The organism is Jidongwangia harbinensis, assembly GCF_020216025.1.
Lineage (GTDB): Bacteria > Actinomycetota > Actinomycetes > Mycobacteriales > Micromonosporaceae > Actinoplanes > Actinoplanes harbinensis.
In genome coordinates this window covers 1-88,572 of sequence record NZ_JAIWNC010000045.1, presented here as the reverse complement: position 1 = coordinate 88,572, position 88,572 = coordinate 1, and the positions used below count along the sequence as shown (strand labels likewise).

The window sequence follows — 88,572 nt, the reverse complement described above, 5'->3', positions numbered from 1 at the left end:
ACCCAACCACCCAAACACCAACACACCGCCGACGAGGAACTCGCCCTACAACACTGACCACCCAACGACACGAACAACATCCGGGACGGGCCCCACGCCCGTCCCGGACCTCTTCATACCCCCCACCACTCCGCGGCGGCCGGCCGGGGCATCCCGTTCAACACGTGGCGTACTGGCATCGAGCCGCGGACTCTGACGAGACGAGCAAGGCGGGACAAGTCAGCCGCGCACGGACCTTGGATCGGGCATTCGCAAGATGGTTTGACCCACGCGCGGGCGTCGACTGCACCGATGGTTAGAGGCGCTAGACCTGACGCGCAACGATGTTCGCGACCAAGAATCCACCGAAGCCGATCCCATATCCGAGAGCAATTCCAAACGCTCGACGTCCAGGTCGCAACGACAACGAGCAGATGGATATCGCCGAGCCGACTGCAACTGCCAGCAACGGACCGACGGCGACTACCTGCTGGCCGGCGGCCGAGCAGATCAGTTGGCTGTCTGAGTCACCGCAGTTGCCGCTTGAGTACGGGAGAACGAATAGGCTGTACAGCGCGGCGGCGCCGCCCAAGACGATGAGGAGCACAACCGCAGCGACCGCCCCACCGTGACCGCCGGTTTGTCTGTCGCGCGGATTTCCGGCCGCGAAGAGACGTGGCTTTGGCTCGTACATCACAGCGACGTTACCGCTCAAAAGGTGCATCAGGGCGGCCTTCAGCAGGACTGGCACCCTTGCCCTGATCTGCCGCGATTGGCTCAACCCTGGCTGATGCCCCGGGAAGTTCTGCTGGCATGGAGGTGAATGCCTCAGCCGGGCGGCAGGTGGGGCGAAACAACTCTCACACGGCGCCGGTATCCGCGTTGTCGGCCGCTGGTGGTGCGGTAACGGCTGGTACGCCGCCAACGGCGGACACGGCAGCGCGCATCCGCTGCTGGGTGTCGAGCATCCAGGACAGGACCTCTGGCCACCGCTCTCGTTCGGCGATTTTCGGTCCGATAGGCGGACCTCGATGCGACAACTCTTGTTGTTGGGTAGGTCATCGAAGACAAGCTCGTCGCCGAACTCCTTCTCGAGCTCGGCGCGGCGTTGCCTGAGCACCTGCCATCGTGCGGAGTTGACATTTGGATCGGGGTGGCCGAAGTTCAACTGGGAACGGCAGCCGGCCATCGCGTAGGAAACCTCCCATGTTGTGCCGGTGACGCCGGTCGGCATGCTCCACCAGTTCGTCGCTGGTGCGGATGCGTTGGTCCGCCCGCGGGCTTTAGCTTGGGCCTCGAACTCGGACCAGAATTGCCGGTACAGATCCTGGGTCGGCCACACCGCCGTCACGGCGACGGGCTCGAGGCTGGTCAATCTGACCAACGGCGATCGCGCATCCAATGGCCCGACGGCGGGAGGATCCCCGTCGAAGTCTTCCGCTTCGGACACGGGAGGATTTGAGGTCGGCAAGCCTCGTACCGCGTCCTGCATACGGGCAAGGCTACCGAGAGCCCTGCGGTTGACGGCTTCAATTCGAGGGCAACGGTGCATCGAGAGCCTGCCCGCTGAAATCTCATAGCCGGGCGTGTCGAGCCGATGAGGAGTCCTGTGCCGCTGACGCGCAAAGCCGTCGCACTCTGGGCCGCGCGCGGTGCTGTGTCACTTGCCGTCGTCACGGCCGTGGTCCTGGCCGCTCGCCGCAAGCGAGTTGAGGCTTCGCTGGTTGGTTCACCAGAGGTCGTCCGTGAACCCGCGGACGAACCCGTGCCCGCCAGGCTCGGCGTTCACCTATCGCGGCGATGGGTGGCGGCGTCCGTCGTGGTGATCCTGGTTGCCGTGTGCGGCGTTACCGCGTTCCTCTCAACCAGACCCGATGGCTCTGCGTGCATGTCGAGCCCGACGGTGTATCCAGACTCCGCGAACGTTTACGTAGACGGGACGCCGCGCGAGATCCTGGTCGAGGATTTACCCCCGTCCGGGAGATTGCTGACGTTAGGGAATCTGCTGGAACTGGGGCATGCCGCTGAGAGTCGGCACGACGTCTCGGTGCTCGGCGTGGACGATGTCGAGCCGACGGCCAACCTGCGGCCGGCGGATGGCAGGCGGCTCGTGTCGGTGTCGTTGCAGGAACGCAATATGGGGCAGCGGACCATCATTGCGCAGGTGGGTAACTACACCTGGCTGTGCGACGCGGAGGGCACCTGGTATCAGCATGATCTCGCGATGACGCGGATGCTCGCAGGCGACGATCGACTCGAACATCGGGAGAAGGTCGTTCAAAGAGTGGTGTTCCAGATCCGCGCCGACGCCCGACCGGCTCGAGTCCGTACCGCCGCCACCGGGGAGCAGTCGGCCACGAGCGCCGATTGGGAGCTTGATTGAGCGCATACCTAGGGTCTGGTGGCTGCGCTGCTCGTGGCGGGTGCGGCGGAGCAGGTCTAGGTGTGTCGCATCCTGACCGGCGCCGCCGATTGTGAGGCCTTCGGTGGGGTGGCGGGAGATCCCGGGTGCGAACGGTTCTCGGGTCGTAGTGCTACTCGCGGGATCGGATGGCCTGGGACACGTTGCCCTCCTTGACCACGACGCCTCCACTTTGCGGTGTGGTTTTCTGGAATCTACGGTGAGACGGGGCACGAATGTCGTCCGCTGCACGAGGGAGTGCCATGTGCGGAATCGTCGGTTGGGCGGACTTCGACCGGAGTCTTGCCGCGGAGCACGCGACCATTCGCGCGATGACCGCCACGATGGCGCTGCGCGGACCCGATGACGAGGGCGTCTGGCTCGATGAGCGGATCGCGCTCGGGCACCGGCGGCTGGCCGTCATCGACATCCGCGGCGGCGTCCAGCCGATGTCCGTGCAGCGCGACGGCACCGTGGCCGCCGTGCTCACCTACAGCGGTGAGATCTACAACTTCCGTGAGCTGCGCACCGAGCTGCGCGGGTACGGCCAGACGTTCCGCACCGACAGCGACACCGAGGTGGTCCTGCGCGCCTATCTGCAGTGGGGCGACTCGTTCGTCGAGCGGCTACGCGGCATCTTCGCCTTCGGTCTGTGGGACTGCGCGCGTGAGCGGCTGGTCCTGGGCCGCGACCGGATCGGCGTCAAGCCGCTGTACTACCGACGGACCGCGCACGGGGTGCTGTTCGCCTCCGAGCCGAAGGGGATTCTGGCCCATCCCGGCGTGACCACCGAGGTCGACGCGGACGGGCTGCGTGAGTTGCTCACCCACTTCAAGTCGCCCGGCCGGACCCTCTACCGCGGCGTGTCCGACGTACGGCCGGGGCACCTGGTGATCGTGGACCGGGCCGGAGTGCGGAAGCACCGGTATTGGTCGCTGCGCACCCAGGAGCACGCCGACGACCTGGACACCACCGTAAGCACCGTACGGAATCTGCTTGAGGACGCGGTCGTCGAGCAGTTGGTGGCCGACGTACCGCTGTGCACGCTGCTCTCCGGCGGTCTGGACTCCTCGGCGATCACCGCCATCGCCGCCGGCTCGGGAGTGGCCGGGCCGGGAGTGCGGACCTATGCCATCGACTTCGTCGGGCAGACCGAAAACTTCCGGCCCGATGCCGTGCGGGATCAGCCGGACACGCCGTTCGTGCACGACGTGGTGGCGCATGTCGGGAGTCACGGCATCGACCACCGGGACATCATGCTGGACACCGCCATGATGATGGATCCGCTACACCGCACCTCGGTACTGCTCGCCAATGACCTGCCCACGCCGATGGGTGACATGTACCAGTCGTTGTACCTGCTATTCCGGGCGGTACGCGAGCACTCCACGGTGGCCCTGTCCGGAGAGGTCGCCGACGAGGTGTTCGGCGGCTACTGGTGGTTCCACGACCAGGAGGCGGTAGCGGCCGACACGTTCCCGTGGCTTTTTCCCCGCCATCCCGCGGCCGGCGGAGGGAACCCGATCGTCGAGCTGCTCGACCCCGACCTGGCCGCGCTGCTGGACTTGCCCGGTTACCAAACCCACCGTTACCGCGACGCGTTGGCAGAGGTCGAATACCTGCCCGGCGAGGACCCGCCGGAGCGGCGGATGCGCGAGCTGAGCTATCTCGCGCAGACCTGGTGGGTTCCGTTCCTGCTGGACCGCAAGGACCGGATGAGCATGGCGCACGGCCTGGAGGTCAGGGTGCCGTTCGCCGACCACCGGCTCCTGGAGTACGTCTACAACGTACCCTGGTCGATGAAGTCCTTCGATGGCCGGGAGAAGAGCCTGCTTCGCGCGGCCGTCGCGGACCTGCTGCCGGATTCGGTGCTCCAGCGCCGGAAGAGCCCCTATCCATCCACTCAGGACACCCGGTATGAGCAGATGTTGCGCGCCCGGGCGGTCGGGATCCTCACCGATCCGGCGGCGCCCAGCGCCGGGCTGCTCAACGCGAAGCCGCTGCTGGAGCTGTTCGAATCTCCGCTGGAGAGCAGCGGTTTCGGCCCACGGCGGCGGTCGGCCGAACTGGTGGTCGGCCTGGATGACTGGCTGCGTCGCTATCCGGTGCAGTTACGACTGGCCTGAACGCGGCCGCAGATTCCCGAATCGAACACCCAGGGCCGTCACTGGGCCGAAGGCGGCGACTCACGCTTGCTGGGCGGAGATCGCCCGCGCCCAGGGCAGCATCCACCGCTCCAGGCCAACGATCAAGTAGAACAGGCCGGAGCTCCACAGGCCGAGCAGCACCAGGCAGAGAAAAGCGAGTGGAGTCTCGAACTGCGCGGATGCCTTGACGATGGCGCTGCCGAGACCGGAGTTCGGGTTGTTGGTTTCGGCCACGACAGCGCCGATGACCGCGAGCGGCACGGAAAGCTTGAGCCCCACAAAGATCTGCGGCAGGGCCCACGGCACCCGCACCTTGAGGTACGTCTGCCAACGCGAGGCGGCCAACGACGCGGCGAGTTCCCCCAACTCGGCCGGCGTCGAGGCGAGGCCGGACATGGTCGCCACCACCATCGGGAAGAAGCAGATCAGGATGACCAGTACGACCTTCGGCTCGATCTCGAACCCAAGCCAGACGACCAGCAGTGGGGCGAGCCCGACCTTGGGCACGGCGTTGAGTGCCACGAGCACCGGCATGGCCGCCCGTTCGACGCTGCGAAACGTGGCCAGGAGAACGGCGATGACGAACCCGCCGGACATCGCGATACTGAAGCCGATCAGCGTGACCTGAGCGGTCTCCAGCGAGCGGTCCAGTAGGTACTGCCCGCGTCCCGGCTGGCGCAGCGAATCGATAACGTCTAGTGGACTGGGCAGGAAGAGCGGGCTGATCTCGAAGATGGCGGTGACCAGCCACCACAGGCCGAGGTTCACCGTGATCCCGATCAGCGGCAGCGGGACCGCCCACGAGCGCCAGCGCGGGGGACTGCCGGTGCGATCACCCGGGCGGACTGCCGACTTGAAGATCACGTATCGCTCTTGGGGAGGAACCTGGCGTCGGCGATGTCCGCAGGGGCAAGGCCGGGCGGAACGAGGCCGAGTTCGTGCAGCAGGTTGATGCTCTTTGCCATCCGGGCCTCGTCGAAGGTGCCCACCGGAGTGCCGCTGGCAGGCAGGGTGTTCGGCTTGAGGATCGCCAGTTCCTGTGCCGCCTGGTTGGCATCCACCGTGTTGTCGGTCTCCCGCAGGACCTTTCCGATCTCCTCCGGGTTGTTGACCGCGTACTTGACCCCGCGCATGATCGCCTGATTGAAGCGCCGGACCAGATCCGGGTTCTTTTCGATGACGTTCTTGTGGGTCATGATCGTGATGCCGTAAAGGTCGGAGAGGAATTCGCTGTACGGGAACATGAGCACCTTGCGACCGCCGGCCAGCTTCTCCAGGCCGGGCTTGGTAGGCACCTGGGTGACTAGGCCGTCCACCTCATTGGTCGCCAACAGGCTCCCGCTGTTCTGGGTGGTGGCATCGATCCACTTGATCGTCTTCTCGTCGATGCCGGCGAACCTGGCGTACGCCGGGAACAATGCCCGCGGCGCGGCGCCGACGACCGCGCCCAATGTCTTGCCCTGCAGGTCCCGGGGCGAGGTGAAGCCCTTGTCCTCGAAGGTGGCCAACGAGTTGAGGGTGAGCTGGTGCACCACACCGACGATCCGCAGGTCTCGGTCCTGCGGCTTCGCGGCCTTGCCGGCCCGGATGATCGCGCCGGAGGCGTCGATCGAGGCGAACTGGGCTCGTCCGGCCAGCAACTGGCTGTGGTTGTAGTCGCCGGCCTGGCCGTACTGGACGTTGACCTCGATCCCGGCCTCTTCGAAGTAGTTCTTGTGCACCGCGGCGTGGATGTACGCGTCCCGGCCCAGGTTGCCGAACGAAGTGAGGTAGGTGACTTTGTCCACGTTGCCGTTGGACGAGCCGCTCGCGTTCTCCTGGTCGCCCGAACACGCCGCGAGCGTCCCGCCCACGGCGCTGAGACTCATTGCAGCCAAGAAGGTCCGGCGTGAGGTCATCGTCATTGCACCTTCCTTCGCTGCGGGGTGCGTTTCTCGGATCCGAACGACTGCCGGCGTGGGGTACGCGCCACTCTGCGAGTCTTCTCAGCCGACCGGCCGCCATCTGCCGCCGTCGTCCGTCGCGGTGTTTCCAACATCGACTCTTCCCGTGAGTTCGGCGTCCCAGAGTCGCCACATGCATGCCTCAGTAAACCTGGACAGTCGTGTGCAACGTCTACATTGGATGACCCTCCGCGCTCGGGTCAAGACCAGTGCATCGGCTGTCGTTGATCAGTCAGGTCGCCTCGGACATGGACAACAACGTGCGCTGGCCGCGCTCGTGGGTCACCCGGCGTGATGGTGGGCGGGGACGCATAGTGCGCGCCCGTACCGACGAGCGGGTATTGGATCATGCCGGGATCGGTGAGCTGTGCCGGCCGACGCGACCCTGGCAGGATCTCGCCATGGCCACCTACGACGTTGCGTTGGTGCTTCTCGTCGACTCCTCGGGCGCGGTACTCCTGCAGCATCGCGATGATCGGACCTCGGTCTCTCCGAACCAGTGGAGCCTGCCCGGCGGCCATGTCGAGCCAGGCGAGACACCCGAACAAGCAGCGCATCGGGAATTGCTCGAGGAGACGGGCCTGACGGTGGGCGAGCTGCGTCCGCTATGGAGCGGCCCTCGTCCGTACGAGGCGGGCTTCCCACACACGGTGATCGTCCACGTGTTCCGTGGCGCGACCGACGCTTCACCGCAGGACGTGGTGGTCGGCGAAGGGCGCGCGATGGTGTTTGTCCCGCGGGAGAAGCTTCTTGACCTAAACCTGGCCGTGACGACCGCAGCGGTCCTGCCGCTCCATTTCGGGAGCGCTGGAGACGTGCGCTGATCCGCCGCCGACAAGGCGTGGGAGCGGCCACGTCGAGGATGTTGTCAGTCGGCGAGTGCCGCGCGGATGGCGGCACCGAGCGTGGCGACGTCGTCGGGGGTCTGTGCGATGACGCCGTTCTCCGACCTGAGTGCGTGGTATTGCTGCTGACCGTAGGGGGTGCCGGGGGGTAGCGGCGCGACGTGCCGGTGGATGTGCGAGTTGCCCTGCATGCTGCCCAGCGACAGGATGTATGTCCGTTCGGTCGGGACCACGTGGTTGATTGCTACCGCGACGGTGTGCACGACTGCTTGGAGTGCGAGGTACTGCGCCGAGGTAGGGCCGCGGACGACGTCGGCGACGTGCCGGCGAGGTGCGACGAGAGCGTAGCCGCGCGGGGTGGGGTAGCGATTCAGGAAAGCCACGTTTACGCCGTCGTCGTAGAACAGCTCGTGCTCGGCTCCTGGGTCGCCACGCAGCATTGCGCAGATGAAGCAGCCGCCGCAGCGGACTCGCTCGCGTCGTCTGCCGGCACGCCGATCCGCGGGCCCCGCGCGCCGCCCGGTGAGCCGGGTCCATCGGCCGTCGGCACGCCGGCCGGGAGCCGCACCGGCCCGGTGGCGATCAGGCGGCGCAGCGCCGGGCCGAGCGGGCGTTCGACCAGGCGGTGGACCAGCCACGCGACGACCAGCAGCACCAGGATGGCGCCGGCGACGAGCAGCAGCACCGGGAGACCGGTGCGGTCGTAGGCGTACCGGATCATCGTGAAGCCGATGCGCGGATGCAGGAGATAGAGCGGGTACGACACGGCCCCGGCCACGGCCAGCCAGCGCCAGTTCCAGCGGTCGGTGTGCCCGAGCGCGATCGTCAGCAGCACCGCGAACCCGAGCGTGATGATCAGCAGCCCCGGCCCGACCGGCACCGGGAACCCGGGGTTCGCGAACAGCACGCGCTCCCGCACGCGGACCAGGCTGAGCACCCACGACGCGGCGAGCAGCAACCCCAGCGGCAGGGTCATCCCGTGCCGGCGGATCAGGTAGAACGTCATGCCGGCCACGAAGTACGGCGCGAACTGCGGCATGACCAGCTCCGCGAGCGGCACCCCGGCCGGTACGACGACGGAGGCGGCCAGCCAGCCGACGCCCAGCGCGAGCACCCGGCCACGGGTGAGGCCCAGCGCGATCACGACCGTGAACAGCAGGTAGAAACGTAATTCGTACCAGAGCGTCCAGTAGACGGTGTCGACGTAGGGCACGTTCAGCGGTGCGGCGAGCATGGTGAGGTTGACGGCCACGTCACCGCCGGTCAGGCCGTGCGGGAGCGGGACGCCCTCGGTGAGCGGGAACCAGGTCATCACGGCCGTGGTGATCAGCACGCACGCCCAGAACGCCGGGTAGAGCCGGCCGGCCCGGGAGGCGACGAAGGCGCGCGGGCTCCGGTCCCAGCCGCTCATGCAGATGACGAAGCCGCTGATCATGAAGAACACCTCCACGCCGAGGAAGCCGTAGATCAGCACCGAGTTCATTGCCTGCGGCAGATGCGTGCTGGTCGGCCGTACGCCGTCCAGCGACCAGGCCATGCCGAGATGATGGGCGGCCACCACGAGCGCGCACAGCAGCCGCAGCCCGTCCAGGGCCAGCAGGCGGTCCTTCGTCGCAGCCATGAGCGGCCGCCTCCTGTCGGTTCTGCGCAGGGGTCCATCGCCGTGGGTGGCGGAGCCACCGACGGTGCGGAAGGGGGAAACGGTGGGTCAGGCCCGGGCGGGCAGGCGGATGGTGAAGGTGCTGCCGTGGCCGGTGCGGCTGGTCGCGGTGACGGTGCCGCCGTGCGCGTCGGCGAGGTCGCGGACGATGGCCAGGCCGAGGCCGCTGCCGCCGGTGTGCCGGCTGCGGGACCGGTCCGCGCGCCAGAAGCGGGTGAACACGTGCGGCAGGTCGTCCTCGCTGATCCCGTCGCCGGCGTCGACGACCTCGATCACCAGATCGTCGCCGTCGAGGCGCGAGCGGACGGTCACGGTGGCGCCCGGCGGGGAGTGCCGGATCGCGTTGGAGAGCAGGTTGCCGACGGCCTGGCGCATCCGGAGCGGGTCCAGAATCACCTCGGGGTCGCCGACCGGTTCGGTCACGATCGTGACGTCGCCGGAGCGGCTGCGGTGCGCGGCGGCGACCTGGTCGAGCAGCTCGTTGACGTACACCAGCTCCGGGTGCAGGCGCAGCCGCCCGGCGTCGGCCGCGGCGAGGTCGCGCAGGTCGTCGATGATGTGCTGGAGCACGTCGGCCTCATCGGCGAGTAGATCCAGCAGCTCGGGGTCGGGGTCCGCCACACCGTCCCGGGCGGCCTGCAGCCAGGCACGGATGTTGGTCAGCGGCGTGCCGAGCTCGTGCGCGATGTCGTTGACCATCGCCTGCCGCTGCCGTTCCCCGGCCTCCCGGCGCTCGGTCAGGTCGTTGAACGCGGTGGTGAGCCGGCCGATCTCGTCCCGGCCCCGGATCGGCAGGCGGGCCACGCCCTGCTCCGCGGCGCGGGTGAGCGCACGCAGCGGCCGGGACATCCGCACGCCGACCACCAGCGTGATCGCGACGGCGACCGCCAGCACCAGCGCCGAGACGCCGGCGATCCGCATCGTGCTGGCCCGGGAGAGGTCGAAGACCGGACCGGTCACCGATGCCGTGTCGTGGATGTAGAGGATCGCGCGCGGGGCCACGTACGGCCGGAGCTGCATCCGGAGGGCGTCATCGATGCAGGTCCGCGGGTTCGACCCGGCGGGAGCCCGTCCGGTCCAGGTGAAGCCGAGCCGCACGGTGACCGTGCCGCCTCTCAGGCAGGCGTAGGTGAGGGCGGTTAGCTCGTCCAGCGCCCGCCGCTCGGTGGCGGTGGGCACGTCGGCGCCGGACTCGCGCGCGCAGGCGGCCCGCTGAGCGTCCGATGCGTTCTCCGAGTTCAGCGTCGGCCGGCCGCCGTTCTCAGCGGAGAGCCATGCGTCGAGGTCCTTGTCGCGCAGGCACGACTCTGCCGCCTGCATGCGCTCGTAGACGGTCTCCAATTCGGCCTGGGTGAGCCGGTACGGACCGACCGCGCGCCAGTCGATACCGCGCACGGCCGGTTCGGGGGAGAGGTAGCCCTCGAGGTAGAGCGGGTCGACCAGCGCCGACCGCCGGGCCGGCCGGGCCGTCGACGTCTCCGAGCCGGCCAGGTACTCGCCCTCCGGATCGGACAGCGAGATCGGCCGGCTGGTCCGCGTGGCGAGTTCGACGAGCAGCGGCCGCACCTCGGACCAGTCGGTGTGCGTCGCGGCGTAGGCGACCAGCTCGTCGTAGATCATCCGCTCGTCCGCGGAGGGCCACTGGTCCTGCGCCTGCACGATCGCGCGCGTGGTGCTCTGCGCCGCGAGCCACGCGGTGGCCGTCACGGCGCACAGCATGACCACCAGCGAGAGGGCCAGCAGCCGCGCGACCAGGCTGCGGTGCAGCGGGACGCGCTTCACCGCGACCCGTCCGTGAGCTTGTAGCCGACGCCGTAGACGGTCAGCAGGTAGGCCGGGCGGCGCGGATTCGGCTCGATCTTGCGGCGCAGCCTCACGACGTGCATGTCGACGGTACGGTCGGTGGCCGCGGCCTCGAAGCCACGGGTCCGCTCCAGCAGCTGCGCGCGGGTGAACACCCGGTCCGGCGCGGCGGCCATCGCGGCCAGGATCTCGAACTCACCGGGCGTACAGTCCACGCGGCGCCCGCCGCTGGTCACGTGCCGGTCCCGGATGTCGACCACGATCTCGCCGACGCTCAGCGCGGCATCCGGCTCGGCCGGCGCCCACTGGTTGCGGCGCAGCATCGTGCGGACCCGCGCCATCAACTCCCGCGGGTTGTAGGGCTTGATCAGGTAGTCGTCCGCACCCACGTCCAGTCCGCGCAGCAGGTCGTCCTCGTCGCGCCGGGCGGTCAGCATCAGCACCGGCACGTTGCTCTCCCGGCGCAGCACCCGGCAGACCTCGACGCCGTTCAGCTGCGGCATCATCACGTCCAGAATGACAAGGTCTGGCGGGGTCAGCCGAACCTGCTCGATCGCATCCCGGCCGCCGTGCACGACCGAGGCGCGATACCCGCTCGCCTCCAGGTACCGCCGGACCACCTCGGCCTGCCGGGCGTCATCCTCAGCGACCAGTACATGAGCACGCACAGCAGCGACTATAGGGAGCCGGGACCCGCCAGCAGCCGATCATGACAATGCCGATACAACCGGCCTGCGCCCAGGTGAGGAAGAATCAGGTCACGCAGTCAGTGCCGAGGCGGAGACCGGGCCGAGCCGCTCCCGTCACCTCCTCCGGACATGCCGTCGCCATGGAACGGATCTTCGCCGGTGCCATGGACGCTCGAACCGTTCGCCGCTGAGGCGGGCGATGTCGGTCCTGCCTTGTTTCGGCGTCGGTGACCGAATCGGCAGCAGCCCGCACCTACCTCAGACGCTGGTGCACAGCCGCCAATAGCAGCCCTATGGGTGGCATGCCGCCCTCCCGGAACGAGAGCAGAGCGATCAAGCGGTGCGCGCCGGCGTGGTGATCGGTCCAGAAGCCGTGCACGGTGACGCCGAACGTGGGCAGGCACATGGTCGGCTTCCGCTACGCCCCGGTGGCGGCTGTCCTGGCGGACTCGATCGCCGACGTGAAATCGGGGTTGACCCCGATCTGGGCGAGCATCACGATCGTCCCGTTGTAGCAGTTGAACCTCTCGACTTTTCCGTCACGGAGATACCAGAAATCCGCCGCCGGCATGTCGATGCGGTTTCCGGTCGGCGGGATCACGCCGACCGGGGTCGGGAATCCGCCGAGATGTGTGCCCTGAATTCGCAGCTCGACGGCAACAACATCACCGAAGGTATGCACGGCGAGCAACTCCCGGTGAATGTCGGGAAAGATGCTGGTGAAGTCCGTCAGCGCCTGGGGAATCTGGTCTCCGCGGAAGGTTTGCCTATTCGGTACGTCGTTGAACGTCCCGTCTTCGGTAAACAGGGCGCGGAAACCAGCTCCGTCGAGGACGGGCCCCTCTGCCAGCCGGTATGCCGCACGAACAACTTCCTCGTTGCTTCTCACAGCCGCTCTCCTTGATGCCTGGTGTCGCTCCGGAAAATAGGTTGCTGTCGCCCAGCGAGGATCAGGTGACGACGCCCGACGTGGTCTCACCGATGCGCGCTTCAACGAAGCTAACAGGTTTTTGACCATATGGTCAATAACGTAAGCTTGCTCACATGCCTCGTCCCCGCAAGTTCCGCGAGAGTGATGTCGTCAGCAGCGCCAGTGAGGTGTTCGCCGTGCACGGCCTTGCCGCGGCGACACTGGACGATCTGGTGCGGGCGACCGGGCTGGGGAAACAGAGCTTGTACAACGCGTTCGGCGGGAAGCGGGAATTGTTTCTACGGGCGCTCTCCGAGGACCGGGAGGAGGCGACGCGCGCCGTATCGGAAGCGCTCGGACACGACGACGCTTCGCCGCTGGAGCGGATCCGGGGTCACCTGCTCCGGATGGCGATCGAGTTCAGCAGCGGTGACCGGCGGGTCTCGCTCACCACGCGTGCTCTGGTCGAATCGACCGGTGCGGAGGACCCGCTTTCCACGGCCACGAAGGCCGGCATCGAACAGCTCGCCGGGGTCTACGCTCAGTGCCTGGAACACGCGCGGGAGAACGGGGATCTGCCCGCGGACGCGAGCGTGCAATCGCTGGCGGTCTACTTCGTCGCCGTCACCCGGGGGATGGAGTTGCTCGGCCGCGCCGGTGTCGGTCGCGGCGTTCTCACCGCGGTCGCGCTCGACGCGCTTCGCGTGCTCCACGGTCAGCGGATGGAAGCGGCGAACGGCAACCATGTGCCGACCGAATCCGCCGGACCGGACTCCTAGCGGACTCGACCGGACACCGTGCCCGGGATGGCGGACCCGCCGCCGAGGACGCGCTGGAGACCGACGACGGACAGGCAATCACCGAATGCTCAACTCGTCGAGATCGACGGAAACGTGGTCGGTGAGCAGCGTGCGGTATGCGCCGACCACGTCATCGAGAAGCTTGCGGTGCTGGAGATCCATGATCGCGTTGACGGTGCGGATCTCGGCGGCCACGACTCCGTCGGATGCGCGGGTCAGTGTCTGCAGCACGTTCACGGTTCTCGGTTCTGGATAAAGGAACCGGGTCAGGACGTCGACGTCGTCACCGATCACCAGTTCCTTCCGGTAGCGCACCGTGGTCTCGAGGTCGACCGGTCCCAGCCGGCGCGCGGCGAGCGCTCTGGGGTCGAGGCCGCTGTGCAGGAGCGTCAGCCACCGCGCGTGGACGCCGTAGTCCAGGTACCTCGAGTTGCGCACATGGCCGTTGGTGTCGGTGTCGTCGGTCCGGACGTTGATGCGGACGGTGTGGGCCATGAGCTTGGCATTCCTTCAGGTGGACGGGCGATACGCCAACGATGATCCGGGCGGACCGGCGTCACCGCACAGCGCGGCGGCCTTTGGTGCACCGAGGACGGCGCGATCAACCCGGCGGAGTCCGCAAGCGGCTCATCGCCGATCACCTCGCCGGCTTGCCGCCGACCCGCTCCGGCAAGAACGGGTGCAGCCAGGACTGCCCGCTCGGGTGGCGTCGACGGAGCTGTTGATACCCGCTGAGTTCCGGATCGTGTTGCGAGGTGGCGCGAGATCACCGCGCCTCCTCGACGAAAGGAGCTGTCCGGATGGGTTCAGGAAAGCGGCGCCTGCTCGGTTTGACGACGGTTGGTGTGGCGCTTGCGTCGGTCGCCGTGGTCGCGGTGGCGGACGCGGGAACGTCTGCCCGGTCCGACCGCACCAGCCGGGTGGAGAGCGCCCGGGTCGATTCGGTGCCCACGCCGGTGTTGCGGTGGCAGCCCTGCAACGAGTCCGCGGAGTGTGCGACCGTGGCGCTGCCGGTGGACTACGACCAGCCGCGCGGTTCGACCGTCGACGTGGCGGTCCTGCGAGTCAAGGCCAAGGATCAGGAACGTCGGATCGGCAGTCTCTTCGTCAATCCCGGCGGTCCTAGTCTGCCCGCCAGGGATTTCGCGCTGGAGATGGCAGAGTCGCTCGGTGCTGAGGTGCTGAACCGCTTCGACATCGTCGGGTTCGACCCGCGCGGTGTCGGCGCGAGCAGGTGTTGCGGCGCGCGGTCGGCGACGCGAAGCTGAACTATCTGGGCCGTAGTTACGGCAGCGTGCTGGGACAGTTCTACGCCAACATGTTCCCGGACCGGTTCCGGGTCGTGGCCGTCGAGGGCGTTCTCGATCCGCAGGCCTGGGTGGGCGGTAACACCAGGCAAAGCCTGCGGGAGCGGCTGCGCTCGGGTGAGGCCAGCCATCGCTCGCTGACCGAACTGCTCAAGCGCTGCGACACAGCCGGCGAGACGCGCTGTGTGCTGGCGGCCGGGCACCCGGCGCAGAGGTTCGACGCGACCGCGAAACGGCTGCGGGCCACGCCGTTGGAACTCGCCGGCGACGGTGGCAGGCGGACGTTCACGTACGCGGATTTCGTCAACATGGTCATCGACGCGCTGCTCGCCGAGGACGTCGCCGACACCGCCCGCTTCATCGCCGAGGTCGAGACGGCGGTCACCGGCGGTTCGGCGGAGGCGCTCGTCCGGCGGCTGGAGGACGCCGAGGCTGCCGCCGGCGAGGAGGGCGGGGAAGCCGAGTACGACCACGGGTTCGACGCTTTCAGTTCGGTACTGTGCACCGACGGACTCCACCTGGACGACGTCGCCGCCTACGCCGCCTCGGCCACGCGCGCCGAGCGGACGGCACCGCACTTCGGGCGGCTCTGGGCGTGGAACGAGCCGCAGTGTGGTCGCAGCACCTGGACCGTTCGTGACGAGGACGCCTACACCGGGCCGTTCAACCGCAGGACCGCCGCCGGGGTCCTGATGGTGGGCTCGTTGCGGGATCCGCTGACGAACTTCGACGGGGTCGTGGCGGCGAACCGGCGGCTGCCGAACTCCGCTCTGCTCTCCAGCGACCAGTGGAGTCATGTCGCCTACGGCACCGGGCCGTGCGTGACCACGGCGGTCGACAGGTACCTGCTGACCGGCAGGCTGCCGGCCGACGGCAGGGTCTGCACCGACGTGCCGCCGCCCTTCACCGAACCGCTGGACGCCGCGGACACGTCCGCCGGAACGGCCGCCACGAACGATCCCGCAGGGCCGGACCCGCGGCGCGCGTCGACCCTTTCGCGCGTGCCGCGAACCGGCTGACACCGGCGGTGCGGGCGCTCGGTCCCACCGCCCGCACCGCCCCGCGGGCCATTGCGTAAGGCCGTCCCCGAGGCGGGGTTGGTAGCCTCGCCGCTGTGGTTCAGAACAGCGTGCCGGAGGGAGCATTCGAGTACGGCATTCTCGGCCCGCTCGAGGTTCGCTTCGCCGGCGCGCCGGCCGCGGTCGGCGGGCCCCGGCATCGTGCGCTGCTGGCGGCGTTGCTGATCCAGCCGAACGTGGTCGTGTCGCTCGGCCAATTGGTCGAGACGCTCTGGGAGGACCCGCCGGCCGGTGCCACGGAGCTGCTGTACGGCCGGATCGCCGAGGTGCGCCGGGCGATGCGGGCGGCCGCCGGCCGGCGAGTGCCGGATCTGGAGACGCACACCGGTGGCTATCTGCTGCGGGTGACGGACGGTGCGCTGGATGCACAGCGTTTCGAGCGGCTGGTCGAGGCCGGGCTTGAAGCGGCCGGGACCGGCGAGCACCGCCGGGCGGGCGAGCTTCAGCGCGCAGCTCTGACGCTGTGGCGCGGACCGGCCCTGGCCGACGTGGCCGACCAGCCCGCTGCCGAGGCCGCGATCGCCCGGCTGGAGGAGCTGCGGATGCGCGCGGTGGAGGCGCGCATCGACGCCGACCTGGCCGACGGCCGGCACCACGAGCTGATCGCGGAGTTGGCCGCGCTGGTCGCCGACCATCCGCTCAACGAACGGTTGTGGGGCCAGCTGATGCTCGCGCGCCACCGATCCGGTCGGCTCGGCGAGGCCCTCGCCACCTTCGACGCCGCGCGTCGCGAACTGGTGGAACGGCTCGGCACCGAACCCGGGCCGCACCTGCGACGGCTGCACCAGCAGTTGCTGCGGCCGGACCTGGAGCTGACTCCCGATGCCGCGGTGCCGGTCGCGGTCCTGCCCCGCCCGCTGACCACCTTCATCGGCCGCGCCAGCGAAGTCGCGATGGTCCGGCGCCTGCTCACGACGCAGCGGTTGGTCACCGTGACGGGCGTGGGCGGGGCCGGCAAGAGCCGGCTCGCCCTGGAAGCCGGCGCCGGCCGCGCCGCATGGCTTGTCGAACTCGCCGCGCTGAGCCAGCCGGACCTGCTGCCCGACGTCGTAGGTGACGCACTGGGCGTACCTCCGCACGGCACCCGCCCGCGGCTGGACGCCATCGTGGCGCACCTTCGCGACGTGGACGGCCTGCTGATCCTGGACAACTGCGAGCACCTGCTCGACGCCGCCGCCGGGCTGGCCGAGCGGATCCTGGCGGCGTGCCCCGGACTGCGCATCCTGGCCACCAGCCGGGAACGGCTCGGGGTCACCGGCGAGGCACTGCTGCCGCTGCCCGGCCTCGCCGTGCCCGATGCCGGTGCCGCCACTGCCGCGCTGGCCGGCCGGTCGCCCGCGGTGCGGCTGTTCGTGGAGCGGGCGACCGCCACCGACCCCGGCTTCGCACTGACCGACCGGACCGCCACCGCGGTGGTCACCATCTGCCGGGAACTCGACGGGCTGCCCCTGGCGATCGAGTTGGCCGCCGCTCGCGCCAACGCCTTCACCGTCGACGAACTCGCGGCCCGGCTCGGCGGCCGCTTCGATCTGCTCACCCGGGGCAGCCGGACGGCCGAGCCCCGGCACCGCACGCTGCACGCCGTCGTGGACTGGAGTTATCAGCTCCTGAACGACGACGAACGCCGCCTGTTCGCCTGGTTGAGCGTCTTCGCCGGCCGATTCGAGCTGGCCTGGGCCGAGGCACTCGCCGCCGACCTCCACCCACCGGCCACGACCGCGAGCATCGTCGCCGCATTGGTCGACAAGTCGCTGCTGAGCCAGGAATCCGGCCGGTACCGGATGTTGGAGACGCTGCGGGCCTACGGGATCGAACGTCTGGACGAGCAGCACGAGCTGCAACGCGTCCGCGATCGGCACGCCGTGCTGGTGGTGGCGATCGCCGACGATCCGCATTACCAGTTCGGGGGCGACAGCACGGCGGCGCAGCTGGTCGGCGCCACGATCGAGCAGTTCCGCACGGTGATGGAATGGTCCGTCGACCGGGGTGACGCGGAGGCCGCGCTGCGGGCTGCCGCGGCCCTCACCCTGCACCGGCAAAAGCCCGAGCAGCACCTGGCGGGCCGCCCCGGGTTGCAACTGCCGAGGAACGGCGGTGCGGACGTGTGGCCCGCCGTACGCGCCCGGGCGCTGAGCGGGTTGACCCTGCTGGCAGCGCATCAGGGCGATCTCGACGCGGCCACGGCAGCGGGCGAGGAGGCCGCCGCGCTGTTCCGGGAAGCGGGCGACATGGAGCGCTACGGGATCGTGTTGCGCCGGCTGGCCTTCGCGGAGATCTTCTGCGGCAGCCTGAAGCGAGGCGACGCCCTGCTGATCCGCGCCGATCAGGCCGCCACGAGCCCCAAGCCGGGGGTACGGGCAGCGATGCTCGCCGAACGTGCGCTGATGGCTCTCCTCCGCGCCGACTGGGAGCAAGCCGCCCGGCTGAGCGACGCGGTACACGAGATCCTGCGGGACGCCGGGGACGCCGACCTGCTCACGTACACGACGCTGATCCGGGCCGAGGCGGCACGCAACCTCTCCGGTCTCGCCGAGGGCGCGGAATGGCTGCGTGCCGCGCTGCGCCGTATCGACGGGGCGGGATGGCTGTGGAACACCGCCCTGGCGCTGCAGGTGGCGTCGCGGTTCTTCGACGAACTCGGCCTGGCGCCGCAGGAGGTGGTCGTGCTGTCCGCCGTCGACGAACTACTGCAGCGGCCCGGTGGCGCGTTGCTCCGCTGGGCCGAACGGCACAACCGGAAACGGCTCGCATGGCTGCGCGGGTCCATCGGCCCCGAGCGGTTCGACGCGCTCTGGCAGGAAGGACGAACCCGCTCGGCCACGGACCTGGTCGACGAGGTTCACCGGGTGCTGTCGCCGCCGGACCTGCAGACGACCTACAGGCGCGTACAGCCCATCTGAGGGTCGCCGCCGGAAGCTGTCTCTCCCCTCATCCGACGGAGGCAGCACGTGAGACAGGTCCGCGTCGCCCTGCACACACCGGACTCGTTCATCCGCGCCGGACTGACCCGCTTTCTCCAGCCCCAGCCTCGGGTGGAGCTGGTGCCGGATGCGGCCGCCGCGGACGTCCTCACCGTCGCGGTCCACCGGCTGACCGTGGCAGGCATAGCCGACCTGCGAGCGTGGATCCAGGAATCGCGTACACCGGTCGTCCTGGTGATCGGGGAGATGCCCGAGAAGGACCTGAGGATCGCGCTCCAGTTCAAGGTCGCGTCGATTCTCCCGCTGTCCGCGGTCACCGCCAAGAACCTCATGCAGGCCATCGACGTCGCCGTGGCGGGTGGCGCGATGATGCCACCGGACGTGATCGGAATGGTGCTCAGGCAACTGACGGACTTGCAGAACGACGTGCTCAATCGTTACGGGCTGACCCCGAGCCGGCTGACCACGCGCGAGATAGACGTGCTGCGACTGGTCGCGGACGGAATGGATACCGAGGACATCGCGGCCACGCTGAACCTCTCGCCCCGTACGGTGAAGAACTTGATCGCGACCGCCCGGGATCGGTTAAACCTGCGCACCCGCACACAGGCCGTCGCCTACGCCGTCCGCACCGGCGTGATCTGAGCGCCCGGCCGACGATGCCACGACGGTCGGACTACGTGCACGTCAGGTCCGTGGCGGGGAGTTCGCCCGCCGTGAGGTAGGACTCCAGGGCACCGATCGCGCAGGCGCTCGGCCTCGGGTGGATCAGCACGCCGTGGCCGCCCGCGTCGACCGTGATCAGCGCGGCGTCGGAGCCCATGGCCCGCTTCATGCCCTTGGCGGCGCGCAGCGGCGTGGACGGGTCGCGCTCGTTCTGCAGGATCAGCACGTTGCGCTTGCCGATCGGCCGCACCGCGGGCTCGGGGGCGGGGTGCCGCACGGCCCAGGCCGCACAGGGTGAGATGTTGGCGGGGGCGCCGGCCGGTCGGTGGCGGTGGCACGCCCCGCGGCGGTGTTGCCGGCGGCCCGCCACAGTTGCGCCATCGGCGGCACCGGTGCTTCCCTCGTGACGGTCCGGCTGGCGGGTGGTGTGGTGCGACGTTCGCGGTGGTCAGGTGCGGGAGCAGGTCACCGGAGTCGGCGGCACACTGCCGGGCCACCCGCTTGGCGAACGAGACGTTGCGACCGATCGCGCCGGTGCCGGCCGGGAAGGGCAGAATCGTCAGTTCCAGGTCACGGGTCAGCTCGCCGGCGCCGCGGCCGCAGCTCATCGGTGTGCTGTAGCCGATACCGCGCGGGTCGAAGGCCATCAGGTCGTAGCTGTCACGTACCGACTTGGGCAGCAGGCCGCCGAAAGCGGTCGGAACGTCGAGGCTCGCGCTGGGGCCACCGCCGTTGGTCAGCAGTACGCCCTTGCGCTTCCCCGGATCGGCAGCCGGAATAACTCGGAAGAGGACTGGTGCGCGGCGTCAGCCCAAGGCGAAACCGTGGTAATCGTTCGCGGCCACCTCGTCGCACGTCTTGCGGTACAGCCCGACCCCGCCCGCGTAAGGCAGGAACACACGTGGCTTGCCGGGCACATTGGCGCCCAGGTAGTAGGAGTCGGCGGTGGGGTAGAGCGTCATCCGGCTGACCTCGTCGACGTGCTGCGTCCAGGCGTCCTCGGCCTCGACCGTGGCCTCGATGGTCGACGCGCCGCGCTCGCGCAGCGCCACCAGAGCGTCGGCGACCCACTCCACATGTTGTTCGATCGAAACAGCCATGTTGGACAGCACGGACGGGCTGCCCGGGCCGGTGATCGTGAACAGGTTCGGGAAGCCTGCGACGGCGATACCGAGGTACGTCCGGGGGCCGTCGGCCCACTTCTCGCCCAATGCCATGCCACCCCGGCCGCGGATGTCGATGCGGGACAGCGCACCGGTCATCGCATCGAAGCCGGTGGCGAACACGATCGTGTCGAGCGCGTACTCCTGCTCCGATGTACGAATCCCGGACGGCGTGATCTCGGCGATCGGCGTCGTACGCACGTCGACGAGACTGACGTGCGGCAGGTTGTAGGTCTCGTAGTAGTCGGTGCCCACGCACGGACGCTTGGTGCCGAACGGGTGATCGACGGGCTGGAGCGCCGCGGCCACCGCCGGGTCGTCGACGATGTCGGCGATCCGGTCCCGCACGTATTGGGCCACCGTGTCGTTGGCTTCCTTATTCGTGATCATGTCGGTGTAGCCGACGAGCAGACCGGCCGGGTGGTTGTCGGGGCTGTGCCAGTTCCGAGCGAAGTATGCGGTCCGTTCTTCGTCGCTGACGTCCAGTGCCGACCTCGTCGCCGGCGGAAACGCGGTTCCGAAGGCGGACTCGCGGTTGGCTTGGCGGAACCTCACGTAGTCAGCCTTCACCGACCGCTGGTGTTCCGGGTCGATCGGGTGGTTGTTGGCCGGGACGACGAAGTTCGGGGTGCGCTGGAAAACGGTCAGCGCGGCGGCCTGCTGCGCGATCAGCGGTATCACGTGCACCCCGGACGACCCGGTGCCGACCACGCCGACGCGCTTTCCGGCGAAGTCCACGGGCTCCTCGGGCCAGTGCCCCGTGTGGTACCAGCGGCCGGTATAGCTTTCCAGGCCGGGCACCTCGGGAAGCTTCGCCGCCGACAGGCAGCCGGTGGCCATGATGACGTACTGCGCGGTCACCTCATCGCCACGGTTGGTGCGTACCAGCCAGCGTTGCGCGGGTTCGGCGTAGACAGCCTCGGTCACCCGCGTCGTCAACCGAATGTCGCGGCGCAGGTCGAGGCGGTCGGCGACATGGTCGAGGTACCGCCGCAGCTCTTCCTGCGGCGGATACTTCTCGGTCCACTCCCAGTCCTGATCCAGGTCCGGGTCGAACGGAAGGTTGTACTCCATGCTCTTCACGTCGACCCTGGCACCGGGGTAGCGGTTCCAGTACCACGTGCCGCCGACGCCGTCGCCGGTCTCGAACACCTGGACGGTCAGGCCCATGCCGCGCAGCTTGTGCAAGGCATACATGCCGGACATCCCAGCGCCAACGACAACGACGTCAACTGTCCTTTTCATCTTTCGCGCATCTTCCGGGGCTGTTAGCGGATCGTCTTCACGGGTTGCCTCCGTGGTGGGGAGGACAGCGTCCAGCGGTGACCCTCACACGGGCTGTATGCGCGTGTAGGTGGTGTGCAGGTCCGGCGGCGAGCACCGGACGCGAGCCGATCAGGCGCGGGAGGCGAGGAGGTGCTCCGCGGACCTGACGAAGTCCGCGACGAGGATGCTGGTGTCCGCGGCGCGGGTGACGACGACGACCCGGCACGGCTCGGCCTCGGCGATGGGTACGGCGACCAGTTCGGGGCGCAGGGTGAAACGCCGGTCGCCGGCCGGGACGACCGCGACGGCGTTGCCCTCGGCGATGGCTTCGAGTTTGTCCCCGTACCTGTCGGCGATGGCCGTGCCCACCGGGGCGGGTCTGCTGCCGGGGCGGGGTTCGAGCCGCCAGAAGCCGGTCCACGAGGCGCCCATGCCGGTGCAGCCGACCAGCGGTTCCGCCCACACGTCGGCCACGGTGACGGACTCCACGCCGGCGAAACGGTGGGCCGCGTTCACCAGCAGGACCCGGGGCTCGGCGTACAGCATCGTCAGCTTCAGGCCATCGGCCGGGATCGGCAGCGGCGTGCGGGTCACCAGCGCGTCGACCTGCCGGTCGAGCAGGGCACCGGCGTCCTGGAAGTCGAGATGACGGGTACGGATGTGCGCGTCGGGATGGCGGTGGCGCAGGTCGCGGACGGCGGGGGTGACGACCAGATCCTCGGCGTACCCGATCGTGATCGTGCGGGCCGGCGCCGCGGCGCGGGCGGCGAGGACCGTCTGCCGGGCGCCGTGCAGCAGTTGCTGCGCATGGGGGAGGAAGGCGGCGCCGGCGGCGGTGAGCCGGCTGCCCTGGGTGGTGCGTTCCAGCAGGCGTGTCCCGAGGGTGTTCTCCAGCCGCTGGATCTGGCGGCTCAACGAGGGCTGAGCCACCCGCAGTTCGTCGGCGGCGCGGGCGAAGTTCAGGTGTTCGGCGACGACCGTGAAGTACCGGACCAGCCGCAGATCGAGATCGGGAACCACGTTCGAAGCCTACGCGTCATGCACGCACGGCATGACGACCTGCAGAACGGGTCTTGGACGGCCGCCCAGGGCCGCTGCTGTGATTCCGCCATGACCATTGTTTTCGTCAACGGGGTCCCGGTGACCTCGGCCGTGTGGACGCCTCTGATCAACGAGCTGTCCCGGACCCAGACGCAGGATCTGGTCCGGCTGTCGCCGCCGGGCTTCGGCTCGCCGTTGGGCCCGAGGTTCGGGGCTACGTTCGCGGACTATTGCGACTGGCTGATCGCAGAGCTGTCACGATTCGAGACGCCCGTGCACCTTGTCGGCCACAGCCTGGCCGGAGGATACGTGCTCGAGGTCGCGATGACCCGCCCCGACCTGCTGCGCAGCTGGGTCAGCGAGACCGTTGCCGGGTACGAGCCCGACTACACCTGGCACGACGTGGCGAAGCTCTGGCAGACGCCGGGTACGGGCGAGCGTCATGTCGAGGAACTCTTCTCCGGCGACGTCGCGCAGCGGGCGGCACGCATGGTCGACTGGGGCATCCCCGAGCCGACTGCCGGCGAGGTGGCACTGGGCCAGGGTCCGGACATGGGCCGGGCCATCCTGGCGCTGTATCGATCACTGTCCCAGACGGTGCTGGCCGAGCGCGGCCGCGATCTGCCGAAAGCCGCGGCCCGACCGGGCCTGGTCCCGGTCGCCACCGAGGATCTGACCGTCGGCAGCGTCGCCACGCGCCACCGCGCCGCCCGGCGCGCCGGTGCGCGCGCCGTCGATCTCGACGGGATCGGCCACTGGTGGATGCTGCAGGACCCGGCACGGGCGGCGCGGATGCTGTCGGACTTCTGGCGCAGCGTGTAGAGCGAGCCAGGACGGTGTCACGCGGTCGACCAGAGTTCGGTCAGCAGGCGTTGACCGCCCCAGGTTGCTCGCGCTGCGGCTCGTGGGCGGCGCCGGGTATGCGTACGAGCCGAGCGTCGATGCGATCGGCAACTGTTGCGCAGATGGTCTGCATCAGGGTTGCCATGCCGGGCAGGTAGCCGGGCGGAACGGTTTCCCAACCGCCGACGATCACCAGCTTCGGGAAGCGCGCGGTGCGCAGTGGCTCGGTCGCCAGCTCGGCAAGCCAACACGGCCGCTCGTGCAGCGCCGTGTGGGCGGCGCGTCGCAGTCACCCGGCCGGCTCGGGGTGCGGCCGGTCGCCGAAGGCCAGGTCGACGTACTCCTCCGGGGTGCCCCGTCGGGCCCCGGCCATGAACCGGCGGCCGTCGTCGATGGCCCGGGCGACGCCGGGATCGGCGGCGGCCACGGTGTGTGCGCACGGCTCGATGAGCGCCAGGGAGCGGACCAGATCGGGGTGAGCGGCGGCGGCGAGCATGGCCACGGTGCCGCCGTAGGAGTGGCCCACCAGGTGAGCCCCGCCGGCGAGGAGGTCACCGATGTCCTCGGCGTCGATCGCGTAGTCACTGGTCACGTCGCGTTGATGCGTGGCCGCATCTGCGGACCCTATCGGACGCCGGCCACCCCGGTGTCCCTGCCCGTACGCCCGTTCAGCGATGCGGGGACTCGACCAGCGACACGTCCTGGATCTGCAGGCGGAAGTCCTGGTCGTGTCCACCGACCTGGAACGTGAGCTCCGAGTGGGCGCTGCTCTTCCGGGCCACGAACTGGTAGAGGTGCAGGCAACCATGCTGGGTGACGGGCACCTCCTGGTCGTGGGACCACTCGTACAGCGGTGGCTGATTGTCCTGCACACGCACCCGTACCGTGGTGGGGTGGTCGGCGGAGGCGCTGAACGCGAGGGCGTAGGTCGAGCCCTGCACCAGCGCGACGTCGCTCTTGACGATGATCACGTCGCCCGGACGGGACTTGCCCGCGACGACGTCGGCGCGGAAGCGGCGGCCGTCGGTGTGCAGTGTGGCGAAATCGGGATCGTTGACCCACCACGAGCCGGTCTGTTGCCCCTCGGGAGGGAGCCGAAGGACGTCCTGGCCGGTGGGAAGTGTTGTTCCCTGGGCCAGGCAGACGTCCGGTGCCTCGGTGCTGGGCTCGGCGGGCGCCGTCACACTGGCAGCCGCCGACCGGTCGGCCGGCCAGCTCCGGCTGACCCCGATGCCGACGCCGAGACCGGCCAGGAAGGCGACGACCACGAGCAGCCGGGTCAGTGGACGGCGCGGTCGCGGCGCGTCCACGGGCGCGGGCTCCTCCTGCTGTTCGCGGGTAGCGAGTGAGTGCCATCGTTCGCGCCATCGTTCGACCTCGGCGGTGGTGGCCGGACCGTCCACACCGTGGAAGCTCAGGCACGCCGTCACGTACGACTCGACGAACTCCAGGCGGGGCAGTCGGGGCAACCGTTTCCCGCCGAGGATCTCGGAGGTGGTGCTCGGCGAGAGCGGGTCCATCCGGTGGCCGTTCGGCGCGTCCGCGATCCGTTCCCCGGCGATGCGGTGGAGGTTCCGGAACGACGGATCACCGACCTGCGCGCGCAGCCTGCGGAGCTCGGCGACGAAGTCTTCGGGGGTCCGGAGTGGCGAGTGGACGGTGAAGTCGAACCTCAGCTTTCGGATCACGGCTTGCACGGTAATCGATGCCGCCATGCCACCTCGGTGTTCGGAACCGTTCCGAACAGTACGGACATGATCCGGACGGTAGCCGGACGGCGGCCGACTTGGTCAACTCCCCACATCAGGAGTGCACGACCGAACTGAACGGGGTGCCATGTCCGCCAGATCCACGATGCGCAGGCGAGCCCTGGGTCTGCTCGCCACGATGTCGTTGACCGTCAGCGGTGCCGTACCGCTGGAACTGGCCGATGAGCTGGAGCCGGGACCGTCCCTCGGCGCGGCGCTGGCCTCGGTGCGGGCGTACCTGGACCCGCCACGGCCGGCGGTGGACAACAGCCTGCGGGGCCTGCCGCAGCAGCGTGACGGCGGGTCGCCGGGTACCGGACCGGCACCGGCAGACGCGACCCGGGCGAAGGGTGGCGCGGGCCGGGCCCCGGGCAAGGGCATCGGGGCGCTGCCACCGGACGTACCGGAGAAGCGCACCGTCAAGAAGTCGAGGACGCCGCGCGCCGTGGACGCGAGCACCTTCGCCGCGAACGTCCCGCCGCAGATCGACGCCCAAGCTCCGGCGAGCGGCGCCAGCGTGCCGACCCTGACGCCGGAATTGCTGGCCGCCGCCACCGATCCGGATGGTGGCCCGTCGGCTGTTCGCTACTCGTTCACCGTGTACGACGCCGCATCGACGGTCGTCGCCCAGTCCGGGTCGATCGCCGCGCGAAGCTGGACCGTGCCGGCCGGTGTGCTGCGCTGGGGCAAGACCTACGTCTGGACGGTGTCCGCCAGTGACGGCTCGGCCACCAGCACCTCCCAGGAGCTCAACAGCCTGGTACCGCGCTTCCCGCAGCCGCTGATCACCACGGGCCTCTCACAGAATGGCGGGCGCGGCTTCGACCCCAACACCCGCAACTTCACCACCACGGTCACCGACCGCACCGTGCCGACGGTCGGTCCCTCGCTCGCGCTGGAGCGTTTCTACAACACCCTGGACGTACGGCGGGACACCGCGTTCGGCGCCGGGTGGTCGAGCATCCTGGACGCGAAGGCCACCGAGTCCCGCGACCGGGCGGGTTCGGTGCAGGGCGTCGTGGTGACGTACCCGAACGGGCAGGAGGTGGGCTTCGGCCGCAACCCGGACGGACGCTTCGTGCCGCCGACCGGGCGGTTCGCCACGTTCACCGCGATCAGCGGCGGCTACCGGCTGGTCGACAAGGACGGCACCGCGTACGCTTTCACCCAGGCAGCCGGCGCCGGGCAGTACCGGGTCACCGCCATCACCGACGCGCAGAACCGGGCGCTGACCTTCCAGTACACCGCAGGCCGCGCCGAGTCGGTGACCGCCGCGTCCGGCCGCCGGCTGTGGATCGACTGGGCGCAGACCGGCTCCGGCCGCTGGCACGTGCTGTACGTCAGCACCGAGCGGCTGGACCCGGACGACCCGGAGTCCAGCTTCACCCACGAGTACCACTACGGCCCGGACGACGAGCTGAGCCGGGTCTGCCCGCCGGGCAACGACGGCAGGTGCACGGTCTACCAGCACACCTCAGCCTCGCAGTATCCGTCCATCGTGGCCAACGCGGGCCCGCAGTCGTACTGGCGGTTGACCGAGTCCGCGGGCGTCACGGCGGCCAGCGCGGTCCCGACGAATCAGGGCGTCGACAACGCGGGGTACACCGACGTCGCGCTCGGCCAGCCGGGCCCGCTGGTCGGCGCGACGGCCACCGCGGCCGGCTTCAACGGCACCTCCTCGCGCGTCGAGCTGCCGGCGAAACTCGACGCCGCCACGGGTGTGCAGTCGGTCGCCCTGTGGTTCAAGGCGGAGCCGGGCGATCGCGGGGTCCTGTTCGGCTATTCCGCCGACCCGATCACCAACGCCACCACCGGCAAGCACTTCACTCCGGCGCTCTACATCGGCGGCAGCGGCCGGCTGCACGGCGGCCTCTGGACCGGCACCACCACCACGATGGCCACCGCCGGCGCCGTCAACGACGGCAAGTGGCACCACGTCGCGCTGGTCGCCGGCGGCGGGAAGCAGTGGCTCTACCTCGACGGCGCCGAGGTGGGCACCAAGACCGCGGCGGTGAGCATCGCCGGGCTGACCGGCAGCAGCCGGCGCTACCTCGGTGCCGGCTTCAACGGCGCCGGCTGGCCGGACCAGCCGTCGGCGACCGCCGCACCGAGCTTCTTCAAGGGACGGATCGCCGAGGCCGCCCGGTTCGACCGGCCGCTGACCGCCGACGAGATCGCCACCATGCACCGGGCGGGCACCACGGACTCGCACCCGGTGATCACCATCCTGCGCCCGTCCGGCAACGCCACCACGCGGATCAGCTACGACCGGGTCGACGGCACGGTGGACCGGATGACCGACACCGACGGCGGCGTGTGGCAGCTGGGCAAGCCCACCGTCTCGGGCTCCAGCAAGATGTACCAGGCCAGCGTGCTCGATGCCCGGCCGGCCGACTACTGGCGGTTCGCCGAGTCGGGCACCTGGCGGCCGGTCAACCAGGTGATCGGCGACGACGCCTGGTACAGCGACGTCGGCCTGGGCAACAGCGGCGGGCCGTTCGACGACAAGGTCGCCCACTTCGACGGCGAGGCCTCGTACGTCGGACTCGGTGACGGCAACGTGCCGCAGTCCGGACCGGTCTCGGTCAGCCTCTGGTTCAAGATGGACGCCGGTACGAACACCGGCGGGGTGCTCTACTCGTTCCAGTCGCACGAGATCTGGAACGACCCGGACGAGGACACCGACAACTGGGTGCCCGCCCTCTACGTCGGGCGCGACGGCAAGCTGCGCGGCCAGTTCTGCTACTGCGGCGGCGCCACCCCGGTCACCACCGGCGGCACGGTCAACGACGGCCAGTGGCACCACGTCGCGCTCGCCGCGGGCACCGGCAGCACCACGCTCTACCTCGACGGCGAACCGTCCGGCACGGTGCACCGGACCGTCGAGCAGAGCGAGGCCGGAAACGCGTACGTCGGTGCCGGCACCACGCTGGGCTGGCCCTCGGCGGCCACGGACAGCAGCAACGGCTTCTTCCCGGGCCATCTCGCCGAATTCGCCTACTACCGCTCGGAGCTGTCCGCGGACCAGGCCGCCGGACAGTTCGCCGCCCGCGGCAGGTCCACCGGACCACCGGTCAAAACGGTGATCACCACCGACCCCAACGGCAAGTGGCTCACCGACACCTACGAGCTGCCGGAGGACCGCCGGATCTCCACCACCGACGCGCTCGGCAGGACCACGAGGTACGGGTACGACACCGGCGGCTTCCTGCGCACCGTCACCGACCCCAACGGCCACGTGACCACCGAGGAACACGACGTCCGGGGCAACGTCGTCTCCACCAGTTCCTGCCAGAACCGGGCCGCCAACCGGTGCTCCACCGTCTACTACACGTACTACCCGGACTCCACGTCGACGGTGCTCACCCCGGACCCCCGCAACGACGTCATGCTGACCCTGCGCGACGGACGGTCCTCGTCGGCCACCGACAACCGGTACCTGACCACGATGACGTACGACGCGAAGGGCAACCAGACGTCGGTCACCGACCCGCTCGGCCGGGTCACCCGCACCACGTACTCCGACGGCACCGGCGCGGCCGTCGGCGGCGGCCTGGTGCCGGCCGGCCTGCCCACCGCGGTCACCACCCCGGGCGGCGCCCGCCGCGGCGTGGCCTACTACCGCACCGGTGACGTGGCCTCCGTCACCGAACCCACCGGCAAGGTGACGTCCTACGTCTACGACCTGGCCGGACGGGTGACCGACCAGACCGAGACCACCTCGAGCTTTCCGGACGGGCTTTCCACCCACTACGGCTACGACGCGCTGAGCCGGATGGTGTGGAAGGTCGAGCCACCGGTCACCAACAAGGTCACCGGCGTGGTGCACACCGCGTCCACCGCGATGGACTACGACGCCGACGGGTTCCTGATCGAGCAGACCGCGATCGACAAGACCGGCGGCGACGCGTCCCGCACGGTCCTCTACACCTACAACGAACACGGCCAGCCGTCGACCGTGACCGACACCTCCGGCAACGAGACCCACTACACGTACGACGTCCGCGGCAACGTCCGCACCGAGACCGCACCGGACGGCGGGGTGACCCGCAGCGGCTACGACCTCAACGGGCACCTGACCAGCACCACCGAGGTCGGCTGGACCGGCGACCCGAACAAGCCGTCCCCGGCGCGGGACCTGGTGCTCGAAACCAGAACGTACGACCCGGCGGGACGGCTGGCCTCCGAGATCGACGCGATGAACTGGGTGACGTCGTACACGTACACCGACAACGGGCTGACGGCCACGGTCACCCGGCGCGATCCGGCCACCGGCGCGTCGTTCGTCGCGGAGGACAACGCGTACGACGCCGCCGGCAACCTGGTCTCGCAGAAGACCAACAACGGCGTCACGCTCACCACCTACACTCTCGACGCCGCCGGGCGCACCACCGCGTCGGCCCTGGACCCGTCCGGCGTCAACCGGATCACCCAGTACGACTACAGCGACGACGACGCGCTGCTGGCCACCAACCGGCGGGTCGGCACGGGCGCGGTCGAGGAGCGGCTGACGTACGCCTACGACGCCGCCGGCAACCAGATCTCCGAGGCGCTGTGGCTTTCCGGCGCCGATCGCGCCGCCCGCTGGCGGCTCGACGGGCTGACCGACGGCCGGGCCGCCGACGATGTGGGCAACGGTGCGCTGACCCCGGCCCCCGGCGTCACCTTCTCCACCGAGCGCGACGGCGCCGCCATCCTCAACGGCACCGACGGACGGCTCACCAGCGCGGCCACCCCGGTCGACAGCAGCCGCAGCTTCACCGTCGCGGCCTGGGTGAAACTGGGCGCCACCGGCCGGACCGGCCAGGCGGTCAGCGCCGACGGAAACAAGCAGAGCCCGTTCCAGCTGCGCTACGACACCACCGTCAACCGGTGGCAGTTCATCACCAGTCAATCCGACAGCGCCACGCCCGGCGCCATCGCCTCCACCTCCACCTCCACGCCGTCCACCGGCACCTGGACCCACCTTGCCGGCGTCTACGACGCGGGCACGCAGACGATGCGGCTCTACGTCAACGGCACCCTGGAGGACACCGACACCGGCGCCCGCCCGTTCGTCTCCTCCGGCGGCACGACGGTGGGAGCCGGCCGGTGGAACGGCACCGTCACCGACTTCTGGCAGGGTCAGGTCGACGACGTCCAGCTCTACCAGAAGGCGCTGACCGGCAACGAGGTCGGCGCCGTACGCAACGGCGGCGGCCCCGGTGGTGACGCCCGGGTCGTGCGCACCTCCTACCGGGTCGACGAGGGCGGCTTCGTCCGCGCCGCCACCAGACCCAACGGCGACACCACCGACTACACGTACGACCAGGGAGACCGCCTCGCCGTGGTGGCCGAGCCGCCCGCCGCGAGCGAGACCGGTGGCGGCACGCCGGTCCGCAGCCGGGCCACCAGTACCACCGGATACAACACCTTCGGCAACGCCGTCGACGAACGCGACGCGGCCGGGCGCCGGACGACGCACACCTACGATGCCGCCGACCGGCCGACCGAGACCCGGTGGGAGAGCTACCTGGCGCCGGGCGTCAGCACCCCGGTCGTCCCCCGACTGACCCGCACCTACGACAAACTGGGCCAGTTGCTCAGCCTCACCGACGGACTGCAGCGGACCAGCAGCTTCGCCTACGACCAGCTCGGCCGGCTGGTCAAGCAGACCGAACCGGGCGGCGCGGTCACCCGGCACACGTACGATCTGATCGGCGATCGGCTCTCCACCACCGCGCCGAGCGGCGCGGTCAGCACCGCCACCTACGACTACCTGGGCCGCACGGTCACCAGCACCGACGTGGTCCGGCAGGACAACACCAACTACACCACCAGTTACGGGTACGCCCCGGGCGGCTGGCGCGGCTCGGTACGCTCCCCGGCCGGGGTGACCGAATCGGTGACCTACAACGCGGTCGGGCAGGTGGTGTCCGGCACCGACGGCGCGAACAGCGTGACCCGGCTCTACTACGACGCGCTGGGCCGCCAGGACGTCACGATCCTGCCCAACGGCACCGAGCTGGGCACGGCCTTCGACAAGGCGAGCCGACCGGTCGAGACCTGGGAACTCGCGCCCGGCGGCGACTTCCTGGCCGGCACGTTCGCCGAGTACGACCTGGCCGGCAACACCACCGCGACCGTCGACGAGCGGGGCACCCGCACGACGTACGCCTACGACGCGGCCGGGCAGCTCACCTCCCAGCGCCGGCCGGTGTCGGCGAGCCAGGCGATCCAGACCAGTTTCGGGTACGACGCGGTCGGCAACACCACCCGGTTCACCAACGGGCGCGGCAACTCGTTCGTCACCACGTACAACAGCATGAACCTGCCGGAGTCGCTGATCGAACCGGCGACCACCCGGTACCCCGGCGCCGCCGACCGCACCTTCACGCGCGTCTACGACGCCGCCGGCCGGGTCGTCGCCGACCGCTCGCCGGGCAACGTCAACACCGCCTACGAGTACGACGCCGCCGGCAACCTCACCCGCCACAGTGGCACCGGCGCGGAGGCCGCCACCACCGACCGGGTCTTCGACTACGACGCCGACGGCCGGCTGACGTCCGCCTCCGCCCCCGGCGGCACCAACACGTTCGGGTACGACGACCGCGACCTGCTCCGCACCACCGCCGGACCGTCCGGTGCCGCCACCCTCACCTACAACCCGGACGGCAGACCGGCATCGCGCACCGATGCGGCCGGCGCCACCTCCTACACCTACGACTCCGCGGGCCGGCTCGGCACGCTGGCGAGCACCGGTGCGGGACTGTCCGCGTCGTTCGGCTACAACGCGCTGTCACAGCCCACCGCCATCCGCTACGCCGGCGGCAACACCCGCACCTTCGAGTACGACGCATTCCGCCGCCTGTCCCGCGACCAACTGCACACCCCCGCGGGTGCCGAGGTCGCCGCCATCGACTATCAGTACGACGTCGCCGGGAACCTCACCGACAAGACGACCACCGGTTTCGGCGGCACGACCGAGAACAGCTACACCTACGACCTCGCCGGCCAGCTCACCTCCTGGGACAACGGCGTCAGCAAGGTGGCGTACGAGTACGACGCCGCCGGCAACCGCACCAGGATCGGCAACCGCACCCTCACCTACGACGCCCGCAACCAGCTCATGTCGTCCAGCGACGGCACCCAGTACGCCTACACCGCCCGGGGCACCCTGGCCGAGACCGGCAAGACCGGGACCACCACGCTCACCCGCGCCGACGCGTTCGGCCAGATCATCAGCCAACAGGCGCCCAACGGCCAGACCCAGACGTACGCCTACGACGCGCTCGGCCGGGTCATGCGCACCGGTTTCGCCTACTCCGGGCTCGGCAACACCCTCGCCTCCGACGGCGCCTCCAGCTACGTCCGGGACCCGTTCGACGACCTGTTCGGCACGGTCACCGGTGGGACCGCGCGTTACTCCTGGACCGACCGGCACACCGACCAGGTCGGCCAGTTCACCGCCACCGGCGCCACCCTGACCGGTGCCACGACGTACGACCCCCTCGGCAAGGTCCTGGCGAGCAACGGCATGAGCGGCTCGTTGGGCTACCAGCAGGAATGGACGGACACCAGCACCGGCCGGGTCAACATGCTGGCCCGCTGGTACAACCCGGACACCGGCCAGTTCGACAGCCGCGACTCGGTCACGACCAGTCCGACACCCGACCCCGTCTCGGCGAACCGATTCGCCTACGCGAACAACTCGCCTCTGCTCTCCATCGACCCCACCGGCCACGACGCCGACGAACCGGACCGGCTCATCACCGTCAACCCCGGTGGGGTCACCCGGCAGGCGGTCCGCCCCGGGAAGGTCGGCGGCGGCATCCAGGGGGCGGCCGGCAAGCAGACCGGCGGCCCGAAGAAGCTCACTCCGCCCAAGAAGGTCACTCCGCCCAAGAAGGTGGCTCCCGCCAAGAAGGCGACCGCCAAGAAGCCCGCCGCCACCGGCAAGAAGTCCGAGGGGAAAGCGGCCGCGGAGACCAAGGCCACCCAGAAGAAGGTGGTCGAGAAGGCCAAGCAGGACGGCAGCATGTCGTTCCTCGACAGGGCACGCCAGTTGGTCACCGACCCGGCCTCGTCGATCCGCGACGCCGCAAAATGGATCGAGGACAACTCCGATCTGATCCTCGAGGTGGCCGCGGTAGCCGCGATGATCACCGCCGGTGTCGCCTGTGCCGTCATCACCGCGGGAACCGCCGCCGCGCTGTGCGTGGTCGGCACGGCGGCGCTCATCAACCTCACCAAGGACGCCCTTCAGGGCGACATCAAGAACAACGGCGACATCTTCCAGTCCCTGGGCGAAGGCGCGGTCACCGGCCTGATGGACAGATTCGGCGGCCGGTTCATCGGCCGGTTCGCCGGGCCGCTGGTATCCCGAGTCAGCTCCACGACGGTCGGCCGGGTCGTGACGAGCCGCGGCGGTGAGGCGTTCACCTCGAGCCTGGTAGACGTCACCTCCCAGCTCGTCACCACCGGCAAGGTCGACCTGAGCGACGTGGCGGTCGCCGCGCTGACCGACGCCGTCCTGCCCGGCTCGCGGGGCAGGCGCGCCATCCCGTCCAGGCGCGGCGCGACCCCGACGACGACCTCGGGCGGCCCGAGCGACCCCGGCGGCGCCCTGCCCGCCGGCCAGGACCTGTCACCGGGGACGGGCCCGCTCAGCCGCAGTTCATCACCGCTGACCGCACGGGACACCACGAGCCCCAGCGTCTCCTGCCGAACCGGCAACAGCTTCGCCCCCGGCACGCCGGTCCTGATGGCCGACGGCTCCACCAAACCGATCAGGGACGTCAAGGTCGGCGACCGGGTCCGCAGCACCGACCCGGCGAGCGGGCTGACCGGTTCCCGCGAGGTCACCGCCGTGCACGTCAACCACGATCGAAAGCTGACCGACCTCACCGTACGCACCAGGGACGGCGGGAAGGCCGTCGTCCACACCACCCGGCACCACGAGATCTGGAACTCCACGACCGCGACGTGGGACGGCGCCGGCGAGCTCCGGGCCGACACCGAGCTGCACGCCCTCGACGGCCGCACGACGGTGCTGGCGAAGCGCAACTTCAACGGCGCACGCGACATGCACGACCTCACGGTCGAGCAGATCCACACGTACTATGTGCTCGCCGGCGAAACGCCGGTACTCGTACATAACTGTGGGCTGGATAATGCGGGTGCTGATGATCTCTACAAGCTCGCGACTAACGGCGGTTCGCCGAGCAGGTTGTCCCCCGCTGGACGCGGTATCCAGAAGCATTCCGCTCCGAATCGACCCCAGGCGCAACGAGACAAGTACGACTATGGCGCGAATAACAACAGTGACCGTAACGAAGTCGGTGACACTTTGATCCAAGAAATCTTGACCGACCCGAATGCTTCCCGGACCGTCAATCACGGGGCTCCGGCACACTATGGCGGATCCCAGCTTGACATCAGAATGGGTAATGGTATCGGGGCGAGATGGAGCATGCGTGGCGGTGGAATGACTTTCGAAGGGTTCCTGTGATGGGTTCAATCGAAGTCAGCGGTGGTTACCGCGAGGAGGACTTTCAAGCCGACGGTTCCCTCCGTGATGTGTGCGTGCTCGGAGTCGATCTGCCTGCGTGGGAGCGTTTGGTTCGGGTTGTCACGAGCGCGCCTTGGGATCGTCAATTCGACGTGAATGGAGAACCGTACCGCCTAGAGGACTTCTCGGTGCGCGGCTTCTTCGCCGCGAAGGAGGAGGGGGTGGATGTTTCGGCTCGGCTCGGTATCCGCGTAGGGGAACTATGGTTTGACTGCTTCTTCTTCGACATACGGGAGATCGAATTTAGCTTTGATCCATCCGAACTCGCTAATGGTCAACACTTTGGATCGCTTGAGCAATTCCTGATTTGGCTTGACGAGACTTGTGATCGGCGGGTCGTGGTGACCATGGAAACCACCCACCACAATGACATTCCGCCATTGCTCGAAACGGTTAAGAAGGGTATTTGATACCGCCAGTTGCCGTCACGGAGGGAGCGTCATCGATAGATCTCGATGTTCCGTGCTGGGTGGTGGGGTCTGTTCGGTGGCGTGCCGCGTAGCGGTGCGGCGTCGATCGCCGGAAGCGCGTCGAACACTGCGCAACTCAGCGATCGTCACGGCCCGGCTCGGTAGATCGCCTGCTTCTGATCTGCGCTCCGGACTGCTGGGCGTGCGCGCGGGGCATCGACTGAGGTGAGGGTGAGGGACACCCAGCCAACCATGCAGCCGGATCGTCTCGGCGCTTTTAGACGTTACGGGCACGCTGTGCTGAAGATGGGCGTCTGCGGCTGCTGGCGTCTGTTGACGTTGCCGTCAGCCGGGCCACGGGTCGGATAGATTCGTCTCGCTCACGCTCGATCGGACCATCGGGGGCGGTGAGTAGATGGCGCGGCGTTGGTGGGGGTGCGCGTACGCGGCCCGGCTTCGGCCGGGCCGTTCTGATCAAGTGAGGCAGTTTGGACCAGACCTACGTCGCAAGTCACCTTCCATAGGCTGTTCTGGGCCTACGGTCGTCTCGGCTGGTCCGGGTGGCGCGGTGGCGGGTGGGGCGCCGTCAGAGGTGCCGATCCTGTGGTGTCGGCGTCTGCGGGGCCGTGGTGGTCTCCGAATCACGGGCCGCCCGTAGGGCGGTCGCAGGGCGATGCGTAGCGCCCTCGAGGCCGGAGGGTCGGCCTGTCGTCGCTCGCGGCCTTGGCCGGTCATATGTCGAGGGCGCGATCGAATCTCCGAGATTGTTCCGGTGAACTCCGAGGGCTACGCGGCGGCCCGCTCCCAGCTGGACACCGGCTGAGCTTCCCCCTGATCGAGCAACCCGGCGCCGCTGTGCGTAGCGGCGCCGGTGATGGGGGCAATGGAGGCAATCTGTCCGCTCACGCGAACGCGTGGTGATGGGCGTCGACCCAGTCGTCTCCGCTCGCGCGGCTCACACCAGCAGCGCCGGTGAGGAAGGCGTGCGCGCACCCGTCCGCCGGCCGTGCGACGATGCCGTGCCCTGCCGGCGGTGGACGTCGCCGGGTCAGTACACGTCCGCCTGGAACGTCTGGTGATGGTCAGGGCAGATGAACAGTCGCAGTTCGCCGAACCGTCCCACATTCGTGCCCACCCGGTCGTCGCTGGCGACGGTGAAGACCAGCGGCATCGCGGTGCCGCAGACGGTACAGGGCACGAGGTAGCTGTGCGGGTAGGTCGCCTGCCAGGTAGGCCAGCCGCCGACCTTCCAGCCGGCGAGGCAGGTGATGACATCGCCGCCGGGGTGGATCTGCTTGGACGCTTCCGCCAGCCGCGGCTGCAACTCCTTGGGCAGTTCGTCGAAGAACGGAAAGTCCACGAGCGGTTCGGCGGTGATCGTGCACGGGGTGAGCGTGTAGCAGTCGTCGCTGTCGTACCGGTCCGGCTGGGGCGGGGTGGTCAGCACGTCGCGGACGTCCGCCGCGCGGCGCCAGCGGAGCTCGATGACCGGGCTGCCGCCGGCCTGCCCCCGGGGTGGATCCCAATGGTTGGTCGGACACCAGAGGATCTGCAGGAGGTCGAAGCCGGCCGGCCACCAGGGACCGGGCACGTCCCGGGCGAAGATCTGCGCGACCGGCACCATCGCGTTCGGCGGGAACCCGGACTCGTCCTCCTCGTCCGGCACGAGGCAGGTCGGCCACGTATCCTCGATCGGCCACAGCAGCGGGCCGCCGATGGAACTGTCCTGAACTCCCGGCGCGCCCGGCACCGGGTACAGCATGGCCGCCTGCTTGCCGTACGGGGCGAGTTCCGGCATGACGTTGAGAATCTCGCTGACCGGAGGACGATTCTCGGATGACACGGAGGGCTCCTCGGACGATGACATGATCGCCAGACCCTACGCGACCTGCCACATCGGACGCGGCCCGGCGCGGACGGGTCACGTCCGCCGATGCGGGTCCGGGCTCCGGCCGACCGGCTCGCGTGCTGCTCGGAGTCACGACGTGTCGGTTCGGTCCCCGATCCAGGCCGCTTCGAGGATCGCGGTCAGGCTGGCGGTGTCGGTCGAGCCGGGATGGTTCTGAATCAGGCGGGTGACGCCACCGGCCATCTCCGCGAAGCGGGGGAGGTCGGCGCGTGACACGCCGATGTCCGCCAAGGTGCGAGGGATGCCGATGTCGGCGAGGAGCCCGTCGAGCCAGATGAGGAACGCATCTGCCGCCTCGGCATCCGAGGCGCCGGTCACGTCGAGCCCGCACACCCGGGCGAGGACGGCCAACCGGTCGCCGACGGCATTCCTGGCCGCGTGCAGAGCGTAGGGCAGCAGCAGCCCGACGCCCAGGCCGTGCGGCGTGTGGGTGGCGGCGCCGATGGGGTATTGGAGGGCGTGCGGGGCCGCGGTGCCGGCGTGGGCGAACGCGAGCCCGGCCAGCATGGACCCATAGGACATGTCCGCGCGCGCGTCCGTGTCGCCTCCGTCCCGGACGGCGCGGCGCAAGCTGCGAGCGATGCGCTCCGCGGCCAGGAGCGCGTAGTGGTCGGTGATCGGGTTGCGGCCGAGAAAAACCTGTTCCACCGGATCGCGCGGTCCGTGGGTCCGGGCCCGTGCGGTGTAGCTCTCCACCGCGTGGCAGAACGCGTCGATGCCGGAGTGGGCGGTGACGGTCGCCGGGCAGGTGTAGGTGAGTTCGGGATCGACGATGGCGAAGTCGGGTACGAGGTGGACGCTGGAAACCCCGACCTTCAGCTCACGTTCCGGGTCGGTCAGAACGGAGACGGGTGTGAGCTCGGAACCGGTGCCTGACGTCGTCGGGACCGCGACGAGCGGAAACGTCGGGCCGGGCACCTTCGACTCGCCGTAGAAATCGCGCGGCGTCCCGCCATGGCGCCGGATCACGCCGACGATTTTGGCCAGGTCGATCACCGTGCCGCCACCGATGGCCAGGATCACGTCGGCGTCCACCTCGGCGGCGACCGAGACGGCCGAAGCGACATCGGCGAGGGGTACGTCCGGACTCGCGTCGGCGAACACCTCGACGAGCTCGACCTTCTTGCGTACGGCGGCCACGATCTCGGTTACGCCCGGCTGCGCCAGAAGAACCTGGTCGGTCACGATGAGGACCCGTGAGCCACTCTCGGCCACCACTCGTGGAATGTTCTGCGCGACTCCTTCGCCCACGATCAGTTGGCGTGGTCCGCGGACAGTCTCAAGCATGTCGGTGCCCTTCTGGCGCCCGGAGCGGCCGGCCGGTCACGGTAGGTCGATCGCCGCGTACGTGAGATCGAGGTACTCGAGGATGCCCTCGTGCGATCCCTCCTTGCCGATCCCGGACTGCTTCACGCCTCCGAACGGAGCTGACGGGTCCGATATCAGGCCACGGTTGATGCCGACCATCCCGGTATCCAGCCCCTCGGCGAATCGGAGCGCCCGCCGAAGGTCCCGGGTGAACACGTATCCGACCAGGCCGTGCTCGGTGTCGTTGGCCCTCCTCAGAACGTCGTCGTCGGACGTGAACGAGATGATCGGCGCCACCGGGCCGAAGATCTCCGCCCCCAGCATCAGCGCCCCGTCCGGCACGTCGACGAGGACCGTAGGCGGGTAAAAGTGGCCCGGCCCGGCCGGACGTTCACCGCCCACCACGACCCGGGCGCCGCGATCGACCGCGTCGGCCACGAGCTCGGCGATCCTGCTGACCGCGTTCTCGTCGATCAACGCGCCGACGTCCACGCCGTCGTCGAGACCGTGGCCCACCGAGAGCGCGGCCATCCGCTCGGCGAAGCGCGCCGTGAACTCCTCCCGCACCGGCTCCTCGACGTAGATCCGGTTGGCCGCGACGCAGGACTCCCCGATGTTGCGCATCTTGGCCACCATGGCGCCGTCGACCGCGACGTCCAGGTCGGCGTCGGCACACACGATCAGGGCCGCGTTGCCGCCCAGCTCCATGGAGGTGCGCAGCACGTTGTCCGCAGCCTGCCGTAGCAGCACACGCCCGACTTCGGTCGACCCGGTGAACGAGAGCTTGCGGGTACGGTTGTCGGCCAGCAGTGCCGAGACCACCGCGCCGGCGCGCGTGGTGGGCACCACGTTGACGACGCCCGGGGGAACGCCGACCTCCTCCATGATGCGGGCCAGGAACAGCATCGTGAGGGGCGTCTGGGAGGCCGGCTTGGTGATCGTCGTGCAACCTGCCGCGAGCGCAGGAGCGATCTTGCGGGCGCCCATGGCCAACGGAAAGTTCCAGGGCGTCACGAAGACACACGGTCCGACCGGCTTCGGCACGGTGAGAATGCGATATCCACCCGCGGGAGCGGTGCTGTAGCGCCCTTCGACGCGCACCGCCTCCTCGGCGAACCAGCGGAAGAACTCGGCGCCGTACGCCACCTCCGCCCGGGCCTCGGCGAGCGGCTTGCCCATCTCGAGCGTGATCAGCCGGGCGACGTCCTCGGACCGCTCGGTCAGTGCCCGGTACGTGGCGGTCAACATCTCCGACCGTTTCCGCGGCGGGGTGGCCGCCCACCGGGGCATCGCCTCGCTCGCCGCAGCCAGAGCGGCGAGCCCGTCGGCGACCCCGGCGTCCGCCACCTCGGCGATGGTCTTGCCGGTCGCCGGATCCTCGACGGTGAAGGTGGCGCCGCCAGTCGCGTCGCGCCACGTGTCGCCGATCCGGAGCCGTCGGTGTTCGGGAGCCGGAACGTTCACGCGATCACCGCCCGGCCCCGGACAGCGACAGCCCGGTGCCCGCATCGAACAGGTGCGCACGGTCCAGGTCGACCGTGACCCGCAGCCGTTCGCCCGGCGTACCGGTGACGGTGGGTCGTGCCTTGACCTTGAGGATCGTGGTGCCCACCCGAACGTCGACCACCGTCCGGTCGCCGAGCGGCTCGAGCCCGTAGAGCTCACCCGGCAACGACGCCTCCCCGCGCGTCTCGACGGACAGGTCCTCCGCGCGCAGGCCCAACAGCAACGTCCGACCGTCCTCGGCCGTGGTCCCGCGGGGCCGCGGCAGCGTCCAGCCTTCCGCACCGACCAGGCGGTCTCCCTCGGCGTGGCACGCGAGCAGGCTGATCGGGGGGCTTCCGACGAACTGTGCGACCCACTGGCTGACCGGACGCTCGTACACCTCGGCCGGCGTGCCGACCTGGTGCACCTTCCCCTCCTTGAGGACCGCGACCCGGTCGGCCATGGACAGGGCTTCGACCTGGTCGTTGGTCACGTAGACGAAGGTTGCGCCGAGGCCGCGGTGGATGCGGGTCAGCTCGGTACGCATCTCGACACGTAGCTTGAGGTCGAGGTTCGTCAGCGGCTCGTCCATGAGGAACGCGCGCGGGCTGCGGACCAGTGCCCGGGCCAGGGCGACCCGCTGCATCTCACCGCCCGACAACTGCGCGGGCCGACGCTGCAACAGGCGGTCGATGTGCAGCAGGTTCGAAACCCGCTCCACGGCAGTGGCGATCTCGCTCGCCGAGCAGCGGCGTGCCCGCAGCGGTGAGGCGATGTTCTCGTACGCGGTGAGTCGCGGGTAGAGGGCGTAGTTCTGGAAGACCATCGCCAGGTCGCGCGCGGCCGGGGCGTCACCGGTCGCGTCCCTTCCGTCGAGGTGCACCGACCCGGCGTCGAGCTTCTCGAGGCCGGCGATCGCCCGCAACGTCGTCGTCTTGCCGGCTCCGGAAGGCCCCAGGATGACGAAGAACGAGCCGTCCGGCACGTCCAGCGTCACCCCGTCCAGGGCCTGGACCCGGCCGAAGGACTTGCACAGCCCGTGCGCTGCGACGGTTCCCATCAGGCCACCAACTCTTCCGTGCGTACGTCGTAGACCGCCGGGGCTCCGCCGGTGTGCCGCAGCCCGACCTTCGCGTCGGCGGCGAAACGGACGGTCGACGGCATCCGCACCCGGACGTCCCGCTGACCGCCGTGGTCGACCACATAGATGACCTCGTCGCCGAGCCACTCCGCCGAGACCACCCGGGCCGGGACGGACCGTTCCGCCCCTGGTTCGGCGACTTCCAGCGCCTCCGGCCGGACGCCGGCGACCAGGCGGCGGTCGCGCGGCAGGCCCGGCGGTGGCGCGAGGGCCAGGCCGCCCTGACCGCAGAGCTTCCCGTCGGCCACCTCCACCTCGATCAGGTTCATCGGCGGGGAGCCGACGAACGCGGCGCAGAAGAGACTCGCCGGACGGTCGTAGACCTCCAGCGGCGTACCGATCTGCTCGACGCGGCCCCTGTTGAGGATGGCGATGCGGTGACCGAGCGACATCGCCTCGACCTGGTCGTGGGTGACGTAGACCATCGTCGTCCCCAGCTCTCCCTGCAGGTGCTTGATTTCCGTACGCATGTCCGCCCGCAGTTCCGCGTCCAGATTGGTGAGGGGCTCGTCCATGAGGAAGGCGCGCGGTCGTCGCACCAGGGCGCGAGCGAGCGCGACGCGCTGCTGCTCCCCGCCGGACAGCTGGCGGGGTCGCCGGTTCATCAGCGGGATGAGCCGCATCAGCCGGGCGGCCTCGTCGACCCGCTCACGCACCTCCGCCTTGGGCAGTCCCTCGGCCCGCAGGGGGAACGCCAGATTGTCGCGAGTCCTCAGATGCGGGTAGAGGGCGTAGAACTGGAACACCATGGCGATGTCCCGCTCGGCCGGCGGCAGGTCGTTGACCAGCGTGTCGCCGATGCGGATGTCGCCCGTCGTCTGCCTCTCCAGGCCGGCGATGGCCCGCAGCGTGGTCGTCTTGCCGCAACCCGACGGGCCGAGCATCACGAACAGCTCGCCGTCGCCGATGGACAGGTCCACGTGCTCGACCGCGACCGTCCCGTCCGGGTACCGCTTGTGCAGGGCGGTCACCTCGATGCCCGCCATCAGCGTCGCACCGCCCCGAGCGTCACGCCGGCGACGAGATGCTTGCGCACCAGGTAGGCGAAGATGAGTACCGGTAGGGCGAACACCACGGACGAGGCGGCCACCAGACCCCAGTCCACAGTGGTGCCACCGATGAGGCCGGCGATGGCCGGTGGCGCCGTCCGCACGTTCTCGCTGGACGTGAGGAAGATGGCGAACACGAACTCGTTCCACGAGAAGATGAGCGCGAAGACCGCCGTCGCGGCGATGCCCGGCACGAGCAGGGGGAGGGTGAACTTCCGGAACGCCTGCAAGCGGGTGTAGCCGTCGAGCATGGCCGCATCTTCATACTCCGCGGGCACCTCGTCGACGAACCCCTTCATCATCCAGATCGTGAACGGGACGTTGAACGCGGTGTAGATGAGGATCAGGCCGAGCGCGGTGTCGATGAGCCCGACGTAGCGGTACATCAGGAAGATCGGGACCACGACCACCACGGGCGGCATGAACCGGGTGGACAGGATGAAGAACAGTTGGTCCTTCTTGGCCCTCAAGGTGAAGCGCGAGTAGGCCCAGGCCGCCGGGACCCCGAGCACGGTGGCCAGCACCGTGGAGACCCCGGCGACGATGACGGAGTTGAGGAACGAGACCGACAAGGCTGAGCGACCGCCACCGGAGGCGATGAACACGTCCCTGTAGTGGTCCAGGGTGACCTCGAAGTCGAAGAACTTGGCCGGAACGGCGTAGACGTCCCGGTTCTCCTTGATGGACGTCTCGATCATCCACAGCACCGGGAAGAGCATCACGACGGCCAGCACGGTCAGCAGCGCGACCTCGAGCATGGCGCGGCCCCGGCCGCTACTGCGGCGCGCGGGCGGCGGGTGATCCTGGACGGGGCCCGGGGACACGGCCTCGTTGACGGAGACGGCCATCAGTCCTCCTTCAGCTTGCTCAGGTAACGCAGGTAGAGCTGCGTGAGGACGATCACGACGAGGACCATGAGAATCCCGTACGCCGAGGCGGTTCCGGTGTTGAAGCCCAGGAACGCGACCTTGTAGACGTGGAACGACAACGTTTCGGTGGAGACTCCCGGACCGCCGCTGGTGAGGATGTAGACGAGGTCGAACAGCCGGAAGGCCTCGATGGCCCGGAACAGCACGGCGATCAGGAGCAGCGGCCACACCAGCGGAAGAGTGATGGTGCGGAACCGGAACCACTCCGATGCCCGGTCGATCGAGGCGGCCTCGTACAGATACTTGGGCACCGCGGTGAGACCGGCCAGGGCGATGAGCATGATGAACGGCGTCCACTGCCAGGTGTCGACCACGATCAGCGAGATCAGTGCCGTGCGCTGCCGGGTGAGCCACTCCACCTGCCCCAGGCCGAGCGAGCCGAGCATGCTGTTGATGACGCCGAACTGCGCGTCCAGCATGAATCGCCAGAACAGCCCGACCACGACCGGTGACAGCATCATCGGGACCAGGAACAGCGTGGTCAGAAGTCCTCGCCCGCGCGTACGCCGGGAGATCAGGTAGGCGATGGTGAAGCCGAGCAGGGTCTGCAGGCCGACCGCGCCGACCACGTAGATCAACGTCGTCAAGGCCCGCAGGTGGACCTGCGCCGACGTCAGGATGGCGGTGTAGTTCCCGAACCAGACGAACTGGGGCGCGTCCCCGCGGGTGGCCGAGTAGTCGGTGAAGGACAGGTACAGCGCCCACAGCAACGGGAACACCGACATGGCGAGCAACAGCAGCAGCGCGGGGGAGATGAAGGCCACGGCGAGCCCGCGGTCGCTCAACCGGCTGGTCCGGCCCGGTGCCGGGGGCGTGGCCGGCGCCTCCTGCCCGGGACGGCCGGTCGACAGGTGGACGGGGGAACTCACAGTCCTCCGCCGCCCTTGCGGCCGCTGGAGTCGAGCACGTTCTGCTGGTCCCTGGCGATGTCGTCGAGTGCCTCCTTCGGCCTCTTCGCGCCGTTGAGTGCCGCGTTCACGTTGGTGTTCTCGATGTCGACGAGACGCGCGTACTCGGGGACGTTCCACATGTCGCGCATCCGCGGCACCGAGTCGGTGTAGACCTGGTTGAACGGCCCGGCGTTGAGGAACTCGGGCGACTCCAAGGCGTCCGTCCGGGACGGCACGCCACCGGCCGCGGCCCACTTCTTCTGGATGTCAGCCCGCTCGAACCACTTCATGAAGTTCAGGGCCTCCGCCTGGTTCGCCGCGGCGGAGTAGGCCGACACATGCATCCCCATCCCGCCGAGCGGCACCAGGTTCGTCTTCTGGCTCGGCAGGGTGGCGAAACCCAGCTTGTCGAGAATCTGTTCCCGGGTGGTGCCGAGCGTCGACTGCTTCGGGTCGAGCAGGCCGCCGCTTGCGGCGATCCAGTTGAATGCGATGCAGGCCTTGCCCTGGGCGACCGCCGCGTTCACCTCGTCGATGAACCAGTTGCCGGAGCCCTTGGCGGTCAGCGGCTTCATCTTGGTGACCAGGACGTTCATCGCCTCCTGGCCGGCGGCGTCGTTGAGGACGCCCTCGATCTTGCGCTCCTTGGCGTTCCAGAGGTTGCCGCCGTAGACGCCGTTGACCGTGTTGTAGGTGACGGCCGCGGCGTCGGACCCGTTGGCCTGGTGGAAGGCCAGCCCGCTGACGCCGGGATGGTCCGCCTGGCACTTCTCGGCGACGGAGATCATCTCGTCCCAGGTCTGCGGTGGCTTGTCGCCGATCAGATCCTTGCGGTAGATCATCGTCCAGGTGTCGCCGAGCAGCGGCAGCCCGTACAGGCTGGCGTTCTCGTCCCGCTGGCCGGTCTCGGCCTGGGGGAACTGGCCGTAGGCGGCCAGGAGGTACGGGTTGTAGGCGTTGACGTCGATGTTCGTCTTGACGAAATCGGTGAGGTCGAGGATGTTGCCGTTCGTCACGGCCTCGCCGATGTGTTGCGAGTCCAGGATCGCGATGTCGAAGTCGGTCTTGCGCGCGGCGAACTGGGTGAACATCGCGTCGTGCCAGTTCGCGTTCGGTACGGTGTTGACTTTGATGGTGGCGTTCGGCCGTTCCTTCTTGTACTCCGCGTTCGCGAAGGTTTCCAGCGCCTGGGCGGGGGGCCATTCGAACCAGATGAAGCTGAGGGTCAGCGGGTCCTTGGTGAGCTCCGGGATGGTTGCCGGCGCCTTGGGGGCGCTCGCCTTCGCGCCGTCGTCCTGGCCGTCGCCGCACGCCGCCGTGGTCGTGGCGACCAGCAGCATGGCCGCCGTCGCCAGATGGATCTTTCGGCCGGGGACGGGCAGTCGTCCCCTTCGCTTCGGATATCGCATTTTCTTGCCTGCTTTCTGGGTGGGAATTCCAGAGCCTCGCTTAGTGCTTCGCCGAGCAGTTGCCGGGTCGTTCAGGCGTGGTGCGGGGCTGTCGAAGGCCCCGACCCGCGGACCGGGCGGGAGCTCCAGGCGATCGAAGGAGAGCGATGGCGGGCGGTTCCGCGGTGGTGGGGAGACGGCGAGTATCCGCCACTTTTCCTATACGATCTAGTGAGAGCGTCAGCATGTCGCAGCGTTGTGACCGATGTCAACAGGCGTGCGAAGACGCAGGAAAGGGACCTCACGTGACGATGGACGACGAAGCGATCATCGCGCCTGACCGGGGCGCGGCGGCGGGCGGAGTGCTGCCGGGCAGATCTCGCGGCCGGCTCGCCGACGAGGTGTACGACACGCTGCTCGGGCAGTTGATGTCGCTACGGATCGAGCCGGGCTCCCGCGTCACGATCGACGTCCTGGCGCGAGAGCTGGGGGTCTCCCAGACGCCGATCCGGGACGCTCTGAACCGTATGGAGGCCGAGGGCCTGGTCGTGCGCGTGCCCCATGCGGGCTACCGCATTCCCCCGCAGATCACCCGCCACCGATTCGAGGACATGCTCGAGGTGCGCCTGCTCCTCGAGCCGGCGGCGGCGCGCAGATCCGCTGAACGCGCGTCCCTGGAACAGGTGGCCGGTCTGCGCCGAATGCTGAAGGAGATGGCCGAGCTGGAGGAGGGCAACGGGCCCACGGCCTACGGCGCCTTCGGGCTACGCGACGCCGCCTTCCACGACCTCGTCGCCCTGAGCGCGGAGAACCAGGTCATCCGTGAGGCGCTCGCTCGTCTGCACAGTCACGTGCACCTCTTCCGGCTGCACCGCGACACCCAGGTCACCCACCTGGCCATGGCCGAGCACGAGGAGATCGTGGCCGCGATCGCCGCGCGTGACCCGGACGCGGCCGCCTACGCGATGCGTCGGCACATCTCGCGGTCCGGCGAGCGTTTCCGCCGATTGTTCGACGAGGTCGAGGGCGCGGACGGGGGGACGGCAGAGGCTTGACGGGCGTGCCGGCCCGAGGAATGCTGACTCACACCAGATCGGATCGGATTGGATCTACCTCACGCCCCCACATGCGAGGAGAAGCAGGTGCCCAGAGCGCTGCTCATGACCGGCGACGCCGCCGAGGAACTCGACACCATGTATCCCTACTACCGCGTGCAGGAGGGCGGTTGGGACGTTGACGTCGCGTCACGGACGACGCGCGACGTGCAACTGGTCATCCACGAGTTCGACCCCAACTCCGACGCCTACGTGGAGAAGAACGGCCGGAAGCTGCCGGTCGACGTGCCCTGGGCCGACGTTGACGTCGAGCGCTACGACGCGCTCATCATCCCCGGGGGACGGGCCCCCGAGTGGATCCGGGTCGACGCCGACGTCCGGCGCATCACCGAGCACTTCTTCGCGCGCAACCTGCCCATCGCGCTGGTGTGCCACGGCGCGCAGGTGCCGGCCGTGTACGGGCTGCTGAAGGGCCGGAGGACGGCGTGCTTCCCCCCGATCACCGGTGACATGGAGAACGCGGGCGCGACGGTCATCGACGCTCCCGACGTCGTGGACGGCAACCTCGTCTCCTGCCGGGGGTGGCCCGACATGCCGCAATTCGGCCGGGCGATGATGGAGGTCTTCTCGAAGTCCGTCAACTCCGCATCGGCATGAGCGCAGCCGGCCTGTCCCGGTGACGACACGTCGGACCGTCACGGTCGACGGCTCTCCCGTCCACGTCCTGGAGAGCGGCGCCGGGCCCACGGTGCTGATGCTGCACGGCTCCGGACCCGGCACGACCGGGTCCGGCGCCTGGTCGACGACCGCGCAGGCGCTGGGCCCGTCCCGACACGTGGTGGCTCCGGACCACGCGGGATTCGGCCGTACCCCCGTCCCGGCGGGCTACAGGGGCGGGCTCCGGCTGTGGACGGAGCAGGCCGCGGGCCTGATGGATGCTCTCGATGTTGATTCCTACGCCGTGGTGGGTCACTCCATGGGCGGTGCCGTGGCGCTGGCGTTGGCGGCCGCGCGCCCCCGGCAGGTCACCCGGGTCGTGGCGGTCTCGACGATGGGCGCCCCCGGGGCGCCGCTGTCCGCCGACCTCGACGCGATCTGGGCCGCCCCGGCCGGCCCGCGCGGGGCGCGAGACATGTTGAGCCGCCTCGTCCTCGACCAGGCGCTCGTGACCGACGCGGCCGTCGATGCCCGGGCGGCTGCGATGCGAGCGGGGGAGGCCGCGTTCGCGTCGTTGTTCCCTCCGCCGAGGGCGCGGTGGGCCGACGCGCTCGCCCTCTCGGCGCAGACGCTCGCTGCGGTCCGCGCGCCGGTGCTGCTCGTCCACGGGGCCGAGGACCGGGTCACTCCGCTCCGGACGGCCGCCCTGCCCCTGCTCGACCACCTGGCGGACGTCCGTCTGCACGTGCTCGGCCGATGCGGTCACGTGCCGGCGATCGAGCACCCGTACGCGTTCCGGGAACTCCTGTCGTGCTTCCTCGGCCGGGACCGAGGTCACTGATACCGCGACGGGCTTCTAGCGCATCATCAGCTCGATCGTCGGGTTCGGTCCCGGCTCCGGCGGCAGGCCCAGGTGCTCGACCGATCCGTCGACGAGGCCCACCATCAGCGACACAAGGCCACCCTCGTGTTCCCACCAGTCGCCGTTCGACGTATGGACGACGGCCGGCCACCGGTCGGGGTCCGGGCCGTTCCTGCGCCAGAAGAAGAGATCCCCCTCGTTGGATTCGCCCCACGGAAACAGCCCACCCTCGTGCGGATGGAACGTGTAGTCCTCCGTCATGCCGCGCTCGGCCAGGCGGTCCATCATCTCGAGTGTCTCGAACGCTCCGCGAAGGTAACCACTCTCGTCACCTGGTTCGGGCACCACAATCATCATGAAGTCGTCGTACGACAGAGCCGGATAATGATCCACGTACGCGCGGTAGTCCGCCGGGAACGTGATCCCCAGGTGGGTCCGCAGCAAATGCCAGTCGACGGGCCGCACGGTTGCCGACCGATGAGGCAGCAGCGCCGGCGCGACACGCTCCAGGTCACCCAGCGTCAGCATCCGTTCCCCAGGACCGGCGTGGCCGGGATGAGCTCGCCGAACAAGACCTCACCGCTCTTCGTCAGGTAGGCGGGCCAGGTGGATCCCAGAGGGCCCGCCATCTGTCCGCAGTGGAGGACGATCGCCTGATCGCCGAGGTGCGAGCAACGATGTTCGCACACGTCTCGTCCCGGCCGGGAGATGGCCTGATGCCGGTGGCGACCAGGCTCATGGCACTACCGCTAGCGGCTACCGGCCCGGACGCCGATTCGGGCTTTGCCTTGGTACATGGCCTGGTCGGCGAGGGCCAGTACCTCGTCGGCGCACCGGCCCGGCTCGTGGACGGCCCAGCCGACCGTTCCGCCGGCGTGGATGAGCCCAGCGCCGGTTCGGAAGGGCAACTCGAACGAGGCCCGAATGGCGGCGGCCATCGGCGCCGGGTCGGCGGTGGTCAGCACGACGAACTCGTCCCCGCCCAGCCGGGCCACGGTGGCTTCCGGGCCGCAGGTGTGCCGCAGCCGGTCGGCCACCCTGATCAGCAGGTCGTCGCCGGCCGCGTGCCCCAGGGTGTCGTTGACGTGCTTGAACCCGTCCAGGTCGACGAGCAGGACGGCGTACGACTCGCCGGCCTCGGCGAACCGCTGCCACAGCAGGGCCCGGTTGGGCAGGCCGGTCAGGGTGTCGTGGAAGGCGGTGTGGTGCAGGTGCGCCTCGTATTCGCGCTGCGCCGTGACATCGAGCAACGCGTACACCGTGCCCTGCTCGATCGGTACCGGCTCGACCCGGACCCTCGCGTCGGAGCCGTCCGGCCGGGTCAGGGTGATCTCGTCGGCCCCCGCCGTCCGCAGCGCGTCGTCCAGCCGCTCGGCGCCGGTCAGTGCGGCCGCGGCCGGGTTCGCCAGCACCACGCCGCCGTCCGTGCCGGTCACCACGACCGGGAACGGCAGCCGGTTCAGCACCTCGCCGAGCAGTGCGTTCTGCTCGCGCTGGTGCTCCTGCAACTTGAGCAGCATGTGCTGCATGCCGAAGATGGCCATCCCCATGAACGGCAGCGACAGGATCACGCCCGGGTCGGGGTTGATGCCCGGCACCGTCGCGTCGGCGGTGATCCAGACCGCGACCAGGCCGACGACGAAGGGGAGCAGCCGGGGCAGCGTCCGGGTCGCCGCGCGGAACATCACCGCCGGGAACATGATCGGTGCGACCACGTCGATGTCCCGGATCTGCGCGTAGACGAGGAAGAGGCCGATCAGCTCGGCCGCGTCCGTCAGGTAGGACACCGGGCGGCCCCGCCGTACCTCCACGATGCGCAGCACCACCATGCACACGATCACCGCAGTGCTCGTCGCGATGGCCGTGGTGGACAGGTGCGAGGTGACCACGCGTACCAGGGAGGGCAGCGTGGACAGCAGGAACATGACCAGGAAGAACAACCGCAGCGAGCGCAAGGGCTCACGGCGGACCGCGGTGACGAGACGGGCGACCACGAGAACAGGCTCCGGTGCCCGGGTTGCCGCGCGGGTTCAACGGCGGCGCAACCGGGGCGTACCGCAGTCGTGGGGGTCTTGTGAGCTGGCGGGACGCACGGGGCTGTGCGACGTCAATGCGGGAGCGTGCGCCGAGCAGGATCATCACGTGGGTGGTCCGCCATCGGGGTGATGCATGCATCGTGCCGATGACTGCGCGATTCGCTCGCTGCGGTGAGTTTCGGCACGCAGTCCACGTTCGGATGTCCGCGCGGCCACCTACGGCTGGTCGCTGATGTCATCGACCCACGCTGGTAGCGGCTCACACGCGCTCAGCCAGTCGGCGGGTACCCGGGTCAGTCCCTTACGACCGCCGATGATTCCGCCCACCATGGCGCAGGTGGTGTCCATGTCGCCGCCGGGCAGGGCGGTCGCCCACAGCGCCTCGGTGAGATCGTCGAGGTGGGTGGCGGCGGACCAGATCGCGTACGGAACCGTGTCGACGGCCGAGATCTGCTCGCCGCAGCCGAGCATCCCGGCAACATGACGAGGATCGGACGATGACGCGATTCGGTCGGCGCGCCGCAGTCGCGATGCGACCTCGCTGTCCGGCACCCAGTCGATGACCGCCGCGATGAGATCGTGGCCCGAGACGCCACGTACGCTCAACGCCGCCGCGACCGCTACGGCCACGGCTCCCGCAGTAGCCTCCGGATGGGCGTGAGTAACTGCGGCCGACCGGGCCGCCTCGGCCACAACCGTGTCGAGATCGTCAGCGAACCACGCTCCGAGCGGAGCCACTCGCATAGCCGCACCGTTGCCCCACGACCCCATCCCGTCGAACTGGCGCCGGGTCACGGCCTCCCAGTCCTCGTCCTGGCCGATTGCCTGCAGTACGTCGTGCATCGATGCGCCGTAGCAGCGATACGGGTCGGCGGCGTAGGCGCCCGCGAACGCCGCGGCCAGAGCGTCCTGATCGACGCGGTCATGCCGGTGCAGGATCTGCAGCAGTGACAGCGCCATGGCGGTGTCGTCGGTCCACGACCACTGTCCATCCTTGACTCGCCGCTCAACCAGTGCGGTCTCCACCACGTCGGCGGGACGGAAGAACCACGTCTCACCGAACGCGTCGCCCAACGCAAGACCCCGCATCGCCGACACCGCCGCTGCCCGATTCGCCATCGAACGATGATCGCCCAATTGGCCCCGGCAGTTCCACCTGGATTTGACCGGCGCGTGCCCGCTGAAACGCGATCCGGTCGAAGGCCGGCCGACACACCGGTCGCCGGCTGCCGGCACTGTCTGCAGGTCGCTAACGGGTGTAGGCCGGGACAGTCGCGGCCCCGCGATCGGCACCGACGTACACGGCGAACCACCGGACGAGGCGCCACACATCGCGGTCGACACCACCACCGTGCGTCGAATGTTTTAAGGCAATCCCCATAGCCCGTCGTGCGGACGGTTCGTCAGCCGGAGCGACGCTCCCAAGGACGCGGGGTCCATCGATTGACGTCCAGGTAGGTGGTGAGCCTCGGAAGTGCCGTCGTGCCTCCACTTTGTTACAGTTCGTCCTGCGCCAGCTCCCACAACTCCTGGAACCGTTCGATGGCATTCGGCCGCAACGTGCGAAGACGGCGCAACAGTGCCTGAGACACGAGCTCCGTGACGGCGCCCATCTCCGAGCGGGCATCCTCGACCAGGCGCCAGACGGATACTTCGTCCACGAGCTGGCTGTACGAGACTCCGTATGCACTGTCATGCCGCAAGAAAGCGCCGGTCTGCGGAGACCCGCTAACCAAGTGTGCGTCAAACGGCCAAGTAAGGGTGTTGCGGTCCTCCCTTCCCCGGTTCGGTCGGCGCTCGTGGCGGTTTGTGGTGGAGCGTGCTGAACCCCAACTGCACCGGTGACGATCCCCGTTGCGCCTCGGCGGGCCGGGGTTTGCGCCGAACTGGTCCGTATCGGCCGCCATAGTCGCCGCTACCACTCGGGGGAGTCGTCATGTGTCAGCGTTGTGAAGGCAAGCACCAGTCCGGGCGCCGGGTCGGTGGATGGTTCGCGGTGGTCGCGCTGGGGGCGGTCGGGGCCGGCCTGACCGGTACCGGGGTGTTCGCGTCGTGGGTCAGCACCAGCGCGATGCAGACCGGCGACCACAGCGCCGCGGCGATGGGCCTCACCCACACCGACACCAACGGCACCACCTTCACCAGCGGTGTCGCGAACATGCTGCCCGGTGATTATCTGTACCGGTACGCCAACCTGGTCAACACCGGCACGGTGACCGAGTCGTTCAGCGCCGCCGTGACCGGCACGGGCACGCTGGCCGGCGCAGGCGGCCTGCGCCTGGCCGTGGACGCATGCTCGCTTGCGTGGGCCGGCGACGGGTCGTGTTCCGGCTCCACCACGCCCATCGTGACCGTACGCGACGTGGCCACCGCCGGCACCGTTGCGCTGGGCGACATCGCGGCCGGGGCCACCAGTCACCTCCGGTACCGGTTCGTTCTGGACGCGGGCGCCGATCAGGCGACGTTCCAGGGCGCCACCGGCAAGATCAACGTCGCGATCACCGGTACGACCACGGCGGTCGGGAACCGAGACCGTACGAGCGGCTGATGTCGACCGCGACCAACGCGGTGTGCCCGGCCGTCGGGCGGCGCCGGGCCGCCCGCTGCTTGGTGCTACTCGTCGTCCTGCTGGCGACCATCGCCGTGCGGGCCGCGCCGGCCGCCGCGTCCTGGGCGACACAGGCCGCCTGGCAGTCCGGCACGGTGGGCATGGCCCGCGCGCAGTACACGCTGTCCGGCTCCGACGCGGCGGCCTTCACCACGTCGTTCTCCCTCGTCGAAGCACTGACCGTCGAGTACTTCACGATCACCAACACCGGATCGACCGCGGCGACGTTCACCGGCGCGGTGACCCACTCGGCGGGCGCCGGTCCGCTACAGCTGAGCGTCTGGTCCTGCCCGACCGCGTTCACCGTGCTCGGTAGCTGCCCGGGCGGCGCGACGGTCCTGGTGGCCGGCGCCGCGATGGGGAACCGCCCGCCGATCAACTTCGGGGGGACGGCCGCTGCCAACGCAACGCTGGCGGCCGGCACCAGCCGGTTCCTGAAAGTGCACGTGAACAGCCTGCTCGTCGGGGGCTGGGCAAAGATCGGGATGGGCAGCGCGGTGTTGCCCGCCGGTGGGCGGAACCGTACGCAGGGATGACCCGAGGAGACCACTGATGCGCCGCACCAGACTGCACCGCTTGGTGCTCGGCACCGCCTTCGTCGCCGTGCTGTTGTTCGCCTGCGCCTCGATCGCGGCGATGCTCACCCACGCCCGGGTGCTGCCCGTGCTCTCCGGCTCGATGGCTCCCACCATCGACGTCAACTCGCTGGTGGTCACCCGCCCGGTCGACGCCGGCCAGCTCCGTGTCGGGGACGTGGCCGTGTACGCCCGCCCCGGCAGCACCGACCTGGTGATGCACCGGGTGGTCGAGATCGGTGTCGTCGACGGCGCACGCATCCTCCACACCCGGGGCGACGCGAATGCCGCCGACGATCCGTGGACCATCGACACCAGCCGCTCCGTCATACATCGCGTCGAAGCGGCGGTTCCGCACATCGGACGGCTCTACCGGGTCGTGCACGCCAGCGTGCAGTCTCCCACCGCGGCGCTGTCCTGGGTCGGGCTGTTCGTGCTCCTGTCCGCCGCCGCCGTGTTCAGCCGCCGCCGCCGACCCACCTGTGACGACGGCGACCCGGTAGCCGCAAAGCCCTCCCTGGCCGCCGGCCTAGATCTGGCCACCGCCGAGGATCTGCGTCACCGTCTGGCCGCAATCATCGGTTACAGCGAAATCCTCACCGAACACCACGACGACCGCCCGGCCATGGACGTACAGATGGCCACCACGGTGCACGACCATGCCCGACGGCTCTGCGCCTCGCTAGAAGACCTCGAGATCCTGACCGCAGCCGGACGGTGAGAGCGCGGTCTACCTCGAGGGGGAGCCGCGCGACGACGAACGGCTCTTCGAACAGATCATGTGGAACATCAGCACTCCCGGGGCCTCGCTCGTCCTCGGCGGATACGGCAGCTCGAACACCGGCGGGCTGGGTGTTCCGGTGGAGGCCGACGACGGGGAGGTGCTGCTCGCCGAGTTCTATCTCCACGACGTTATGGTCGACGGTGAGCCGCAGACCGAGTTCGTGACGCTTTACTACGTGACCACCAGGGATACTCTCGCCGCCCGTGACTTCGACAGGGTGGGCATGTCGATGGACTTTCTGGGCTGAGGCGGTCCGGCACCCGGCCCGGCATCGGTCAACGTACCGGAGAGCCGTCGCCGCGCCTGGGCACAGGAGTCGTGTCAGGCTTGCCGCGAGTGGCGCGCTCGGGGGCGTCGGCCGAACGCGCTCCGCAGCCTCGAGCTGCGTCACGAGAGCGGCGGCTTCCGGCAACGCTGACGAAAGTCAGACGTCCGCGACGGAGAGAACCGCGTCCACTACGGACGCGATCGGCTGAGTGCCGTCGATGATCACAACGTCCGGCCGCCGGTGCACGGACTCCGTTGGCCGGTTCGCCCGCAACGCGGCAGCCAGTTCTTCCGGGTGCGAGCCGAACGAGTTCGTCGTCCGGCTCGCTAACCGTGCTGTCAGCGTCTCGTCGTCGACAACGAGACAGATCACGAGGTCGAACAGATCGTCCACCACGTCGCCGTTCTCGGCCGATCCGCAGAGAAAGACGGTCGTCGTGGCGGCTCGCGCAGCGAGGGACTCGACCTTCTCCCTGGCCATCCGCCACCCGTAGCGATCCAGCCAGCCGGCCGGGACCGGGAACGGCGGGTCGGCGACGACCTGCCCGCTGACTCGATCCACCCAGTGGCTGTATCCCTCCCAGTCGGCGTCGACCGCCACCCACCCTCGGCGCTTGAGCAGGTCGCAAACCGTTGACTTGCCGACGCCCGAATTCCCCGTCACCCAGATCAAGGCCACCGGCGGAGCCTCGCACAGCGGCCCGAACTCAGCCATCGAGATTGTCGATCCACCGAAGGCGATTTCGTTTGCGTTACCGGAAATCGTCGCTTCCATCGTCTTGCCATACTGCTCGGCAGGGGGATCCCGCGAATCGTGGACACGGCAGCCGTCGCTCAAGCAGGTTCGAGTCAGGTCCTCGAGGTCATGGAGATCCTCCTCGGCATCCTCGCCATGGCCCGCTGGCCGTTCGGCCCTGTCGATGCGATCGCCGTCCCCACTGGCCAGGGCGAGGAGTGGCGGGTGACGCAAGCCATTCAGCTGTGGGAGCGTGACCGAAGCACCCGACACCTGTTGGTTGCAAACGGCAATCCGGCAGAGCGGACCTACGTACCGATCACCCGCGGCTATCTGGGGGAGCTTGGCCTACAGCGTCAGGTCGGCGTCCACCTCCAGGAGGAGTATCAGCGGTGGCTGTGGGATTCATTGGGTCGCGTTCGCTGAAGTATCCGACATCGACGCTTCCCGCTGTCGCGACTCCGGCTGGTCGAGGACGGCCTATGCTCCGAGGATGCTGCAGATCGCCGAGGGCGTGTTCGAGATCGCGGTGGGGTTCGTGCACGTGCACCTCGTGCTGACCGATGACGGAGTTGTTCTCGTCGACACCGGACTGCCGGGCAAGTCACGCACGATCGAGCGAGCCTTGGGCGAGGCCAGGAAGACGATCGGCGACGTACGCACCATTCTGCTCACCCATTGGCACGCCGACCATGTTGGTGGCGCTGCTGCCCTGCGTCGGCGCTCCGGCGCGCGTACGGTCGCTCATGCGATCGACGCACCGGTCATCACGGGTGCCGTCCCGATGCCGCTCCCGGCGGTGCAGCGGACGCTCGCCAGGCTGGTGACCGGGAAGCCCGAACCGGTCATGGTGGATGAAAGCCTGTCCGCTGATGGACCGGTGTCGGTGCCCGGCTTCAGCGCCTTCCACACTCCGGGCCACACCGCGGGGCACGTGTCCTACCTGCTCGACCGTGCGGACGGCATCCTCTTCGCCGGTGACGCCGCGACCGGCGGGGGTACGAAGGTCCGCCACATGTCACGGACGTTGAACGCGGACCCGACAACGGCCCGGTCGAGCGTCGCCAAGCTGGCCGCGTTGTCCTTCGACGTCGCGGTCTTCGGTCACGGCAAGGCAGTGGCCGGAGGTGCGGTCGAGAGGTTCCGGGACCTCGCCGCGCGGTAGCCGACCGGCGGTGCCGCATCCGCTCATGGCACCGCCGGTCATGTGCTCGTTGCCGGGGACGACCGGCCACTGTGACCATCACGTCGGCTCGACCTCAGTGATCCAGAGGGTCAGCAGCTGCAGAGTCTGGTCCGCCGTGGCCGGCCGAGCGGCTTGGCAGGGCGTGCAATGCTGACCACCTTGCCCCGATCATCTTAGCCAGTAAGATACTTACATGGACATATCGGTCTACGTCACCGGGATCGGGAGACGACTGTGGACACGATGGGTGACCGCATCGCGGCGGTCGGTCGAAGCCGGGCCGCCGTCCGATGCAGAACTGCGGACTTCCGCAACCTATTTCGGTATTTCGAGCGGTCTCTGGTTTCTGAGTCGCGGAGGCGGACGTCAATGCAGTCGGGGAAGCGCAGAAGGACAGCTCGACTACGGAAAGCCACCATGTGCGCCAAATCAATGGTGCCTGTGATCCGGGTGCCCGTACGTCCCGCCGCAAGGTGCTCCCCTTTACTGCGGACGTCCGCAGAGCCGTGATGATTCCTGGCGACCCACCCGACGCCATGCGAACTTGTGTGTGGACACAGCGGCCTTCGGCCGGCGAGGAGGGAGTGTGACGGTGACCCAGACACGGCCGCCTGATCTGTGGGCCCACCCCCGCGTCCTCCTGCGTGGCGCCGTGCGGGTGTTCGGGCCCGAACGGATCGGCCTGTGGTGCATCGGTCTGCTGGCCGGCCGGGTGCCGCCGGACGCGCCCGACGAGCCGGCGCTGACCTGGCTCGGCGGCCGGCATGCCGAACAGCTGCTCGCTACCCGGGGCGCGGACCTGGGTGATCAGGCCTACTGGCCGCGGGTGTGGGCCGCACGGGGCCTGCTGCACGAGTGGGCTCCGGCCGCCGCGCCGGTCGTGGTCGCCGCATTGGACGATCCGGCGTGGCGGGTGCGGGAGATGGCCGCCAAGGTGGTCCGCCGGTTCGAGTTGGGCGAGGCCGGCGACCGGCTTGCTCTGTTGGTCGCGGACGACGTTCCCCGGGTCCGCGCGGCCGCGGCGCGGGCGATCGGCGACGTGGGTGAGGCCGAGCATGCCGACGCGCTGTACGAGGGCGCGGACGATCCCGACGACGAGGTCCGCCGGGCGGCCCGTCTGGCCCTTTCCTCGATGCGGAGGAGACTCGACCGTGACCTCTGAGCGGAGCGCACGGCCGCGGTACCCGTGGTCCGGCAGGAATCTTTCTCCCGCCATTCCTTACCTTCGATTACCTGCTTTGCGCGATCACCGGTTGTCCGACTCGGCCGGACGGTCAGGTGGCGGAGGAAAGACATTCCGGAGCCGGTCCCGATCTGGCCTCGTCTCGGATCCGTGCATTTTGTTGGGAGCGTTGACGTCGTGTTCACACCGTTGGGTATCGAATTCCTGAGGCCGGGGGAGCACTCGACCGTACGGGATCTCTGCCGCCGGCCCGGCAATGAAACCTCGGTCCTGCTCATCGAGGGGGAGGCCGGCATCGGGAAGTCCACGTTGCTGCACCACGGCGTGGCCGAGGCGGCCCGGTCGGGTCACCGGGTTCTGCGCTCCGCGGCCGTCCCCGCCGAGCGGGACCAGCCGTACTCCGGGCTGCTGGATCTGCTCGCCGGGGTCACCGGCGAGACCTGGCCGGACCTGCCCGAGCCGCAGCGCGACGCCCTGGAGGTCCTGCTCCAGCGCCGGCCCGGCGACGTGCGCGGGTTCGCTCCGCAGACCGTCGGGATGGCGCTGCTCTCCGTCCTGCGCCGGCACGCCCGGCAGACACCGACGCTCGTCGCTCTCGACAACCTCCAGTGGCTCGATGACGCGTCGCTGGATGCGCTGTCCTTCGCGGCGCGCAACCTCGACGGCGCACCGGTGCTGGTCGCCGCGACCGTGCGGACCTCGGCTCCGGGGGCCGTCCTGGACCCGGCCGATCTGACACCTCAGCCGCCCCGGCCGGAGGTGCTGCAGGTCGAGACGCGCCGGCTGCTGTCGCTGCGCGACCTCGACGCCCGTCAGGTCCGCGACCTGCTCTACGCGGCCTACGACGTGACGTTGTCGCTGCCGGACGCCGACCGGGTCCGCCGCTGGACCCGTGGCAACACGTTCTGGGTGCTGCAGCTGGGCGCGGAGATGGCCGGTCGCTGGCAGCCCGGCGACGACCTGCCGGTGCCGAAACTCGCCCTCACCGTGGCCCGCCGGTGGGTCGACACGGCGCCGTCGGAGACGGTCGAGGCCGTCGTCGCCGTGGCCGCCGCCGGCCGGTTGCCGGTCCACTCCGCCGTCGCAGCCCTGCAACCGGTGGTGGACGATGCCGGCGCGGCCCTCGACGACACCGTCGTCGCCGGGCTGGTGGTGGAGGAGGACGGTCACCTGCGGCCGGCGAGCCCGCTTTTCGGTGAGGCGGCCCGGCTGGCGATTCCACCGGTACGCAGGGCCGGCATGCACCGCCGGCTGGGCGCGCTCAGCACCGATCTGCACCGACGGGCGAAGCACCTGTCGCTGGCCGCCGGGGGAGGCCCCGACGAGGAGGCCGCCGCGGCGATGGAGGCCGCCGCCGTGTCCGCCGCGGTGCACGGCGACACCCGGCTGGCGGGCGAACTGGCTGCCGCCGCCGTCGAACTGACCCCGCCGTCGGACGGCTCGGCGGTCGTGTCGCGCCGGGTGCTGGCCGCCGAATTCCTGACCTGTGCCGCCGCGCCGGACCGCGCCTGGGACCTGCTGTCCCCGGTGGACCCGGCCGGGCTGGACGAGGAACTGGCGGAACGGGCGGTGCCGTTGCTGGCCGAGCTGCACACGGTTCGCGGCGAGACCGCCGCTGCCCGGGGACTGGTCGCCGGCGTTCTGGAGCACGCCCCGCGACGGGGCCCGCGGCGGGTTCTCGCGCTCAGCCTGGCGGCGCACTGGCGGTACGGGGACACCGACCGGTTGGCGATGGCGGTCGAGGCGGTCGGCGAGGCCGACCGCTCAGGCGCGTCCCCCGCGGTCACCCATCGCGCCCTGCGCGTGCTGGTCCTGTCCCGGGCCGAGGCCGGCGCGGGGATCGAGGAGGATCTGCTCGTCCGGCTGCGGCAGATCGAGAGCGAGACCGGGCACCGGCGCACGCACACCGGTGCGGACGCCCTGCTCGGCATGGTGAGCCGGTTCGACGAACGACTCGACCGCTCCCGCACTCTGCTGCGCCAGAGCCTGATCCGCGCGTCCGAGCGGGGCGAGCAGGACGGCGTCGCGGCGCTGCGGGTGCAGCTGGCGGACGCCGACCTGCTCGCCGGTGACGCCGAGGCCGCCTGGTCCGCCCTCGACCAGGAACGGGCCGCCGCGGACCGCGGTGAACCGCTGCCGTATCTGTCCGCCGTGGTACTCGGCAACCTGCTGGTTTCCCGGTGCCGGCTCAAGGCTGCCAGAGCGCTGGTGGAGGCCCAGGCCGCCGTCGTCGCCGGGCCGCTGGACGCGATCCCGTCCCGGGACCGTCTCGCGGTGTTGTACCTGCGGGGTCTGGTCGCCCACCGGGCCGGGGAGTCCGACATCGCGGTCAGTGAACTGCTCGCGGCCCGGGCCGAGGCCGACGCGCTGGGCATCCACGAGCCGGGCGCCCGGTTCCGCCTCGATTCGGAACTCGCCGAGACGCTGATCCGCGCCGAGCGCTTCGAAGCCGCGCTGGAGATCGCCGCCGACCACACCGTACGCGGTGAGACGCGCCCGGTGATGGCAGGTGTGGCTGCCCGGATCGAAGGCATGGTGGCGATGGCGCAGGGCGATCTCGGCACGGCCGCGGACCGGATCCGGGTGGCCGTGACGGTGCACGAGGACTCGCCGATCCCCGGCGAGCTCGGGCGCAGCCTGCTCGCCCTGAGCCGGGTCGAGCGCCGGCGACGCAGCCGCCGTGCCGCGCAGGAGGCGCTCGAGCGCGCCGCCGAGGTGTTCACGGCGATCGGCGACCGCTGCCATGCCGGACAGGTCGCCACGGAACTCGACCGGCTCGTCGGCCGGGGCTCCTCACACCTGCTCACCGAGGTGGAACGCAAGGTCGCGGAGCTGCTGGCCGGCGGTGCGACGACACGCGGAGCGGCGTCGCAGCTGTTCGTCAGCGTCCGCACCGTCGAAACCCACGTGACCGCGATCTACCGCAAACTCGGGGTGCGTTCCCGGGCCGAGCTGGCCCGCGCGGTCGTCACCGATCAACCCGGCTGAGCGGCGACCGGGCCGACCCGCTCGACGCGAAGGAAGGTGCCATGACGAAGACCACGGAGATCGTCCTGCCCGCACAGGTGGGGACGGCCGCTCGCAGACTGGCCGGAGAGCTGCCGGTCGCCCCCGCGGCGTTGCTGCTCGCCGCGCACGCCACCGTCACGGCAGCGCTGGGTGACAACGTGCCGGCCGACGGCGTCGAGAACACACCGGCCCCCCGGCCGGACACCGGAGCGGGCGACGAGGTGCATTGCGACCTGGGAATGCTGGTGGCCGAGCCCGGGTCCTGGTCCGACCTCATCCGGCGCGCCCACGACGTGTTGCCCGGCACGCTCTTCGAGGACGACATCCAGGTCGTCGGAGCCACCGGTGGCAGTGACTTTCGGGCCAACCTCGGCTGGCGGGCGGGCACGCTGACCATCCGGCTGGACTGGTGCGGCGATGCCCCGGTCACCCCGGACCCGCTGTCCGGCGGCGTCCTGGAACGCCTCGCCGGGTACTACCGGTCCGCGCTCGAGCAGATGACCGCGGACCCGGACGCCGCGCACCACTCCGCCGTCGTGCTCAGCCACGACGAGGAACGGCTCCTTCTCGACGGCCTGGCCGGCCCGGTACGGGACCTGCCGGACCGGCGGTTCCACGAGATCTTCGCCGCCCAGGCCCGGCGGACCCCGGCCGCGGTGGCCGCGGTGCATCGCGAGGTGTCCTGGACGTACGCGGAGCTGGACCGGTATGCCGACAAGGTTGCCTGGGCACTGGTGGAACACCAGGCCGGACCGGGCGACGTGGTCGCCGTGGTGGCGGACCGCGACCTGGATTGGCTGGCCGCGGTCGTCGGCATCCTGCGCGCCGGGACCTGCTACCTCCCGGTCGCCCCCGACCTGCCGGCCGAACGGATCGCCGCGATGCTGGCGCGGACCGGCTGCCGTACGGTGCTCACCGGATCGGCCGACCGGTCCACACTGGACGACGCGCTGGCGCTGTTGCCGGACGTCCGAAGCGTCCCGCTCGACACCGTGCTGCGGGGCCCGGAGCGTCCGGCCGGCGGTCCGCGGGTGGCGGTGCAGGGTACGGACCTCGCCTACATCTACTTCACGTCCGGCTCGACCGGCGAGCCGAAGGGCGCCATGTGCGAGCACGACGGGATGCTCAACCACCTGCTCGCCAAGATCGAGGATCTGGGGCTGGACGCCGGCCGGACGGTGGCCCAGACCGCACCGCAGAGCTTCGACATCTCCCTCTGGCAACTCATCGCCCCGCTGCTGGTCGGCGGCCGGACGCTGCTCGTGGCGCAGGACGACATCACCGACGTCGGCTCATTCGTGGCGCTGCTCGCCGCCCAGCGGGTCGACGTGGTGCAGCTCGTGCCGTCGTACCTGGCGGCCGTGCTGACCTTCGTGGCGGACCGGCACGTCGATCTGCCGGACCTGCGGCTGGTCTCGGCCACCGGGGAGGCGTTGCCGGCCTCGCTGGCCGCGCGGTGGTTCGCCCGCTTCCCGCACGTGCCGCTGGTCAACGCGTACGGACTGACCGAGACCTCGGACGACACCAACCACGAGGTACTGCGTGAGCCGCCCGCCGGGGACGCCGTACCGCTGGGACGGCCGATCCGCAACGTGTCCGTGCGGGTCGTCGACGAGCACCGTCGCCTGGTCGCCTTCGGCGCACCCGGTGAGATCATGTTCTCCGGAGTGTGCGTGGGCCGGGGTTACATCAACGACCCGGAACGCACCGCCCGGGCGTTCATCGGCGACCCGTTCCGTCCCGGCGAGCGTGCCTACCTCTCCGGCGACTACGGCCGGTGGCTGCCGGACGGCCGGCTCGCCTTCCTCGGCCGGCGCGACGCGCAGGTCAAGGTGCATGGCTTCCGCATCGAGATCGGCGAGATCGAGAACCGCCTGCGTGGCCTGCCCGGGGTGGACGCCGCAGCGGTGGTCGCGGTCCCGGCCGGTACCGGTGACACCGCACTCGCCGCCTTCTGGACCGGCGCGGTCACCGTCTCCGAGGAGGCCGTCCGCGCCGGGCTGGCCCGCTCGCTGCCCTCCTACATGGTGCCGCGGAGCATCAGCCGGTTGCCCACCTTGCCGCTGACCGGCAACGGCAAGGTGGACCGGGCTGCCCTGCGTGCCCTCGCCGGCACCGATCCGCTCGGCCGGACCGACGGCGACGCGCCGCGGACGGCGACCGAGCGCGCCGTGGCCGTGGTCTGGGCGGAACTGCTCGCCATTCCGCTCGAACACATCCGGCGCGAGGACGACTTCTTCGCTCTGGGTGCGACGTCACTCTCCGCGATCCGGCTCGCGATGCGCCTCGACGGCGAGCTGACGCCGGCCCAGATCGTCGAGCATTCCGTGCTGGCCGACCTGGCCGCGACGCTCGCCGCCCGGTAGCCCGTACACCGAGTCCAGGTAGCGTTCGCCCAGATCGGGTGCGATCGCGACGGCGACCAGCTCACTCCGCCGGTCCCGCTCGGCCAGCCACTGCAGCGCCCCGCTGACCACGGTGCCGGTGGAGCCGCCGAAGAGGAATCCGTGCCCGGCCAGCCGGCGGCAGGTCCGGATCGTCTCCGCCTCGCTGACCACACGGACGTCATCGATCAGGCTCTCGTCGAGCAGGGGCGGCCGTACCCCCATCCCGAGGCCCGGGATCAGCCGCGGACCGGCCGGTCCGCCGAAGGTCACCGATCCGTGGGCGTCCACCGCGACGATGCGTACCTCGGGCCGGTTCTCCCGGAAGTACCGGGCGCAGCCCATCAGCGTGCCGGTCGTCCCGGCCCCGACGAAAACCACGTCCACCGCCGGGAAGCTCTTCGCGATGGCCGGTGCGGTCTGGTGGTAGTGGGCCAGCCAGTTGGCCTCGTTCGTGTACTGATCGAGCCAGACGTAGCGGTCGTCACCGGCGCACAGACCGCGGACGTAGGCGATGCGCGCGCCGACGAAGCCGCCGACCGGATCGGGTTCCGTCACGACGTGCACGTCGGCGCCGAGCGCCTCCATGATGCGCCGGGTCACCGGGTTGCATCTCGGGTCGGCGACGCAGACGAAGCGGTAGCCCCGGCTGGCCGCGATCATGGCCAGCGCCACGCCGAGATTGCCCGACGACGACTCGATCAGTACGGAGCCCGGGCGCAGCCGGCCGGACCGTTCCGCAGCCGCCACCATCTCCTCGGCCGGGCGCAACTTGACCGAGCCGGCGAAGTTGAACGCCTCGCACTTGAGGAACAGCGGGTGCGGGCCCAGGAAACGCAGGTCGACGAAGACGTCGTCGACGTGGAACTCCTGCGGGTCGGTGATCACCGGCACGGTCGCCGCCCCGCGGTGCGCCCGCCCGCGCGGGAGGTGCTCACCCGTACCGCCGCAGGTCGTGGAAGAAGCCGTCGACCTCGGCGAGCACGCCGGCGGCGGCCAGTTCCCGGTACACGTGCCGGCCGACCGCCAGATCCAGCACCCCGAGGCCGAACGGTGAGAAGAACACCGGCCGGTCGGTGCGCGGCGTCACCCGGCCGAGGAGCACGTCGGCGAGGGTGCCGGAGAGGAAGTCGCGGTCACCGGTCAGTTCCTCGGCCAGTAGCGTCGAGGTACGCGCGCGCTGCGCGTGGTCCACGTCGTCGACGAAGTTGTCACCGCTGAGCAGCACCCGCGGCGCCAGGTCGCGCAGGGACAGGTGCAGCACGACCGGGCGGTGGGCGAACCAGCCCGGCTCCTGCACGTGCGGTTCACCCGCCACCGTGGCGAACAGCACCAGGTCGGCGGCCCGGATCGCCGCCTCCGGACCGGGATGCACCGTCACCCGGCTGGTGCAGCCGGTGCGCCGCAGGTAGCCGCGGAACTCGGCGGCGTGCTCGGCGGACAGGTCGTACAGGGCGATGTCGTCGAAGTCCCAGCCGGTTCCGGCCAGGAAACCGTGGGTGTAGCGGGCGATCAGGCCGGTGCCCAGGACGGCCAGGCGGCGGGGCCGCTGCCGGCCCCGGCTCAGCCGCTCGGCGGCGAGCGCCGCGGACGCGGCCGTGCGGACCGCGCTGACGATCGACGCTTCCATGCAGGCGTACGGGTATCCGGTCACCGGATCGTTGAGCAGCAGCACCGCCGAAGCGCGCGGCATCCCGGTGTCCACGTTGGACGGAAAGCTCGAGATCCACTTGATGCCGTCCACGCCGTCCTCCCCGCCGAGTGAGGCGGGCAACGCGATGATGCGGGAATCCGGCCGGTCCGGGAACGTCAGGAACGCCGACGGTGGGTTGACCGTGACCCCGGCATCGTGTCGCCGGTACGCGTCCGCGACGATCTCCACCAGGCGCTTCTCCTGCCCGGCGAGCACGGCGTGCACCTGGGTGCCGGGAATGACGGCGAACGCGGGTACCGAGCTCACCACTGCTCCTCCTTGGCGGGACGGGGTACCACGGGGTCGGCCATCGCGACCAGGACCTCGCGCGGACCGTGGAAGGCGGGCCGGCTGTGCGCCATCCGGACGTTGTCGACCAGCAGCAGATCCCCGTCCTGCCAGGGTTCGGCCACCGTGTGTTCCCGGTACGCCGCGTCGATCGCCGCCACGGTGGCAGCCGGCACCTCGGAACCGTCGCCGTAGTGGGTACGGAAGGGCAGTCCGTCGGGGCCGTACACCGACCGGAGGTACTCGCGGACGTCCGGATCGAGGGTCCACTCGCTCAGGAACGCGATCTCGTTGAACCACAGCCGTTCCCCGGATTCGGGGTGGGTGACCACCGCGGGGCGGCGCTGGGTGGTACGCAGACCGCCGTCGGCGGTGTGCTCACAGGCGATGTCGTTCGCCCGGCAGTACGCGGCGATGGCCGCCGGGTCGGTGGTGCCGAAGTAGTCGGCCCGGTCGACCCCACCGCCGGCCGGAAGGTTGCGGGTGACGCGCCACCCGAGCCGTTCCGCGTCGGCCACGACGTCCGGAGGCAGCGAGCGGAGCACCGCGCCGGAGTCGGCCACGGCGGTCTGCCCGCCCTGCGCCGGCGCCGTCAGGCACCCGAAGAGCAGCAGGCCGGGCACCTCCCGGCGATGACTCAGTTCGTGGTGCATGCACATCTGCTCGTTGGCCGGCCACTGGGCGGAGGTGTACACGCCCTCGCCCAGGCGGGTCCGTGGGGCGAATCCCTCGCGCTCGGTCACCGGCCGGTCGGTCAGCGCCCGGGCCACCGCGGCGAACCCGGCCGCGTCGCGCAGGTGGAGGCCGCGGACCAGAACCGCACCGTGGCGGTGGACCAGGTCACGCAGGTGGGCCCGGTACCGGGCGGGGCCGGCCGCGGCCGCGGCCTCGGACAGGTGCAGCACCGGCGGCCGGCCCGGCCGGAGCAGGGGAGCGCCGAGGGTCCAGGCGGTTGCGGTCATCCGGCCGTCACCCCCGGCTCGCGCTGATCAGCAGCCGCCGGGTGGACCCGAGCGTGGGCAACGTGTCGCGCGCCTCCGCGACCAGCACATCGGCGGCCTCGCCGCCCAGTTCGGCGGCGAGTTCGGTGTGCCGGGCGATGATCTGCTCGTACGCCGTGGCCTGGCGCTCGCGCCATCCGTCCGGCTCGGTGATCTCCACCTCGGTGAAGCCGGCAGCGGTCAACAGCCAGCGATGGTCGAGGTATTCGGGCTGCCAGGTGCTGACCGCCAGCCGGCCGCCGGGCCGCAGGATGCGGGCGAGTTCGCCGAATGCGGCCGCCTTGTCGCGCACCATCCAGAGCGCGTCCACGCTCACCACGCCGTCGGCGGTGCCGGCGTCCAACCCGGTGCCGGTGGCGCTGGCCACCGCGAACCGCGCCCGGTCGGCGAGGCCGAACTCGTCCACCCGTCCCCGGGCCTCCGTGACCGCCTCCGCCACCACGTCGAGGCCGACCAGGTCGGCGCCGGTTTCCTGGGCGAGCCACATGCCGGGCCCGCCCCGGCCGCAGCCCACGTCGACCAGCAGGTCGCCCTTCGCCAGGTGCAGCCGGGCGGCCAGGTGGCGCAGCTCGGGCCAGGTGACGAAGCCGAACGGATCGAGCTCGCCCGGGTGCTGCGTGCCGTACGCACGCTGGTAGATGTCGCTGAGCACCCGGCCGTGCCGCTGGTTGCGCAACACCGGCCGGTACCGGTCCTCGACGTCCGTCGCGGTGCGCGGGGGAACCGCCATCACATTCGCCTTTCCTGTCGGGTTACCGGTGGCCGGCGTCACCGTCGGGCCGTCCGGTTCGATGAGCCCGGTCAGGTCGGCAAGCACCTCGGCATGTACCTGCGCGGCCTGCGGGCGGAGAAAGAAGTGGTCGCCGGGCAGCATCCGCTGGCGGAACGGGCCGTCAACCTGGACCGCCCAGTCGTTCAGGTCGTCGTGCGTCACCCCGCCGTCGGCCCAGCCGCCGAACGCCGTCATCGGCACGGACAGCGGCGGCTCGGGGCGGTAGCGGTACGTCTCGCTGATGGCGAAGTCCGCCCGCAGCAGCGGCACGGCCAGTTCGACCAGTTCCGGATGCGCGAAGACCTCCGGCGGGGTTCCGTTGAGGTGCTGGATGGCGGCCAGCAGTTCGGGCGTGGGAAGCCGGTGAATGGGCCAGTCGCGGTCCACCAGCTGCGGCGCCCGCCGGCCGGACACGAACATGTGCCGCGGCAGGGGGCGTCCGGTCCGGCGCAGATGGCGGGCCAGTTCGAAGCTGACCAGGGCACCCAGGCTGTGCCCGAAGGTCACGTACGGCAGGTCGAGGGAGGCGTCGAGCGCGTCGGCCAGCGGGCCCACCAGCGCGTCCATGTCGCCGTACGGCGGTTCGGACAGGCGCGACTCACGGCCCGGCAGCTGCACCGCGCAGACGTCCACCCAGCCCGGCAACGACTCCGGCCAGCTCCGGTAGACGGAGGCTCCGCCGCCGGCGTAGGAGAAGCAGAACATCCGTACCCGCGGTGCCGCCGGCTGCCGCCAGCGGACCAGCCAGCGGTTCACGAGGTCGTCCCGGTGACCCGGTGGCCGGCCGCGGTCAGCGCGCCGGCCGCGGCCGGCAGATCGGTCACCAGCAGGTGGTCGGTGTCGAAGGTGGCCACCGCGAAGACGCTGAGCCCGGCCGCGGCCAGCGGGCCGACGACCGACGCGACGACGCCCGGCTCGCTGGCCGCGAACGTCTCCTCGATCCGTAGGCAGGACCAGCCGGTCTCGGCGGTGATACCGCCGGGCACGGCCGCATCCGCGCAGATGACGGACAACTCGGCCGGAGTACGCGTCAGCGAGAGGAAACCGGGCGCCGCGTGCAGCGCCCAGCCGGGCATCGGCGCGTCGGCCGGCAACCGGCAGATCGCGAAGCTGCCCGGCACCACGGCAAGGGTGAGACTCTTCTGGGGCACGACGGCCTCCGGCCTAGTAGACGACACGGGACTCGGCGGACTGCCGGTGCGCTCGCGACTTGCGCAGGTCCCGGGTGACGTTGATCCGCTTGAGCCACCGGTCGGTGCCGTCGTAACGGGCCTGGAACTTCTGCCGGCCGTGCACCGCGCGGTAGTTGTCGATGAAGCACATCTCGCCCGGCATGATGGTGACCTCGGTGAGCCGCGCGTCGATGTCCTTCGCGAACAGGTCCAGCGCCGCCCGCGCCTCGGCGTCACCGGGTGCGGCGTCCATGTAGTACGGATCGATGCACAGGTACGGGTTCTCCGGGTCGCCGGACAGCACCGGCACCGGGTCGGGTGCGGCGTTCATCTCCTCCATCCGCCGCTGCGCCTGCGCCACCAGCCGGGCGGTCGGCCCGTCGGCGTTCCCCGCGTCGGTGGCCTGCGAGCGTCCCAGGTGCGAGTCGTCCGGCCGGATGACGAAACGCGCCGCGCGCAGCACGTCGCGAAGTTCCGCGCGGATCGGCACCGCGTCGATGGTCGCCACGGTGGTGGCGATCCGGTCGTGGTTGCGCAGTCCCATCAGCCCGAGGTAGTCGCACTTCAACGGGTGGAACGCCTCCTCGGTGTGCCACAGCAGCGCGTCGGCGCTGCCGGTGCCGAGCTGGTCGTGCTCGTGGCCGGGCAGGGGCATCAGGTCGTGGACGATGGTGCCGTCCTGCTGGGTGGCCCAGCCGAACAGGTCGCCGAGCAGCGATCCGCACAGCACGAACGCCGTCTCCTCGATGGCGGTGGGCGACGTCGTACGGTGCGACTGCCAGGCCCGCGGCGTGGGGCCGATCCGGTCGTCGTCCACCGGCAGGCCGCCGATGACGCTGACCGCGGCCGACTCCCGGGTCCGCACGCCCGCCAGGAACAGCCGGAGCCGGCGGGGCAGCTCGTGCGCCTGCACCGCGGCGTCGTGCAGGAACGCCTCGTGATGGCGCAGCACGCCGTCCGGACCGGTGTGCCGGGCGGCCAGATCGGCGGCCAGCGACCGGATCGCGGCCACCTCGGCGCCGGTCAGGTCGAGCCGGCCATGGCCGGGCCGCTGCCGCCCGGCGGCGTCGGCCAGCACGGTGTTTACGGACATGGTCGGCTCCTCAGAATGTCGATGACGTCGCGGATCATGGCGGCCGCGGCGGGTTCCGGGCCGGGTTCGAGGCTTGCTGCGGACAACCGGTCGACGGCTCGGGCCTGGAACACCACACCCATCTCGTCGGGATGCAGCCGGGCGAGGGGGTGGTCCAGGGGAAGCGCGGCGGGCCGCACGGAGAGGCGGTAGGGCTCCTTCTCGCTGTCGCGTTCGGCCAGGCACAACAGCACCACCCGTTCGCCGCGTGCCGGTGCGCCGGCCACCTCCGCAGCGGTCAGGCCGGTGATCCCGGTGACCGGTACGTCGGCCAGTTCGGTGGGCTGCCCCAGCACCGCGTTGGCGGTGATGACCAGCTTGGCCGCGGCGTCCAGGCCGGACACGTCCAGGCCGGGATCCGCCTCGGCGATGCCCCGCCGCTGCGCGTCGGCGAGGGCGTCGGCGTAGGACCGGCCCTGTTCCATCGCCCGCAGGATGCTGTGCGTGGTGCCGTTGAACACCGCCTCCATCCGGCTGATCGGCGAGCCGGCGAGGTCACGCCGGCCCAGGTTGATCACCGGTAGGGCCCCCGCGGCGCAGGCGCTGAACCGCAGGCTCGGCTTGCCCGGTCCGCTCAGATCGCTCAGCGCGGCGAGTTCCCGGTAGGCCAGCGCGACCGGGCCCTTGTTGGCCAGCACCGCGTGGGTTCCCCGCCGCAGAGCCGTCCGCACCGTACGCAGGCCCGGTCCACCGTCACGCAGATCGACGGGGGTGGCCTCGAGCAGCACGTCCGGCCGGGAGGCGTGCACCATGCCCGCCGGTGGTGCGCCGGTCCGGCCGGCCGGATGCGCGGCCGCCACCGGGGCACCGTCGGCGAGGAGCTTGCGCAGCGCGCCGACGTTGATCCCGGCCGGGTCGACGACCGAGCCGGAGAGGTCTGCGACTCCGGTCAGGCGTACCGCGGTGGTGCCGTCCAGAACCGAGTCGCAGGCGTCGAGGAGATCCAGCACCGCGGCACCGACGTTGCCGAGCCCGGCGAGGGCGAGCGAGACCGGCGCGCTCATCCGAGGTCACCGATCAACCGGCCGAGCGTCTGGTGCGGCGCCGCGACCATCGCCCGGACCGTCGCGCGCCAGTCGCCGATCATCGCGGTGACCGTCTCGTCGGCGAAGCTGTCCTGGTAGTAGTGCATGATCAGCAGCGCGCTGCGGCCGGGCGCGACCTCCACCCGCAGCGGGAACTCGAACTGCGCGGTCTGGTAGTCCGGCTGGGCGAGCGGGTGATCGATGTCCATCCGGTCGGCCAGGGCCAGCAGCGAACCGTCCCACGGGTAGTTCTCGAAGACCATCATGCACTCGAACATCGCCGCGTCCGGCGCCCGGCCCTGCCAGGTGTTGATCAGGTCCAGCGGGGTGTACTCGTACTGGCGCACCTCGACCTGCTGGGCCTGCAGCTGTCCCAGCCAGTCGGTCACGGTGGCGGCGGGGTCCACCCGCACCCGTACCGGCAGGGTGTTGACGCACAGCCCGGTGACGGTGTCGACCCCGGCGAAGTCCGTGGATCGGCCCGCCGAGGTCACGCCGAGGACCAGGTCCGACCGTCCGGTCCAGCGGCTCATCAGCAGGAACCACGCGCCCTGCAGCACCGAGTTCGCGGTCACCGGATACCGGCGGCAGAACGCGGCCAGTTCGGCGTTGACCTCGTCGCCGAGCGGCTCCCGCTGCTTGGCGAACGGTCCCCGCTGGGTCGCGCCGGGCAGGCCGCGGGCGGCGACCAGTGGAGTGGGCGACGTGAAGCCGTCCAGGTAGTCCCGCCAGAACCGCTCGGCGTCGGCGAGGTCGCCGCGGCGCAGCCACGCCATGTAGTCCCGCAGCGGCCGGGCGTCGGGCAGGTCCGGCCGGGCACCGGTGCGCAGAGCCTCGTAGGCCTTGAACACCTCCTGCTGCACGATCGCCCGGGACCAGCCGTCGAGCACCACGTGGTGGTTGGCGAACACGTACTTCCAGGTGTCGTCCGCGATCCGGAGCAGATGGATGCGCAGCAGCGGCGCCCGGGTCAGATCGAAGCCGAGGCGCCGGTCCGCGGCGACCAGCTCGTCCTGGCGGCGTACCTGCTCGTCGACGTCGGCGTCGCGCCAGTCGTGGTGCTGCACCGTTACGGCCACGTCGCGGTGGACCAGCTGCAGCGGCTCGGTGAGCGGTGCCCGCGGGTCGTCCGCCGCGTCGCCCGGCCACCGGAACGAGGTGCGCAGCGTCGGATGCCGGTCGACGATCAGTTGCCAGGCGCGGGCCAGCGCGTCCACGTCCAGGCCGCCCGTGACGAACAGGTAGTCGGCGTGGATGACGTACAGGCCGGGCACCGGATGGCGCACCGCGCGGGCGAGCATCCGGCGCTGCATGGGTGCCAGCGGGTAGACGTCCTCGAGATCCGGGTGGTGTGCCCGTAACCGCTCGACGAGCGCGGGGTCGACCAGCGCGACATCGTCGTCGGCGGCCGCCGGCCCGGCGAGTTCGGTGTCCGTGGCCAGCGCGGCGAGCAGCCCGATGGTCTGGTACTGGAACATCTGCTTGGGCGTCAGCACGAGGCCCCGCCGGCGCAACCGGGCGATCACCTGGATGGTGCTGATCGAATCGCCGCCGAGGGCGAAGAAGTTGTCGTCCATTCCGACCCGTTCGACGCCCAGCAGTTCCTGCCACACCTCGGCCAGCACGGCCTCCACCCGGTTCCGGGGCGCCACGTACGCCGGGCCGAGAGCGCCCGCGCCGGTCTGCGGATCGGGTAGGCCCTTACGGTCGAGCTTGCCGTTCGCCGTGAGGGGGAAGGCGTCGAGCGGCACCAGCAGGTCCGGCACCAGCTGCGCCGGCAGCCGTCCGTGCAGGAAGGCGCGTACCGCCGCCAGATCCAGTTCCCCGTCGGCCACCACGTACCCGGCCAGGTGCTTGACGCCGGCGGCGTCGTCCCACGGCACCACGAGCGCGTCCCGCACCTCGGGGTGCTCGCGCAGCGCCGACTCGATCTCGCCCGGCTCCACCCGCCAGCCACGGATCTTCAGCTGGAAATCGCTGCGGCCCAGCAGTTCCAGGTTGCCGTCGCGGAGATAGCGGGCCCGGTCACCGGTGCGGTAGATCCGCTCGCCCGGCTCCTCCGGCACCGGACTGACGATGAACTTGGCTCCGGTCAGCACCGGATCGCCCAGGTAGCCGCGGCCCAGCCCGACCCCGGCGAGGTAGAGGTCGCCGGGCACGCCGACCGGTACCGGCTGCAACCGCGCGTCCAGCACGTAGCAACGCTGGTTCGCCATCGGCCTGCCGTACGGAATGCTCCGCCAGGAGGGCTCCACGGTGTCGACGCGGAAGATGGTCGAGTCCATCGACACCTCGGTCGCGCCGCCCATGGTGACCACCTCGGCGGCCCGGGCGACGGCGCGCAGCCGGTCCGGCAGGGTGAGCCCGACCCAGTCGCCGCCGAGGAGCACCAGGCGCAGGTCCATCAGCGCGTCGCCGTCGGCGGCCTCGGCGTACGTCACGAGCATGTCCAGCAGCGCCGGGACCGAGTGCCACACGCTGACCCGGTGCCGGCGCATCAGCTCCAGCCAGCGTGCCGGGTCACGGCCCGCGTCCGCGTCGACCAGCACGATCCGCGCCCCGGCCATCAGGGTGCCGAGCACGTCGTACGCCGACATGTCGAAACTCAGCGACGCCAGGGCGAGCAGGCTGTCCCCGGGTCCGATCGCGAACCGGGTGTTGAAGTCGTGGAAGTTGTTGACCCGGCCGCGGTGGTCGAGCTGCACCCCCTTCGGCCGGCCGGTGGATCCGGAGGTGTAGATGACGTACGCCAGGTGCTGCGGGCGTACCCCGCTCTCCGGGGTGGTGTCCGGCTGCGCCGCGAGTGCCGATGCCGCGGTGTCCAGGCACACCACCGTGCCGCCGTCCGGTGCCGGTAGCCGGGACGCCAGGGAGCTCAGCGTGATCAGCACCGGCGGGGCGGCATCGGCCAGCATCAGCGACAACCGCTCGGCCGGGTACGCCGGGTCCAGCGGCAGGTACGCGCTGCCGGCCTTGAGCACGCCGAGCATGGCCACCACGAGGTCGATCGAGCGCGGCAGGCTGATCGCCACCGGCACGTCCGGACCGGCGCCGAGCGCGCGGAGGTGATGCGCCAGCCGATTCGCGCGCGCCGTCAGCTCCCGGTAGGTGATCTGCTCGCCGGCACAGACCGCGGCCACGTCGCCGGGCCGGGCCCGCGCCCGCTCCTCGATCAGCTCGTGCAGGCACCGGTCGGCGGGAAACGGTGCCGCGGTGGCGTTCCATCCGACGACCAGTTCGTGCCGCTCCGCGGGGCGCATCAGGGGCAGGTCACCGATCGCGGTGTCCGGGTCCCCGGTCGCGGCCCGCAGAAGCTGTTCGAGGTGCGCGGTCATCGCCGCGACGGTGGCGCGGTCGTACAGGTCGGTGGCGTACTCGACGGCGATCCGGTACGCACCCAGGTTGGGTTCGACCGAGAACGTCAGATCGAACTTGGCGGTGCCGTTGTCGATCGGGATGGCCGCGCCGAGACCGGGCAACCCGCTCATGTCCGCCGCGCCGCCGACGGCCTCGTTCTGGTAGACGAGGACCACCTGCAGCAGCGGTGTGGCGCTCGCCGTGCGTTCCGGCCGGACCAGCTCCACCACCTTGTCGAAGGGCAGCTCCTGGTGGGTCTGCGCGCCGAGCACGGTCTCGTGCGCACGAGCCAGCACCTCGCGGAACGTCGGATCGCCGGACAGGTCGGTACGCAACAGCACCGTGTTCGACAGGTATCCGATCAGCTCCTCGAGCTCCACGCTGCCGCGGTTGGCGATCGGCGCACCGATGCCGATCCGGTCCCGCCCGCTGTACCGGTGCAGCAGGACCGAGAGCCCGGCGAGCAGCACGGTGAACACGGTGGTTCCGGCGGTGGCACCGAGGGCGTCGATCCGTTCGGCCAGCCCGGCCGGCAACCAGTGCACGTACTGCGCACCCCGGTAGCTCTGCTCGGCCGGCCGGGGCCGGTCGGTGGGCAGTTCGAGCGGGGACAGGTCACCGTCGAGCCGCCCCCGCCAGTAGTCCACCTGCCGGTCCAGCTCCGCGCCGTGCAGGCGGTTCCGTTGCCACTCGGCGTAGTCCGGGTACTGCACCGCCGGTGCCGGCAGCGGCGCCGGCTGACCGTGGCGCAGCGACTCGTAGGTGATCGCCAGCTCCCGCAGGATGATGCCGATCGACCAGGTGTCGGCGATGATGTGGTGCATCGCGGCGGTGAGTACCTGCCGGTCCGGCGCCAGCCGAATGAGCCCGAAGCGCACCAGCGGTCCCGCGGCCAGGTCGAACGGTTGCCGCGCCTGGGCGAGGACGAGTTCGTCGGCGGCCGCGTCGCGGTCGGCCTGCCCGGTGAGGTCGGTGACCGGCAGCGGCAGCCAGAGCTTCTCGTGCACCACCTGAACCGGGCCGCTGTCGGTGAGCGCGAACGTGGTCCGCAGCGATTCGTGCCGGCGGACCAGATCGTTGAGCGCGCCCTCCAGCGCCACCACGTCGACCGGACCGTTGATGCGTGCCGCCATCGGGATGGTGTAGTGCGGACTGCCCGGATCGAGCTGGTCGAGGAACCACATCCGTTGCTGCGCGAAGGAGAGTGGCGGGGTGGCCGAGCTGCGGCTCGGGATCGTGGTCCGGGGACGCGACGCGGTCGCCGGGCGACCACGCAGCCGGGCGGCCAGCAGCTCCTGCTTGTGGGGCGACAGCGCGGCGATCCGTGCCATCGTGTCGGGGTGGATGTCCACAGTCCCGGGTTCTCCTTCGGTAGCTCGGCGGGTGGCGGGGTACGGCTCAGTCGGTCGGGTAGCGGGGGATCGGCCACGACCGGCACAGCCGTTCCACCTCGTCGCGGACGGCGTCGCGGGTGGCGGGATCGAGTTCGTGCCGCCGGTCGTCGATCTCCCGGGTCGCCCGCAGCACCCGGTCGGTCAGCTCGGCGCAGATCTCCATGTCGGCGGGGACGGCACCACGCAGCGCGAGGGTGTTGGTGCCCAGCCGCAGCCCGCTGGTGACCGTCGCCGGACGGGTGTCGCCGGGCACGTGGTTCTTGTTCACCACGATCTGCGCCGACTCGAGCGCCCGCTCGGCGTTGAGCCCGCTGAGTCCGTGCCCGCCGAGGTCGACCAGCACGATGTGGTTGTCCGTGCCCCCGGAGACCACCCGGTACCCGCGCCGGCCCAGCGCGTCCGCCAGGGCCCGGGCGTCGGCCACGATCCGCTCCGTGGTCGCGGCGAACTCGGGCGTGCGGGCCAGCGCCAGCGCGCGGGCCTTCGCCGCGATGGCGTTGACCGCCGGAGCGCCCTGGAAGAACGGGAAGACGGCCCGCTGCATCAGGTCGCGCAGCGTGGTACGGCCGTCCGGGCCGACCATGTCGTGGTCCCGGCCGAGCAGGATCAGCCCGCCGCGGGGCCCGTACAGCTGCTTGTGGGTACAGGCCGTGGTGACGTGCGCGTGGTCGACCGGGTTGGCGTGCCGCCCGGTCACCACGAGGCCGGCGATGTGCGAGATGTCGGCCAGCAGCAGGGCACCGACCTCGTCGGCGATGCGCCGGAAACGCGCGAAGTCGACCGTGCGCGAGTATGCGGTCGCGCCGCAGATGATCAGCTGCGGCCGCTCGGCGCGGGCCACCCGCCGTACCTCCGCGTAGTCGATCAGGCCGTCCGCGTCCAGTCCGTAACCGACCGGCCGGAAGTACTGCCCGGAGAAGCCGGCCGGGGCGCCGTGGGTGAGGTGACCGCCCTCGTGCAGCCGCATGCCGAGCACCGTGTCGCCGGGCCGCAGCAGGCGGCCGAGCACGGTGTGGTTCGCCACCGACGCCGAATGCGGCTGCACGTTGGCGTACGTGGCGCCGAACGCGGCGCGGGCCCGGTCGATGGCGAGCTGCTCGATGAGGTCCACCTGCGCACAGCCGGCGTGGTAGCGGTTGCCCGGGTAACCCTCCGCGGTGACGTTGACCGCGGTGCTGGCCTGACAGGCCAGCACCGTCGGATCGACCACGCTGCTGGAGGCCACCATGACCAGGGAGCGCAGCTGCCGGTCGTGCTCCGCACGCAGCGCCGAGTACAGCTCGGGATCCTCCCGGCCGAGCCGCCCGGCACCGTCCTGAAGCAACTCGGTGAGCACGTCGCGGTCGAGGCCGGGCGGGTGGGTCAGGTCGGCGACGGTCATCGCGGGGTCTCCTCGGTGGTGGTGCGGTCGGCGGTGGCGGGCGGGTCCTCGACGAGCTGCTCGAGTTCGTCCAGGAGCGCGGTCAGGTCGTCGGCGTCGCCGCGCACCGCCTGCAGGCGCAGCACGTGGGCGGCGATCCCGCCGATCGTCGGCGCCTCGAACAGGTTGCGGAGCGGCAGATCGACATCGAACGCGGCGCGCAACCGGGCGGCCAGCTGGGTGGCGAGGAGCGAATGGCCGCCGAGCGCGAAGAAGTCGTCGTCCACGCCGAGCGGGCCGACGCCCAGCAGCACCTCCCAGATCGCGGCGATCTCCGCCTCGGCGGCGGTCCGCGGCGCCAGGTACGGCGTCAGCAGGGCGGGGCGTGGGTGCAGCGGCAGGCCGGTGCCGGCGGCGTTGCCCGCGGCAGCCGCGTGGCCCGCCTCGTGCAGCCAGTAACCGGTGCGGACCGCCATCGGCTCGGTGGACACGGTCAGATGGACCTGCGTGCGCCAGGCCAGCACCCGTTCCAGCAGCGCGGCCGTCTCCGGCTCGGAGAACGGACCGGTCGCCGCGGCCGCACCGGCCGGCCCGGCGACGTCGAACTTGCCGTCGTCCCAGTTCGTCGCGATCCAGCGGGGGCCGCCGTCGCGGTGGGTGCGGTGCGCGTACAGGTCGGCGAAGCCCGCGGCGGCCGCGCCCGCGAGACGGCCCAGTCCGCCGAGCCGGGCCGCCAGGGTGGACTGGACCAGCACGAAGTCGAGCGGCCGGCCGGCCGTCGCGGCGGCCAGCGCGAAGGTGCTGTGCACCCGACGCCGGAAATGCTGCTGGCAGACCGCGACGCTGGTGTCCCGGAGCAGGTGGTGCTCGCCCTCCTCGGCCAGTCCGGCGGTGTGCAGGACGCCGTGCAGACCACTCAGCGAGCCGATGACGGTCCGTACCTCGGCCGGGGCGGCCAGGTCGACCGGGATCAGGTCCACCCGCCCGCCGGCGGCGCGCAGCCGGCGCGCCGCCCGGATCCGTACGCTCGCCGGATCCCGGTCCGGATGCCGGGCGAGCCAGGTGTCCCAGTCCGGCTCCGCGGGAAAGCCCGGCCGTTCCAGACACGTGACCCGGGCCCCGTAGCGGTCGTGCAGGTACCCGGCGAACAGCGCGCCGGCCTCGTCGAGCCCGCCGGTGACCAGGTAGTGGCCGCCCGCGCGCAGCACCGGTTCCGGCTGGGGGTCCGGGCCGGCCGGTAGCGGCTCGTCGGCCGGGACCCATCGGTACGGACCCCGGAACGCCACCCGCGGTTCGGCCACCGCCAGACACTCCGCCACGACCCGGTCCGCGATTCCGGGGGCGGCGACCACCGGCACGTCGATGATCCGGGTGGTGACGGTGGCGCATTCCTGGGCGATGACCGTCGCGGCGGCCGGAAGGGTCGCGTGCGCCGGCCGCAGCGGCTCGTCGCCGGAGACGCTGAACATGCCGGCTCCCACGACGGTGACCGTGACCGGGTTCCCGGCCCGGTTCAGCTCGAGCGTCTGAGCGATCGACAACAGGCTGTAGAGGCCGTCCTGTTGCGCCTGCTCGAAGTCCGCGACGGTGTCGCCGGTGTCCCGCAGACTCCCGCAGTGCACGATCTGGTCCGGGCAGCCGGCGCCGGACAGCAGTGCCGGGTAGTCCGGTTCGGTACCGGCGGCCACCCGGACCAGGTCGGCGCCGGCGGCGTCCAGTCCGGCCGCGATCTGCGCGCTCAACTCGTCGCCGGCGTCGAGGAGGAGTACCCGGCCGGGGGCGGTGACCGGGCCGGTGGCGGCCGACCGCCGCCATCCGACGACGGACAGCCATTCCCGCATCGGGCGCCGGCCGGCCGGGGCGGCCGGCGCCGCGTCGGCGGCGGGTGCGGCCGGTGCGGCCGGTGCGACCCAGTAACGCTGCCGCTGGAACGGGTACGACGGCAGGCCCACCGGTGCGCGTTCGCCCTCCACGGCCAGCGCGGCCCAGTCGACGCCGGCCCCGGCGGACCACAGCCGGCCGATCGTGTGCAACAGGACGGCGGCCTCACCCGCGCGCCCGTCGGTGGATCGGCGGAGCGTGCTCAGGGTCTCCGGCGCCCGGGCCAGCTCCTGCTGACGGATCAGGCCGGTGAGGCCGCCTCCGGGACCGGTCTCCAGGACGATGCCGGCCGTGGTGAGGGCGGTCCGCACCGCACGGGCGAACTGGACCGGCCGGCGCATGTGCCGGACCCAGTAGCCGGGATCGCACACCAGTTCGGCGTCCGCCCAGTCACCGGTGACGCCGCTGACGTAGGGCAGGGTGGGTGCGCCGAACTCGACACCGCGGACGGCGTCCTCGAACTCCGCGAGCACGGGATCGACCGCCGCCGAGTGCAGGGCCGTGCTCACCGGCAGGCGCACGGAGGTGACACCCCGGCCGGCGAGGACGGTGGCGAGGCGCTGCACGGCATCCGCCCGGCCCGACACCGTGCAGGACGCGGGCGCGTTGTGCGCGGCGATCGTGATGCCGTCGTCCAGCATCTCGGCCAGCTCGTCCGCGGGCAGCGGGACGGCCAGCATGGCGCCCTCCGGCAGGCCGTCGAACAGCCGCCCGCGCAACGCGACCAGCCGTAGTGCGTCGGCCGGCCGCAGCACTCCGGCGAGGCAGGCCGCCGCGTACTCACCGAGGCTGTGCCCGACCATCGCCGCCGGCCGGATGCCCGCGGAGACGAGCAGCCGCGCCAGGGCGTACTCGACCGCGAAGATGGCCGCGGCGGAGACATCGGTGCGCTGCTCCGGAGCGCCGGTGAAGACCGCCTCGCGCAAGCCGGTGCCGAGGATCGGATCGGCGATCGCCGCGCAGGCGTCGAGATGTTCGGCGAACACCGGATACGTCGCGTACAGCTCCCGGCCCATGCCCGGGTACTGCGAACCTTGCCCGGGAAAGGCGAACACCACGCCCGCCGCACCCGGTTCCCGCGCGAGCTCGGCACCGGGGCCGAGCAGCGCGGCGGCCAGCTCCGCCCGGTCCCGCCCGACCACGACCCGCCGCCAGGGGTGGGCCGTGCGCCGGCTCTGCAACGTGTACGCGACATCGGCGAGGTCCGGCAGCTCCACGCCGGCCGCCGGGGCGGCGATCCGGTGGGCGAGCGCGGTCGCGGCGGCGTCCACCGCCTCGCGGGACCTGGCCGACAGCACCAGCGCCTGCGGCGTGCTCGACGGCGGCGGTGCGAACCGTTCCGGTGCCTCCTCCAGGATCAGGTGCACGTTGGCGCCACCGAGACCGAACGAGCTGACCCCGGCGCGCAGCGGTGCCGTGCCGGCCGGCCACGGCGACAGTTTGGTGTTGACGTAGAACGGTCCGGACCCGAAATCGATCTCCGGGTTCGGCTCGCTGAAGTGCAGGCTCGGCGCGATCAGCCGGTGCCGGAGCATGAGCACGGTCTTGAGCAGCCCGGCGATGCCGGCCGCGGCGTCGAGGTGCCCGATGTTGGTCTTCACCGACCCGAGCGCGCAGTAGCCGGCGGCGTCGGTGAACCGGCGGTACGCCCGGGTCAGGGCGGCCACCTCGATCGGGTCGCCGAGCGGGGTGGCGGTGCCGTGCGCCTCTACGTAGCCGATCCGGTCGGCGTCGCCACCGGCCATCTCCAGTGCCTCCGCGATGACCGCGGCCTGTCCGGCGATGCTCGGTGCGGTGAAGCCGACGCGGCGGTCGCCGTCGTTGTTCATGGCGGACGCGACGATCACGCCGTGGATGACGTCCCGGTCGGCGAGTGCGTCGCCGAGCCGCTTGAGCACCACCGCGCCGACCCCGTTGCCGCCGATGGTTCCCTCGGCGCGGGCGTCGAAGGCCCGGCAGTGCGCGTCGGAGGAGTTGATGCCGCCCTTCTCGTAGCGGTAGCCGGTCTGTTGCGGGCTGTCCACCGTGGCTCCGCCGGCGATCATCACGTCGGCGGCGTAGGACAGCAGGTTCTGGCAGGCGAGGTGCACCGCCACCAGGGAGGTGGAGCATGCGGTCTGCACGCTGAACGCGGGACCGGTCAGGCCCAGCTGGTACGCCACCCGGGTGGCCAGGTAGTCCTTGTCGTTGGCCAGCGCCACCTGATGCGGGCCGACCGCCTCGATGAGGTCCCGGCGGGGCAGGATGTTGCGCAGGAAGTAGCTGGTCATACCGCTGCCGGCGACCACCCCGATGCGGGCCGCCGGGTCGGTCGGGTCCACCCCGGCGTCCTCCAGCGCGTGGAAGGCGCACTCCAGGAACAGCCGGTGCTGCGGATCGAGCAGTTCCGCCTCGCGGGCGGAGAGCCCGAAGAACCCGGCGTCGAACAGGTCCGCACCGGTGAGGCTGCCGTGCGCCGGCACGAAGTCGGGGTGCGACACCAGGTCCGGGTCGTTGCCCGCGGCGAGCAGTTCCTCGGTCGTGTAGTGGCTGATCGACTCGACCCCGTCGCGCAGGTTGCGCCAGAACTGTTCCAGGTTCTCGGCTCCGGGCAGCCGCGCGGACATGCCGACGATGGCGATGCGGTCGAGATGCTCGGTCATCGCGGCGATCCCGTTCCGGACGTGCCGGCACCGGCGGTTTCCGGGTAGGCGGTCTCCCGGCCGAGGGCGACCAACAGCCGCCGCTCGCCCTGGTAGGGGTTGCGCCCGTGTGCGGTCAGCACGTTGTCGACCACCAGGACGTCGCCGCGCTGCCAGGCGAACGACACCTCCAGTCGTTCGTAGACGCCCAGGATCTCCGTCATCACCTCGTCGGGAATGGGCTCGCCGTCGCCGTACGTGCAGTTGCGCGGCAGGTCCTCCGGGCCGTAGAGGGCGGTCATCGCGGTCCGGGTGACCGGGTCGAGACAGGCCGGATGCCAGTGCTGTGCCTGGGTGAACCAGGACGGCTCACCGGTGACCGGATGCTCGACGACGGCCGGGCGTACGCACGTGGTCCGCAACCGGTTGCCGGGCTGCCACTCGTACCGCAGGCCCGCGTCGCGGCAGGCGCGTTCGACCTCCGCGCGGTCGTCGGTGCCGAACACCTTCGCCCAGTCCAGGCCCACTCCGCCGCCATAGCTGCGGTGGTAGCGCACGCCGGTGGCCAGGAAGCGTTCCCGGATCGCCGGGGACAGCTCCGCGTACACCCGCCGGCTGTCGACCAGCGGGGTCTCGCCACCGGAGGCGGCCGGCATCGTGCTGCAGAACACGATCAGCGCCGGCCATCGGTCGTTGAAGGAGTTCTCGTTGTGCCACAGCAGCCGCCGGTCGGCGGGGAAGAACACCGGGGTCTGCACCCGGCCGTTGGCCAGCACCGGAACGTGCTCGCCGTTGGCGTCCAGCAGGTCGCCGCAGACCGTGCCGGCCAGCCGCTCGAACGAGGCGGGTTCGTGGACGCCGAAGCCACGGAACAGCACGGCACCGTGCTCGGCGAGCCGGGGCGGCAGCCAGTCCGGGCGGGACGCGAGCCAGCCGGTCAGGTCCACCCCCGCGGACTCCGGGGTCGCCAGCAGCGGGAGGCGGCTGCCGGGGATCACTTCGCCGGTGCGGATCAGGCCGGTGTCGGCCACCGGCACCGGGCGGGGGGTGACGCGGCGGAATCGGGGAGACGGAACGGGTGCCATGGCGCGTCCTCCTGGAGCGGAACTCGATGGGATCGTCGGGGTGAGCGGGGCGTCCGGGTCGGCGGTCACGGTCCGCAGCGTCCGCAGCAGGTCGTCCCGGAGCGTCCGCGCCTCGTCGTGGTCGAGGACGTCCGTGGCGTACTGGAGGCGACCGGTGAGCCCGCCGGAGCCGTTCCAGGTGAAGAGCGTCAGGTCGAGCTTGGTGGTGCCGGCCGGCAGCTCGGTGAACTCCGCCGCCAGGTCGCCGAACCGGTCCGGCAGCCCGCCCTCCTCGTAACCGAGCAGCACGCTGAACAGCGGGGTGGCGGCGGCGCCGGGTGCCCGGCCGGCGCGGGCGGCGTCCACGATCCGGTCGAACGGCACCTGGCTGTGCGCCAGCGCCTCGCGGGACGTGGTCGCGGCCCGCCCCAGCAGCGCGCGGAAGGTGGTGACGCCGGAGACGTCCATCCGCAGCGGCACCTGGTTGAGGAAGAGCCCAGCCAGGTCGGCCAGTTCCGGGCGGTCCCGGTCCGCGACGTCGGTGCCGATGCAGATGTCCGGCCGACCGGTCCGGCGGGCCAGCACCAGGGCGAGCACGCCCAGCAGCACCGCGAACGGCGTGGTGCCGGCCGACGCCGCGAGCGCGAACACCGCGTCCCGCAACTCCCGCTCGATGTCCAGCGGGACGCTCGCGCCGGGCCGGTCCGCGGTCGCGGCCGGGACCGGGATGCGCTTCGGAAGGCCCGGTGCGCCCAGACCGGCCAGTCGTTCCGGCCAGTACGTCAGCGATTCCTGCAGCTGCCCGGGAGCCGACCGGCCGGCCTGCCAGGCGGCGTAGTCGGCGTACCGGACCGGCAGCTCCGGCAACCGGGCTGCCCGGCCGTCGCGGGCGGCGGCGTACAGCTCCGCCAGGTCCCGCAGCAGGATGCCGATCGACCAGCCGTCCACGGCGATGTGCTGCAGCACGGCGATCAGCAGGTGGTCGTCGGGTCGGGTCCGGAGCAGCCGGGCCCGCAGCAACGGCCCAGCGGCGAGGTCGAACGGCCGGTCCACCGACTCCCGGACGGCGGCGTCGGCGGCGTCCGGCCCGCCGACGTCCTCGACCGGCAGGTCCGGACCGGCCGGGTCGCCGGGCACCTGCCAGAGCGCGCCGTCGCGGTACGCGAAGCCCGTACGCAACGGCTCGTGCCGCACGACCAGCTCGGCGAACGCCCGGCGCAGCGCGGCCGGATCGAGCGGCCCGCGCAGCCGCACCACGGTCGGGATGTGGTGGTCGGTGCGGTCCGGCCGGACCTGGTGCAGGAACCAGATCCGTCGCTGCGCGTGCGTGGCGGGCACCGGCCGACCGGCCGGAACCGCGGGGATCCGGTCGGTGCCGTCACCGCCGAGCACACCGGCCAGTTCCGCGGGCGTCGGGTGGGTGAACACCTGCTGCAGCGCGACCGGATGGCCGGCCGCGGCGAGCCGGGCCACGACCCGCATGGCGAGCAGTGAGTTGCCGCCACTGTGGAAGAAGTTGGCGTTCCGGTCGCCGACCGGGCGGCCGAGCACCGACGCGTAGGCCTCCGCGACCGCCTCCTCGGCGGGGCCTCGGGGAGCCTCCCCGCGGACCTCGGGCGTCTCGGCCGCCAGGCCGGTCAGCGCGGCGTGGTCGACCTTTCCGTTCGGCGTCAGCGGTAGCTCGTCGTGCCGCCGGATTCCGGTCGGGCGCAGGTAGGCGGGCAGTTCTCCGGCCGCATGCCGGTGCAGGTCGGCCAGCTCGATCGATCGGCCGCTCCGGGGCACCACGTGCGCGGTCAGATCGGCGGTGACGGCGACCCGGCGAACCGCCGGGTGCCGGGCCAGGACCGCCTCGATCTCCGCCGGTTCGATGCGGTGCCCGTGCAACGTCAGCTGCCGGTCGATCCGGCCCAGGTGCTCCAGGTGCCCGTCGCCGGTGACCCGGGCCAGGTCCCCGGTGGCGTACATCCGGGAGCCGGGCTCGGCGGCGAACGGGTCCGGCAGGAACCGTTCGGCGGTCAGGTCCGGCCGGCCCAGGTAGCCGCGGCCGAGTCCGGGCCCGGCCAGGTACAGCTCACCCGGGGCACCGGGCGGCACCGGGCGCAGGCGGGGACCGAGCACGTACGCCCGCGCGTTGTCGATCGGGCGGCCGATGGGTACGACCGGCGAGCCGTGGCTGTCCCGGCAGTCCGCGCTCGTGCTGTCGACACAGCACTCCGCAGGCCCGTACAGGTTGACGAGGTCCGCGTCCATCGCGTCGAGGAACGCGTCGCGTAGCCGGGGGGTGAGTGCTTCGCCGCCGCTGAACACCCGGCGCAACGGGCTGGCCGTGCCGAACCCGGGCGTGTCCAGCAGCACGTCCAACAGGCTCGGTACCACCTGCAGGACGGTGATGTCGTGGGTGCGGATCGCGTCCACCAGGTAGGCGTTGTCGCGGTGCCCGTCCGGCTCGGCCAGCACCAGCCCGGCCCCGGCCAGCAGCGGGGCGTAGAACTCCCACACCGAGGCGTCGAAGCCGATCGGCGTCTTCTGCAGCACCCGGTCCGCGGGCGTGAGCGGCCATCGGCGTGCCATCCAGCACATGTGGTTGGTCAGGGCCGCGTTGCTGATCATGACACCCTTGGGCGTGCCGGTCGATCCGGAGGTGTAGAGCACGTACGCGAGGTTGTCCGGCCCGGCGGAAGGGGTGAGGTCGCCGTCGTCCTGGGCGGTGACGGTCTCCGCGGCCGGATCCACGACGGCGAGCTCTGGCCAGTCGGCCCCGGTGCCGTCGAGCACCAGCGCGACCCCGGCGTCCCGCGCGATGCGCTGCCGCCGGGCCGGTGGGTTGGCCGGGTCCAGCGGCACGTAACAGCCACCCGCCTTCAGTACGGCCAGAAGCGAGACGACCAGGTCGAGGCCGCGGTCGCCGGCCACGCCGACACGGGTCTCCGGGCCGACTCCCCGGCTCCGCAGGTACCGGGCCAGTTGGTTGGTGCGGCGGTCGAGATCGGCGTAGGTGAGGGCGCCCGCGGCGGCGGTCACGGCGACGGCGCCCGGGGTGCGGGCCGCCTGCTCGGTGAAGAGTTCGGCCACCGTGCGGTGTGTCGGGTGGCGCTGAGCGGAGCCGGTACCCGCGTCCGCCGACAGCGCGTGATCCGCGGCGGTCAGCGCATCCAGGTCGCCGATCGGCCGGTCCGGGTCTGCGATGGCCTGCTCCAGCACCTGCCGCAGGTTCGCCAGGAGCCGCTGGGCGGTGGCCCGATCGAACAGTGCGGTCCGGTAGCTGAGTCCGGCCAGCCACTCCTGCGGCAGCTCGGTGACGGAGAAGAGCAGGTCGAACTTCGCCGTGGTGACCGGCGGATCCAGCGGAGTCAGCCGCAGCCCGTCCACCTCCGCGGGCACGGCGGGTGGTTCCTGCCAGGCGAGCATGGTCTGGGTGAGGGGGTGCCGGGTGGGGTCGCGGTGGGGGTTGAGGGTTTCGACGATGTGTTCGAAGGGGGTGGTGTCGTGGTGGTAGGCGGTGAGGCAGGTGGTGCGGGTGCGGTTGAGGAGTTGGTGGAAGGTGGGGTTGTGGTTGGTGTGGGTGCGCAGGACGAGGGTGTTGGCGAAGTAGCCGATGGTGTGGTCGAGGTCGGGGTGGTGGCGTCCGGCGGTGGGGGTGGCGATGGCGATGTCGGTCTGTCCGGTGTGGTGGGTGAGGACGGTCTGCAGCGCGGCCAGCACCACCATGAACGGCGTGCTGCCCGACTTCCGCGCCAGTTGCTCGACGCCCGTGCGCACGTGGTCCGGCAGCGGCAGCTCGACGGTGGCGCCCCGGTCGTCCCAGTCCGACCGCGGGCGGTCCGTCGGGATGCGCAGGACCGGCAGATCGGCCAGGGTCGTCGCCCAGTGCCGCAGTTCGGCGGTGAGATCCAGGTGGGTCTGCTGCCAGTGGGTGTGGTCGGCGTACTGCAACGCCGGCACCGGCAGGGATCTGCCCTGGTAGTGGGCGACCAGTTCCTGGATGAGCACGGTGACCGACCAGGCGTCGGCGATGGTGTGGTGCAGGGTGATGGTGAGGGTGTGGTGGTGGGGGGTGTGGGTGCTGAGGTTGGCGCGCAGGAGGGGTCCGGTGGTGAGGTCGAAGGGTTGTGGGGTGGGTGGGTCGGGGTGGGTGGTGATGGTGGTGGGTCGGTGGGGGTGGATGTGTTGGGTGGGGGGTTCGGTGGTGGGGTCGATGGTGGTGCGGAGTGCTTCGTGGCGCTGGATGGTGGTGTTGAGGGCGTGGGTGAGGCGGTGGGTGTCGAGGGGGCCGTCGATGGCGATGGTGATGGGGATGTTGTAGGCGGTGCTGCCGGGGTGGAGCTGGTCGAGGAACCAGAGTCGTTGCTGGGCCCAGGAGAGCGGGACGACCTGGCCGGCGGGCCGGGGCCGTGGGGTGGGCAGGACCGCGCGGCGGGCACGGTCGATCTCGGTCAGCAGGCCGTTGACGGTCGGGGCGTCGAACAGCACCCGGATCGGCAGATCCACATCGAAGACGGCCCGCACCTTCGCCAGCAACCGGGCCGCGGCAAGGGAATGCCCGCTCAGGTCGAAGAAGTCGTCCTCCGGCCCGACCTCCGGCACGCCCAGCACCTCGGCCCACAGATGGGCCAGAACCTGCTGCGCGCCGGACGCGGCGCCGACCGGTGACCGCGGCGCCACGGGTGGCGGGTCGGCCGGTCGCGGCGCCGGCAGGGCGGCCCGGTCCAGCTTGCCGTTGCGGGTGAGGGGCAGCGCGTCCAGGATCACCAGCACGGCCGGCACCAGGTGGCTCGGTAGGACGTCCGCCAGCCTCCGGCGCAACTCGGCGGGGTCGAGCGCACCGCCGCGGACCGGCACGACGTACCCGATCAGCCGGTGGTCGCCGTCGGCCTCCAGCCGGGCGACCACCGCGGCCTGGGCCACGCCCGGCAGGCGGGCCAGCTCGGCGCGCACCTCGCCGGGCTCGATCCGGACGCCTCGGATCTGTACCTGGTCGTCGACCCGCCCGTGGAACTCCAGCACCCCGTCCGTGCGCCACCGGGCCAGATCGCCGGTGCGGTAGAGCCGGGCGCCGGGCCGCCCGCCGAACGGGTCGGGGCGGAACCGGTCGGCGGTCAGCGCCGGACCGCCCAGGTAGCCCCGGGCCAGGGCGGCACCGCCCAGGTGCAGGTCGCCGACCGCACCGACCGGGGCCAGCCGGCCGGCGCTGTCCAACACGTGGACGCCGAGGTCGCGCAGCGGTCGCCCGATCGGCGTCCGGTCCGCGCCGAGGTCCCGCTCACCCAGCGGGTAGGACGTGGCGTGCACCGTCGCCTCGGTCGGACCGTACATGGTGTGCAGCCGTGGTGTCCGGTCTCCCCGGCGGGCGAACCACGCGGTGACCGTCGCCAGGTCCACGGCTTCACCGGCGAACATGATGTGCCGCAGCGCGAGGCCGGCCGGCGCGGCCGCGTCGGCGGACTCCAGGTACCGGAAGGCCGACGGCGTGATGTTCAGCATCGTCACCCGCTCGTCGGCCAGCAGGCGGAGCAGCCGGGCACCGTCCTGGCCCACCTCGGGCGGGACGACGATCAGCCGGCCGCCCGTGGTCAGCGCCGCCCAGATCTCCCACACCGACAGGTCGAAGGCGTACGAGTGCAGGACCGTCCACACGTCCCCGGGCCCGCTCGTGACCCAGTCCCGGGCCGTGGCCAGCAGCCGGGCCAGACTGTGCCGGCTGATCGCGACGCCCTTGGGGCGGCCGGTGGAGCCGGAGGTGTACATGACGTAGGCGAGGTTGTCCGGCCCACCGGTGTGCGCGGGTGCGGTGTCGGGTTGCCGGTCGATGGTCGTGGCGTCCGCGTCGAGCCGCAGCACCGGACACCCCGCGCCGGTCGGCACCCGGCCGGCCAGGGCGGCCGTGGTGAGCAGCACCGCGGGCCGCGCCTCGGCGAGCAGATCGGTCCGGCGTGCGGCGGGACCGCCGGGGTCGAGCGGCAGGTACGCGGCGCCGGACCGGAGCACGGCCAGCATCGCCACCACCATCGGGGCGCCGGGCTCGAGCAGCAGGCCCACCAGCCGTTCCGGGCCGGCGCCGAGTTCGACCAGCCGGTGCGCGAGGCGGTTCGCGCCCCGCTCCAGTTCGGCGTAGCTCCACTGCCGCCGGTCCGCGGTCACCGCCGTCGCGTCCGGGTCCGCGGACGCCGCGCGGGCGACCAGGTCGGCGACGTCCGGGCTGTCCGGCACCGTAGCCGTCCCGTTCCAGGACACCAGCAGGTCGTGGCGCTCGGCCGGGGTCATCGGCACCAGCTCCGCCACTCGCCGTTGCGGATCGTTCAGCGCGGTCGCGAGCACCGCGGTCAGGTGCGCGGCGAAGCGGCGGGCGGTGGCCTGGTCGAACAGGTCGCTGCGGTACTCCAGGTACCCGCCGATGCCGCCGTCGTCCTCGGCCAGCACGAAGGACAGGTCGAACTGCGCGGTTCCGTTCTCCGCGGGCAGCACCTCCAGCTCGAGCCCGTCGATCCGCAGGGCGGCGACCGGCGCGTTCTGCCAGGCGAGCATGGTCTGGGTGAGGGGGTGCCGGGTGGGGTCGCGGTGGGGGTTGAGGGTTTCGACGATGTGTTCGAAGGGGGTGGTGTCGTGGTGGTAGGCGGTGAGGCAGGTGGTGCGGGTGCGGTTGAGGAGTTGGTGGAAGGTGGGGTTGTGGTTGGTGTGGGTGCGCAGGACGAGGGTGTTGGCGAAGTAGCCGATGGTGTGGTCGAGGTCGGGGTGGTGGCGTCCGGCGGTGGGGGTGGCGATGGCGATGTCGGTCTGTCCGGTGTGGTGGGTGAGGACGGTCTGCAGCGCGGCCAGCACCACCATGAACGGTGTCGCCTCGGCCTGCCGTCCGAAGTCGGTCACCCGGTCGCTCAGGGCGGGCGGCAGCCGGAAGTAGTGCCGGGCGGCGGGTGCGTCCCCGGTGTCCCGGCGCGCGTGGTCGGTGGGCAGGTCCTGAACCGCCAGGTCGGCGAGGACGGCGGCCCAGTGCCGCAGTTCGGCGGTGAGATCCACCCGGCTCTGCTGCCAGCGGGTGTGATCGGCGTACTGCACGGCCGGTGCGGGCAGCGGAATCCCCTGGTAATGCGCCTGCAGCTCATTGGCCAGCACGGTGACCGACCAGGCGTCGGCGATGGTGTGGTGCAGGGTGATGGTGAGGGTGTGGTGGTGGGGGGTGTGGGTGCTGAGGTTGGCGCGCAG

Annotated in this window: 62 protein-coding genes; 23 read left to right on the top strand and 39 right to left on the bottom strand. The window is 70.7% G+C overall.

From position 1 onward, the window contains the following. Window positions 1–304: 304 nt before the first annotated feature. The gene (locus tag LDL48_RS37130) at window positions 305–1,429 is read right to left on the bottom strand and encodes a DUF4268 domain-containing protein (protein ID WP_225259846.1); all 1,125 of its coding nucleotides are present in this window, start codon (window positions 1,427–1,429) and stop codon (window positions 305–307) included. 159 nt (window positions 1,430–1,588) lie between these two features. Here LDL48_RS37130 and LDL48_RS37125 point away from each other — a divergent pair, with 159 nt between their 5' ends. Then, window positions 1,589–2,362, top strand: a complete 774-nt coding sequence (locus tag LDL48_RS37125) for a hypothetical protein (RefSeq protein WP_225259845.1) — start codon at window positions 1,589–1,591, stop codon at window positions 2,360–2,362. A gap of 254 nt (window positions 2,363–2,616) precedes the next feature. Continuing rightward, the gene (gene asnB, locus LDL48_RS37120) at window positions 2,617–4,506 is read left to right on the top strand and encodes an asparagine synthase (glutamine-hydrolyzing) (RefSeq protein WP_308016541.1); all 1,890 of its coding nucleotides are present in this window, start codon (window positions 2,617–2,619) and stop codon (window positions 4,504–4,506) included. 60 nt (window positions 4,507–4,566) lie between these two features. On the opposite strand, the gene LDL48_RS37115 is transcribed toward asnB, so the two are convergent. Together LDL48_RS37115 and LDL48_RS37110 are read right to left on the bottom strand one after the other, a co-directional pair. Continuing rightward, entirely contained in the window at window positions 4,567–5,391 is an 825-nt protein-coding gene (locus LDL48_RS37115) for an ABC transporter permease (protein WP_225259843.1), read from the bottom strand. Beyond that, window positions 5,388–6,395: an ABC transporter substrate-binding protein gene (locus LDL48_RS37110; RefSeq protein WP_225259842.1), complete on the bottom strand. Its 1,008-nt coding sequence runs from the start codon at window positions 6,393–6,395 to the stop codon at window positions 5,388–5,390. The genes LDL48_RS37115 and LDL48_RS37110 overlap by 4 nt, the downstream gene beginning before the upstream one ends. 476 nt (window positions 6,396–6,871) lie before the next feature. Between LDL48_RS37110 and LDL48_RS37105 the strand changes: the two genes are divergently transcribed. After that, window positions 6,872–7,294 (top strand): NUDIX hydrolase, encoded by a 423-nt coding sequence (locus LDL48_RS37105; RefSeq protein WP_225259848.1) that lies wholly within the window; start codon window positions 6,872–6,874, stop codon window positions 7,292–7,294. A 44-nt stretch (window positions 7,295–7,338) separates the two neighbouring features. Here the strand turns inward: LDL48_RS37105 and LDL48_RS37100 are convergent, their stop codons facing one another. The 5 genes from LDL48_RS37100 to LDL48_RS37080 form a co-directional block, all read right to left on the bottom strand. After that, on the bottom strand, window positions 7,339–7,698 hold the full coding sequence (locus LDL48_RS37100; RefSeq protein WP_225259841.1) for an HIT family protein: 360 nt from the start codon (window positions 7,696–7,698) through the stop codon (window positions 7,339–7,341). Window positions 7,699–7,700: 2 nt separating this feature from the next. Then, window positions 7,701–8,936: an acyltransferase family protein gene (locus LDL48_RS37095; protein ID WP_225259840.1), complete on the bottom strand. Its 1,236-nt coding sequence runs from the start codon at window positions 8,934–8,936 to the stop codon at window positions 7,701–7,703. 87 nt (window positions 8,937–9,023) lie between these two features. Continuing rightward, on the bottom strand, window positions 9,024–10,757 hold the full coding sequence (locus LDL48_RS37090; RefSeq protein WP_225259839.1) for a sensor histidine kinase: 1,734 nt from the start codon (window positions 10,755–10,757) through the stop codon (window positions 9,024–9,026). Continuing rightward, window positions 10,754–11,446 (bottom strand): response regulator, encoded by a 693-nt coding sequence (locus LDL48_RS37085; RefSeq protein WP_225259838.1) that lies wholly within the window; start codon window positions 11,444–11,446, stop codon window positions 10,754–10,756. Before LDL48_RS37085 ends, LDL48_RS37090 begins: the two co-directional genes overlap by 4 nt. A 439-nt stretch (window positions 11,447–11,885) precedes the next feature. After that, window positions 11,886–12,356, bottom strand: a complete 471-nt coding sequence (locus LDL48_RS37080) for an ester cyclase (RefSeq protein WP_225259837.1) — start codon at window positions 12,354–12,356, stop codon at window positions 11,886–11,888. A gap of 155 nt (window positions 12,357–12,511) precedes the next feature. Between LDL48_RS37080 and LDL48_RS37075 the strand changes: the two genes are divergently transcribed. Further along, a complete protein-coding gene (locus LDL48_RS37075; protein ID WP_225259836.1) occupies window positions 12,512–13,156 on the top strand; it encodes a TetR/AcrR family transcriptional regulator in 645 nt (214 codons plus the stop codon). Between the two features lie 78 nt (window positions 13,157–13,234). Here the strand turns inward: LDL48_RS37075 and LDL48_RS37070 are convergent, their stop codons facing one another. After that, window positions 13,235–13,672 (bottom strand): acyl-CoA thioesterase, encoded by a 438-nt coding sequence (locus LDL48_RS37070; RefSeq protein ID WP_225259835.1) that lies wholly within the window; start codon window positions 13,670–13,672, stop codon window positions 13,235–13,237. A gap of 305 nt (window positions 13,673–13,977) precedes the next feature. Here LDL48_RS37070 and LDL48_RS37065 point away from each other — a divergent pair, with 305 nt between their 5' ends. The 4 genes from LDL48_RS37065 (at window position 13,978) to LDL48_RS44825 (ending at window position 19,129) form a co-directional block, all read left to right on the top strand. Further along, window positions 13,978–14,445: a hypothetical protein gene (locus LDL48_RS37065; protein WP_225259834.1), complete on the top strand. Its 468-nt coding sequence runs from the start codon at window positions 13,978–13,980 to the stop codon at window positions 14,443–14,445. Further along, window positions 14,415–15,503 (top strand): alpha/beta hydrolase, encoded by a 1,089-nt coding sequence (locus LDL48_RS37060; RefSeq protein ID WP_225259833.1) that lies wholly within the window; start codon window positions 14,415–14,417, stop codon window positions 15,501–15,503. The genes LDL48_RS37065 and LDL48_RS37060 overlap by 31 nt, the downstream gene beginning before the upstream one ends. A gap of 95 nt (window positions 15,504–15,598) precedes the next feature. Then, window positions 15,599–18,463: an ATP-binding protein gene (locus LDL48_RS37055; RefSeq protein ID WP_225259832.1), complete on the top strand. Its 2,865-nt coding sequence runs from the start codon at window positions 15,599–15,601 to the stop codon at window positions 18,461–18,463. Between the two features lie 48 nt (window positions 18,464–18,511). Next, entirely contained in the window at window positions 18,512–19,129 is a 618-nt protein-coding gene (locus LDL48_RS44825) for a response regulator transcription factor (protein WP_225259831.1), read from the top strand. 31 nt (window positions 19,130–19,160) lie between these two features. Here LDL48_RS44825 and LDL48_RS37045 read toward each other — a convergent pair whose 3' ends face one another. The 3 genes from LDL48_RS37045 to LDL48_RS37035 all read right to left on the bottom strand — a co-directional run bounded on the left by LDL48_RS37045 (window position 19,161) and on the right by LDL48_RS37035 (window position 22,599). Beyond that, entirely contained in the window at window positions 19,161–19,520 is a 360-nt protein-coding gene (locus tag LDL48_RS37045; RefSeq protein WP_225259830.1) for an alpha/beta hydrolase, read from the bottom strand. A 436-nt stretch (window positions 19,521–19,956) separates the two neighbouring features. Further along, window positions 19,957–21,558: a flavin-containing monooxygenase gene (locus LDL48_RS37040; RefSeq protein ID WP_225259829.1), complete on the bottom strand. Its 1,602-nt coding sequence runs from the start codon at window positions 21,556–21,558 to the stop codon at window positions 19,957–19,959. A 150-nt stretch (window positions 21,559–21,708) separates the two neighbouring features. Then, window positions 21,709–22,599, bottom strand: coding sequence for a LysR family transcriptional regulator (locus LDL48_RS37035; RefSeq protein ID WP_225259828.1), 891 nt, complete (start codon window positions 22,597–22,599; stop codon window positions 21,709–21,711). Between LDL48_RS37035 and LDL48_RS37030 the strand changes: the two genes are divergently transcribed. Continuing rightward, entirely contained in the window at window positions 22,543–23,442 is a 900-nt protein-coding gene (locus LDL48_RS37030) for an alpha/beta fold hydrolase (protein ID WP_225259827.1), read from the top strand. The genes LDL48_RS37035 and LDL48_RS37030 overlap by 57 nt on opposite strands. 40 nt (window positions 23,443–23,482) lie before the next feature. Here the strand turns inward: LDL48_RS37030 and LDL48_RS37025 are convergent, their stop codons facing one another. The 3 genes from LDL48_RS37025 to LDL48_RS37015 all read right to left on the bottom strand — a co-directional run bounded on the left by LDL48_RS37025 (window position 23,483) and on the right by LDL48_RS37015 (window position 25,151). After that, the gene (locus LDL48_RS37025; protein WP_225259826.1) at window positions 23,483–23,656 is read right to left on the bottom strand and encodes a hypothetical protein; all 174 of its coding nucleotides are present in this window, start codon (window positions 23,654–23,656) and stop codon (window positions 23,483–23,485) included. Window positions 23,657–23,752: 96 nt separating this feature from the next. Further along, complete coding sequence (locus tag LDL48_RS37020) at window positions 23,753–24,055, bottom strand: alpha/beta fold hydrolase (protein ID WP_372472278.1); 303 nt, start codon at window positions 24,053–24,055, stop codon at window positions 23,753–23,755. Window positions 24,056–24,131: 76 nt separating this feature from the next. Then, window positions 24,132–25,151, bottom strand: coding sequence for a carbohydrate binding domain-containing protein (locus tag LDL48_RS37015; RefSeq protein WP_225259824.1), 1,020 nt, complete (start codon window positions 25,149–25,151; stop codon window positions 24,132–24,134). Between the two features lie 148 nt (window positions 25,152–25,299). On the opposite strand from LDL48_RS37015, the gene LDL48_RS37010 reads away from it, so the two are divergent. Both LDL48_RS37010 and LDL48_RS37005 read left to right on the top strand, forming a co-directional pair. After that, the gene (locus tag LDL48_RS37010; protein WP_225259823.1) at window positions 25,300–34,701 is read left to right on the top strand and encodes a LamG-like jellyroll fold domain-containing protein; all 9,402 of its coding nucleotides are present in this window, start codon (window positions 25,300–25,302) and stop codon (window positions 34,699–34,701) included. Beyond that, window positions 34,701–35,171: a hypothetical protein gene (locus LDL48_RS37005; RefSeq protein WP_225259822.1), complete on the top strand. Its 471-nt coding sequence runs from the start codon at window positions 34,701–34,703 to the stop codon at window positions 35,169–35,171. Before LDL48_RS37010 ends, LDL48_RS37005 begins: the two co-directional genes overlap by 1 nt. Before the next feature lie 1,048 nt (window positions 35,172–36,219). Here LDL48_RS37005 and LDL48_RS37000 read toward each other — a convergent pair. From LDL48_RS37000 to LDL48_RS36965, 8 genes are all read right to left on the bottom strand, one after another. Then, window positions 36,220–37,014: a hypothetical protein gene (locus LDL48_RS37000; protein WP_225259821.1), complete on the bottom strand. Its 795-nt coding sequence runs from the start codon at window positions 37,012–37,014 to the stop codon at window positions 36,220–36,222. Window positions 37,015–37,149: 135 nt separating this feature from the next. Next, window positions 37,150–38,367, bottom strand: coding sequence for an iron-containing alcohol dehydrogenase (locus tag LDL48_RS36995; protein ID WP_225259820.1), 1,218 nt, complete (start codon window positions 38,365–38,367; stop codon window positions 37,150–37,152). A 36-nt stretch (window positions 38,368–38,403) separates the two neighbouring features. Beyond that, window positions 38,404–39,897, bottom strand: coding sequence for an NAD-dependent succinate-semialdehyde dehydrogenase (locus LDL48_RS36990; protein ID WP_225259819.1), 1,494 nt, complete (start codon window positions 39,895–39,897; stop codon window positions 38,404–38,406). Continuing rightward, window positions 39,857–40,933, bottom strand: coding sequence for an ABC transporter ATP-binding protein (locus LDL48_RS36985; protein ID WP_225259818.1), 1,077 nt, complete (start codon window positions 40,931–40,933; stop codon window positions 39,857–39,859). The genes LDL48_RS36990 and LDL48_RS36985 overlap by 41 nt, the downstream gene beginning before the upstream one ends. Then, on the bottom strand, window positions 40,933–42,000 hold the full coding sequence (locus LDL48_RS36980; RefSeq protein WP_225259817.1) for an ABC transporter ATP-binding protein: 1,068 nt from the start codon (window positions 41,998–42,000) through the stop codon (window positions 40,933–40,935). Before LDL48_RS36980 ends, LDL48_RS36985 begins: the two co-directional genes overlap by 1 nt. Then, the gene (locus LDL48_RS36975) at window positions 42,000–42,911 is read right to left on the bottom strand and encodes a carbohydrate ABC transporter permease (RefSeq protein ID WP_225259816.1); all 912 of its coding nucleotides are present in this window, start codon (window positions 42,909–42,911) and stop codon (window positions 42,000–42,002) included. The genes LDL48_RS36980 and LDL48_RS36975 overlap by 1 nt, the downstream gene beginning before the upstream one ends. After that, window positions 42,911–43,861, bottom strand: a complete 951-nt coding sequence (locus LDL48_RS36970; protein ID WP_225259815.1) for a carbohydrate ABC transporter permease — start codon at window positions 43,859–43,861, stop codon at window positions 42,911–42,913. The genes LDL48_RS36975 and LDL48_RS36970 overlap by 1 nt, the downstream gene beginning before the upstream one ends. Then, window positions 43,858–45,291 (bottom strand): extracellular solute-binding protein, encoded by a 1,434-nt coding sequence (locus LDL48_RS36965; protein ID WP_225259814.1) that lies wholly within the window; start codon window positions 45,289–45,291, stop codon window positions 43,858–43,860. The genes LDL48_RS36970 and LDL48_RS36965 overlap by 4 nt, the downstream gene beginning before the upstream one ends. 290 nt (window positions 45,292–45,581) lie before the next feature. Between LDL48_RS36965 and LDL48_RS36960 the strand changes: the two genes are divergently transcribed. The 3 genes from LDL48_RS36960 to LDL48_RS36950 all read left to right on the top strand — a co-directional run bounded on the left by LDL48_RS36960 (window position 45,582) and on the right by LDL48_RS36950 (window position 47,823). Then, the gene (locus LDL48_RS36960) at window positions 45,582–46,325 is read left to right on the top strand and encodes a GntR family transcriptional regulator (RefSeq protein WP_225259847.1); all 744 of its coding nucleotides are present in this window, start codon (window positions 45,582–45,584) and stop codon (window positions 46,323–46,325) included. Window positions 46,326–46,430: 105 nt separating this feature from the next. Beyond that, complete coding sequence (locus LDL48_RS36955) at window positions 46,431–46,982, top strand: DJ-1/PfpI family protein (protein ID WP_225259813.1); 552 nt, start codon at window positions 46,431–46,433, stop codon at window positions 46,980–46,982. Between the two features lie 19 nt (window positions 46,983–47,001). Then, window positions 47,002–47,823, top strand: coding sequence for an alpha/beta fold hydrolase (locus tag LDL48_RS36950; protein ID WP_225259812.1), 822 nt, complete (start codon window positions 47,002–47,004; stop codon window positions 47,821–47,823). 15 nt (window positions 47,824–47,838) lie between these two features. On the opposite strand, the gene LDL48_RS36945 is transcribed toward LDL48_RS36950, so the two are convergent. From LDL48_RS36945 to LDL48_RS36930, 4 genes are all read right to left on the bottom strand, one after another. Continuing rightward, the gene (locus LDL48_RS36945; protein ID WP_225259811.1) at window positions 47,839–48,372 is read right to left on the bottom strand and encodes an SMI1/KNR4 family protein; all 534 of its coding nucleotides are present in this window, start codon (window positions 48,370–48,372) and stop codon (window positions 47,839–47,841) included. 221 nt (window positions 48,373–48,593) lie between these two features. Then, the gene (locus tag LDL48_RS44820; RefSeq protein ID WP_225259810.1) at window positions 48,594–49,838 is read right to left on the bottom strand and encodes a diguanylate cyclase domain-containing protein; all 1,245 of its coding nucleotides are present in this window, start codon (window positions 49,836–49,838) and stop codon (window positions 48,594–48,596) included. 258 nt (window positions 49,839–50,096) lie between these two features. Then, window positions 50,097–50,999 carry an ADP-ribosylglycohydrolase family protein gene (locus LDL48_RS36935; protein WP_225259809.1) on the bottom strand — a complete coding sequence of 301 codons (903 nt, stop codon included), beginning with the start codon at window positions 50,997–50,999 and terminating at the stop codon, window positions 50,097–50,099. 377 nt (window positions 51,000–51,376) lie between these two features. Next, window positions 51,377–51,541 (bottom strand): hypothetical protein, encoded by a 165-nt coding sequence (locus tag LDL48_RS36930; RefSeq protein WP_225259808.1) that lies wholly within the window; start codon window positions 51,539–51,541, stop codon window positions 51,377–51,379. Window positions 51,542–51,816: 275 nt separating this feature from the next. On the opposite strand from LDL48_RS36930, the gene LDL48_RS36925 reads away from it, so the two are divergent. The 4 genes from LDL48_RS36925 to LDL48_RS36910 are packed head-to-tail and all read left to right on the top strand — an operon-like array spanning window position 51,817 to window position 54,094. Further along, complete coding sequence (locus LDL48_RS36925) at window positions 51,817–52,428, top strand: CalY family protein (RefSeq protein WP_225259807.1); 612 nt, start codon at window positions 51,817–51,819, stop codon at window positions 52,426–52,428. Further along, window positions 52,428–53,024, top strand: coding sequence for a hypothetical protein (locus tag LDL48_RS36920; protein ID WP_225259806.1), 597 nt, complete (start codon window positions 52,428–52,430; stop codon window positions 53,022–53,024). Before LDL48_RS36925 ends, LDL48_RS36920 begins: the two co-directional genes overlap by 1 nt. Window positions 53,025–53,040: 16 nt before the next feature. Beyond that, entirely contained in the window at window positions 53,041–53,784 is a 744-nt protein-coding gene (locus LDL48_RS36915; RefSeq protein ID WP_225259805.1) for a signal peptidase I, read from the top strand. A 58-nt stretch (window positions 53,785–53,842) separates the two neighbouring features. After that, complete coding sequence (locus LDL48_RS36910; protein WP_225259804.1) at window positions 53,843–54,094, top strand: hypothetical protein; 252 nt, start codon at window positions 53,843–53,845, stop codon at window positions 54,092–54,094. 177 nt (window positions 54,095–54,271) lie between these two features. On the opposite strand, the gene LDL48_RS36905 is transcribed toward LDL48_RS36910, so the two are convergent. Beyond that, window positions 54,272–54,889, bottom strand: a complete 618-nt coding sequence (locus LDL48_RS36905; RefSeq protein ID WP_225259803.1) for an ATP-binding protein — start codon at window positions 54,887–54,889, stop codon at window positions 54,272–54,274. Between the two features lie 90 nt (window positions 54,890–54,979). Here LDL48_RS36905 and LDL48_RS36900 point away from each other — a divergent pair, with 90 nt between their 5' ends. The 5 genes from LDL48_RS36900 to LDL48_RS36880 all read left to right on the top strand — a co-directional run bounded on the left by LDL48_RS36900 (window position 54,980) and on the right by LDL48_RS36880 (window position 62,594). Beyond that, window positions 54,980–55,276, top strand: coding sequence for a hypothetical protein (locus LDL48_RS36900; protein ID WP_225259802.1), 297 nt, complete (start codon window positions 54,980–54,982; stop codon window positions 55,274–55,276). Between the two features lie 67 nt (window positions 55,277–55,343). After that, window positions 55,344–56,015 (top strand): MBL fold metallo-hydrolase, encoded by a 672-nt coding sequence (locus LDL48_RS36895; RefSeq protein WP_225259801.1) that lies wholly within the window; start codon window positions 55,344–55,346, stop codon window positions 56,013–56,015. A 613-nt stretch (window positions 56,016–56,628) separates the two neighbouring features. Further along, window positions 56,629–57,198: a HEAT repeat domain-containing protein gene (locus tag LDL48_RS36890; RefSeq protein WP_225259800.1), complete on the top strand. Its 570-nt coding sequence runs from the start codon at window positions 56,629–56,631 to the stop codon at window positions 57,196–57,198. A gap of 198 nt (window positions 57,199–57,396) precedes the next feature. After that, the gene (locus tag LDL48_RS36885; protein WP_225259799.1) at window positions 57,397–60,207 is read left to right on the top strand and encodes a helix-turn-helix transcriptional regulator; all 2,811 of its coding nucleotides are present in this window, start codon (window positions 57,397–57,399) and stop codon (window positions 60,205–60,207) included. A gap of 41 nt (window positions 60,208–60,248) precedes the next feature. Further along, on the top strand, window positions 60,249–62,594 hold the full coding sequence (locus LDL48_RS36880; RefSeq protein ID WP_225259798.1) for a non-ribosomal peptide synthetase: 2,346 nt from the start codon (window positions 60,249–60,251) through the stop codon (window positions 62,592–62,594). On the opposite strand, the gene sbnA is transcribed toward LDL48_RS36880, so the two are convergent. The 11 genes from sbnA to LDL48_RS36825 are packed head-to-tail and all read right to left on the bottom strand — an operon-like array spanning window position 62,484 to window position 88,572. Next, window positions 62,484–63,500 (bottom strand): 2,3-diaminopropionate biosynthesis protein SbnA, encoded by a 1,017-nt coding sequence (gene sbnA / locus LDL48_RS36875; protein ID WP_225259797.1) that lies wholly within the window; start codon window positions 63,498–63,500, stop codon window positions 62,484–62,486. The two genes, LDL48_RS36880 and sbnA, sit on opposite strands and share 111 nt — an antisense overlap. Before the next feature lie 46 nt (window positions 63,501–63,546). Continuing rightward, window positions 63,547–64,572, bottom strand: a complete 1,026-nt coding sequence (sbnB, locus tag LDL48_RS36870; protein ID WP_225259796.1) for a 2,3-diaminopropionate biosynthesis protein SbnB — start codon at window positions 64,570–64,572, stop codon at window positions 63,547–63,549. Further along, entirely contained in the window at window positions 64,569–65,555 is a 987-nt protein-coding gene (locus LDL48_RS36865) for a TauD/TfdA family dioxygenase (RefSeq protein WP_225259795.1), read from the bottom strand. Before LDL48_RS36865 ends, sbnB begins: the two co-directional genes overlap by 4 nt. Window positions 65,556–65,562: 7 nt before the next feature. Then, on the bottom strand, window positions 65,563–67,122 hold the full coding sequence (locus LDL48_RS36860; protein ID WP_225259794.1) for a thioesterase domain-containing protein: 1,560 nt from the start codon (window positions 67,120–67,122) through the stop codon (window positions 65,563–65,565). Next, window positions 67,119–67,517 (bottom strand): ACT domain-containing protein, encoded by a 399-nt coding sequence (locus LDL48_RS36855; protein WP_225259793.1) that lies wholly within the window; start codon window positions 67,515–67,517, stop codon window positions 67,119–67,121. The genes LDL48_RS36860 and LDL48_RS36855 overlap by 4 nt, the downstream gene beginning before the upstream one ends. A gap of 13 nt (window positions 67,518–67,530) precedes the next feature. Beyond that, window positions 67,531–68,631, bottom strand: a complete 1,101-nt coding sequence (gene gntD, locus LDL48_RS36850) for a guanitoxin biosynthesis L-enduracididine beta-hydroxylase GntD (RefSeq protein WP_225259792.1) — start codon at window positions 68,629–68,631, stop codon at window positions 67,531–67,533. Then, complete coding sequence (locus LDL48_RS36845) at window positions 68,622–69,674, bottom strand: homoserine dehydrogenase (protein ID WP_225259791.1); 1,053 nt, start codon at window positions 69,672–69,674, stop codon at window positions 68,622–68,624. The genes gntD and LDL48_RS36845 overlap by 10 nt, the downstream gene beginning before the upstream one ends. After that, window positions 69,671–74,404 carry a non-ribosomal peptide synthetase gene (locus tag LDL48_RS36840; protein WP_225259790.1) on the bottom strand — a complete coding sequence of 1,578 codons (4,734 nt, stop codon included), beginning with the start codon at window positions 74,402–74,404 and terminating at the stop codon, window positions 69,671–69,673. The genes LDL48_RS36845 and LDL48_RS36840 overlap by 4 nt, the downstream gene beginning before the upstream one ends. Window positions 74,405–74,450: 46 nt before the next feature. Next, window positions 74,451–75,827 carry a serine hydroxymethyltransferase gene (gene glyA, locus LDL48_RS36835; protein WP_225259789.1) on the bottom strand — a complete coding sequence of 459 codons (1,377 nt, stop codon included), beginning with the start codon at window positions 75,825–75,827 and terminating at the stop codon, window positions 74,451–74,453. After that, complete coding sequence (locus tag LDL48_RS36830) at window positions 75,824–80,329, bottom strand: type I polyketide synthase (protein ID WP_225259788.1); 4,506 nt, start codon at window positions 80,327–80,329, stop codon at window positions 75,824–75,826. Before LDL48_RS36830 ends, glyA begins: the two co-directional genes overlap by 4 nt. Next, complete coding sequence (locus LDL48_RS36825; protein ID WP_225259787.1) at window positions 80,326–88,572, bottom strand: non-ribosomal peptide synthetase; 8,247 nt, start codon at window positions 88,570–88,572, stop codon at window positions 80,326–80,328. The genes LDL48_RS36830 and LDL48_RS36825 overlap by 4 nt, the downstream gene beginning before the upstream one ends.

Bases quoted from the DNA above. Each gene is read 5' to 3' on its own strand.
- asnB (WP_308016541.1), top strand. From the start codon at position 2,617: ATGTCGTCCGCTGCACGAGGGAGTGCCATGTGCGGAATCGTCGGTTGG.
- LDL48_RS37110 (WP_225259842.1), bottom strand. From the start codon at position 6,395: ATGAGTCTCAGCGCCGTGGGCGGGACGCTCGCGGCGTGTTCGGGCGAC.
- LDL48_RS37105 (WP_225259848.1), top strand. From the start codon at position 6,872: ATGGCCACCTACGACGTTGCGTTGGTGCTTCTCGTCGACTCCTCGGGC.
- LDL48_RS37095 (WP_225259840.1), bottom strand. From the start codon at position 8,936: ATGGCTGCGACGAAGGACCGCCTGCTGGCCCTGGACGGGCTGCGGCTG.
- LDL48_RS37075 (WP_225259836.1), top strand. From the start codon at position 12,512: ATGCCTCGTCCCCGCAAGTTCCGCGAGAGTGATGTCGTCAGCAGCGCC.
- LDL48_RS37070 (WP_225259835.1), bottom strand. From the start codon at position 13,672: ATGGCCCACACCGTCCGCATCAACGTCCGGACCGACGACACCGACACC.
- LDL48_RS37065 (WP_225259834.1), top strand. From the start codon at position 13,978: ATGGGTTCAGGAAAGCGGCGCCTGCTCGGTTTGACGACGGTTGGTGTG.
- LDL48_RS37040 (WP_225259829.1), bottom strand. From the start codon at position 21,558: ATGAAAAGGACAGTTGACGTCGTTGTCGTTGGCGCTGGGATGTCCGGC.
- LDL48_RS37010 (WP_225259823.1), top strand. From the start codon at position 25,300: ATGTCCGCCAGATCCACGATGCGCAGGCGAGCCCTGGGTCTGCTCGCC.
- LDL48_RS37005 (WP_225259822.1), top strand. From the start codon at position 34,701: ATGGGTTCAATCGAAGTCAGCGGTGGTTACCGCGAGGAGGACTTTCAA.
- LDL48_RS36995 (WP_225259820.1), bottom strand. From the start codon at position 38,367: ATGCTTGAGACTGTCCGCGGACCACGCCAACTGATCGTGGGCGAAGGA.
- LDL48_RS36990 (WP_225259819.1), bottom strand. From the start codon at position 39,897: ATGCGGGCACCGGGCTGTCGCTGTCCGGGGCCGGGCGGTGATCGCGTG.
- LDL48_RS36985 (WP_225259818.1), bottom strand. From the start codon at position 40,933: ATGGGAACCGTCGCAGCGCACGGGCTGTGCAAGTCCTTCGGCCGGGTC.
- LDL48_RS36980 (WP_225259817.1), bottom strand. From the start codon at position 42,000: ATGGCGGGCATCGAGGTGACCGCCCTGCACAAGCGGTACCCGGACGGG.
- LDL48_RS36975 (WP_225259816.1), bottom strand. From the start codon at position 42,911: ATGGCCGTCTCCGTCAACGAGGCCGTGTCCCCGGGCCCCGTCCAGGAT.
- LDL48_RS36965 (WP_225259814.1), bottom strand. From the start codon at position 45,291: ATGCGATATCCGAAGCGAAGGGGACGACTGCCCGTCCCCGGCCGAAAG.
- LDL48_RS36960 (WP_225259847.1), top strand. From the start codon at position 45,582: ATGGACGACGAAGCGATCATCGCGCCTGACCGGGGCGCGGCGGCGGGC.
- LDL48_RS36955 (WP_225259813.1), top strand. From the start codon at position 46,431: ATGACCGGCGACGCCGCCGAGGAACTCGACACCATGTATCCCTACTAC.
- LDL48_RS36945 (WP_225259811.1), bottom strand. From the start codon at position 48,372: ATGCTGACGCTGGGTGACCTGGAGCGTGTCGCGCCGGCGCTGCTGCCT.
- LDL48_RS36935 (WP_225259809.1), bottom strand. From the start codon at position 50,999: ATGGCGAATCGGGCAGCGGCGGTGTCGGCGATGCGGGGTCTTGCGTTG.
- LDL48_RS36925 (WP_225259807.1), top strand. From the start codon at position 51,817: ATGTGTCAGCGTTGTGAAGGCAAGCACCAGTCCGGGCGCCGGGTCGGT.
- LDL48_RS36920 (WP_225259806.1), top strand. From the start codon at position 52,428: ATGTCGACCGCGACCAACGCGGTGTGCCCGGCCGTCGGGCGGCGCCGG.
- LDL48_RS36915 (WP_225259805.1), top strand. From the start codon at position 53,041: ATGCGCCGCACCAGACTGCACCGCTTGGTGCTCGGCACCGCCTTCGTC.
- LDL48_RS36910 (WP_225259804.1), top strand. From the start codon at position 53,843: ATGTGGAACATCAGCACTCCCGGGGCCTCGCTCGTCCTCGGCGGATAC.
- LDL48_RS36905 (WP_225259803.1), bottom strand. From the start codon at position 54,889: ATGGAAGCGACGATTTCCGGTAACGCAAACGAAATCGCCTTCGGTGGA.
- LDL48_RS36900 (WP_225259802.1), top strand. From the start codon at position 54,980: ATGGAGATCCTCCTCGGCATCCTCGCCATGGCCCGCTGGCCGTTCGGC.
- LDL48_RS36895 (WP_225259801.1), top strand. From the start codon at position 55,344: ATGCTGCAGATCGCCGAGGGCGTGTTCGAGATCGCGGTGGGGTTCGTG.
- LDL48_RS36880 (WP_225259798.1), top strand. From the start codon at position 60,249: ATGACGAAGACCACGGAGATCGTCCTGCCCGCACAGGTGGGGACGGCC.
- LDL48_RS36865 (WP_225259795.1), bottom strand. From the start codon at position 65,555: ATGACCGCAACCGCCTGGACCCTCGGCGCTCCCCTGCTCCGGCCGGGC.
- gntD (WP_225259792.1), bottom strand. From the start codon at position 68,631: ATGTCCGTAAACACCGTGCTGGCCGACGCCGCCGGGCGGCAGCGGCCC.
- LDL48_RS36845 (WP_225259791.1), bottom strand. From the start codon at position 69,674: ATGAGCGCGCCGGTCTCGCTCGCCCTCGCCGGGCTCGGCAACGTCGGT.
- glyA (WP_225259789.1), bottom strand. From the start codon at position 75,827: ATGACCGTCGCCGACCTGACCCACCCGCCCGGCCTCGACCGCGACGTG.
- LDL48_RS36830 (WP_225259788.1), bottom strand. From the start codon at position 80,329: ATGACCGAGCATCTCGACCGCATCGCCATCGTCGGCATGTCCGCGCGG.